89 protein-coding genes, 1 tRNA gene and 1 pseudogene (2 of these 91 running past the window's edge) are annotated in these 115343 nt (G+C 73.7%); 50 read left to right on the top strand and 41 right to left on the bottom strand.

What is annotated here, in order from left to right:
* The 10 genes from ACFY61_RS06225 to ACFY61_RS06180 form a co-directional block, all read left to right on the top strand.
* Positions 1 to 990, top strand: the 3' portion of a protein-coding gene (locus ACFY61_RS06225; protein WP_389467610.1) for an ROK family protein. It extends 321 nt beyond the left edge of the window; 990 of the gene's 1311 nt are visible here — the last part of the coding sequence; the start codon falls outside the window, past its left edge; it ends in the stop codon at positions 988 to 990.
* A 70-nt stretch (positions 991 to 1060) separates the two neighbouring features.
* On the top strand, positions 1061 to 2326 hold the full coding sequence (locus tag ACFY61_RS06220) for a 6-phospho-beta-glucosidase (RefSeq protein WP_389467608.1): 1266 nt from the start codon (positions 1061 to 1063) through the stop codon (positions 2324 to 2326).
* Positions 2323 to 3426, top strand: coding sequence for an N-acetylglucosamine kinase (locus ACFY61_RS06215; protein ID WP_389468178.1), 1104 nt, complete (start codon positions 2323 to 2325; stop codon positions 3424 to 3426). Before ACFY61_RS06220 ends, ACFY61_RS06215 begins: the two co-directional genes overlap by 4 nt.
* 124 nt (positions 3427 to 3550) lie before the next feature.
* On the top strand, positions 3551 to 4945 hold the full coding sequence (locus tag ACFY61_RS06210; protein ID WP_389467605.1) for a hypothetical protein: 1395 nt from the start codon (positions 3551 to 3553) through the stop codon (positions 4943 to 4945).
* Positions 4946 to 5060: 115 nt separating this feature from the next.
* On the top strand, positions 5061 to 6005 hold the full coding sequence (locus ACFY61_RS06205) for a glutamate ABC transporter substrate-binding protein (protein WP_389468175.1): 945 nt from the start codon (positions 5061 to 5063) through the stop codon (positions 6003 to 6005).
* Positions 6006 to 6031: 26 nt separating this feature from the next.
* Positions 6032 to 7267 (top strand): hypothetical protein, encoded by a 1236-nt coding sequence (locus tag ACFY61_RS06200; protein WP_389467602.1) that lies wholly within the window; start codon positions 6032 to 6034, stop codon positions 7265 to 7267.
* Entirely contained in the window at positions 7264 to 10188 is a 2925-nt protein-coding gene (locus ACFY61_RS06195; RefSeq protein WP_389467599.1) for a tetratricopeptide repeat protein, read from the top strand. Before ACFY61_RS06200 ends, ACFY61_RS06195 begins: the two co-directional genes overlap by 4 nt.
* 12 nt (positions 10189 to 10200) lie before the next feature.
* Positions 10201 to 11865 (top strand): protein phosphatase 2C domain-containing protein, encoded by a 1665-nt coding sequence (locus ACFY61_RS06190; protein ID WP_389467597.1) that lies wholly within the window; start codon positions 10201 to 10203, stop codon positions 11863 to 11865.
* A gap of 18 nt (positions 11866 to 11883) precedes the next feature.
* On the top strand, positions 11884 to 13230 hold the full coding sequence (locus ACFY61_RS06185) for a VWA domain-containing protein (protein WP_389467595.1): 1347 nt from the start codon (positions 11884 to 11886) through the stop codon (positions 13228 to 13230).
* 30 nt (positions 13231 to 13260) lie between these two features.
* On the top strand, positions 13261 to 14238 hold the full coding sequence (locus tag ACFY61_RS06180; RefSeq protein ID WP_389467593.1) for an FHA domain-containing protein: 978 nt from the start codon (positions 13261 to 13263) through the stop codon (positions 14236 to 14238).
* A gap of 12 nt (positions 14239 to 14250) precedes the next feature.
* Here the strand turns inward: ACFY61_RS06180 and ACFY61_RS06175 are convergent, their stop codons facing one another.
* Positions 14251 to 15222, bottom strand: coding sequence for a methyltransferase domain-containing protein (locus tag ACFY61_RS06175; protein WP_389467591.1), 972 nt, complete (start codon positions 15220 to 15222; stop codon positions 14251 to 14253).
* Positions 15223 to 15309: 87 nt separating this feature from the next.
* Here ACFY61_RS06175 and ACFY61_RS06170 point away from each other — a divergent pair, with 87 nt between their 5' ends.
* A complete protein-coding gene (locus ACFY61_RS06170) occupies positions 15310 to 15714 on the top strand; it encodes a globin (protein ID WP_389467588.1) in 405 nt (134 codons plus the stop codon).
* 17 nt (positions 15715 to 15731) lie between these two features.
* Here the strand turns inward: ACFY61_RS06170 and ACFY61_RS06165 are convergent, their stop codons facing one another.
* From ACFY61_RS06165 to ACFY61_RS06130, 8 genes are all read right to left on the bottom strand, one after another.
* Positions 15732 to 16415, bottom strand: a complete 684-nt coding sequence (locus tag ACFY61_RS06165) for a hypothetical protein (RefSeq protein ID WP_389467587.1) — start codon at positions 16413 to 16415, stop codon at positions 15732 to 15734.
* Complete coding sequence (locus ACFY61_RS06160; protein ID WP_389467584.1) at positions 16412 to 16852, bottom strand: acyl-CoA thioesterase; 441 nt, start codon at positions 16850 to 16852, stop codon at positions 16412 to 16414. The genes ACFY61_RS06165 and ACFY61_RS06160 overlap by 4 nt, the downstream gene beginning before the upstream one ends.
* Positions 16853 to 16854: 2 nt before the next feature.
* Positions 16855 to 18519, bottom strand: coding sequence for an energy-dependent translational throttle protein EttA (gene ettA, locus ACFY61_RS06155; protein WP_389467581.1), 1665 nt, complete (start codon positions 18517 to 18519; stop codon positions 16855 to 16857).
* Positions 18520 to 18911: 392 nt separating this feature from the next.
* Complete coding sequence (locus ACFY61_RS06150) at positions 18912 to 20447, bottom strand: bifunctional phosphatase PAP2/diacylglycerol kinase family protein (RefSeq protein ID WP_389467578.1); 1536 nt, start codon at positions 20445 to 20447, stop codon at positions 18912 to 18914.
* Positions 20448 to 20547: 100 nt separating this feature from the next.
* The gene (locus tag ACFY61_RS06145) at positions 20548 to 21735 is read right to left on the bottom strand and encodes a TQXA domain-containing protein (protein ID WP_389467575.1); all 1188 of its coding nucleotides are present in this window, start codon (positions 21733 to 21735) and stop codon (positions 20548 to 20550) included.
* A 68-nt stretch (positions 21736 to 21803) separates the two neighbouring features.
* Positions 21804 to 22205 (bottom strand): single-stranded DNA-binding protein, encoded by a 402-nt coding sequence (locus ACFY61_RS06140; RefSeq protein WP_389467572.1) that lies wholly within the window; start codon positions 22203 to 22205, stop codon positions 21804 to 21806.
* A gap of 107 nt (positions 22206 to 22312) precedes the next feature.
* Positions 22313 to 24151 (bottom strand): GTPase, encoded by a 1839-nt coding sequence (locus ACFY61_RS06135; RefSeq protein ID WP_389468172.1) that lies wholly within the window; start codon positions 24149 to 24151, stop codon positions 22313 to 22315.
* A 5-nt stretch (positions 24152 to 24156) separates the two neighbouring features.
* Positions 24157 to 25785 (bottom strand): dynamin family protein, encoded by a 1629-nt coding sequence (locus tag ACFY61_RS06130; protein WP_389467569.1) that lies wholly within the window; start codon positions 25783 to 25785, stop codon positions 24157 to 24159.
* A 292-nt stretch (positions 25786 to 26077) separates the two neighbouring features.
* Between ACFY61_RS06130 and ACFY61_RS06125 the strand changes: the two genes are divergently transcribed.
* From ACFY61_RS06125 to ACFY61_RS06115, 3 genes are all read left to right on the top strand, one after another.
* Positions 26078 to 26150: transfer RNA gene (locus ACFY61_RS06125), tRNA-Arg, on the top strand.
* A gap of 93 nt (positions 26151 to 26243) precedes the next feature.
* Positions 26244 to 27227, top strand: a complete 984-nt coding sequence (locus ACFY61_RS06120) for an NADPH:quinone reductase (protein ID WP_389467567.1) — start codon at positions 26244 to 26246, stop codon at positions 27225 to 27227.
* Positions 27228 to 27238: 11 nt separating this feature from the next.
* Complete coding sequence (locus tag ACFY61_RS06115) at positions 27239 to 27787, top strand: SRPBCC family protein (RefSeq protein ID WP_389467565.1); 549 nt, start codon at positions 27239 to 27241, stop codon at positions 27785 to 27787.
* A 172-nt stretch (positions 27788 to 27959) separates the two neighbouring features.
* On the opposite strand, the gene ACFY61_RS06110 is transcribed toward ACFY61_RS06115, so the two are convergent.
* The 6 genes from ACFY61_RS06110 to ACFY61_RS06085 form a co-directional block, all read right to left on the bottom strand.
* Entirely contained in the window at positions 27960 to 28937 is a 978-nt protein-coding gene (locus ACFY61_RS06110) for a glutathione S-transferase family protein (protein ID WP_389467562.1), read from the bottom strand.
* Positions 28934 to 29521: a flavodoxin family protein gene (locus ACFY61_RS06105; RefSeq protein ID WP_389467561.1), complete on the bottom strand. Its 588-nt coding sequence runs from the start codon at positions 29519 to 29521 to the stop codon at positions 28934 to 28936. The genes ACFY61_RS06110 and ACFY61_RS06105 overlap by 4 nt, the downstream gene beginning before the upstream one ends.
* Positions 29522 to 29694: 173 nt before the next feature.
* On the bottom strand, positions 29695 to 31422 hold the full coding sequence (locus ACFY61_RS06100; RefSeq protein ID WP_389467559.1) for an FAD-dependent monooxygenase: 1728 nt from the start codon (positions 31420 to 31422) through the stop codon (positions 29695 to 29697).
* Positions 31419 to 32993, bottom strand: coding sequence for a class I adenylate-forming enzyme family protein (locus ACFY61_RS06095; RefSeq protein ID WP_389467556.1), 1575 nt, complete (start codon positions 32991 to 32993; stop codon positions 31419 to 31421). Before ACFY61_RS06095 ends, ACFY61_RS06100 begins: the two co-directional genes overlap by 4 nt.
* A gap of 92 nt (positions 32994 to 33085) precedes the next feature.
* Positions 33086 to 33979 carry an arylamine N-acetyltransferase gene (locus ACFY61_RS06090; protein WP_389467553.1) on the bottom strand — a complete coding sequence of 298 codons (894 nt, stop codon included), beginning with the start codon at positions 33977 to 33979 and terminating at the stop codon, positions 33086 to 33088.
* Between the two features lie 4 nt (positions 33980 to 33983).
* Positions 33984 to 35231 carry an MFS transporter gene (locus ACFY61_RS06085; RefSeq protein WP_389467551.1) on the bottom strand — a complete coding sequence of 416 codons (1248 nt, stop codon included), beginning with the start codon at positions 35229 to 35231 and terminating at the stop codon, positions 33984 to 33986.
* 643 nt (positions 35232 to 35874) lie between these two features.
* On the opposite strand from ACFY61_RS06085, the gene ACFY61_RS06080 reads away from it, so the two are divergent.
* From ACFY61_RS06080 to ACFY61_RS06060, 5 genes are all read left to right on the top strand, one after another.
* Positions 35875 to 37266 (top strand): MFS transporter, encoded by a 1392-nt coding sequence (locus tag ACFY61_RS06080; RefSeq protein WP_389467548.1) that lies wholly within the window; start codon positions 35875 to 35877, stop codon positions 37264 to 37266.
* Positions 37259 to 39346 carry a molybdopterin oxidoreductase family protein gene (locus ACFY61_RS06075; RefSeq protein WP_389467545.1) on the top strand — a complete coding sequence of 696 codons (2088 nt, stop codon included), beginning with the start codon at positions 37259 to 37261 and terminating at the stop codon, positions 39344 to 39346. Before ACFY61_RS06080 ends, ACFY61_RS06075 begins: the two co-directional genes overlap by 8 nt.
* Positions 39343 to 40914: an FAD-dependent oxidoreductase gene (locus ACFY61_RS06070; protein ID WP_389467543.1), complete on the top strand. Its 1572-nt coding sequence runs from the start codon at positions 39343 to 39345 to the stop codon at positions 40912 to 40914. The genes ACFY61_RS06075 and ACFY61_RS06070 overlap by 4 nt, the downstream gene beginning before the upstream one ends.
* Complete coding sequence (locus ACFY61_RS06065; RefSeq protein ID WP_389467540.1) at positions 40911 to 42125, top strand: NAD(P)/FAD-dependent oxidoreductase; 1215 nt, start codon at positions 40911 to 40913, stop codon at positions 42123 to 42125. The genes ACFY61_RS06070 and ACFY61_RS06065 overlap by 4 nt, the downstream gene beginning before the upstream one ends.
* A gap of 105 nt (positions 42126 to 42230) precedes the next feature.
* A complete protein-coding gene (locus ACFY61_RS06060) occupies positions 42231 to 43340 on the top strand; it encodes a transaldolase family protein (RefSeq protein WP_389467537.1) in 1110 nt (369 codons plus the stop codon).
* Between the two features lie 5 nt (positions 43341 to 43345).
* Here the strand turns inward: ACFY61_RS06060 and pabB are convergent, their stop codons facing one another.
* Both pabB and ACFY61_RS06050 read right to left on the bottom strand, forming a co-directional pair.
* A complete protein-coding gene (gene pabB, locus ACFY61_RS06055) occupies positions 43346 to 45481 on the bottom strand; it encodes an aminodeoxychorismate synthase component I (RefSeq protein WP_389467534.1) in 2136 nt (711 codons plus the stop codon).
* 65 nt (positions 45482 to 45546) lie between these two features.
* The gene (locus tag ACFY61_RS06050) at positions 45547 to 46317 is read right to left on the bottom strand and encodes a methyltransferase domain-containing protein (protein WP_389467531.1); all 771 of its coding nucleotides are present in this window, start codon (positions 46315 to 46317) and stop codon (positions 45547 to 45549) included.
* A gap of 296 nt (positions 46318 to 46613) precedes the next feature.
* Here ACFY61_RS06050 and ACFY61_RS06045 point away from each other — a divergent pair, with 296 nt between their 5' ends.
* Entirely contained in the window at positions 46614 to 48590 is a 1977-nt protein-coding gene (locus ACFY61_RS06045) for a helix-turn-helix domain-containing protein (protein WP_389467528.1), read from the top strand.
* On the opposite strand, the gene ACFY61_RS06040 is transcribed toward ACFY61_RS06045, so the two are convergent.
* The gene (locus ACFY61_RS06040) at positions 48563 to 49765 is read right to left on the bottom strand and encodes an IS701 family transposase (RefSeq protein ID WP_389467526.1); all 1203 of its coding nucleotides are present in this window, start codon (positions 49763 to 49765) and stop codon (positions 48563 to 48565) included. The genes ACFY61_RS06045 and ACFY61_RS06040 overlap by 28 nt on opposite strands.
* 238 nt (positions 49766 to 50003) lie before the next feature.
* Entirely contained in the window at positions 50004 to 50492 is a 489-nt protein-coding gene (locus ACFY61_RS06035) for a phospholipase (RefSeq protein ID WP_389467524.1), read from the bottom strand.
* 163 nt (positions 50493 to 50655) lie between these two features.
* Here ACFY61_RS06035 and ACFY61_RS06030 point away from each other — a divergent pair, with 163 nt between their 5' ends.
* On the top strand, positions 50656 to 51153 hold the full coding sequence (locus ACFY61_RS06030; protein ID WP_389467522.1) for a hypothetical protein: 498 nt from the start codon (positions 50656 to 50658) through the stop codon (positions 51151 to 51153).
* A 7-nt stretch (positions 51154 to 51160) separates the two neighbouring features.
* Here the strand turns inward: ACFY61_RS06030 and ACFY61_RS06025 are convergent, their stop codons facing one another.
* A complete protein-coding gene (locus ACFY61_RS06025; protein WP_389467520.1) occupies positions 51161 to 51946 on the bottom strand; it encodes an alpha/beta fold hydrolase in 786 nt (261 codons plus the stop codon).
* Between the two features lie 67 nt (positions 51947 to 52013).
* Here ACFY61_RS06025 and ACFY61_RS06020 point away from each other — a divergent pair, with 67 nt between their 5' ends.
* The 4 genes from ACFY61_RS06020 to ACFY61_RS06005 all read left to right on the top strand — a co-directional run bounded on the left by ACFY61_RS06020 (position 52014) and on the right by ACFY61_RS06005 (position 56837).
* A complete protein-coding gene (locus ACFY61_RS06020; protein WP_389467518.1) occupies positions 52014 to 52739 on the top strand; it encodes a 4'-phosphopantetheinyl transferase family protein in 726 nt (241 codons plus the stop codon).
* Positions 52740 to 52864: 125 nt separating this feature from the next.
* Positions 52865 to 54097, top strand: coding sequence for a S8 family peptidase (locus ACFY61_RS06015; protein ID WP_389467517.1), 1233 nt, complete (start codon positions 52865 to 52867; stop codon positions 54095 to 54097).
* Positions 54098 to 54247: 150 nt separating this feature from the next.
* Positions 54248 to 55534 (top strand): hypothetical protein, encoded by a 1287-nt coding sequence (locus ACFY61_RS06010; protein ID WP_389467514.1) that lies wholly within the window; start codon positions 54248 to 54250, stop codon positions 55532 to 55534.
* 265 nt (positions 55535 to 55799) lie between these two features.
* Complete coding sequence (locus tag ACFY61_RS06005; RefSeq protein ID WP_389467512.1) at positions 55800 to 56837, top strand: WxL protein peptidoglycan domain-containing protein; 1038 nt, start codon at positions 55800 to 55802, stop codon at positions 56835 to 56837.
* Positions 56838 to 56912: 75 nt separating this feature from the next.
* Here ACFY61_RS06005 and ACFY61_RS06000 read toward each other — a convergent pair whose 3' ends face one another.
* The 4 genes from ACFY61_RS06000 to iolC are packed head-to-tail and all read right to left on the bottom strand — an operon-like array spanning position 56913 to position 62143.
* Positions 56913 to 58412, bottom strand: a complete 1500-nt coding sequence (locus tag ACFY61_RS06000) for a CoA-acylating methylmalonate-semialdehyde dehydrogenase (protein ID WP_389467509.1) — start codon at positions 58410 to 58412, stop codon at positions 56913 to 56915.
* 13 nt (positions 58413 to 58425) lie between these two features.
* Positions 58426 to 60282, bottom strand: a complete 1857-nt coding sequence (iolD, locus tag ACFY61_RS05995; protein ID WP_389467506.1) for a 3D-(3,5/4)-trihydroxycyclohexane-1,2-dione acylhydrolase (decyclizing) — start codon at positions 60280 to 60282, stop codon at positions 58426 to 58428.
* Positions 60279 to 61229: a 5-deoxy-glucuronate isomerase gene (gene iolB / locus ACFY61_RS05990; RefSeq protein ID WP_389467503.1), complete on the bottom strand. Its 951-nt coding sequence runs from the start codon at positions 61227 to 61229 to the stop codon at positions 60279 to 60281. The genes iolD and iolB overlap by 4 nt, the downstream gene beginning before the upstream one ends.
* On the bottom strand, positions 61220 to 62143 hold the full coding sequence (gene iolC / locus ACFY61_RS05985; RefSeq protein ID WP_389468169.1) for a 5-dehydro-2-deoxygluconokinase: 924 nt from the start codon (positions 62141 to 62143) through the stop codon (positions 61220 to 61222). Before iolC ends, iolB begins: the two co-directional genes overlap by 10 nt.
* A 78-nt stretch (positions 62144 to 62221) precedes the next feature.
* Between iolC and ACFY61_RS05980 the strand changes: the two genes are divergently transcribed.
* The 3 genes from ACFY61_RS05980 to ACFY61_RS05970 all read left to right on the top strand — a co-directional run bounded on the left by ACFY61_RS05980 (position 62222) and on the right by ACFY61_RS05970 (position 64674).
* Positions 62222 to 63136, top strand: a complete 915-nt coding sequence (locus ACFY61_RS05980; RefSeq protein ID WP_389467500.1) for a sugar phosphate isomerase/epimerase family protein — start codon at positions 62222 to 62224, stop codon at positions 63134 to 63136.
* A 70-nt stretch (positions 63137 to 63206) separates the two neighbouring features.
* Positions 63207 to 64220, top strand: a complete 1014-nt coding sequence (locus ACFY61_RS05975; protein WP_389467498.1) for a Gfo/Idh/MocA family protein — start codon at positions 63207 to 63209, stop codon at positions 64218 to 64220.
* 253 nt (positions 64221 to 64473) lie between these two features.
* A complete protein-coding gene (locus tag ACFY61_RS05970; protein WP_389467496.1) occupies positions 64474 to 64674 on the top strand; it encodes a helix-turn-helix transcriptional regulator in 201 nt (66 codons plus the stop codon).
* A gap of 13 nt (positions 64675 to 64687) precedes the next feature.
* Here the strand turns inward: ACFY61_RS05970 and ACFY61_RS05965 are convergent, their stop codons facing one another.
* On the bottom strand, positions 64688 to 66967 hold the full coding sequence (locus ACFY61_RS05965; protein WP_389467493.1) for an MMPL family transporter: 2280 nt from the start codon (positions 66965 to 66967) through the stop codon (positions 64688 to 64690).
* A 271-nt stretch (positions 66968 to 67238) separates the two neighbouring features.
* Between ACFY61_RS05965 and ACFY61_RS05960 the strand changes: the two genes are divergently transcribed.
* Both ACFY61_RS05960 and ACFY61_RS05955 read left to right on the top strand, forming a co-directional pair.
* Positions 67239 to 67943, top strand: coding sequence for a TetR/AcrR family transcriptional regulator (locus tag ACFY61_RS05960; RefSeq protein ID WP_389468166.1), 705 nt, complete (start codon positions 67239 to 67241; stop codon positions 67941 to 67943).
* 346 nt (positions 67944 to 68289) lie between these two features.
* The gene (locus ACFY61_RS05955) at positions 68290 to 68523 is read left to right on the top strand and encodes a heavy-metal-associated domain-containing protein (RefSeq protein WP_389467491.1); all 234 of its coding nucleotides are present in this window, start codon (positions 68290 to 68292) and stop codon (positions 68521 to 68523) included.
* A gap of 390 nt (positions 68524 to 68913) precedes the next feature.
* Here the strand turns inward: ACFY61_RS05955 and ACFY61_RS05950 are convergent, their stop codons facing one another.
* Both ACFY61_RS05950 and ACFY61_RS05945 read right to left on the bottom strand, forming a co-directional pair.
* Positions 68914 to 70203: a citrate synthase gene (locus tag ACFY61_RS05950; RefSeq protein ID WP_389467488.1), complete on the bottom strand. Its 1290-nt coding sequence runs from the start codon at positions 70201 to 70203 to the stop codon at positions 68914 to 68916.
* Between the two features lie 167 nt (positions 70204 to 70370).
* Positions 70371 to 72599 carry an ATP-dependent RecD-like DNA helicase gene (locus ACFY61_RS05945; RefSeq protein WP_389467485.1) on the bottom strand — a complete coding sequence of 743 codons (2229 nt, stop codon included), beginning with the start codon at positions 72597 to 72599 and terminating at the stop codon, positions 70371 to 70373.
* A 345-nt stretch (positions 72600 to 72944) separates the two neighbouring features.
* Here ACFY61_RS05945 and ACFY61_RS05940 point away from each other — a divergent pair.
* Positions 72945 to 73442: pseudogene (locus ACFY61_RS05940) on the top strand (GNAT family N-acetyltransferase); the annotation flags it as partial.
* On the opposite strand, the gene ACFY61_RS05935 reads toward ACFY61_RS05940, so the two are convergent.
* The gene (locus ACFY61_RS05935) at positions 73348 to 74400 is read right to left on the bottom strand and encodes an EamA family transporter (RefSeq protein WP_389467482.1); all 1053 of its coding nucleotides are present in this window, start codon (positions 74398 to 74400) and stop codon (positions 73348 to 73350) included. The pseudogene ACFY61_RS05940 and the gene ACFY61_RS05935 overlap by 95 nt on opposite strands.
* A 107-nt stretch (positions 74401 to 74507) precedes the next feature.
* On the opposite strand from ACFY61_RS05935, the gene ACFY61_RS05930 reads away from it, so the two are divergent.
* Together ACFY61_RS05930 and ACFY61_RS05925 are read left to right on the top strand one after the other, a co-directional pair.
* On the top strand, positions 74508 to 75413 hold the full coding sequence (locus ACFY61_RS05930) for a LysR family transcriptional regulator (RefSeq protein ID WP_389467480.1): 906 nt from the start codon (positions 74508 to 74510) through the stop codon (positions 75411 to 75413).
* Between the two features lie 142 nt (positions 75414 to 75555).
* Complete coding sequence (locus ACFY61_RS05925; RefSeq protein WP_389467477.1) at positions 75556 to 77370, top strand: glycoside hydrolase family 3 protein; 1815 nt, start codon at positions 75556 to 75558, stop codon at positions 77368 to 77370.
* 9 nt (positions 77371 to 77379) lie between these two features.
* On the opposite strand, the gene ACFY61_RS05920 is transcribed toward ACFY61_RS05925, so the two are convergent.
* The 5 genes from ACFY61_RS05920 to speB form a co-directional block, all read right to left on the bottom strand.
* Positions 77380 to 78813 carry a S28 family serine protease gene (locus ACFY61_RS05920; protein WP_389467474.1) on the bottom strand — a complete coding sequence of 478 codons (1434 nt, stop codon included), beginning with the start codon at positions 78811 to 78813 and terminating at the stop codon, positions 77380 to 77382.
* Between the two features lie 83 nt (positions 78814 to 78896).
* On the bottom strand, positions 78897 to 79298 hold the full coding sequence (locus ACFY61_RS05915) for a hypothetical protein (RefSeq protein ID WP_389467471.1): 402 nt from the start codon (positions 79296 to 79298) through the stop codon (positions 78897 to 78899).
* A gap of 98 nt (positions 79299 to 79396) precedes the next feature.
* A complete protein-coding gene (locus ACFY61_RS05910; RefSeq protein WP_389467468.1) occupies positions 79397 to 83230 on the bottom strand; it encodes an ABC transporter ATP-binding protein in 3834 nt (1277 codons plus the stop codon).
* A gap of 131 nt (positions 83231 to 83361) precedes the next feature.
* Complete coding sequence (locus ACFY61_RS05905; RefSeq protein ID WP_389467465.1) at positions 83362 to 85044, bottom strand: thiamine pyrophosphate-binding protein; 1683 nt, start codon at positions 85042 to 85044, stop codon at positions 83362 to 83364.
* A 28-nt stretch (positions 85045 to 85072) separates the two neighbouring features.
* Entirely contained in the window at positions 85073 to 86035 is a 963-nt protein-coding gene (gene speB, locus ACFY61_RS05900; protein WP_389467463.1) for an agmatinase, read from the bottom strand.
* Positions 86036 to 86149: 114 nt separating this feature from the next.
* Between speB and ACFY61_RS05895 the strand changes: the two genes are divergently transcribed.
* The gene (locus ACFY61_RS05895; protein WP_389467460.1) at positions 86150 to 87724 is read left to right on the top strand and encodes a helix-turn-helix domain-containing protein; all 1575 of its coding nucleotides are present in this window, start codon (positions 86150 to 86152) and stop codon (positions 87722 to 87724) included.
* Here the strand turns inward: ACFY61_RS05895 and ACFY61_RS05890 are convergent.
* Positions 87653 to 88504, bottom strand: coding sequence for a hypothetical protein (locus tag ACFY61_RS05890; RefSeq protein ID WP_389467458.1), 852 nt, complete (start codon positions 88502 to 88504; stop codon positions 87653 to 87655). The genes ACFY61_RS05895 and ACFY61_RS05890 overlap by 72 nt on opposite strands.
* A 156-nt stretch (positions 88505 to 88660) precedes the next feature.
* Here ACFY61_RS05890 and ACFY61_RS05885 point away from each other — a divergent pair, with 156 nt between their 5' ends.
* The gene (locus ACFY61_RS05885; protein ID WP_389467456.1) at positions 88661 to 89218 is read left to right on the top strand and encodes an SMI1/KNR4 family protein; all 558 of its coding nucleotides are present in this window, start codon (positions 88661 to 88663) and stop codon (positions 89216 to 89218) included.
* 35 nt (positions 89219 to 89253) lie between these two features.
* Here ACFY61_RS05885 and ACFY61_RS05880 read toward each other — a convergent pair whose 3' ends face one another.
* The gene (locus ACFY61_RS05880) at positions 89254 to 89745 is read right to left on the bottom strand and encodes a hypothetical protein (protein WP_389467453.1); all 492 of its coding nucleotides are present in this window, start codon (positions 89743 to 89745) and stop codon (positions 89254 to 89256) included.
* Positions 89746 to 89870: 125 nt separating this feature from the next.
* The gene (locus tag ACFY61_RS05875) at positions 89871 to 90566 is read right to left on the bottom strand and encodes an IclR family transcriptional regulator (RefSeq protein WP_389467450.1); all 696 of its coding nucleotides are present in this window, start codon (positions 90564 to 90566) and stop codon (positions 89871 to 89873) included.
* Positions 90567 to 90779: 213 nt separating this feature from the next.
* On the opposite strand from ACFY61_RS05875, the gene ACFY61_RS05870 reads away from it, so the two are divergent.
* Both ACFY61_RS05870 and tesB read left to right on the top strand, forming a co-directional pair.
* Positions 90780 to 91937 (top strand): acyl-CoA dehydrogenase family protein, encoded by a 1158-nt coding sequence (locus ACFY61_RS05870; RefSeq protein WP_389467447.1) that lies wholly within the window; start codon positions 90780 to 90782, stop codon positions 91935 to 91937.
* Between the two features lie 6 nt (positions 91938 to 91943).
* A complete protein-coding gene (tesB, locus tag ACFY61_RS05865; protein ID WP_389467444.1) occupies positions 91944 to 92819 on the top strand; it encodes an acyl-CoA thioesterase II in 876 nt (291 codons plus the stop codon).
* Between the two features lie 43 nt (positions 92820 to 92862).
* Here the strand turns inward: tesB and ACFY61_RS05860 are convergent, their stop codons facing one another.
* Positions 92863 to 93648, bottom strand: coding sequence for a phosphatase (locus tag ACFY61_RS05860; protein WP_389467442.1), 786 nt, complete (start codon positions 93646 to 93648; stop codon positions 92863 to 92865).
* A 46-nt stretch (positions 93649 to 93694) separates the two neighbouring features.
* A complete protein-coding gene (locus ACFY61_RS05855; protein WP_389467439.1) occupies positions 93695 to 94273 on the bottom strand; it encodes a TetR/AcrR family transcriptional regulator in 579 nt (192 codons plus the stop codon).
* Positions 94274 to 94365: 92 nt separating this feature from the next.
* Here ACFY61_RS05855 and ACFY61_RS05850 point away from each other — a divergent pair, with 92 nt between their 5' ends.
* The 10 genes from ACFY61_RS05850 to ACFY61_RS05805 all read left to right on the top strand — a co-directional run bounded on the left by ACFY61_RS05850 (position 94366) and on the right by ACFY61_RS05805 (position 107694).
* Positions 94366 to 95982: a carboxyl transferase domain-containing protein gene (locus tag ACFY61_RS05850; RefSeq protein WP_389467437.1), complete on the top strand. Its 1617-nt coding sequence runs from the start codon at positions 94366 to 94368 to the stop codon at positions 95980 to 95982.
* Between the two features lie 25 nt (positions 95983 to 96007).
* Positions 96008 to 98023 (top strand): biotin carboxylase N-terminal domain-containing protein, encoded by a 2016-nt coding sequence (locus ACFY61_RS05845; RefSeq protein WP_389468163.1) that lies wholly within the window; start codon positions 96008 to 96010, stop codon positions 98021 to 98023.
* An 11-nt stretch (positions 98024 to 98034) separates the two neighbouring features.
* On the top strand, positions 98035 to 98958 hold the full coding sequence (locus ACFY61_RS05840; protein WP_389468161.1) for a hydroxymethylglutaryl-CoA lyase: 924 nt from the start codon (positions 98035 to 98037) through the stop codon (positions 98956 to 98958).
* A gap of 5 nt (positions 98959 to 98963) precedes the next feature.
* Positions 98964 to 100124, top strand: coding sequence for an acyl-CoA dehydrogenase family protein (locus ACFY61_RS05835; RefSeq protein WP_389468159.1), 1161 nt, complete (start codon positions 98964 to 98966; stop codon positions 100122 to 100124).
* Positions 100125 to 100300: 176 nt separating this feature from the next.
* Positions 100301 to 101356, top strand: a complete 1056-nt coding sequence (locus tag ACFY61_RS05830; protein WP_389467434.1) for an ABC transporter substrate-binding protein — start codon at positions 100301 to 100303, stop codon at positions 101354 to 101356.
* Positions 101357 to 101505: 149 nt separating this feature from the next.
* A complete protein-coding gene (locus ACFY61_RS05825; RefSeq protein WP_389467431.1) occupies positions 101506 to 102405 on the top strand; it encodes a siderophore-interacting protein in 900 nt (299 codons plus the stop codon).
* A gap of 127 nt (positions 102406 to 102532) precedes the next feature.
* Positions 102533 to 104023, top strand: a complete 1491-nt coding sequence (locus ACFY61_RS05820; protein ID WP_389467428.1) for a pyridoxal phosphate-dependent decarboxylase family protein — start codon at positions 102533 to 102535, stop codon at positions 104021 to 104023.
* Positions 104010 to 105317: a lysine N(6)-hydroxylase/L-ornithine N(5)-oxygenase family protein gene (locus ACFY61_RS05815; protein ID WP_389467425.1), complete on the top strand. Its 1308-nt coding sequence runs from the start codon at positions 104010 to 104012 to the stop codon at positions 105315 to 105317. Before ACFY61_RS05820 ends, ACFY61_RS05815 begins: the two co-directional genes overlap by 14 nt.
* On the top strand, positions 105314 to 105916 hold the full coding sequence (locus ACFY61_RS05810; RefSeq protein ID WP_389467423.1) for a GNAT family N-acetyltransferase: 603 nt from the start codon (positions 105314 to 105316) through the stop codon (positions 105914 to 105916). Before ACFY61_RS05815 ends, ACFY61_RS05810 begins: the two co-directional genes overlap by 4 nt.
* Positions 105913 to 107694: an IucA/IucC family protein gene (locus ACFY61_RS05805; protein WP_389467420.1), complete on the top strand. Its 1782-nt coding sequence runs from the start codon at positions 105913 to 105915 to the stop codon at positions 107692 to 107694. Before ACFY61_RS05810 ends, ACFY61_RS05805 begins: the two co-directional genes overlap by 4 nt.
* Before the next feature lie 258 nt (positions 107695 to 107952).
* Here ACFY61_RS05805 and ACFY61_RS05800 read toward each other — a convergent pair whose 3' ends face one another.
* Positions 107953 to 108486, bottom strand: a complete 534-nt coding sequence (locus tag ACFY61_RS05800; RefSeq protein ID WP_389467418.1) for a hypothetical protein — start codon at positions 108484 to 108486, stop codon at positions 107953 to 107955.
* A gap of 116 nt (positions 108487 to 108602) precedes the next feature.
* Complete coding sequence (locus ACFY61_RS05795) at positions 108603 to 110264, bottom strand: polymorphic toxin-type HINT domain-containing protein (RefSeq protein ID WP_389467416.1); 1662 nt, start codon at positions 110262 to 110264, stop codon at positions 108603 to 108605.
* A gap of 19 nt (positions 110265 to 110283) precedes the next feature.
* Between ACFY61_RS05795 and ACFY61_RS05790 the strand changes: the two genes are divergently transcribed.
* Positions 110284 to 111288, top strand: coding sequence for a DNRLRE domain-containing protein (locus ACFY61_RS05790; protein WP_389467414.1), 1005 nt, complete (start codon positions 110284 to 110286; stop codon positions 111286 to 111288).
* An 84-nt stretch (positions 111289 to 111372) separates the two neighbouring features.
* A complete protein-coding gene (locus tag ACFY61_RS05785; protein WP_389467413.1) occupies positions 111373 to 112932 on the top strand; it encodes a hypothetical protein in 1560 nt (519 codons plus the stop codon).
* Positions 112933 to 113002: 70 nt separating this feature from the next.
* Here ACFY61_RS05785 and ACFY61_RS05780 read toward each other — a convergent pair whose 3' ends face one another.
* Positions 113003 to 114574, bottom strand: coding sequence for a beta-N-acetylhexosaminidase (locus tag ACFY61_RS05780; protein WP_389467411.1), 1572 nt, complete (start codon positions 114572 to 114574; stop codon positions 113003 to 113005).
* A 52-nt stretch (positions 114575 to 114626) separates the two neighbouring features.
* Between ACFY61_RS05780 and ACFY61_RS05775 the strand changes: the two genes are divergently transcribed.
* A protein-coding gene (locus tag ACFY61_RS05775; protein WP_389467410.1) for a DUF4429 domain-containing protein crosses the window boundary here: on the top strand, positions 114627 to 115343 show its 5' portion. 180 nt of this gene lie beyond the right edge of the window; 717 of the gene's 897 nt are visible here — the first part of the coding sequence; it begins with the start codon at positions 114627 to 114629; the stop codon falls past the right edge of the window.

The raw sequence follows: 115343 nt of genomic DNA, 5'->3' as shown, positions 1-115343 counted from the left end.
GCCGCGGTCGCCGACATCACCGGCACGGTCGTCGGGACCCACGAGACGGCGGCCGACGGGTCCGGTGGGGCCGGCGGCGGGACCGGTGGGTCCCGTGGGTCCGGTGGCGGGGCGGTCGCCGAGCAGGTCGCCCGCACCCTCGACCGCGCCCTGGCCCGGGCGGGCCTCGGCCGCGCCGACGTCCGCCGGACCGTCGTCGCCACCCCGGGCGCCTTCGACCCGCGGACCGGCCTGCTCCGCTACGCCGACCACCTGCCCGGCTGGCACTCCCCCGCCCTGCTGGACGAGCTCGCGGCCGTGCTCCCGGCACCCGTCCGTTACGAGAACGACGTCAACCTCGTCGCCGTCGCCGAGCGGCGCCTGGGCGCGGCCCGCGGGCACGAGGACTTCGTCCTGCTGTGGAACGAGGAGGGCCTCGGCGCCGCGCTCGTGCTCGGCGGGCGGCTGCACCGCGGCTGGACCGGCGGGGCCGGCGAGGTGGGCTTCCTGCCCGTGCCGGGCGGACCGCCGGTCCGCGGCGTGCGGCGGCTCGGCTCGGGCGGCTACCAGCAGCTGGCCGGCGCGCAGGCGGTGCCCGCGCTGGCGGCGGAGCTGGGGATCACCGCCGCCCCCGCCGCCGGAACGGAAGCCTCCGCCGCCGCGGTCGCGCTGCTCGCCGCGGCCGCCGCCCGGCCCGAGGGGCCGCACCTGGTTCTGCTGCACCGCTACGCGACCGCCCTGGCCACCGGACTCGCCGCGCTGGTCGCCGTACTCGACCCGGAGGTCGTCGTGCTCTGCGGGGCGGTGACGGCAGCGGGCGGGGAGCCGCTGCGGGAGCTGGTCGAGGCCGAACTCGCCGAGCTCGCGCCGTCCTCGCCCCGCCTGGTCGCGGGTGCGGTACGGGACCGGCCGGTACTGCGCGGTGCCCTGGAGAGTGCCCTCGCGGCGGTCCGCGAGGAGGTGTTCGACACCTCGCGGTCCGCCCGCCCGGCCCAGCGGGGCCGCCGCTGAACCGCCCTTCCCCGCACGTGCCGTCGTGCGCCGTTCCTTCGCCGGACCCCGACCGAAAGGCTCCGAGCCCGTGAAACTCGCAGTGGTGGGCGGTGGATCCACCTACACCCCCGAGCTCGTCGACGGTTTCGCGCGACTGCGCGACACCCTGCCCGTCAGCGAGCTCGTCCTCGTCGACCCGTCCGCCGAACGGCTGGAGCCGGTCGGCGCCCTGGCCCGGCGGATCTTCGCCCGGCAGGGCCACCCGGGCACCGTCACGACCACCTCCGACCTGGACGCCGGCGTCGCCGGGGCCGCCGCCGTACTGCTCCAGCTGCGGGTGGGCGGCCAGGCGGCCCGGCAGCAGGACGAGACCTGGCCGCTGGAGTGCGGTTGCGTGGGACAGGAGACCACCGGTGCCGGCGGGCTCGCCAAGGCGCTGCGCACGGTCCCGGTGGTGCTGGACATCGCGGAGCGGGTCCGGCTCGCCAGCCCGGACGCGTGGATCATCGACTTCACCAACCCGGTGGGGATCGTGACCCGGGCGCTGCTGGCGGCCGGCCACCGGGCGGTGGGCCTGTGCAACGTGGCGATCGGCCTCCAGCGGAAGTTCGCGGCGCTGCTGGACCTGGCGCCGGCCGAAGTCCACCTGGACCACGTCGGGCTGAACCACCTGACGTGGGAGCTGGGCGTGCGGCGGGGCGGCCCGGACGGGCCCGACCTGCTGCCGGGGCTGCTGGCCGGCCACGCGGAGGCGATCGCCGCGGACCTGCGGCTGCCGCGGGCGGTGCTGGACCGGCTGGGCGTGGTGCCCTCCTACTACCTGCGGTACTTCTACGCGCACGACGAGGTGGTGCGGGAGCTGGGCGGGAAGCCGTCCCGGGCCGCCGAGGTCGCCGCGATGGAGGCGGAACTGCTGCGCATGTACCGGGACCCGGCCCTGGACCGGAAACCGGAACTGCTGGCCAAGCGCGGCGGGGCCTTCTACTCGGAGGCAGCCGTGGACCTGGCGGCGGCCCTGCTGGGCGGCTGCGGTTCCCCGGTGCAGGTCGTCAACACCCGCAACGACGGCACGTTGCCGTTCCTCCCCGACGACGCGGTCGTCGAGGTGCAGGCGCGGGTCGGCGGCGACGGGCCGGTTCCGCTGCCCGTGCCCCGGCTGGACCCGCTGTACGCGGGGCTGGTCGCGGGGGTGACGGCGTACGAGGAGCTGGCGCTGGACGCGGCGCTGCGCGGCGGGCGGGAGCGGGTCTTCCGGGCCCTGCTGGCCCATCCGCTGGTCGGGCAGTTCGACCTGGCCGAAGGCCTGACCGACCGGCTGCTGGCGCACAACAAGGAGCACCTGGCGTGGGCCTGACGGTGCCGGGGCGGGCGCGGGACCGGGGACGGGGCCGGGGCCCGGAACCCCTGGCCGCCGTGCTCGCCGTGGACGCGGGCAACAGCAAGACGGACGCGGTTCTGGTGGGTGCGGACGGCGCGGTGCTCGGCGCCGGCCGGTCGGGCGGGTTCCGGCCGCAGCGGACGGACCCGGCGCCGGCCGTGGACGTGCTGGCCGAGGCGGTGGAGCGGGCGGCCGCGGCGGCGGGGGCGGGCCCGGGCGGGCGGCCGTACGCCGCGCTGGTGTCGGCGTGTCTGGCCAACGCCGACCTGCCGGTGGAGGAGGAGGCCCTGACAAAGGCCCTGCGGGAGCGGGGCTGGGGGGCCGCCACGACCGTGCGGAACGACACGTTCGCGGTACTGCGGGCGGGGCTGCCGACGGGTCACGCCCCGCGGGGGGTGGCGGTGGTGTGCGGGGCCGGCATCAACTGCGTCGGGATGCTGCCGGACGGGCGGACGGCCCGCTTCCCCGCACTGGGGCGGATCTCCGGGGACTGGGGCGGCGGGGGCGGCCTGGCCGGGGAGGCCCTGTGGCACGCGGCCCGGGCGGCGGACGGGCGGGGCGGGCCCACCGCGCTGGCCGGGGCGCTGCCGGGGCACTTCGGGCTGGAGTCGATGGCGGCGCTGATCGAGGCCCTGCACCTGGGGGCGGTGCCGGAGGTCCGGGTGCACGAGCTGGTGCCGGTGCTGTTCGCGGTGGCGGCGGCCGGGGACCCGGTGGCCCTCTCGCTGGTGCACCGGCAGGCCGACGAGGTCGTGGCGATGGCGTCGGTGGCGCTGGAACGGCTGGGGCTGCTGACGGCCGAGGTGCCCGTGGTGCTGGGCGGGAGCGTGCTGGCGGCCCGTCACGCGCAGCTGCACGACCGGGTGGTGGCGGGCCTGGCGGTGCGGGCGCCGGGGGCGCGGGTGTCGGTGGTCACGGCCCCGCCGGTGCTGGGCGCCGCCCTGTTGGGGCTGGACGAACTGGGCTGCCCGGACGGGTCTTATGTCAAACTCCGTGCCTGCTTCTCCACCGATGCGGGTGAATCGGCGGGTTCGGTGGCGCGGCGGGGAACCGGGGAGGTGGCCGGCGCGTATTGACGGTGAAGGGGTGGAGCGGGCGGCCCGGGAGACACATCGCTGAAGACCGCGCACCGGGTGCTGTGACGGCCCGGCGCTGGGGCCATACTGCTCCGAAGCAGTCCCGACCGAGGGGGAGGTCACGGTGGTCATCAGCACGAGCGCGCCCGCGCCGGGGTCCGGCACCGCCGCTCCTCCGCCGCGGCCGCGCAGCGCGTGGTCGGAGGGGGTCGAGCGGCTGCGCGCGGCCGCCGTCACCGAGCCGGGGCGGTTGCGGATCATCGGGGCGGTGCTGGCCGCGCTGGTGGTGGCCTTCGGCGCGGTGACGGCCTGGCAGGTCGCCGACCGGTCCGGTGCCGCCGGTGACGTGGTGCACCGCAGCCAGCCGCTGAGCGCCGACGCGGCCAGCATCTACCGTTCCCTCGCCGACGCCGACACCACGTCGGCGGGCGGGTTCCTGGCCGGCGGCCAGGAGCCGCGGACGGTCCGCGAGCGGTACGAGAAGGACATCGCCAACGCGTCCCGGCTGCTGGTCGAGGCGGCCGCGACCAGCGGGGGCAACGCCGACTCGCGGCGCGAGATCGCCCTGCTCGGCGAGCAGCTCCCGCGGTACACGGGGCTGATCGAACAGGCGCGGGCCACCAACCGGCAGGGGCTGCCGCTGGGCGGCGCCTACCTGCGGTACGCCAACGAGCAGATGAGCACCCAGCTGCTGCCGGCCGCCCAGCGGCTGTACGAGGCGGAGACCCGCAGGCTGTACGCGGACCACGACGCGGCCCGGTCCTGGCCGCTGGCCTCGGTGGGCACCGGGGCGGTGGCGGTCACGGCCCTGGTGTGGGCGCAGCGGCGGAACTACCTGCGGACGAACCGGGTGTTCAACCGGGGGCTGGTCGCTGCCACGGCGGCCACCACGGTGGCGGTGCTGTGGCTGGCCGTCGGGCACACCCTGGCCCGTTCCGGGCTGGACGAGGCTCGGGCGCACGGCCAGGAGTCGCTGAAGGTGCTCAACGACGCCCGGATCGCCTCCCTCCAGGCCCGGGCCAACGAGAACCTCACCCTGATCTCACGGGGCGCGGTACTGGCCGAGGACAAGAAGTCGGACAAGTACGACGTGGACTACGCCCGGAACATGAAGGACCTGGAGTCGGGTCTGGCGGAGGCGCTGCGGCTGGCCGACGACGGCGCCGGGCGGGCGCCGGTCGAGCAGGCCGTGGTGGACACCCGGCAGTGGAAGCAGCGGCACGCGGCGGCACGCGCGACCGATCTGAAGGGCGACTACGAACTGGCCCTGCCCCAGGTGATAGGCGGTACCGACAGGAACAGGGTGTCCTGGGACAAGACCAGCAGCGGGGCTTCGTTCGACGCCGTGGACGCCACCCTGGAGCGGGCGGTGGCCCAGGAGCAGCGGGAGTTCACCGAGGCGGCCCGCGGGGGCCTGCGAGCGCTCGGCGGGCTCGCGGCGGGGGCGGTGGTGCTCGCGGTGGCCGGGGCGGCTGCGGCGCTGCTCGGGATCGGGCGCCGGCTTTCGGAGTACAGGTGAGATGCGGATGCGCATGAGACGGCACGAGAGCGGCAGCGGCAGCGGCAACGGTGACGGGGGCCGGGTGCCGGAGCGTCGGCGGAGCCGGCTGCGCGGCTGGGGCGGGGTGACCGCGATGGCGGGCGCCTGCGCGTTGACGGCGGTGGCGGTGCTGCTGCCGCTGGCGCACGGCACGGGCGCGCCCGGCGGCCGCCCGGCGCAGCACGCGGTGCAGGAGGCGCCGGCCGTGGCCCCCGCGCTGCCGGGAGCGGACACCTGCCCGGACCCGGAGGCCAGCCTGCGTCCGAACGGCGCGGACGGGGCCGCCATCCAGCGGATCAAGGCGGCGGGGAAGCTGGTCGCGGGGGTGGACCAGAACAGTTACCGCTGGGGCTACCGGGACCCGGCCACGGGCCAGTTGACCGGGTTCGACATCGACCTCGTGCGGGCGATCGCGCAGGACGTCCTGGGCGATCCCGACGCGGTCATCTACCGGGCCATCCCGACCAGCGAGCGGATACCCGCGCTGAAGGAGGGCCGGGTCGACATCGTGGTGCGCACGATGACCATCAACTGCGAACGGCTTGAGGAAGTGGCGTTCTCCACCGCCTACTTCGAGGCCGGCCAGCAGGTCCTGGCCCCGCGTAACACGTCGATCACGGGGTACGACACCTCGCTGAAGGGCCGGCGGATCTGCACGGCCGCCGGGTCGACCGCGGAGGCCGCGCTGGTGAAGCAGTCGTACGGCTCGGTGCCGGTGAGCGTGCCCAACCAGCTCGACTGCCTGGTGCGGCTGCAGCTGGGGCAGGTCGACGGGATCGTGACGGACAACGCGCTCGCGGCCGGCCAGGCCGCCCAGGACCCGTCGGTGATGCTGGTGGGCACCCCCTTCACCCGGGAGTACTACGGGGTGGCGATGAACAAGGAGGCGACGGATCTGGTGCGGCGGGTGAACAAGGTGCTGGAGGGCTACCGTGCCGGGGGCGGCTCCAGCGCGTGGACGGCTTCCTACAACCGTCACCTGAACGCCGACCTGCGCGGGGCCGGGGCCACCGCGCCCGCGCCGAAGTACCGGGACTGAGCGGCATGGCCGGAACGGAGGCAGTGATGGACCGCGACGAGGTCGACCGTCTGCTGGCCCGGCTGGGCGCCGAGCACGAGGCGGTGGAGAGCTCGCTGCTGGCGCTCCAGGACCATGCCGGCCGGCGGCTCCTGGAGGGCGCCGGACTGGCCGGGGTGACCAAGGAGCGGTGGGCCGCGGCGGACGCGGCGATCACCCGGCTGTGGCGGTACTTCGACGCGTACAGCGGGGCGCTGTCGGCGGCACGGGAGATCCGCGAGCGGCGGCGCTGGCCCGGCCGGGAGGAGCTGGCCGAGCTCACCGACCGGCTGCGCGGGCCGGGCGTGGTCATCGCGGGCGGGGCCGTGGAGGGTGACCGGCTGGCCGAGCGGCTCTCCCTCGGGGAGCTGGTGGCGCGGATGAACGAGCTGTACGCGAGTTCGCTGGACGTGGTGGTGGCCGCGGACGCCGTGTGGTCGGCGCTGCCCGCCCGGATCGACCTGCTCGCCGCCGAACTGCACCGCACGCGTTCCCTGGCGCACTCGGTGGGGGTCCGTCCCGGCGCGCACCCGGCGGGCGACGACCTGGAGGAGATCACTGCCGAGCTGGCGGCCCTGCGCGCCCAGGTGATCGAGGATCCGCTGGCCTTCTGGGTGCCTGCGGCGGGCAGTTCGGCGCCGGGCGGCGGCCGTCCGGACACCGGGCGGTACGACCGGGCGGCCCGCGCCCTGGAGGACGTACGGCGCGAGGTGGAGGCGGTGCTGGCGGTCCGGCAGGACGCCGAGCAGCGGCTGGTGGCGCTGCGGGACGTACTGTCGCGGGCGGACCGGACGCTGGCGGAGGCGCGGAACGCGCGCGGCGAGGTGCTGGCGAAGATCGCGGCCTCGGAGGTGCCCGCGGTGAGCGGCCCGCCGACCGCCCTGCAGGAGCAGCTGGCGGCGGCGGCCGACTACCGGAGGCACGGCCAGTGGCACCGGCTGTCCCCGCTGCTGGAGTCGCTGGAGGAGCGGGCCGAGGAGGAACTCCGCCGGGCCCGCGAGTCGTTGACCGCGGTGACGGCTCCGCTGGCGGTGCGGGCGGAGCTGCGGGGCCGGCTGGACGCGTACCGGGCGAAGGTGACCCGGCACGGGATGGCGGAGGACCCGGTGCTCGCCGAGCGGTACGACGCGGCCCGGCGGATGCTGTGGAGCGCGCCCTGCGACCTGCGGGCCGCCGAACAGGCGGTGCTGCGCTACCAGCAGGCGGCGGCCGAGTCGCTGGCGCCGGGAAGGGACGAGCGATGAGCCTGGCCGGGACCGGCTGCCGGCGCCCCGGGTGCCCGGGGGCGTACGAGGACGTGGGCGGCGGTGAGCTGTACTGCGACACCTGCGGGATGGCACCGGAGGTGGCGGCCTCGGAGCTGGTGTCGCCGCCGACCGGGATGACGAGTGCGGCGCGCCCGCCCGGGTCGGAGCCCTCGGGGCGGTCCGGTCCGGCTTCGGCCTCGGCCTCGGCCCGTTCGGCGCGGTCCTCGCGCTCGTCGTCGTCCCGGCGTTCGGTGTCGGGGCGGCTGTCGCGCGCGCTGTCCGGGGCCGGATCGGTGTCCACCCGCTCGGTGTCGGTGCGCAGTTCGGGTTCGGCGTCCAAGTCCTCCGGGCGGCACCGGCTGGGAGCCGGGCTCGTGACGGTGCCGGAGGTGCCGCGGCCGGACCCGTCGACGGCCGTGCTGCGGAACCCGGAGGTCCCCGAGCGGAAGCGGTTCTGTTCGCGTTCCGCCTGCGGGGCGCCGGTGGGCCGTTCCCGCGGCGACCGGCCGGGCCGCACCGAGGGGTTCTGCACCAAGTGCGGTCACCCCTACTCGTTCGTGCCGAAGCTGCGCCCCGGTGACGTGGTCCGCGGCCAGTACGAGGTGGCCGGCTGCCTGGCGCACGGCGGCCTGGGCTGGATCTACCTGGCGGTGGACCGGGCGGTGTCCGACCGGTGGGTGGTGCTCAAGGGCCTGCTGGACACCGGGGACCAGGACGCGATGGAGGCGGCGATATCGGAACGCCGCTTCCTCGCCGAGATCGAGCACTCCAACATCGTCCGCATCTACAACTTCGTGGAACACCTGGACCAGCGCACGGGCTCGCTCGACGGGTACATCGTCATGGAGTACGTGGGCGGCAAGTCCCTCAAGGAGATCGCAAACGAGCGGCGCCGGCCGGACGGCCGCCGCGACCCGCTGCCGGTGGAACAGGCCTGCGCCTACGGCATCGAGGCGCTGGAGGCGCTGGGCCACCTGCACAGCCGCAACCTGCTCTACTGCGACTTCAAGGTGGACAACGCGATCCAGCAGGCCGACCAGCTCAAGCTCATAGACATGGGCGCGGTGCGGCGGATGGACGACGACGAGTCCGCCATCTACGGCACGGTCGGCTACCAGGCACCGGAGGTCGCCGAGCTGGGCCCTTCGGTCGCGTCCGACCTGTACACCGTGGCGCGCACCCTGGCCGTGCTGACGTTCGACTTCCAGGGCTACACGAACGTGTTCGTGGACAGCCTTCCGGATCCCGAGCACATCGACGTGTTCCGGCGGTACGAGTCCTTCTACCGGCTGCTGGTGCGGGCCACCGACCCGGACCCGGGCCGGCGGTTCGCCTCGGCGCAGGAGATGGCCGACCAGCTGACCGGGGTGCTGCGCGAGGTGGTGGCGCTGCAGAGCGGCCGGCCGAGGCCGCACCTGTCCTCGCTGTTCGGGCCGGAGCCGCGGGTCCCGGACACCCGGCTGTTCGCCGAGGACCCGTCCCGCGAGGTCTCCCGGCTGGGTGCGCGGGACACCGCCCGGCGGGGCGGGCCGCTGCGCGGCCGGTTCGGCGGCGCCGCGGGCCGGCCGGGCGGCGCTCCGGCGGCGCCCGGGCGGCCGGGCCGGGCGTGGCCGCCGGCGCGGGGCCGCGGCGCCGGGCCGGTGGCTTCTGGACTGGTGGGCTCCGGGCCGACGGGTTCGGGGCCGGCGGTGGCCGGCCCGGAGGCGGGCTCGGCGGCGCCGCCGCCTCCGGCCGTTCCTCCAGCGGGCGTTCCGGTGGCCGTGCCCGTGGCCGCCGCGGCTCCGGCGGTGGGTGCCGCGACACCGCCGGGTGGGGTGCCCCAGCTGGGCAGTTCCGCCACGCACGTGGCCGGCGGCCCGGCCGCCGGGCAGCAGGCGGGCCCCGCCGTGCCGTACGTACCCGCGCCGCGGCCCGCGGCACCGCCGGCCGTCCCCGGCGGCCCCGGCGCGGCGGGCGCTCCGTACGGGCGGGCCGCCGGCGGTACGGTGCCGCTGCTGGCGGCGCTGGACCCGCGGGACACCGCGCTGGCCCTGCCGGTGCCGCTGGTCGACGCGGCCGACCCCAACGCCGGATTCCTCGCCGGTCTGCTCGTTTCCCCGCCCGCCGACCTGCTCGGGGCGCTCGCGGCCGCCCCCGCCGACTCCGCCGAACTCCGGCTGCGGGAGCTGCGGGCCCGCCTGGAACTGGGCGAACCGGCGGCCGCCGCACGGGTACTGGCCGAGCTGGAGGTCCGGCACCCGGACGACTGGCGGGTGGTGTGGGCCCGCGGGATCGCCTCGCTGGCCACCGGGGACCACGAGCTCGCCGCGCTGTCCTTCGACGCGGTCTACGACGCCTTCCCCGGGGAGCCCGCGCCCAAGCTGGCGCTCGGGCTGTGCGCCGAGGTCCTGGGCCAGCTGGACAACGCCGCCGAGTACTACCGGCTGGTCTGGAGCACCGATCCGGGGTTCGTGAGCGCCGCGTTCGGCCTGGCCCGGGTCCAGCTGGCGGCCGGCGACCGGGCCGGCGCGGTGGGCACGCTGGAATCCGTACCGGAGTCCTCCATCCACTACACGGCCGCGCGGGTGGCCGCCGTACGGGCACGTCTGCGCGAACGGTCCCCGCAGGAGTCCCTGCTGCCCGATCTGGCGGCCGCAGCCCGGCAGGTGGAGGCGCTGCACAGGTTCGGCATCGGCCCGGAACGGCACGAGCGGCTCTCGACCGAAGTTCTGGGCTCGGCCCTCGACTGGGTACTGTCGGGTAGCCAGGGTTCCGACCCCGGCCCGGCCTCGCTGCTCGGCAGTCAACTGGACGAGCGCGGGCTGCGTTTGGGCCTGGAACGCTCCTACCGCGTGCTGGCCCGGCTGGCGCAGCGGGGCGAGGAGCGAATCGAAATGGTGGAACGGGCAAACCGTTTCCGTCCCCGGACGTGGGTGTGAGTGATGGAGCGGATGCATCAGCCGTCGGGCTGCCCCAGCTGCGCGGAACCGTTGGAGGACGGTGACCGCTTCTGCGGGCTCTGCGGGTACGACCTGTCCGCCGCGCCGCCGCCGGCGCCGGACCGGCCGACCCTCGCCGTGACCCCGCCGCGCACCGAGCCGGTGGCCCCGCCCGCCCCCGTGGCACCCCCGGCGCCCGCGGCCCCGCCGCCTCCGCCGGCGCCCCCGGTACCGGCCGGGTACGGACCGGCCGGGGCGGGCTACGGGGCTCCGGCCGCGGAGCCGGGCCTCCCCGCGGCGCCGGGCTGGGGCAGCGTCTCCGGGGCGGCACCCACCCTGGTGGACGGGGCGAGCGGCTGGACCGGACAGGCCCAGACCTGGGACGGGGCCGCCCCCGCCCGGTACGACGGCCCGCCGCCGGGGGCCGGGTACGGCGCCGACGGCCCGTACCCGGCGCCCGCCGGCCACGGCGCGCCCGAGCAGCACGCCCGCGGCGGCCACGCCGAGGACTGGGGCGGCTTCGGCGGCACCCCCGCCGGGCACGACCCCTCCGCGGCGGACGGCCACCCGCAGCCCGCCCGGCCCGACCCGCACGCGCACCAGGCCCCGCACGACCGGCCCGACCCCCAGGAACAGCCGGAGCCGCACGCCGAGCCGGAGCCGTACGCGCAGCCCGCGCAGGCGGCCCAGCCGTGCCCGGCCGCGCAGCCGCAGTCCGCCGGCTCCGCGGGCTCCGCGGGCAAGGAGTGCGTGGCCTGCCGGGCCGGGCGCGTGGACACCGACGGGTACTGCGAGAACTGCGGGCACGCCCAGCCCCGCGAGCGCGACCACATGGAGGTGGAGCTCGGCAGCGTCGCCGCCGTCAGCGACCGCGGCCTGCGGCACCACCGCAACGAGGACTCCTTCGCCGTCTCCGCCACCGCCCTCCCCGACGGTTCCGCCGCCACCGTCGCCATCGTCTGCGACGGCGTGTCCTCCGCCAGCCGCCCCGACGACGCCTCGGCCGCCGCAGCGGCCGCCGCCAGTGAGGCCCTGCTGGACGCCCTCCCCCGCGGCACGCACCCCCAGGAGGCCATGCACGGGGCGATCCTGGCCGCCGCCGACGCCGTCAACGCCCTCGCCCCGGAGGTCCCCGGTGCGCAGAACGCCCCCGCCTGCACCCTGGTCGGGGCGGTCGTCAGCGGCGGACTGCTGACCATCGGCTGGGTGGGCGACAGCCGGGCGTACTGGGTGCCCGACGACCGTGCCGCGCTCCCCCACCGGCTCACCGAGGACGACTCCTGGGCCGCGCAGATGGTCGCGGCGGGCCTCATGGGCGAGGCCGAGGCCTACGCCGACGCGCGCGCCCACGCCATCACCGGCTGGCTCGGCGCCGACGCGTACGAACTGGAGCCCCACACCAAGACCTTCAAGCCCGACCACCCCGGCGTCGTCGTGGTGTGCACGGACGGGCTGTGGAACTACGCCGAGTCGGCCGGGGACATGGCCGGGGTGCTGCCGGCCGACGCCGCCCGGCGTCCGCTGCACTGCGCCCAGGTGCTGGTCGGCCACGCCCTGGACGGCGGCGGACACGACAACGTGACGGTGGCCGTCGTCCCCTTCTCCGTGCCGGCCGGCTCCCCGGCGGCGGGAGCGGGGACCGACCGAACGCCGCCGCCCGCCACCCCACAGGCCTGATCCGCAAGGAGACCGTCCGTGGCGAACTTCGCCAAGCCGAGCGTCCCGCGCTTCACCGCCGAGGTGTACCAGAACGAGTTCCTCCCCGTGGGCGGCCGGGACGTCCACGCCATCGTCACCGTCACCTCGACGGGCGGGGCCACCGCCACCCGGGCCGCGCTCGCCGGGGTGGCCGGCTCCACCGCCGTGGTCATCATGGTCGACTGCTCCGGTTCCATGGAGTACCCGCCCACCAAGATGCAGGGCGCCCGGCAGGCCACCGCCGCCGCGATCGACACCCTCCGCGACGGCACCTCGTTCGCGGTGATCGCCGGCACGCACGAGGCCAGGGAGGTCTACCCCGGGCAGGGCCGGCTCGCGGTCGCCGACGCCACCACGCGCGCCCGGGCCAAGGAGGCGCTGCACCGGCTGACCTCCGGCGGGGGAACCGCGATCGGGACGTGGCTGCGGCTGGCCGACGGCCTGCTCTCCAACACCACCGCAGCCATCCGGCACGGCATCCTGCTCACCGACGGCCGCAACGAGCACGAGGAGCCGGAGCGGCTGCGCGCCACCCTCGACGCCTGCGCCGGCCGGTTCACCTGCGACGCCCGCGGGGTGGGCACCGACTGGGAGGTCGCGGAGGTCACCGGGATCGCCGGCGCGCTGCTGGGCACCGCGGACATCGTGGCCGACCCGGCCCATCTCGCCGAGGACTTCACGCGGATGATGGAGAACGCCATGGGCAAGGAGGTGGCGGACGTCGTCCTGCGCGTGTGGACCCCGGTCGGCGCGGAGATCCTCTTCGTCAAGCAGGTCGCCCCGGCCGTCCTCGACCTGACCGGACGGCGCACCGCGGCCGGTCCGAGGGCGGGTGACTACCCGACCGGCTCGTGGGGGGACGAGTCCCGCGAGTACCACCTGTGCGTCCGCGTGCCCGCGGCCGCGGTGGGACAGGAGATGCTCGCCGCCCGGATCTCGCTGGCGCTGCCGGCGGCGGTGCCGGGGCAGGCCGGATCCGGGTCCGCCTCGGTCCTCGCCCAAGGACTGGTCCGGGCGGTGTGGACGGACGATCTCGCCGCGTCCACCGCCATCAGCCCCCAGGTGGCGCACTACACCGGGCAGGCCGAGCTGGCACAGGTCATCCAGCAGGGCCTGCAAGCCCGCAAACTGGGCGATATCGGTGGGGCCACCGCCAAGCTGGGTCGTGCGGTGCAGCTGGCGGTCACGTCGGGGAACGAGGACACTGCGAAACTGCTGGCGAAGGTGGTCGACGTCGTGGACGCAGCGGCGGGTACTGTGCGCTTGAAGGCAAAGGTCGCGGACGCGGACGAGATGACCCTCGAGACGCGTTCCACTCAGACCGTACGAGTCAAGAAGAGCTGAAGCACAGCAGAGCAGAAGGGGGACGGGGCCATGCCGACCTGCCCGAACGGGCACCAATCGGTTTCCGACGACTGGTGCGAGGTCTGCGGCCACCGCATGGCCGCCCCCACGGGCGCACCCGCGGCGCCCTCCTACGGATACGGTTTCCCCCCGGCCGGCGGCGACGCCACCGCGCAGGCCGAGCTCTGCCCTCAGTGCCGCACCCCGCGCGAGGCCATGGCTCCCTTCTGCGAGGAGTGCCGCTACAACTTCCTCACCGGCGCGGGCGGCTCGTACTCCCCGCCGCCGGTGAACCCGGTCGGACCCCCGCCCGTGAACCCGGTCAGCCCGCCGCCGCCCGCCACGGGCCCGTTCGGCCAGGACCCGTTCGACTTCCAGGGCTCGCGGCCCTCCCAGGTCAACCGGCCGGCCGAGCAGCTGTCCGGCGGGGACGACTGGATGCTCCCGCCGCCCTCGCAGCAGCAGCACCACCAGGGACCGCCGCCGGTGCACCACCAGCCCGCACCGCACCACCACCAGCAGCCCCACCACCACCAGCAGCAGCAGCAACAGCCGCAGCGGCAGCAGCAGCACCCGTCGCACGCGGGCTACCCCGCGCCGGGCGGACCCTGGACCGCCACCATCGGCCCGGACCGCTCCTACTTCATGGCGATGATGCAGCGCAGCGGCCCGGAGGCGGCCGGGCTCAACATGCCCGCCTACTCCCCGGAGCAGCACCTCCCGCTGGCCGGCGGCCAGATCACCATCGGCCGCCGCCGCGCCTCCACCGGCGAGTCCCCGGACATCGACCTGTCGGTGCCGCCGGAGGACCCGGGCGTCTCGCACCAGCACGCGGTGCTGGTGCAGCAGCCCGACGGCAACTGGGCGGTGGTGGACCAGAACTCCACCAACGGCACCACGATCAACGGCGGCGAGGAGCCGATCCAGCCGTACGTGCCGGTTCCGCTGACCGACGGCGACCGGGTGCACGTGGGCGCCTGGACCACCATCACGGTCCGCCGCGGCTGACCGGCGGCCGGCTCAGCCCTCCCCCAGGGGCCACACGTAGGGCCCCTGGGGATCGTCCAGCCAGCACCACTGCCCGGAGCCGCTGACCGTCACCCCGAACCGCTCCCGGGCCGGCCGGCCCTCGCGGCGCCACAGGTCCAGCGCCTCGCGCGGGTGCAGCGCGCCGGCGGTGAGCACCAGCATGAACTGGAAGCGCTCGTTCTCCAGCAGCTCGTAGGGCACCCCGGCGGTGGGTTCCGGGTGCGCGGCCTCCGCGCCGCGCAGCGGCACGAAGTACGCGGAGGTGTGCAGGAAGCGGCCTTCGGCGAAGTCGGCGTCGCGGACCCGCAGGGCGATCAGCCCGGTCGACAGCGGGGCCAGGATCCGGGCGCCCGGCCTGCACTGCCCCAGCCAGGCGGGCGGGATCTGCGGGAGGGCGCAGGTGACGATGATCCGGTCGAAGGGCGCGCGGGCCGCGGCGCCCCGGGCACCGTCGCCGGTGAGCACGGTCGGGTGGTAGCCGAGCCGGGCGAGGTGGGAGCGGGCCGACTCGGTGATCTCCTCGTCGAGGTCCACGGTGGTCACGTGCCCGTCGCCGAGGCGGTGGCAGAGCAGTGCCGCGTTGTATCCGGTGCCGGCGCCGATCTCCAGTACGTCGTCGCCGTCGCGGACGTCGAGGGCGTGCAGCATCTTGGCCATGAGGGAGGGCTGGCTGCTGGACGAGACGAGCTCGCCGTCGCGCAGCCGGGTGGCGAGCGGGGTGTCCGCGTACACGCCGCGCAGCCAGCGGGCGCGCCGGGCGGGGTCGGGGTCCTCGCACCACAGCCGCTCGTGCCCGGCTCCCCGGCCGGTGAAGAAGAAGGGGACGAAGAGGTGCCGCGGCACGGCCGCGAACGCATCCCGCCACGCGGGATCGGTGAGCACGCCGGCCGCGACGAGCTCCCGCACCTGCGCCGCGTGCGCGCTCTCCGGTTCGACGAGGTGCACCGCCTGGTGTGCGCCCATGCCTCCACTGTGCTGCGCGGGGCCGCCCGGGGCGAACGGGGTCGTAGGACCGGGGTCCTCCGTCCGGGTGTCTGAGACGATGGTCGGGTGAACGAGATTCCGCGGGGCACGCTTCAGGAGCAGACCTTCTACGAGCAGGTGGGCGGCGAGGAGACCTTCCGCCGCCTGGTCCGGCGTTTCTACCAGGGGGTCGCCGAGGACCCGTTGCTGCGTCCGATGTACCCGGAAGAGGACCTCGGCCCGGCCGAGGAGCGGTTCGCGCTGTTCCTGATGCAGTACTGGGGCGGGCCGACGACGTACAGCAACCACCGGGGGCACCCGCGGCTGCGGATGCGGCACGCGCCGTTCCGGGTGGACGCGGCGGCGCACGACGCGTGGCTGCGGCACATGCGGGTGGCGCTGGACGAGCTGGGGCTGGCGCCGGAGCACGAGGCGCAGCTGTGGAAGTACCTCACGTACGCGGCCGCGTCGATGATCAACACGCCCGGCTAGGCCGGCGTAAGGGGCCTCTAGAGGGGGCGGACCTGGAGGGCGCCCAGGCCGCCGCCGGGCCGGCGGGTGGCGATGGAGCCGTACGGGGTGCGCAGGCGCAGCCAGCTCCCGGCGGTGAACAGCGCCACCGGCTCGGAGGCACCGGGCCGGGCGGCCCGGTCGGGCGGGAGGAAGCCGAGGGCCTGCGAGGCGTGGACCGCGCGCAGGGGGAGCTCGGTGCCGGCCAGGGTGCGGGACCAGATCTCGCGGCCGATGCGGTCGCGTTCCGCCCGGGTGCGGCGGTCGGCGGGCAGTGCCTCGTCGCGGGCGCGGAACTCGGCGACGGCGGCCGCCACCGCGGCGCGTATGGCGTCGGCGGGGGGCAGTCCCGGCACTTCCTCCCAGCCGCCGCGGGGCGGCAGCACCCCGGCCCAGGGCGGGCCGGTGACGGCCGCGGGTACGGCGGCGGTGCCGGTGGTCTCGTCGAGGGACTCCAGGAGCTGCCCGGCGGAGACGGTGAGGTCGAGCTCGGCCGGCTCGGCGAGCCGGGCGGTGCGGATGGCCAGTACCTCGAAGGAGGGCGGGCGTCCGAACACGGCGAGCGCGCCGCCGCCCGCCTGGAGGCGGACGGCGGCGGCGCGGTCGTAGTGGAGCAGCCGGCCCAGGAAGGCGGCGAGGTCCGCCGCCTCCCTGGCGTCGGCGAAGCGGAGCTGCCCGGTCACGCGGCGGGCACCGAGCGGGCCGAGTCGTCGACGTACTCCTGGAGGAAGGAGCGCTCCTCGTCGGAGATCCGGCGGGGGCGCTGCGACTCCAGGTCGAACGGCACGACGACGGTGGACGCGCGCACGTAGACCGTGTCCGATCCTTCGGCGTCCTTGACCTCGTAGGCGATGGTCAGTGACGCCGCGCCTATCTTCGTCACCCACGACTCGATGACGACGGGCTCGTGGCGGTGCACCAGCGGCCGCTTGTAGTCGATCTCGTGGCGGGCGACGACCGAGCCGCCCTGGAAGGACTGCGAGCCGTTCCCCGGCGCCAGCCGGAACATGAAGTCGATCCGGGCTTCCTCCAGGTAGCGGAGGAAGACCACGTTGTTGACGTGCCCGAAGGCGTCCATGTCCGACCAGCGCAGGGGGCACCGGTAGATGTGACGGGTCACGCTCAGCCCCGCGTGAGCTTCTTGTAGGTGGCGCGGTGCGGACGGGTGGCGTCCGGGCCGAGCCGCTCGACCTTGTTCTTCTCGTACGACTCGAAGTTGCCCTCGAACCAGAACCACTTGGACTCGCCCTCGTACGCCAGGATGTGCGTGGCGACCCGGTCGAGGAACCAGCGGTCGTGGGAGACGACCACGGCGCAGCCGGGGAACTCGAGCAGCGCGTTCTCGAGCGAGGACAGGGTCTCGACGTCGAGGTCGTTGGTCGGCTCGTCGAGGAGCAGCAGGTTGCCGCCCTGCTTGAGGGTGAGCGCCAGGTTCAGGCGGTTGCGCTCACCACCGGAGAGGACGCCGGCCGGCTTCTGCTGGTCCGGGCCCTTGAAGCCGAACGCGGAGACGTAGGCGCGGGACGGCATCTCGACCTGGCCGACGTTGATGTAGTCCAGCTCGTCCGACACGACCGCCCAGAGGGTCTTCTTGGGGTCGATGTTGGCGCGGGTCTGGTCGACGTAGGAGATCTTGACGGTCTCGCCGACCTTGATGTCGCCGGCGTCCGGGGTCTCCAGGCCCTGGATCATCTTGAACAGCGTGGTCTTGCCGGCGCCGTTCGGGCCGATGACGCCGACGATGCCGTTGCGCGGCAGGGTGAAGGACAGGTCGTCGATGAGGACCTTGTCACCGAAGGCCTTGGAGAGGTTGTTGACCTCGACGACGATGGAGCCCAGGCGCGGGCCCGGCGGGATCTGGATCTCCTCGAAGTCCAGCTTCCGCATCTTGTCGGCCTCGGCGGCCATCTCCTCGTAGCGGGCCAGACGCGCCTTCGACTTGGCCTGGCGGCCCTTGGCGTTGGAGCGGACCCACTCCAGCTCCTCCTTGAGGCGCTTCTGGCGCTTCTCGTCCTTCTTGCCCTCGACCTTGAGGCGCTCGGACTTCTTCTGGAGGTAGGTGGAGTAGTTGCCCTCGTAGGGGATCGCGCGGCCGCGGTCGAGCTCGAGGATCCACTCGGCGACGTTGTCGAGGAAGTACCGGTCGTGGGTGATCGCCACGACGGTGCCCTTGTACTGGGCCAGGTGCTGCTCCAGCCAGTTCACGGACTCGGCGTCGAGGTGGTTGGTGGGCTCGTCGAGGAGCAGCAGGTCGGGGGCCTCCAGCAGCAGGCGGCAGAGGGCCACGCGGCGCTTCTCACCACCGGAGAGGGTGGTGACCGGCCAGTCGGCGGGCGGGCAGCCCAGCGCGTCCATGGCCTGCTCCAGCTGGGCGTCGAGGTCCCAGGCGTTGGCGTGGTCGAGGTCCTCCTGGAGCTTGCCCATCTCCTCCATCAGCTCGTCGGTGTAGTTGACCGCCATCTCCTCGGCGATCGCGTTGAACCGGTCGAGCTTGCCCTTGATCTCGGCGACGCCGTCCTGGACGTTCTCCAGGACGTTCTTGGACTCGTCGAGCTTGGGCTCCTGCATGAGGATGCCGACGGAGTAGCCGGGCGAGAGGAAGGCGTCGCCGTTGGAGGGCTGCTCGATGCCGGCCATGATCTTCAGGACGGTGGACTTGCCGGCGCCGTTCGGGCCGACGACACCGATCTTCGCTCCGGGCAGGAAGTTCAGGGTGACGTCATCGAGGATCACCTTGTCGCCGTGCGCCTTGCGCGTCTTGCGCATGGTGTAGATGAACTCAGCCAAGAGAAACCGTCCGGCAGATCGATGGATGGGCAGATACACCCCATCTTGCCAGCCGTCCACCCCAAGGCGGAAACCCGTATGGTCAGGGCGACGCCCACGGCGGGCCCTGCCGGGCCGCGGCGACGCCCTGCGGTCCGGCTTCCGGGCGGCGGTTCGAGCCCCGCCGCCGACTGGGCCCCGCGCTCGGGCGGAGCGCCGGCCGCGCGGCCGCGGCTCCGCCGGGGCCCGCTCAGACGCCGCTCGGGCTGGATGGTGCGCCCCGACTCCGCCATGCGCCCGGCGCTCCGCCCGGACCCGCTCAGACGCCGCTCGGGCTCGATCGGCCCTGCGGCCCGGCTCCGGGCGGGCAATCTGGCCCCGCCGGCGATCGAGGCGCGGGCTGCGCGGCGGGGCTAGGGGCGGGGGCGGTAGACGGTCAGGGCGGCCGGGAGTTTGTCGAGGACCAGGTCGGTCGGGGCCGTGGCGTACTCGCCGTCGTGCGCGAGGGCCGTGCCCGGCGGGATGCCGGTGATGCGCAGGGCGTCGAGCCGGGTCGCCAGGTGCGCCGGGGAGCGGGTCAGGGGGCCGGTGAAGGCGGCGGCGAGGAGCCGGGTGCCGGGGTGGCCGCCGCCGAGGACCAGCCGGACGTCGAGGTGCGGTTCGTCGAGGCTCAGGCGGCGGCGCGGCGTGGGCCCGGAGCCGTGGTAGGTGCCGTTGCCGGCGAAGAGCAGCCAGACCGGCACCGTCCGGCCGCCCAGCCGGAGCCGTACGGGGTGCTGCGCGCGCAGCACCCGCCAGGCGGCCAGCAGCGCGGCCGGGCCGGAGCCGATCCGGGGTGCCCAGCGGACCCGGTGGCGGAGCAGCTCGGGGTAGACGCCGATGCTGAACGTGTTGAGGAAGTAGCCGGACTCGGCCGAGCCCGGGCCGGAGCCCGCGCCCGGGCCGGGGGTGAAGCGGCCCACGCTGACCCGGACGGCCTGTCCTTCGGCCACGGCCCGGCAGGTGTCCTCGGGGCCGGCCAGGCCCAGGTCGGCGGCGAAGTGGTTCAGGGTGCCGCCGGGGAAGACGGCGAGCGGGATCCCGGCGCGCAGGGCCGCGGCGGCCGCGGCGTTGACGGTGCCGTCGCCGCCGCAGACCCCGAGCACGGTGGACCGGGCCGCCGCGTCGGCCATCAGCTCCGGCAGTTCGTCGCCCGCGCCACAGGTGACGACCTCGGCCCGCGGCAGGGCCGCGCGCAGCCCGTCGGCGGCCGCGGCGCTGCCGGAGTCGGTGTTGACGACCACGGTCAGGCCGGCCCCGTCGGGCAGTGCCGGTGCGGCCACGGGGTCCTCGTCGCCGGGGGTGGCCCGGGACTGCTGGGCGTCCAGGGCGAGGCGCCGTACGACCAGGCCGGCGGCCACCCCCAGGGCGGCACCCGCGAGGACGTCCGTGGGGTAGTGGACGCCGGTGTAGACGCGGGAGAACGCCACCGAGGCGGCGACCGGGGCGATCACCGCGCCCCAGGCGGGGGCGGCCGCGGTCACGCCGGTCAGGTAGGCGAACGCGGAAGCGGAGTGCCCGGAGGGGAAGGAGGTGGTCCAGGGCTGCCGGGCGGGCAGCCGGACCTGGGGTACGCCCGCGGTCAGCGGCCGGGCCCGCCGGACCGACCACTTGCCGAGGGTGTTGACGGTGGCGGAGGCCAGCGCCAGCGAGGCCGCGCCGCGCAGGGCCGCGCGGCGGGCGCCGTGCGGGCCGAGCAGGGCCAGGCCCGCGGTGATCCCGCCCCAGAGCAGCCCGTGGTCGGCGGCCCGGCTGAGCCTGGGCAGCACCCGGTCGCCGCCGGGCCAGTGCCGCCGGGCCACCGCGTCGAACACCGCCCGGTCCCAGCCGGCCACGGCGCCCGTCCAGGTGAGCGGCCCGCCGTGCCGAGCCGCCCGGACGCCTTCTCGAACCTTCCCGTTCCCTCGCATTCCGTCCCTCTACCCCGGACCCGGCCCGTGACACGGGGTGCCCGGGCGGCTCAGCCGGATGGCCAGGGGCCGCTCCTGGGCGGGGGGCGGTGCGGTGCGGCTACTCCTCTTCTTCCAGGGGTCGCTTGCGCAGCAGCAGGACGACCATGCCGCCCAGGACCACGAGGCCGACCGCCAGGGCGGCGATCACCGGTGTGGCCGCGGAGCTGCCGCTGGCCGCCAGGCGGTCGTCGGCCTCGCCGTCGTCCTCCCCGGTCACCGCGCCGGTCGCCGCGCCGGGGACGCCGATCACCGCGCCGGGCGCGCCGTGCGCCGCGAGCCGGGCCGCCGCGGGCCACACCACGCGCCCGGTCGCCGTGGTCGCGGAGTCGCTGGAGCCGGCCACGATCTGGGCCTGGGACCGGGCGCCGCTGGTCAGGACGCGGCCGACCGGGACCCTGGTGGCGCCCTGGAGGGTCACGGTGGCCGAGCCGTCGGCGGTGCCCGCGGGCACCTCGAAGTACAGCCGGGTGCCGTTGACCGCGGTGGTGACGGGCATGCCGTCGGCGCCGAGCACCCGTACGCCCATCCGGACCGCCTCGGCGTCGGGCGTGACGGTGACGTGCTGGGCCCGGGTGCGGACGGTGACCGGGCCGATCCGGGTGCCGGCCGGACCGGAGACCTCGGCCGGGTGGAGGCCGAGCGAGGCGGGCGGTTCGGGCAGCCGGAGGGCGGCCCGCTGGAGGTAGTCGGCGAGCTTCTCGGCGGCCGGGTCGGCGGCCTCCACGGTCGCCCCGTCGGCGAGCCGCCAGATCGCGACCTGGGTTCCGGCCGCGGCGCTGTCCGCGGTGAGCGCCCCGGCCCCGGCGGCCTCCGCCAGCCCGGCAAGATCATTCAATTGGGGGTACGAGTGCTCCAGCACCCAGCGGATCCGGCCCGCCTGCCCGTTGCCGTCGAGCGGGCTGCCGCTCCACGCGGTCTCGGTGTACCGCTCCTGCGGCTGGGCGAACCCGGCCAGCCCCACGCCGTAGGTCTGGAGCGTCCCGCCCCCCTCGACCCGCATCTCGTACAGGCCTGCCGGGATGTGCCGGACGGCGCCGTCGCTGCCGCGCAGCACCGCCTGGCCGTAGGTCCGCAGCCCGTCCAGCACGGCGCTCACGCCCTCCGGCGGCCGGGCCGGGGCGGGCCCGTCGGTATGTGCGGCGCGCGCGGTGCCGGGCGCGGCGGTGAGGGCGGCGGCGAGCAGCGCGACGGCCAGTGGCCGCCGTACGCCGACGGAAACGGAACATGCGGGAACGGCAATAGACACAGTCTTCCCCTTCGGGCCAGCGACCCAGGTGCCCGTGAGTACCGGGGAATCCTAGCGGTCTCGAACACCTAGACCACCGCCACCTTCTGAGCTGGCGTCAGCAGCGGGTCGGCCTTGACCACCCGGCGGAAGGCGGCGGTGCCCCGGTTGAGGTCGTGGCCGATGGCGACCGCCTCCACATCGGCCGAGAACCACTTGCGGCCCTCTCTCTCCTCGTCCCGGACGCGCAGCCGACCGTGCACCATCAGGGGTTCGCCGATCGCGACCGAGCCCGCCAGGTTGGTGGCGAGGGTGCGCCGCGCCCAGACGGTGTAGAAGCTGGTGGGGCCGTCGGTCCAGGCGTCGTTGCGGCGGTCGAGGAAGCGCGGCGTGACCGCGAAGCGGAATCTCGCTGAAGGTCCGGTCGGTGTGTCGCGGTAGTCGACCTGGGTGGCCACGTGGCCTACCAGGGTCACCAGGGTCTCGTTCAATGCCGTCATCCCCCTCGGTCGTCGGTCGTCGGCGTCGGTGCGCGCGGTCGTGTCCCGCGTGCTGCCATCGTGCGACCGAGGAGGGTCGTGCCGTCCCGCCCTGTGGACTACTGGCGGGTTGTGGACAACCTGTGCAGCCGGTGCCCCTGGGTGGCGACCGTCGCGTACTGCTCCCTGACCTCGCGGTAGCGCAGCAGTTCGGCGGCCACCGGCTCCAGGACGCGGGCCCGGCCGCAGCCTGCGGCGGCCTGGCGGAGGCGGCGTTCGGCGTCCTGCCCGTACCGGCGGGCGGGTCCGCGGGCGGCCATGGAGCAGGCCCATTCGACCAGCGGGCCGCCCACGATGCCCGCGACCATCAGCAGTACGGGCGGCAGCAGGCCGGGTTCCAGCACCCCGGCGATCTGCCCGACCAGCCAGAGCCCGCCGAAGATCTGCAGCAGCGTCATCGCGGCCTGGGCGAGCACCGCGGCGGGCCACCAGGCGGGCCGGGGCGGCTTGCCGGCGGGCACGCCGACGGTGGCGGCGAGCTCGTCCAGCGCCTCGGGCAGGTGTTCCGCACCGCGTACGGCGGTCTCCCGGACGGCCTGGGCCCAGGGTTCGGGCAGTCCGGCCGCGGCCTCGTCGGCGACGCTGCGCACGGCCTGCTCGACCCGCTGCCGGGCGGTGACCTCCTGCTCGGGCGGCGGTTCCGGCTCCGCGCCGTAGGAGCGGCCGCCGATCGCGGCCAGCGCGGCCAGTCCGCTCAGCCGGTGCGGGGCGCGCCGGTTCTCGTACCAGCGCCACAGCCGCAGCCAGGGGGTGCCGCAGGCCTTGCCGGCGTTGCGCCGCCAGGAGCGTTCGGCGGCCAGGCCGGCCGCGTAGGCGCCGACGGCCTCGGCGAGCCGGTCCTCGAACTCGGCGCGGGCGGTCTCGCTGATCTCCGGGGCGAAGGCGGCGTGGCCGTCGGCGACGTACAGGGGGCGCAGCCGGGCGGCGGCGCGGTCGACGTCGGCGGAGATGCGGCGGGTGGCGGCGCCCCGTTCCTGGGTGAACTGGCCGATCAGTTCGCGGAGCTCCCCGACGCCTTCGCCGGTGAGGGCGGAGAGGGCGAGGACGGTGGCGCCGGGCTCGCCGTGTTCGCCGAGGGCCATGCCGTCCTCGTCGAGCAGCCGGCGGAGGTCGTCGAGGACCTGGTCGGCGGCCTCGCCGGGCAGCCGGTCGATCTGGTTGAGGACGACGAAGGTGATCTCGGCGTGTCCGGCGAGGGGCCGCAGGTAGCGCTCGTGGAGTACGGCGTCGGCGTACTTCTCCGGGTCGACCACCCAGATCACCGCGTCGACGAGGGCGAGGACCCGGTCCACGTGTTCGCGGTGGGCGCCGACGGCCGAGTCGAGGTCGGGCAGGTCCACCAGGACCAGGCCCTGGAGCTGGTCGGCGTCGGCGGTCTCGCGGGGGCGGCGGCGCAGCCGTCCGGGGATCTCCAGCCGGTCCAGGAGGCCCGCGGCGCCGTCGGTCCAGCTGCAGGCGATGGGCGCGGCGGTGGTGGGGCGGCGCAGTCCGGTTTCCGAGATCTGCACTCCGGCGAGTGCGTTGAACAGCGTGGACTTGCCGCTTCCGGTGGCTCCGGCGATGGCGACGACGGTGTGGTGGGAGGAGAGTCCGCGGCGGGCGGCGGCCTCGTCGAGGACCCGGCCGGCTTCGGCGAGGGTCAGGCCGTCGAGCCGGGTCCGGGAGAGGCCGACGAGCTGGCGCAGGGCGTCGAGGCGGGTGCGCAGGGCCCGCCCCTCGGGGCTCATGGGGGCCGGCGGCGGGGTCTTCCCGCCGTCGGCGCCGGCGCCGGAGACCGCCCGTACGAGTGCGTCGTCGGCGCCGTCGTCGTCCGCGTCCAGCTCATCCGCTTCGGCGACGCGGCGCGCGATCAGCCCGTCGTCCCATCGATCGTCGGTGCGGTCGGTCAGGGCGGTCACGAAGGTCACCTCTCCTTCTGCAGTACGGACAGCGCGGCGATCAGTTCCGCCTGCGGTTCCACGCTGACCTCCAGCGCGTCGAGCGGGGCGAGCCGGCGGTCGCGCTCGGCCCGCAGGACGGCGTCGAGGTGCTCGCCGACGAGTTCGCCGCCGCGGTCGCGCAGGCGGAGGGCGGCCTGGGCCCCCATGCGTTCGGCGAGCTTCTCGCCCGCGGCCCGGGCCCGTCTGCCGCCCAGCAGGACGGCGACGAGCATGGCGGCGATGCCGTCCGGGTCGGGTGGTGGCTGGCGGTCCAGCTTGGCGACCTCCTCCTCGGCGAGTTCCTCCAGGACCCGCCGCCATCGGCGTACGGCCAGGCCGATGCGTTCGCCGGCCTCCCGGTCGGGGGCGGGCAGCGGGACGGCCCGGGCGGCGGGCTCCCGGCGCCAGGCCGCGGCGATCCGTTCGTCGGCGGCGGCGACGGCGCACTGGATGAGGGCGGTGAGGCTCTCGGCGAGCGAGTCGAGGAGCTCGTCGGCGGTGGTGTCCAGCGGGAAGCCGCGGTAGCGGGTGAGGGCGTCCCCGGCGAGCACGGCGCCCTGGTCGAGCCGGGTGCGGACCCGCTTGCCCTCCTTGCGGTACGCGTCCTCGACCGCGCCGGTGAGCCGGACGGCGGCGGCGTGCTGGGCGGCGACGGCGGAGGCCAGCTCGGGCATCCGGCTGCGGAGCGAGTCGAGCACGCCGACGGCGGTACGGCCGACCGCCTGCTGCCGGGCGGCGGGGTCCTGGGCGTGGTGGAGCAGCCAGGCGGCCAGCGGGGCGACGGCGCTGGCGGGCAGCAGTCCGCCGCCGCCGGCCGATTCCGGCAGCTCGGGCACGGTGAAGCGGGGGACGTCACCCAGTCCGGCGCGGGTGAGGAGGGCGCCGTACTGTCGGGACACCTCGGCGAGCACCTGGTGCGGGACCCGGTCGAGGACGATGATCAGGGTGGCCTTGTACTCCTTGGCGGTGCGCAGCAGGTGCCAGGGCACCGCGTCGGCGTAGCGGGAGGCGGTGGTGACCATGACCCAGACGTCGGCGGCGCAGATGAGTTCGGCGGCGAGGCTGCGGTTCTCGACCACCAGGGAGTCGATGTCGGGTGCGTCGAGCAGGGCGAGGCCGCGGGGCAGGGTGCCCACGGTCTCGATGCGCAGCTCGCGGGTGTGCGCGCCGTGGCCGCCGGGGGGCCCGCCCGCGCCGGGCCGCCGGCCGGTGCGTCCGGCGGGCCGGGCGTCGTCCTCGCCCTTGGGGGCCCAGACCCGCATCAGGTCGGGCAGTACGCGCATGCCGGCGAACCAGTGGTGGTCGTCCGGATGGCAGACGAGCACGGGCGTCCGGGTGGTGGGGCGCAGCACCCCCGCCTCACTGACCTGCCGGCCCACCAGCGAGTTGACCAGGGTGGACTTGCCGGCGCCGGTGGAGCCCCCGATGACGGCGAGGAGCGGCGCCTCCGGGGACTTCAGCCTCGGCACCAGGTAGTCGTCGAGCTGCGCGAGCAGCTCGGCTCTGGTCTGGCGGGCGCGGGGGGCACCGGGCAGGGGCAGCGGCAGACGCACGGAGGCGACCCGGTCGCGCAGGGCGGAGAGGGCATCGAGCAGCTGAGGCCGAACATCCAAGGTCACCACATGCGAAGAATGCCCAATTTGTGACAATTTTTGAAGCTTATAGACCCTGCGCGCGCCGATCGCCACTCCGATACGGCACCGGGTACAGAAGGGACGACCAGGGCACAGGCATAACGAGTGCACAACATGCGGGGCCCGGTGGCGTAAAAGCGGTGCGAGAATCGCACCTGCCTGCGATTATCGGGACCGCTTCACGGAACCTCCACATCGTGGCACGCGAGTGAAGCAACCGGGACAAGGCGAGCGGAGCCCTATCCTTGACCCGGCTCGCGGTCACCTTCCGGCCCCCGTAGCTCAGTGGATAGAGCAGGTGCCTTCTAAGCACTTGGCCGCAGGTTCGAGTCCTGCCGGGGGCACTCTTCGTTCCGTACCTGACACAGAGCGCGTCACCTGACGAAGAGCGGTGGGCGTCCTGGGGCGGGGGTGCGCCCGCGCGATACATCTGGCGCATGCGAGCTGCTTACATCGAAGAACTCGGCTCACCGGACGGCATGAAGTTCGGAGAGCTGCCCAGTCCCGTCCCCGGGCCGACCGATGTACTGGTGGACGTCATCGCCACCACGGTCAACCCGGTCGACACTTTCGTGCGCTCCGGCGTGTTCCGGACCGAGACCCCGTTCCCGTTCGTCGTCAGCCGTGACGTCGTCGGCACCGTGGTGGAGGCCGGGCCGGGGGCCCTCGGGTTCAAGCCGGGGGACCTGGTGTGGTCGAACAGTCTCGGCCACGAGGGCCGTCAGGGGGCCGCCGCCGAGCAGGCAGTCGTGCCGGTCGACCGGCTGTACCACCTGCCCGACGGGGTGGACGTGGCCGACGCCGTCGCCGTGGCCCACCCGGCCGGTACGGCGCACCTCGCGCTGTTCACCCACGGCCGCGTGCAGCCCGGCGAGACCGTGCTGATCGCCGGTGCCGGCGGGAACGTCGGCAGCGCCGCCGTGGTCATGGCGGTCGACGCCGGGGCCCGGGTGGTCGCCACCTGCAGCGCCCGGGACATCGACTACGTCCGTTCCCTCGGCGCCAGCGCCGTGTTCGCCTACGACGACCCCGACCGGGCCGCCGCCATCCGGCAGTTCGCCCCCGAGGGCGTCAACCTGCACATCGACACCTTCGGTGATCACGACCTGACCGCCGCCGTCGACGTGCTGGCCCCGCGCGGGCGGATCGTCCTGCTGGCGGGCGTGCGTTCCCGGCCCGTCCTCCCCGCGGGCCCCTTCTTCATGAAGGACGCCTCGATCCTCGGGTTCGTGATCTCGCACGCCACCACCGTCGAGCTGGCGCACGCCGCGTCGTCCATCAACCGCCTGCTCGCCGCCAAGCAGTTGCGGCCCCGCGCCATCGAGACCCTTCCGCTGAGCGAGGCCGCCGAGGCGCACCGCCGCATGGAGCGCGGCGAGCTGCACGGCAAGCGGGTCGTCCTGCGTACCGACATATCCTGAGAGGAACTTCCGTGACCAGCACTTCCTTCGACTTCGAGAGCGACGCCACCACGTTCGAGGCGCGCGCCGAGATCGTGGTCAACGCCGACCCGCAGGTCGTCTACGACACCGTCAGCGACCTGGGGCGCAGCGGCGAGTGGAGCCCCGAGTGCACCGGCGGCACCTGGATCAAGGGTGAGCCGGGCCAGGTCGGCTCGATCTTCCGCGGAGACAACGTGCGCGGCACCGACGTGGTGGCCTGGGCGCCGGTCATCCGCGGGCCGTGGACCACCGAGTCCGAGGTCATCGAGGCCGAGCCGGGCCGGCTGTTCCGCTGGGTGATCCTCAACAGCGCCGGCGAGCGCCAGGACAGCGTCTGGACCTTCTCCGTCGAGCCGACCGAGGGCGGCAGCCTGCTGGTCCACCACTACCGGCTGGGCCGGCTGACCGAGGGCCTGGCGAAGATCATCCGCGGTCTGTCCGAGGAGGACCGCCTGCGGTTCGTCTCGCAGTGGAACGCCAAGCTGGGCGACGACGTCGCGGCCACGCTGGCCCGGATCAAGACGGTCATCGAGAAGTAGGACCCTCCTTTCCGCGCGGGGCCCCGGGAGACGAAGGCGTCTCCCGGGGCCCCCGTGGTCCCCCGTGTCCCCCCGCGTCCCCCGTGTTCCGCGTGTTCCGCGGTCCGGCAGGGGAAGACCGGACGGGCCCGGCACCTTGGCAGGTGCCGGGCCCGTCTCGTCGTGCGCGCGTTCAGGCGACGCGGGTGCGGAAGGGGGTGCCGCCGAGGAGGGCGCGGTCGTGCGGGGTGAGCAGCTCGGACTCGTCCGGGCCGGCCGGGACGATCCGGGTCGGGTTGATGCCCGGGATGCCGTAGTAGTAACTCCGCTTGATCTGGGCAAAGTTGACCGTCTCGGCGAAGCCGGGGGTCTGGTAGAGGTCGCGGGTGTAGCCCCACAGCGCCGGGTAGTCCCTGATCCGGCGGACGTTGCACTTGAACAGCCCGTGGTAGACCGGGTCGAAGCGGATGAGCGTCGGCCACAGCCGCAGGTCCGCCACGGTGAGGTGGTCGCCCACCAGGTAACGCCGTCCGGACAGCCGCTCCTCGATCCGGTCGAGGCGGGCGAACAGCCGGGCGACGGCACCGTCGTAGCTCTCCTGCGAGGGCGCGAACCCGGCCTTGTAGACGCCGTCGTTGACGTCGAGGTGCAGTTCCTCGGAGACCTGCGCGATCTCCTCGCGCAGTGCCTCCGGGTACAGGTCGGGGGCGTCGTCGGCGTGCAGCGGCCGCCATTCGGTGGCGAAGTCCGTCAGCAGGCCGTCGTAGTCGTTGCTGACCAGCCCGCCGGTGCGGACGTCGACCAGTGCGGGCACGCTCACCCCGCCCGTGTAGGCGGGGTCCGCGGCCAGGTAGGCCTCGCGCAGCGCGTGGATGCCCAGGACCGGGTCGACGCCGCCGGGGCTGCCGGTCTCCTCGGAGAACACCCAGTGGAAGTCGCCGTCGATGAGCTCGCGCACCGGGTCCGTCTCGGCGAGGCTCACGGCCCGGCCGAGGCCGAGCAGCTGGCGGGCCAGCACCACGCGGTGCGCCCACGGGCAGCCCCGGTTGATGACCAGCCGGTACCGGCCGGCCTGCACCGGCCAGCCGTCGGCGGCGTCCGCGGTCACCCGGGCGGTGAAGTGCTGCTTGGCGCGGACGTGTTCACGGGTGGGGGTCTCGTCGGCCTTCACGCGGGGGCTCCCGCGGAGGCGAACACGGCGGCGACGCCGGCCACCCGGAAGCCGAGGTGGTGGGCGGTCTCGGCGTCCGCCTTGGACACCCCGTCCGCGCCGAGGTCGATGTCGGTCTGGGCGCCGGCGCCCAGGGCTATGCCCAGGCGGTTCAGGTCGGTCTCGGCCCCGGTGCTGGAGTTCCAGCCGGGCACGAGGTCCAGGTTGACCCAGTGCATGCCGTGCTGGGCGGCGAGGATCGCGAAGTACTGGAGGGTGTGCAGCTTGTCGCCGTTCTTGGCACCGGAGTTGGTGAATCCGGCGGCCACCTTGTCCTGCCAGGCGCGCTTGGCCCAGCGGCCGGAGGTGGACTCGGCGAAGACGTGGAAGGCGGAGGAGGCGCTGCCCATGTAGGTGGGCGCGCCGAACACGATGGCGTCGGCGGCGTCCAGTGCCGCCCACTGCTCCTCGGTGATGGTGTCCACCGGGACCAGCACGGCCGTGGCCCCGGCCTCGGTGACGCCCTGGCCGACGGCGTCGGCGAGGACCTTGGTGTGGCCGTAGCCGGAGTGGTAGGCGACGGCCACCGTCACGGCGCTGCCCATGGGTTCTCCTTCGTGAGAGGGGGTGCTGAGGGGTGAGTCGGAGCGGGTCGGTGCAGATGACACCGCCCGGCAGGCCCGTGGGGGCCTGCCGGGCGCGGTCGGTCGTACGGGTCGTGCGGGTCGTACGGGTCGTGCATGTCGTGCGGGTCGTGCATGTCGTGCGGGGCCGTGGATCAGGCGCGGGGGACGAGCACTTCGCGGAGCTCGCTCTCCAGCCGGTCCAGGTCCTGCTCGTGCCCGTGCGCCGCGATGTGACCGTCCGGCCGGACCAGGTAGTAGTGCGCCTGCCGGCACCCCCCGCGGCGGAGGAGCTCGTTCCGGCTGATCGGGAGCACCCGTGCCTGCGGGTACCGTCCGGCGATGTGGCGGACCTCAGCCGTCCAGGCGGCGGCTGCCGCCCGCTGGGCCGGCGGCACCACGGCGATCGTCCAGGCCATCGGGTCGGCGGCCGGGCCGGCGATCCCCTGGGCCAGGGCGATCTCCCGGGGGAAGACCGCGCCGACCCGCAGGCCGCCGCCCGGCACCTTGCGGTGCAGCGCGCAGCGCGAGCCGCGGGCGGGCAGCTGGGTCCTGCGCACCGGCTCGTAGGCGAGCCGGCGGCCGGCGAGGACGGGCGTGTAGTACCGGGTGATGGCGCCGGTGCGTTCGAAGAGGCGGAACATGGCGTCCCGCGTCTTCACCTTCAGCGGTCCGTCGGCCATCCACGCCCGGGTCTGCACGTCGGTGTCCCGGACGATGCGGCGGGTGATGTGGGCGCGTTCCGGGCCGTAGCCGAGCAGCAGCGAGGAGGGCGAGTGGCCCTTGATCACCGCGGCCAGCTTCCAGGCCAGGTTGTGGGCGTCCTGGAGGCCGTTGTTCATGCCCTGGCCGCCGGCCGGGCTGTGCACGTGCGCCGCGTCTCCCATGAGGAAGATCCGGCCGCGCTGGAAGTCGGCGGCGTGGCGGGCGTGGACCCGGAAGACGGTCTCCCAGACGGCTTCCTTCAGCCGGATGCCGCGGGGGCCGCGCTCGTCGACGAGCTTCTGCATCATCGCGAGCCCGACGCCCTGGCCGCCGGCCGGCATCACGCTGAGGAACCGGAAGACGTCGTCGGGCATGGGGACGATGACCAGGGTGCCGGACGGCGCCTGGTAGTAGAGGATCTCGTCGCCCGGGAGCTCGCCCTCGATCCTGGCGTCGACCAGCGCGAAGGCCATCTCGTAGGTGGCGCCCTCGAACCCGGTGCCCAGCTGGCCGCGGACCGAGCTGCCCGCGCCGTCGGCGCCGACGAGGAACGGCACGCGGGTCCGCTCCAGGACGCCGTCGCCGTGCTCCAGTACGACCGTCACGCCGTCGGTGGCGTCGATGTCGCCCGAGTAGTCGACGTCGTCCACGGCGAGCAGGCGGACGTCGCGCTCCACCTTTCCGCCCAGGCTGTGTAGCCGCTCGGCGAGCAGCCGCTCGGTCTCGTACTGCGGCAGGTTGCGCGCCGCGTACTCGGCCGGGATCGGGAAGGTCGCGAGCGGGCGGCGGTCCGAGAAGTAGCTGAACGCGTCCACCCGGACGGACGCCTCCCGCAGGCCGTCGCCGACGCCGAGGTCGTCGAGCAGGTCCACGGCCCGGGGCCACAGCGACAGCGCCTTGGGCACCTCCATGGGGGCGGGGGCGCGGTCGATGACGCGGACCCGGACGCCGCGGCGGAGCAGCTCGCAGGCGGCCATCATGCCCGTCGGGCCACCGCCGACGACGAGCACGTCCACGTCGGCGAGGGCCGGCTTCGGCCGGGTGTCGAGCCGGGCCCCGGCCGGACCGAGGACCCGCCCCTGCCCCCCGGCCGCCGGAGCCGCCGGGGTTGCCGGGGCACCCGGGGCCGGCTGGGGGCCCCGGGCGGCGGGCTTGCGCTTGTTGTTCTGGGCGGTCACGACGCGTTCTCCACGCTGACGCGGAGGCGGCGGGCGAGCTCGATGCGCTGGACCTTCATCGTCGCGGTGCGCGGCAGCTCGCTCAGCGGCATCTGGACGGGCTCGGCCAGCTGCGGGTAGTCCTTGACGGCCCGCCGCCAGCGGTCCGGGTCCAGCGGCACGTTGCCCTTGGTGCACACCACCGGCACCGGCTCGTTGTGGGCGCCGGGGACGACGACCAGCTCGGCGAGCTCCTCGAGGCGGCCGAGGACGGTGTCCTCGACCTCCAGGGTGGAGGTGATGCCGGGGATCACGTCGACCTCGCGGTCGAGGAGGTGCACGCAGCCGCGGGCGGTGCGGTAGCCGACGTCGCCGGTGCGCCACCAGGTGCCGTCGCACTCGTGGGCGTACCGCTCCTCCTCCTTGTAGTAGTTCACGGCGCGGCCGTCGCTCTGCACCTCGATGAAGCCGGGGCTCTCCTTCGTGGAGCGCCGGCCGTCGCGGCTGACCACGCGCAGGCGGGTCATGCCGGGGATGGTGTAGCCCAGGCAGCGGCCGTCGGCCTTGTGCACGTTCTTCTTGGTGTACCAGCGGCCGACCAGCGGGCCGCACTCGCTCTGCCCGTAGAACTGGAAGAACAGGGCCTTGTTGCGGCGGGAGGCGTGCAGGAGCTTCTGCATGGTGGGCGGGTGGATCGCGTCGAAGGTGCCGCTGAAGTACTTGACGTTCGCCAGCGGGCCGCGCGGGTCGTCGGCGAGCTCCTCCCACTCCATGAAGGAGTTCGGGTGGGTCTCCAGGAAGCCCGGGCGGTGCTTGACGAACAGGTCGGCGACCTTGTCCGGCTCACCGTCGTTCATGACGACGGTCGGCATTCCCTTGGGCAGGACCACCGCGAGCGCCATGTACATCCGCGAGTGCACGTACGAGACGTGGACCGCGTAGGTCTCGCGGGTGCGGATCAGCGAGGCGAGCTTCTCCTGCGGGCGGAGCCGGCCGCGCAGCGAGCGGGCGGTGTGGACCACCAGCTTGGGGATGCCGGTGGTGCCCGAGGTGTGGGTCATCAGGGCGGGGTGGTCGAGGTCCATCTTGACCGGGTCCCGGCGGGGGGAGCCGGCCAGGTCGGCGAGGTTGACCGTCTCTTCGCCCGCGTCGTCCACGGAGATGACCCGGGCGGCCTTCCTGGCGATGTCCAGGCCGGACAGCTCCTTGCCGAGCTTCTCCGCGTCCGTGATCAGGTTGGCCCCGTCCAGGCGCTGGAGCAGCGCGGCGACGGTGTCGCCGTCGAGGGCGGGCGACAGCAGGGCGGGCACGGCGCCTATTCGGGCGGCGGCGGAGGCCAGGATGTAGATGTCGAAGTTGTGGGCCTTGTAGAGGGCCACGTTCTCGCTCGGGCGCACGCCGGCGGCCCACAGCCGGGCGGCCATGTCGTCCACGTAGTCGGCGAGCTGGGTGACCGTGAAGCGCCGGCCGGCCTCGGGCAGGGCCTGGAGGTCGTGGTCCAGCGTGATCGGGGTGTCCGGGTGGGCAGCCGCCGCCTCCTGCGGGACCGACCCGAGGTACAGGCCGTTCCTGGGTGCCGGGATTCGGAACATCGGAAGTCTCCTGAACGTGGAAGTGGAAGTAGGGCAAGAGGAGGGGGTGTGGGGGGAAGGGGCGAGGACGGGGCCGCCGGCGGCGGCCGGGGTCAGGAGCGGCGCGGGCGCGCGGCGTCCAGGGCGGCGCGCAGCGGCGCCTCGTCCTCACCGGTCACACCGAGGTGGAAGACGTCCCGCAGTGCCGTGACGACCTCCGCGTCCGAGAGCTCCCTGGTCTCGCGGCGGCCGTCGGGGTACTGCGTGGTCAGCTCCCGGTTGAGCAGGGTCTGGCGGATGCGGTCGTCTCCGCGCTGGGCGATCAGCCTGCCGACGAAGGTGGACAGCGGGTACGTGGCCGTGAAGTGGTTGGCCTCGTCGAAGTCGGCCCGGAAGTGGTGCTCCAGGCGCAGGGAGTAGACGTCGAACCAGCGGTCGGGGTGCCGGGAACGCAGCACCCACTCGTCGCCGTCGAGGTCGACCCGCCAGGTCCACTCCCCCACGGTCAGTTCGGCGCCGTCCTCGAACGGGATGGGCTCGATCAGGCCTTCGTCGCCGAACCCGACGTCGGCGAGCCAGCGCCGGCCGTCGCTCTCGACGAGCAGGACCGCGTGGGTGCGGGCCCGGACCTTGGTGCTGCCGCGGCGGACGCGGGCCAGCTGCCGGTCGACGGAGAAGCCGAGGCCTTCCAGGGCGGCGGCCAGGAGCAGGTTCTGCTCGAAGCAGTAGCCGCCGCGGCGGGCGCCGACGATCCGGTCGGCCAGGTTGCGCATCTCCAGGTCGTTGCCGCGGCCCAGGAAGAGGTCGAGGTTGGTGAAGGAGAGGGTGGACATGTGGGCCCGGTGGACGGCGCGCAGGGTGTCCAGGGTGGCGGTGCGCGGCCCGTCGTAGCCGATCCGGTCCAGGTAGGCGGACAGGTCGAGGTCCGCGGTCTGCCACTGGGCCTTGTCGGTGTCCACCCCGGTGTCGTCTCCCGCGGGCGCGGTGGCGGACTGGGGGCTGGTCATGGGTTCACCTCTCATCGGAGTACGCGGGCGAGGGGGCTGCGGCGGGTGCCGGGACGGGCGCCGGGGTGGCGGCCGTCCGTCCGGCGGCGGCCCGGGCCGCCATGGCGACCAGCAGGATGCCGATGCCGAGGGCGGCGGCGACGGTGAGCACCATGGCGGTGAAGTCGCTGATCGCCAGGGGAAGTTGGGCGCCCACCCCGGAGCCGAGGTTGAGCACGAAGCCGTACACGGCGATGGCGGTGGCGCGGGAGGGGCCCGCGCTGTCGCCGATGGCCTGCACCACGGCCGGGCCGACGGTGGAGATGCCGAGCACGAACAGGAACAGGGTGACGCCGAGCAGGACGGTGCTGTCGCCGGTCAGCGCGGCGGCGGCCAGGGCCACCCCGGCGAAGGCCAGCGAGAAGGAGGCCCGGCGCAGGGCCGGGATCCGCCCGAGGACGGAGGCGATCAGTACGGCGATGACCATGGCGGGCAGGGCGCTGGCGCGCAGCCAGAGCATCGCCTCCGGGTCGCCTACCAGCTCGGCGGGGCCGTTGAGCTGGACCGCGGTGTAGACGGCGGTGAGGCTGCCGACCAGCGCCAGGGTGATCGCGAAGAGCGGGAGCAGGGCGGCCGAGGCCAGGACGCCGTTGGAGACGGCGGGCTTGGGGGTGTCGGCCGTGCGGACCGGGTCCGGAAGCATGATCTTCCAGGCGGCCAGCGCGGCGAGGGCGAGCAGCGGCGCGGAGATCAGGAAGACCCAGCGCCAGCCGAGGGCCGTGCCGATGAGCTGGCCCTCGACCTGGCCGACGACCACGGTGGCGCCGGCGGCGCAGTTGACCGTGGTCAGGGCCAGCGGGAGCCGTTCCTTGGGCAGCCGTTCGCCGAGGTAGGCGTACGACATGGGGACGAACGAGCCGGCCATGGCGCCTTGCAGGGCGCGCAGCGCGGACGCCGTTCCGAGACCGTCGGCCAGCGGGACCAGGGCGGTGGCGACCGCCATGGCGGCCATGGAGCCGGACATGACGGTGCGCCGGCCGTACCGGTTGGAGAGGGGGCCGCTGACCAGCGAACCGCACGCGTAGGCGATGGCGAAGGCCGTGGTGGCCCAGGCCGCCGACTTCGTCGGCACCTCCCACGCCCTGCCGAGTTCCGGCATGAGCGGGATGGTGATGAAGGTCTGGCCGACGACGAGGAGCGCGGCCACCGACATCATGATCACTGTGGCGGCGAAGGGGGCCTGCGCCGCGCCTTTTTCACTGTGGTTAGGCATGGGGGACCTGTTCGCCTTTCAGTCGCGTGCGGTCGGACGGCGGGTTCCGCGGTGGACGCGGGAGTCCTGCCGTTCCCCCGGATGCGGGCGGCGGTGCGGCGGGTTCGCCGGCCGTCCGCGCCGGCTTCGGCACGGGTGGTGCCCGAGCGCCCCCTTGCGGGGGTGCGGAGGAGCCGGGAACACCGCGGGGGAGACGGTGCCCCGGCTTCCGCACGACTCATCCTGGGCCCGCTCCCGGCCGGGCCGCAGCCGTGGTCGGGTGACTCTGTCAGCTCAACCTGGACCGGTCGAACACGGGCGATTCCAGGCTCGAACGGGGACTTGACGTAGCCCCCGGGAGCCTTTTGACCGGCCCGCCCGGGGCTCCGCATGCTCCCCCGCAGGCCCGCTTTCCCCGGCTCCCCCGCGCACCGGCGCCGTGCGCACCGCTCCCCCCACCCGCGGCCGGCACCACCGGCCGGCCCGGTCCGGAGCCGTACGGGCCGGGGCGGCGCGGCCGCGGGCGCCCGGTCCGCGGCACTCCCCCACGATCCGCCGCCGCCGGGGCCACCGCACCGGCCGGCGCCCGGACGGGCCGGCCCCCGGGCCCGGACCGCGCCAACGGACCACGTCAACCTGTCCGCCGTAGTGAAGAGGAGCAGCAATGAACGCCAAGCAATCCGCCCCCGGACGGTGGATCCGGGACTGGGACCCCGAGGACGAGGCCTTCTGGGAGCGCGAGGGCCGGTACGTCGCGCGCCGCAACCTGATCCTCTCGGTGCTGGCCGAGCACATCGGGTTCTCCGTGTGGAGCATGTGGTCGGTCCTGGTCCTGTTCATGTCGCCGGACATCGGCTTCTCCTTCACGGCCTCGGAGAAGTTCCTGCTGGTGGTGGTGCCGACGCTGGTGGGTTCGCTGCTGCGGATCCCCTACAGCGCCGCCGTGGGCCGCTTCGGCGGCCGTAACTGGACGATCTTCGCTTCGGCGGTGCTGCTGGTCCCGGCCTCGCTCACCGTCTACTTCGTGCAGCGCCCCCAGACCCCGCTGTGGGTGTTCCTGCTGATCGGCGCGCTGGCCGGGCTCGGCGGCGGCAACTTCGCCTCGTCGATGACCAACATCACCCGCTTCTACCCGCGGCGGCTGCAGGGCTGGGCGCTGGGCATCAACGCGGGTGGCGGCAACCTGGGCGTGTCCGTGGTGCAGCTGCTCGGTCTGCTGGTCATCGCGACGGTGGGCGACCAGCACCCCTCGTACGTCGCGGCCGTGTACCTGCCGCTGATCGTCCTCATCTCGCTGTTCGCCGCGCTGAGGATGGACAACCTGGAGGTGTCGAAGACCGAGCCGGGGGCGATGCGCGAGGTGGCGAAGCACCCGCACACCTGGGCCATCGCGCTGCTGTACATCGGCACGTTCGGTTCGTTCATCGGCTACGGGTTCGCGTTCGGTCTGGTCCTGCAGACCCAGTTCGGTTCGACCCCGCTGGAGGCGGCCTCGTTCACCTTCCTCGGGCCGCTGCTCGGTTCGCTGTCGCGTCCGTACGGCGGGAAGGCCGCGGACCGGTGGCGCGGGCCGCGGGTGGTGTTCTGGGCGTTCCTGGCGATGGCGCTGGGTACGGCCGTGCTGCTCCTCGCCTCGCTGAACGGGTCGTTCGGGCTGTTCGTCGCCGCGTTCACGCTGCTGTTCGTGCTCAGCGGGTTCGCCAACGGGGCTACGTACAAGATGATTCCGGGCGTGCACGGCCGGGAGGCCGAGGTGGCCATCGCGGGCGGTGCCGACGCGGCGACCGCGTTCGCCCGCGCCAACCGGCTGTCCGGGGCGCTGATCGGCCTCGCCGGCGCGATCGGCGGCTTCGGCGGAGTCGCCATCAACCTGGCGTTCCGTACCGCCTACGGCTCGTGGGGCGAGGGCACCGTCGCGTTCGCGGCCTTCCTCGGCTACTACGCGCTGTGCATGCTGCTGACGTGGGCGGTGTACCTGCGCCAGCGGCCGGGCGCGATGCACGCGCCGATCCCGCCGATCCCGGTCGAGCGTCCGAGGGCCACGAGCCGTGTCTGACGCCACCGTCGCATCCGCCGGTACCGGCCCGGTCGCGACCCACTGCCCGTACTGCGCGCTCCAGTGCGGCACCCGGCTCGGCCGGAGCGGGGCGTCCGTCACCGTGGAGCCCGATCCCGACTTCCCCGTCAACCGTGGTGGCCTGTGCCAGAAGGGCTGGACCGCGCCCGAGGTGCTGGGGGTGCCCGACCGGCTGCGGACCCCGCTCGTCCGCGGGGCCGACGGCGAACTGGCACCGGCGACCTGGGAGCAGGCCCTGGACCTGGTCGCGGACCGGGTGCTCAGGATCCGCGACCGGTACGGGGCCGACGCCACCGCGGTGTTCGGCGGTGGCGGGCTGACCAACGAGAAGGCGTACACGCTGGGCAAGTTCGCCCGGCTGGCGCTCGGCACCAGTCAGATCGACTACAACGGCCGGTTCTGCATGTCCTCCGCGGCGGCGGCCCAGACGGCCGCGTTCGGCCTGGACCGCGGGCTGCCGTTCCCGGTGGAGGACCTCGGCCGGGCCGACGCGATCCTGCTGGCCGGCGCCAACCCGGCCGAGACGATGCCGCCGCTGATGCGGCACCTGTCGCAGGCCGACCTGGTGGTCATCGACCCGCGGCGCACCAGGACGGCCGCGCTGGCGGCCCTGCACCTCCAGCCGGCGCCCGGCACGGACCTGGCGCTGGCCCTGGGCCTGCTGCACGTCGCCGTGGCCGACGGGCTGCTCGACAAGGCGTACGTCGACGACCGCACCAGCGGTTTCGACGAGGCCTGGGGCCGGGCCGCCTCCTGGTGGCCCGAGCGGGTGGAGGCGACGACGGGCGTGCCGGTGTCCGCGCAGCGGGAGGCGGTGCGGCTGCTCGCCTCGGCGGAACGGGCGTACGTGCTCACCGGGCGCGGTGCGGAGCAGCAGAGCAAGGGCTCCGACACGGTGTCCGCGTTCATCAACCTGGCGCTGTCGCTGGGCCTGCCCGGCCGCGAGGGAAGCGGCTTCGGCTGCCTGACCGGGCAGGGCAACGGCCAGGGCGGCCGTGAACTGGGGCAGAAGGCCGACCAGTTGCCGGGGTACCGGTCGATCGCCGACCCGGCGGCGCGGGCCCACGTGGCCGGGGTGTGGGGGGTGGCTCCGGAGGAGCTGCCCGGTCCCGGCCGGAGCGCCTTCGAGCTGCTGGACGCCCTCGGCTCGGGGGACGGGCCGCGTGCGCTGTTCGTCTTCGGTTCCAATCCGGCCGTGTCGGCGCCGGACGCGGGCCGGGTCACCGAGCGGCTGCGTTCGCTGGACCTGCTGGTGGTCTGCGACTTCGTGCCGTCGGAGACGGCCCGGATGGCGGACGTGGTGCTGCCGGTGGCGCAGTGGGCGGAGGAGGAGGGCACCCTGACCAACCTGGAGGGGCGGGTGCTGCGCCGGCGCCGGCTGCTGAGTCCGCCGCCGGGGGTCCGCAGCGACCTGGAGGTGCTGCGGGAGCTCGCCGTCCGCCTGGGCCAGCCGGCGGAACGGTTCCCCGCCGAGCCGCGGGAGGTGTTCGAGGAGCTGCGGCGGGCCACGGCCGGCGCCCCGGCCGACTACTCGGGGGTGAGCCACGAGCGGCTGGACCGCGGCGAGGCCCTGTACTGGCCGTGCCCCGAGGGCGGCTCCGGCACCCCGCGGGTGTTCCTGGACCGGTTCGCGCACGCCGACGGGCGGGCCCGGTTCACGCCCGTGGAGCACCGGGACGCGGCGGAGGTGCCGTGCGCGGAGTACCCGCTGATCGCGACGACCGGCCGGGTGCTGGCCCAGTACCAGTCGGGGGCGCAGACCCGCCGGGTGGAGCAGCTGAACAATGCCGCGCCGGAGACCTTCCTGGAGGTGCACCCTGACACGGCGGCCCGGGCCGGGCTGGCGGACGGGGACATGGCGCGGGTGCGGTCGCGGCGCGGGAGCACGCGGGCCCGGGTCCGTTTCGAGCCGTCGTTGCGCACCGACACCGTCTTCCTGCCGTTCCACTTCCCCGGTGAGGGCCGGGCCAACCTGATCACCAATGCGGCGCTGGACCCGCGCAGCCGGATGCCGGAGTTCAAGGTGTGCGCGGTGCAGATCGGAGCTGACCTGCCATGACCATGCCCATATCACCGGGGCCGCGGCCGGACGACCGGGTGGTCGTCGTCGGCCACGGCCCGGCCGCCCACCGGCTGGTGGAGCTGCTGACCCGACGCGGCCACCGGGGCCGGATCACCGTCCTGGGCGCAGAGCCCGTGCCCGCCTACACGCGGCCGCTGCTCTCCGCGGTCCTCGACGGCAGCCTGCCGGGCGGCGCGCTGACGCTGCCCGCGGCCGGAGCGGCCGTGGTGCACACCGGGGTGCGCGCCACGCGGATCGACCGCGAGTGCCGCCTGGTGCACGCCGACGACGGCTCCCGCCACCCGTACGACCGGCTGGTGCTGGCCGTCGGGGCGGCCCCGGTGGTGCCCGAGACGGTCCTGCCGGGGCAGGCCCTGCCCGGGCACGGCCTGGCCGGGCACGGCCTGCACGGTCCGCCCGGGCGCACCCCGCCGCCCGGGCCGGGGGTGCTGCGGACCCTGGCCGACTGCCTCGCGGTCGGGCCGGGGCCCGTCGTGCTGATCGGCGGCTCGCTGCTGGCGGTCGAGGCCGGGCTCGCCCTCCGCCGGTCCGGGCGCGAGGTGGCGCTGGTCCACCGGGGCGGGTACCCGCTGGACCGCTACCTGGACGCGCGGGCCGGCGGGCTGCTCACGGCGCGGCTGACCGCCGCCGGACTGGACCTGCACCTGGGCCGGACCGTGGCGGACCACGCGGACGGCAAGCTCACCCTGGACGACGGCCAGGTGGTCGCGGCCGAGCAGGTGCTGCTCGCCACCGGCGTGCGGCCGCGCACCGGGCTGGCCCGGCGCGCCGGACTGCCGGTGGCCGAGGGCGTACTGGTCGACGAGCGGCTCACCACCACCGACCCCCGGGTGTACGCGCTCGGCGACTGCGCCCAGCCCGCCACCGCCGCCACCGCCGGCACGTCCGGCAGGTCCGGCAGGTCCGGCACGTCCACCGCGTCCGGCAGCCCGGCCCGCACGTCCCGCGGCGCCGGCGCGCCCGTCCCCGCCGGGGAGCCGTTCTCGGGCCACGCCACGGCCTGGGACCAGGCCGCCGTACTGGCCGAACTGCTGTCCGGCGGGACCGCCCGGTTCACCGGGAGCCGGGCCCCGGTCCGCCTCAAGGCCCGCGAACTCGACCTGGTCTGCCTCGGATCGCCCGAGGACGCCGAGGAGACGGTGGTGCTGTCCGACGCCGGCGGAACCCGCTACGGGCGGCTCTCGCTGCGCGGGAACCGGCTCTGCGGGGCGGTGCTGTTCGGGCTCGGGCAGGCCGCCGCCACGGTGGCCCGGCTGTACGAGCGGGACGAACCGCTGCCGGCGGACCGGCTCGCCCTGCTGCTGGGCTCGGCCCCCGGCTACGCGGACGCCGGCCCGGTGGGCCAGGGCTCGGTCTGCCACTGCAACAACGTCACCGGCGAGGACCTGGCCGAGGCCTGGCGCGCCGGGTCCCGCACCCCGGAGGCGCTCGCCTCGGCCACCCGCGCCACCACCGGCTGCGGTGGCTGCGCGGGGGACGTGCGGCGGCTGTGCGCGCTGTTCGCGGAGCGGGAGCCGCAGCGGAAGGAAGAGGACGAGGGATGAACCGGGTACTGGTGGTGGTCGGCCACGGGATGGTGGGCCACCGGCTCGTGCAGGAGGTACGGGCCCGCGACACCGCCGACGACTGGCGGGTGGTCGTCCTGGCCGAGGAGCCGAGGCCCGCGTACGACCGCGTCGGGCTGTCCGGCTACGCCCACGGGGCGGAGGCCGAGGCGCTGGGCCTGCCCGGCAACGACTTCGCCGGGGACCGCGCGGTGGAGCTGCGCCTCGACACGCCCGTCACCGGCGTCGACCGCGAGGCCCGTACGGTGACCTGCGCGGACGGCACCGTCGTCGGGTACGACGCGCTGGTGCTGGCCACCGGGTCCCGCCCGTTCGTGCCGCCGGTCCCCGGTCACGACCTGCCGGGTTGTCACGTGTACCGCACGATCGAGGACGTGGCCGGAATCCGGGCGGCCGCCCGGCCGGGCCGGCCGGGCGTGGTCGTCGGCGGCGGGCTGCTCGGTCTGGAGGCGGCCAACGCGCTGCGGCTGATGGGCATGGTCCCGCACGTGGTGGAGATGGCGCCGCGGCTGATGCCGCTCCAGCTGGACGAGGGCGGGGCCGCGGTGCTGGCCCGGCTGGTCGGCTCGATGGGGGTGCACGTCCACTGCGGCGCGTCGATGGCCTCCGTCGACGCGGGCCCCGACGGCCGGGTGCGCGGCATCACCCTGGACGGCGCCCCGCTGGAGGCGGACCTCGTGGTGTTCTCGGCGGGCGTCCGCCCCCGGGACGACCTCGCCGCGGGCGCCGGTCTGGAACGCGGCCCGCGCGGCGGCTTCCTGGTGGACCGGCACTGCCGGACGGCGGACGAACGGGTGTGGGCCGTCGGCGAGTGCGCCGCGGTCGAGGGCCGCGCGTACGGTCTGGTGGCCCCCGGGTACCGGATGGCCGAGGCGGTCGCCCGGCAGCTGACCGGGGAGCCCTCGGCCGACTTCCCGGGCGCGGACATGTCGACCAAGCTCAAGCTGCTCGGCGTCGACGTGGCCAGCTTCGGCGACGCCCACGCCGGTACGGAAGGGGCGCTGGAGTTCGTCCGCAGCGGCTCGGGCCGCTACGCCAAGCTGGTCCTCGACCGGGACGGCACCACCCTGCTGGGCGGGGTGCTCGCCGGGGACGCGGCCGCCTACAGCACCCTCCGCGGCCTGCTGGACCGTCCGCTCACGGCATCACCGGACGCCCTGCTGGGGGCGCTGGAGCCGGCCGGCGGATGAAATGACAAAGCCTCACCGTGAAGGATGCCCGCGGCAACCGAAGAGGGCTAACTTCTATGCACCACGCGCATGTACGGCGTATGGCTCGGCAGGAGATGGGGCCCCATGGGTCTGAGAACGAGAGTGACCGGTGATCCCCTGCGGCAGCTCGCGGCCGAGGGCGTCTCCCTGTGGCTGGGCGGAGCGGGCCGGCGGGAGGTGGCCTCGGGACTGCTGGGGCGGCTGGTCCGCGGCGGCTCGGTGACCGGGGCGACCGGGGTCTTCCACGAGCTGGCCGACCTGGTCGCCACCCCCGCCTACCGCGGCCACCTCGCCGAACTCGCCTCGCTGGGGGCGAGCGCCGAACAGGCGGCCCGCATGCTGATCTGCCACGACCTGCGCGCCGTCTGCGACACCCTGCTGCCGCTGTGGGAGTCCGGCCGGGGCGCGGACGGGCAGGTGTGCGCGGTGGTCGGGCACACGGCCGACGCGGCGACCGCGGCGGCCGAGGCCCGCTGGCTGCACTGGACCGTGGACCGCCCCAACCTGCTGGTACTGCTCCCCGCCGACGCGGTGGGGCTGGCGGCCATGCGGCGGTGTCTCGCCGAGGGCATCGGCGTGGGTGCCGGCCCGGTCCACACCGAGCACGAGTACCAGGAGGTGCTCGCGGCCTGGTTCGACGGGCTCGAACAGGCCCTGGCGGCCGGTCTGCCGGTGCACCGCATCCCCTCGGTGGTCCGGGTACCGGTGGCCCGGGTCGACGCCGAGGTCCGGGCCGCCGCTTCGGCCGCCGCCGGGCCCCTCCCCCCGCCGCCGGCCGGGCAGGCCGGCATCGCGGTGGCCCGGGTGGTGTTCGGCGCCCACGAGCGGGTCTCCCGGGACCCCCGCTGGCGGATGCTCGGCCGGGCGGGCGCCCGGGTGCCGCGGCTGGTCTTCGGGGTCGGCGCGGACTCCGTACCGGTGTACGCGGGCGGACTGGTCAGTTCCGGCGCGGTGCAGGAACTCACCGAGGACGGGCTGCGGCAACTGACCGGCTCGGTGGTGCTGATGGAGGGCGACACGCTCTCCGGACGCCGCCTCAGCGCCCGGGACGACCTGGAGCGCCTGGCCGAGTCCGGGGTGCGCTGGCCCGAGCTGGCGCGGGACCTCCGGGGGGAGGCCCCGCGCCGGCGGCACCGCGCCTGGCGGGCGGTGGTGGACGCGGTGGCCAGGGAGCTCGCCCTGGCCGGCCGGTGACCGGCTCAGCCGGTGGCGCCGGAGACCAGCTGCCCGGAGCGGGGGGCCTCCGTCCGCCCGGGGAAGCCGTCGGCGGTGAGCTGGAGCAGCGGGGCCGACTTGACGGCCGTCTCCTCGAATTCGGCCTCGGCGTCGGAGAGGGCCACGACGGCACCGCCGATGCCGTACCGGGCCCGGCCCGGGGTCAGGACGAGGGTGCGGATGACGATGGACAGGTCGGCGGACCCGGACAGCGAGAAGTAGCCGATGGCTCCGGCGTACACGCCGCGCGGGCCGCGCTCCAGCCGGTCGATGATCTCCATGGTGCGCAGCTTGGGGGCTCCGGTCATGGAACCGCCGGGGAAGGCGGAGCGGACGCAGTCCACGGCGCTCAGACCGGGCCGGAGCCGGGCGGTGACGGTGGAGACCAGCTGGTGGACGGTGGCGTAGCTCTCGATCCGGAAGATGTCGTCGGCGCGGACGCTGCCGGGTTCGGCGCACCGGCCCAGGTCGTTGCGGACCAGGTCGACGATCATCAGGTTCTCGGCCCGGTCCTTCTCGCAGGAGGCCAGTTCGCGGCGGATCGCGGCGTCCTCGGCGGGGGTCGTGCCGCGCGGCCGGGTGCCCTTGATGGGGCGGGACTCGGCGATCCGGTCGGAGCCCACCCGCAGGAACCGTTCCGGGGAGGTGCTGAGCACCTGGGTGGAGCCGAACTGGAGCAGGGCGCCGAACGGTGCCGGGTGGCTGCGGCGCAGCGTCCGGTAGGTCTCCCACGGGTCGGGGTCGCCGTCCGCCTCGGCCATGTTGGTGAGGCAGACCTCGTACGTCTCCCCCGCCGCGATCTCGGTCTGGCACTCCTCGATCAGGTCGAGGTAGGCAGCGCGGTCGTGGCGCAGCCGCAGACCGGTGAGCGGGGCCTGGCGGACCGGCGGGGCGGACGGCGCGGGGGCGGTGTCGCGCAGGGTGCGGACGGTGCGGTCGAGCCAGGCGCGGGCCTGCTCCTCGGCGCCCTCTTCGGCGAGGGCGAGGACGTAGGTGGTTCCGTCCTGGTGGTCGATGACCACGGCGCGGTCGGCGAAGACCATGACGGCGTCGGGCTCCTCGGCGCGGTGTGCGGCAGCGCCGCCGCACTGGGCCTTGAGTTCGTAGCCGAGGTAGCCGACCCAGCCGAGGGTGAACTCGAAGGGCAGGTCGGGTACGCGGGTGGTGCAGGCGCGCAGGTCGCGGTCGATCCAGTCGAGGAAGTCCTCGGCGACGAGCTGCTCGGGGACGCCGCCGGCGGAGGCGACCGAGACGGTGCCGCTGGTGACGTCGGCCATGGCGACGCGGGAGAGCGGGCCGGCCGCGTTGCCGAGGAAGGAGAAGCGCCCCTCGGGGCCGCCGGTGCGGCTGCTGTCGAGCCAGAAGCCGTGCGGGCCGGAGCGGAAGAGCCTGTCGTAGACGGCCTCGCCCTCCCAGCGGGTGGTGACGATGTCGGCGAGGACGCGCAGCCGGCGGGCCCTGGCCGGGGCGGGTGCCGCGGCCGCCGTGACCGCCTTGGCGCGGGCGGCCGGGACGGCGGGGCGGGCGGTGCCGGTGCGGGCGTGGTGTTCCATGGCCAGCCGCCGGAAGTTGGCGATCAGCTCCCGCCCGTACGTGGTGGAGATCGACTCGGGGTGGAACTGAAGGCCCCAGCGGGGCCGGGTGCGGTGCCGCAGGCCCATCACCACGCCGTCCGGGCTCCACGCGGTGGCCTCCAGCTCGGCGGGCAGGTCGGTCACGGCCAGCGAGTGGTAGCGCACCACCTCGAAGGGCGAGGGCAGTCCGGCGAACAGGCCGCTGCCGTCGTGCAGGACCGGGGAGGTGCGGCCGTGGCGCGGTTCGGGCGCCCGGACCACGCGGGCGCCGTGGGCGTGGGCCAGGCCCTGGTGGCCGAGGCAGATCCCGAGCAGCGGCAGGTCGGAGTGGTCGAGGATGTCGCGGCAGATGCCGAAGTCCGCCGTCCGCTCCGGGGTTCCGGGGCCCGGGGACAGCACGACGGCGTCGAACCCTTCGAGGATCTCGGGGCTCCAGGGCAGCTCGTCGTTGCGCAGCACCACCGGCTCGACCCCGGTGGCCTCGGTGATCTGGTGGAACAGGTTGTACGTGAAGGAGTCGTAGTTGTCGACGAGCAGGGTGCGCACGGGAGTCCTCGCTGATACGTAGGGAGGTGAGAGCTGGGGTCGGGTGCGGCGGGCGGGGCGGCGGCTCAACGGGCAGCCGCGATCTCCAGCAGCAGGTGGTCCACCAGGTGGTCGCCCTCGACGACGGTGCGGGTGTCCAGGGTGCGCAGTTCGCGCCCGGTCTCCGCGGCCATCCGGTGCAGCAGGTCCAGGTCACCGCGGGAGCTGAAGTGCAGCAGGGCCGACCCGCCCGGGGTCAGCCGCTCGCAGACCCCGGCGAGGAAGCGGCGGTGCACGGCGTAGCCGGGGTCCACGTAGGCCTTGTCGTGGTCGGAGTCGTAGCGGTGGCCGGCCGGGGCCAGCACGTAGTTGGAGCTCCAGAAGACGAGGTCGAACCGCTCCTCGGGGTCGAGGCCCTCGAACAGGTCGCTCTGTACCGCGCGGACCCGGTCCGCGACGCCGTGGCGGGCCGCGTTCAGGCGGGCGTTGGCCACGGCCCAGGGGTTGATGTCGGAGGCGACCACCCGGTCGCATCCGGCCAGGGCGCCCATGACGGCGATGACGCCGGTTCCGCAGCCGACTTCGAGCATGGAGCCGGAGCGCGGGGCCTCCACCTTCTCGGTCCAGCCGAGGAAGTCCAGGGCGACGGAGGTGCTCGGCGAGTAGACCGGCGCGAACACCTCGTTCATCAGGTCCCAGGTGCGGCCGCGCATCTCGAACTCGCGCGGGCGGTCGGCGCGGGTGCGGGACTGGTTGCTGCGGGCCAGCGAACGCTCGTAGTCGCGGATTTCGGCCACCGGGTTCGTCGCCCGGGAAGCGCGGGTGGTGGCGGTGCGGTCGACGGCTGCCTGCGTCATGGTTCCCCCTCCTTGACGTTCGCTCAAGTTCGACTTGAGCCTCCGTGGCAGGAAGTCTGCGTCGGAAAGGGGTGCGCGCAGAAGGTGAGCCCTCCACACTTCAGGGCCCTCAGGGTGGTGTTCCGACCACTACCAGTGAAACCCAACCGGCCGATACCGTGTCAAATCCCCTGCCAGATGGAACCTTTCACTCCCTTTACGCCTCCACCCATTGACAATTGACCCTGCAGCGTGCGGTCGCCTAGATTCCCCCGGCAGAGCGGTTGTGCACCCCCCGACGTGAGGAAACAACCCAGATGGCATTACCTGCCCTGCCTACGCACGCCGGTCTCCTGACCGTGCTGGAACTTCTCGCCCGCGAAGCTCCCGCCGGCGCCTACGACGAACTGCGGGCACCCGCCGCCGCGCCCGGCGCGACCCCCGTCGGGGACGAGCGGCGCGAACAGCTCGACCAGGCGCTGCGCCTCGCCGACCGCGTGCGGGACCGGCTCGGCCGGCACCAGCAGCGCGAGGCCGTGCTCTCCGCCCTGGTGGACACCGCCCACGACCTGACCCTGCCCCACGACCTGGACGCGCTGCTCCGCGTGATCACCCGTCGGGCCCGGCTGCTGCTCAACCTGGACATGGCGTACATCAGCTTCCACGACGAGGAGACCGGCGACAGCTACGTACGCACCGCGGACGGCCACGCCACCGCCCTGACCATGGGGTTCCGCGTGCCCACCGGCACCGGCCTCGGCAACTCGGTCCGGACCTCCAGCGCCCCGTTCTGGACCCCCGACTACCTGGCCGACGACCAGGTCTCGCACCACCGGGTCATCGACGAGGTGGTCCGCGCCGAAGGGCTGCGGGCGATCATCGCGGTGCCCCTGCGGCACCGCGACTCCGCCCTGGGAGTGCTGTACGCCGCCGACCGGGACGTCCGGCACTTCACCCCGGACGAGATCTCCCTGATGTCCTCGCTGGGCGACCTCGCCTCGGTGGCCATCGAGAAGACCCGGGTGCTCGGCCGGGCCCGCGCCGACATCGCCGACCTGGAACTCCACACCTCCCGGGTCAGCACCGAACTGGCCGCCGAGCGGCGGGCCGGCGAGGCCCACGCCCGGATGACCGAACTCCTGCTGTCCGGCGGCGACCTGGGAGGGCTGCTGGCGCTCACCGCCGAGACGCTCGGCGGGACCGTCGCAGTCCTCGACCCCGACGGGACGGTCGTGGCCGCCTCCGGAGCGCCGCCGGGCGAGCTGCCCACCGCGCCGGAGCTGGCCCTGGCCGTCTGGGAGGCGCACACCGGCCGGGCACCGGTGCCCCTGCCCGCCGGCGGCCGGCTCGCCCCGGTCACGGCGGGCTCCGAATGCCTCGGCGGTTTGCTGGTGCACACATCGGAACCGCTGACCGAGACCGGACTGCGGCTGCTCCGGCTCGCGGCCGGTTCCACCGGCGTGCTGATGCTGATGCACCGCAGCACGACCGTCGCCGAGAGCCAGGTCCGCGAGGAGTTCTTCGACGACCTGCTGACCGTGCCCGGCCGGCCGCCGGCGCAGCTCCGGGACCGGGCCCGGCGGCTCGGCGTCGACCTGGAACGCCCGTACGCCGTGGTGGTGGTCCGGCCCGAGGGCGGTTCGCAGGGCCGGGCGGTGGTCTGGGCCTCGTCGTACGCGCTGCGCCACGGCGGGCTGGCCACCGTACGCGGCGGCTGCCTCACCCTGCTGCTGCCCTCGGAGGATCCCGGGGCCACCGCCCGGCAGGTCTCCGACGAGCTGACCCCGCTGCTCGGCCACCCGGTCACCGTCGGCGCCGCCGGACCCACCCGCGGCATGGAGGAGATCGAACCCACCCACGCCGAGGCCGGGCGCTGCCTGTCCGCCCTCACCTCGCTCGGCGGCACCGGCACCTCCGCCGCCGCCCGCGAACTGGGCTTCCTCGGCCTGCTCCTGGGCGACCAGCACGACGTCGCCGGGTACATCGCCGACACCCTCGGCCCGGTCATCGACTACGACACCCAGCGGCTGACCAACCTGGTGCAGACCCTGGAGGCGTACTTCGACTCCGGCAGCAGCCCCACGTACGCCGCCGAGGCCCTGCACGTGCACCCCAACACGGTCTCCCGGCGGCTGGAACGGATCACCGCCCTGCTCGGCGAGGACTGGCAGGAGCCGGCCCGGGCCCTGGAGGTGCAGCTCGCGCTGCGCCTGCACCGCACCCGGGACCAGCTCGCCCCCGCGGGCGGGGCGAGCGCCGCCGCGGATCACGCGGACCGTTTGCGGGAGCCGTAGGCCGCGCCCCGCACGCCCGTCGCCGGCGCCTGAGTCCGGCTCCGCGCCGTCGCCTGGGCCGGGCGTGGGGCCGGCACCGGCACCGCGGCGGGTGCGACGGCCGCCGTCGCCGGGCGGCCGGCCCCGCGCTGCTCCTGGGCCAGCGCCCAGGCCGCGTGCGCGGCGGAGGCCAGCGTGATGTGCCGGTGCCAGCCCTGGAACGAGCGGCCCTCGAAGTCCCGCATGCCCACCCGCTCGGACACCTCGGCGAACTCCCGGTCCACCCGCCGGGACAGCTCGGCGAGCCGCAGCAGCCCGGCCGGCGGCGCACCGACCAGGTCGGTCAGCCAGAACCGGTCCGGCCGGCGGCGCGGGTCACCCCAGTCGGCCAGCAGCATCACCGGCCGCACCAGGCCCCCCGCGCGTACCGGCTCCACCTGGACCGCCGCGGTGAAGGCGGTGCGGGCGGTCCCGTCGGCCCCGTCGGCGTAGCGCACCGGCCGCCGAAGCATCCTGGCCGCCTCCATCACGGTGCCCGCCCGGGACTCGGTACGGCCGATGCCCGGCAGGTGCGGGTCGACCACGGTCACCGGCACGTTGGGCAGGACCTGCATCAGGAACGGCACCCCAGCCGCGACGAACCGGCGCGGGAGCAGCTCGTGCCCGTCCTCCACCGGGTCCAGGACCACCGGCAGCCGGCGCGGCGTCCGCAGGTCCACGATGTCCAGCGCGGCACGGGCGGCGCACTCGGCGGGGGTCGTCTCCACCGGGAGGTGCAGGTTCCAGTTGACCGGGGCACTGACCTCGTCGCCCGCGGCCCACGCGCCGAACGCCAGCTGCCCGTTGACCATGTGACCGAGCCGGGTGTCGAAGCGGCGCTCCACGCCCACGGTGTGCGCGCCCGACTTGGGGATCACCATCGGCTTGACCACCCAGGCCTGGAGGCCCAGGGACCGCTCCAGCCGCGCCGCGAGCGCCTCGCGCACGGCCTGCCAGTCCCAGGTCGAGCAGCTGATGAAGTGGTGCAGGCTCTGCTCGCCGGCCGGCATCCCGGCGTGCGCGGCGATGTTCCGCATGGTCTTGCGCCCGGGAGCGGTCAGCAGCCCCCGGGTGTACAGCTCCGCCTTGCGCCGCTGGTCCGCGCGCGGCAGCGAGTCGAAGACCGAGGTGCACAGTCCGGCCGCCACGTCCTCCACCGCCGCGCGCGTCCATCGCGGCCGGGTTACCTCCAACCGTCGTGAGCCCATGCCCCCGCCCCTCGTCCCTCGTCCTGGTCAGCCTGAGTCCCCCTCAGCTTCGGGGCGGGGCCGGAGCCGGCACGAGGGTCGCTCGTCACACACCTGCGGCGGACGGTGGTGGCCGGGTCACCACCACCCGGCGCGACGGGCCGTCAGGCGGGTCCGGGCGGGCAGCGGGTGTGTGGCTGGACCACCATCAAACCTGTCGCTCGACCGGAACGGCACCGAACAGCCTGACCGCCCGGTAGTACGTCCACGCGGTGCCGTCGCAGGAGGTCCTCCGCGCCCCGGCGTAGCGGGCGCAGACCCGCTTAAGGTCGGCGTGGAAGGCGTCGTCCAGCCGTGCCTTCGCGGCTTCGAAGCCGCCGGCCAGGCGGTGGTTGCGGTAGCCGAAGTCGTGCCGGGCGCAGGCGGTGGCGAAGGGGAAGCCGAAGGGGTTGTCGGGCGAGGTGGTGCAGAGGTCGGTCGACCAGTCGAACCCGTACGCCGCCCAGGCCGCCCGGTCGGCACGGGCGGCGGCCCAGGCGTCGTGGCTGGCGGCCGTGACCTGCGTCCAGCGGCTGAGCACCAGGGGTTTGTCGGCGGGGGCGGGGGCGGGGGCGGCCTGGGCGGCCGGGCCCGCGGCCAGCACCAGCAGGGCCGCCACCGCACCGGCCGCGGCGGGCGTCGCACGTCGACGGCGCATCGTGTTCCTCCGGTCCGCGGGCGTCCGGCTTGGCTCCCGCGTTCCGGTGGTACCGCGCACCGGCCGTCCGTCCACGGGTGGAGGCCGGTATCCCCCCGAAGGTGGAGCAGGTTCGCACTGAAGACCGATTCCGGACCGCCCCGGGAGACGGAGACTGGGACCCATGAAGCGTCCTCTCGTCATCGCCGCCGCCACCGTCGGGGTGCTGGGCACCGCCGCGTTCGCGCTGCCGAACCTGCCGCCGAACGCACTGACCGACGTCGTCAACGAGCGGGTGTTCGACGAGAAGGACCGGAGTTACCGGTCCGCGGCGGACACGGCGGCGCTGCCGGCCTGGGTGCCCGGGGACGCGCGCAACGTGCGGTTCAAGGTGAAGACCACCGGGCGGGCGAAGCTGCTCCGGTTCACCGTCGGCGCCTCGGGCTGGGAGGGGCCGCGCTGTTCGGGCACCCCCGCGCGGGTGGACGCGCCCGAACTCGACGCGAGGTGGTGGGCGCCCGGACGTACCGGACGGGCCGACCCGGCCGACCGGGCCGACCAGGCGGTCCAGGCCCGCGCGGAGTGCCGGGACGCCGAGCAGTACCGGGTCGTGGTGCGCGGCAAGCGCGTCTACGCCTGGACCAACGGCGAGCCGTCGCCGGCGGGCCGGGGGACCCGCTAGACGGGCGCTAGACGGCGTCGTCGGCGAGGGCCCGGGCGGTGGCCTCGGCGAAGCCCTCCGGGTTGTCGAGCATGATGTTGTGCCCGCAGTCCGGGACCGCGACGACCCGTACCCCGGCGGCCCGCAGCTCCTCGGCCCCGGCGAGCGGCGCGTCCGCGGCCGGCAGCAGGAAGGTGCGCGGCACCTTCAGGTTCAGCAGGAGTTCCCGCATGGTCGGGACGGTGCCGGCGGCGAGGTGGACGGCGCTGCGGTACAGGGCCGTCCGGCCCGCCAGCCGCATGGTCGACCACCAGTGGGCGCCGACCCGGTCGCGGACCTCCGCCCAGCCGCCGGCCAGGAACTCCTCCTCGGTGTAGGTGGCGATGCCACTGCTGCCGGCCGTGCCGCGCACCGGCTCCACCGGGTCGAGGTTGGCGTCCACGAGGACCAGCCGGGACACCAGGTGCGGGTGACGGGCGGCCAGGACGACCGCCACCGCGCCGCCCATGCTGTGCGCGATCAGTTCGGCTCCCGCCGGGCCCGCCGCGCCCGCCGCCTCCAGTGCCTCCGCGAGCGCGTCCGCGTGCGCCTCCAGCGTGTACGGGAACGCCTCCGGCCGGTCGCTGTGCCCGTGCCCGAGCAGGTCGACCAGCAGGGAGCGGCGGCCGGCCAGCAGCGGGTGGACCGCACCGGCCGCGAAGTAGGCGGGCGCTGTCGCGCCGAGACCGTGCAGGTAGACCCGGGCGGGCCCGGGTCCCGGGAACTCCACCCATCTGATCCGGTCGCCCCCGGTCGTGACCACGGCGCTCTGCATGTGCTGCTCCCCCGTCCTCGACGTCTGTCGACGTCTGTCGACGGTGATCCTCTCGTACTCTCGTCGGGTGATCGAGTACGTGAAGGAACTCGGCGAGGCGGTAGCGGTGACCGGAGCCCCGCCCGCGCCCGCCCGGCCCCCGGGTCCCGCGGGCCCGGCCGTGGACGTGTGGTCGCTGGACATCTCCCGGCAGGTGGTCGGCGGCCACCCGGTGGCCGGGGCACTGCCGTTGCTGGACGACGCCGAGCGGGAACGGGCGGCCCGGCTGCTGCGCCCGGCCGACCGTCACCGCTACCTCGCCTCGCACGTCGGCCTGCGCGTCCTGCTCGGCGGCTACCTGGGGCTGGCCCCGCAGGAGGTGGCGCTGGTGCGCGAGGTCTGCCCGGGCTGCGGCGGCCCGCACGGCCGCCCCGCGGTGGCCGGAGGCTCCCTGCACTTCTCCCTCTCGCACAGCGAGGACCGGGCCTACCTGGCGTTCGCCGCGGTCCCCGTCGGGGTCGACGTGGAGGCCTGGCCGGCGCCGGCCGCGGTGGCCGACGTGGTCGGCACCCTGCACCCCCGGGAGTCGGCCGAGGTGCGGGCGCTGCCGGAGCCGGCCAGGCCGGCCGCGCTGGCCCGGATCTGGACCCGCAAGGAGGCCCTGCTCAAGGGCACCGGAGAGGGCCTGGGTTCGGGGGTGGCCGAGCCGTACGTGGGGTCGGCACCCGACCCGGCGGCAGTGCCCGGCTGGTCCCTGCTGGACCTGCCCGCACCGCACCGCTACGCGGCGGCGCTCGCGGTGGCCGCGGCGTAGCCCCCCGCATCCGGGCCGCGTTGCCCCCGCCGCCGGTCCGCGTGGCTCCGCCCCGGGCGGCGTGTCGTGCGGCCAGTCGGCGCACCCTCCGTGCGGGCCCGGCAGGGCTCGGCCAGCGTGGCGGCATGAGACCGATCACCCCCCTGCTGCCGGCCGCCGCGCTGCTCGCCGCGGCCGCGGTCGTGCCCGCCCGGGCAGCCGCGGCCACGGAGGGCCCCGCCGCTCCCGCAGTCACCGCAGTCACGTCCACCACCGCCACCTTCGCCTACGTCGTCGCGCTCAGGGACACCGGTGCGCGGGCGCTGACCCGTTCCCTGGCCGCCGAGGCCGCCGAGGCCGGGGACCGCGTCGGCCCGGTCTTCGGGGCCGCGCTGAACGGGTTCGCCGTACGCACCACCGCGGCTCGGGCCGCCGAACTGGCCGCGGATCCACGGGTGGCCTCGGTGGAGCCGGACACGCGGTTCCGGATCGCCGACACCCAGCCGGAGGCACCCTGGCAGCTGGACCGCCTGGACCAGCCGGCCCTCCCGCTCGACGGCTCGTACGACTACCCGGCGACGGGCGACGGGGTGAACGTCTACGTCCTGGACACCGGGATCGACACCGGGCACCGGGAGTTCGGCGGCCGGGCGGTGCACGGGCACAGCGCGGTGCGCTCCGAGGGGCCCGGGGACTGCAACGGCCACGGCACGCACGTCGCGGGCACGGTGGGCGGGACCAGGTACGGGGTGGCGAAGGGGGTCCGGCTGATCTCGGTGAAGGTGGCCGACTGCGAGGGCTGGGGCTCGCTGTCGGGGATGCTTTCCGGCCTGGACTGGATGGTGCGCCACCACGCCTCGGTGCGCTCGGCGACCCCCGTCCCGTCGGTGGCCAACATGAGCATGGGCGGTGGCCGGAGCCGCCTGTTGGACGGCGCGGTGCGGCGGGCGGTGGCCCGGGGCATCACGTTCGTCGCGGCGGCCGGCAACGACAACCGGGACGCCTGCCGCTCCTCCCCCGCCTCCGTCCCCGAGGCGGTCACGGTCGGCGCCACCGACGCACGCGACCGGCGGGCGCCCTTCTCCAACCACGGCCGCTGCGTGGACATCTCCGCGCCGGGAGTCGGCATCACCTCCGCCTGGCCGGGCGGCGGCACCGGGGCGGCGGCCCGCACCATGACCGGTACGTCCATGGCCGCGCCCCAGGTGGCCGGGGCGGCCGCGCTGGTCCTGGCGCGGCAGCCGAAGGCGACCCCGGCGCAGGTGGCGGAGGCCCTCGTACGGGAGTCCGTGCCGGGCCGCATCACGGGCATGCCGGCCGGCACCCCGAACCGGCTGCTCCAGGTGCCCGCCGCGGTCACCCTGCCCGACTTCCCCTGATGGGACATCAATTTCTGTGCGTTTCGGAGGAAGGGAAGTCATTGACTTCTTCCGGGCGCGACGCGTCAATGACGGCCACCGCACCGGCTCGGCCTCCCCCGCACAGCGGGTGGGGGGAGGGGTTCGTCATGACGAAGGAGTCGCGACCCAGTGAGTACCGATAGGTTCCGAAGAGTGGTGGCCGGGGCGGGAGCCCTCACCCTGGCCCTGACGGGTGGCGTGGTGGGCCTGGCGGCGACCGCGCAGGCGGCGACGAAGACCACGACCGTGTTCGTGGAGTGCGACGCCCCGGCACCCCAGCCGGACGGGTCCGGCAACCAGACCTTCGCCGTCACCCTGCCCGACACCGCCAAGGCCGGCGACACCGTGCCGATCACCGTGGACGCCGGGCCCAGCCCCCTGCTCCCGCAGTTCGCGGTCACCACCGAGAACACCACCAAGATCACTCTGGTGGTCGGGCAGGGGCTCCAGACCATCGTCGGCGACCCGGAGACGGTCACCGTCACCCCCGGTGTCCCGCTCGACCCGAAGCCCGTCGTCAAGACCGTCAAGGTCCCGGACGGCACCGAGGGCACCACCGTCGACGTCAGGCTGGACGTGATCGTGACGGACGCCAGCCTCGGCGGGACCGTCTTCACCACGACCTGCACGCCCAAGCCCCGGCCCAGCGCCACGCTGAACTCGATCGCGGTCGAGGCGCTCCCGAAGGACCCGGTCACCACCCGGCTGACGCCCAACAGCGGCAAGGCGGGCACCAAGGTCGTCGCCACCGGCGCCAACTTCCCGGCCGGCGGGGTGACCTGCTCCGCCCTGCTGGCGGGCACCGCCACCGGCGACACCGGCTCCGGCACCGCGGACGCCTCCGGCGCCGCGACCTGCGAGCTCACGGTCAGCGAGAAGGCCGACGAGATCCGGATCGACGGCGGCGCCGGCAAGCCGTTCGTCTTCCTCGAGGAGCAGCCGGGCGTGAAGAACCCGGTGGACGTCGAGGTGCTGCCCGGCCCGCTCGCCATCGGTCCCAAGGACGGCTTCCCGGCCGCCCAGTGGGGCTCGGTGACCATCAACGGCAAGCCGCAGAACGTGATCGGCGCGTTCAACGCCGCCACCGTGCAGGACTTCCGCGGCGGCAGCCTCGGCTGGGACGTCACCGCCACCCGTACTCCGTTCCTGAACGAGAGCACCGGGCACGCGATGACCAAGGCGCAGATCGGCATCCAGCCGACCTGCACCGTCACCAACCCGGACAGCCCGAGCACCTGCACCGCCGGCGCGCCCGGCGCGATCACCGGCACGCCGATGCAGGTGGCGTCGTCACCCGCGGGCGGGGACCAGCTGACCGGTGGTGAGTTCGCCGTGGGCGGCGCCGGGATGATCCAGCTCCCGCCGTTCATGTTCGCCGACACCTACCAGTCGGTCGTGACCTTCTCGATCGCCTGATCCGATCCCTCCGGGTGGTGGGGGGGGGGGGGGGCCCCCCCCCCCCCCCCCCCCCCCCCCCCCCCCCCGCCCCCCCCCCCCCCCCCCCCCCCCCCCCCCCCGCGGGCCGGGCGGGCGGCGCCCCCCCCCCCCCCCGCCCGACGCCCCCCCCCCCCGGGGGCGGGGGCGGGGGGGCGCGGGGGGGCCGCCGGGCGGGGGGGGGGGGGGGCGGGCCCCCCCCCCCCCCCACCACCCTTCCCCGTCCGCCTCCCCTGGAGCCCCGCCCATGCGCATCCGCACCCGTCTCCTGCTGCTGCTCGGCGTACTGCTCCCGCTCGCCACCGGGCTGGTGCCGGGCGCCGCCGCGCCGGCCACGGCCGCCGACAACGGCAGCTGGGGCGTGTTCCCCACCCCGCCGGCGGGCGCGTCCATGCCGGACCGGGCGTACTTCTTCCACCAGGGGGCGGCCGGCGCCACGGTCACCGACAGCGTCACCGTCCGCAACGGCTCCGACCGCGAGCTGACGTTCCGCGTCTACGCCACCGATGCCGTGAACACCCCGGTGGGCGGGGCGTTCGCCCTGCTGCCGGTGGAGACCGCGCCCGGCGGGCTGGGCCGGTGGGTCCGGCTGGGTCCGGAGGCCTCCGGCACCGTCACCGTCCCGGCCGGGGGCCGCGAGGACATCCCCTTCACGGTCACCGTGCCGGAGGACGCCACCCCCGGCGACCACGTCGGCGGGATCGTCGCCCTGGGCACAGCGACAGAGGGCACGGAGGGTGACCGGAAGGTCAAGGTGGGCGTCCGCCGCTCGGTCGGCGCCCGCCTCTACTTCCGCGTGCCCGGCCCCCTCACCCCGGGCCTGGGCGTGGAGGACGTACGCGTCGACCGCCGCGCGCCCCTCCTGCCCTGGCTGGACGACGCGCCGGCCACCGTCACCTACACCCTGGTCAACCGCGGCAACGTGGTGATCGACCCGACCGTCTCCCTCCGTGCCCGCGGCCTGTTCGGCCGGGAGGTGTGGGACCGCCCCCGCAAGGACCTGAAGCTGGCCCTGCTCCCCGGGCAGCGCGTGGAGCTGAAGGAGACCTGGCCCGACACGCCGCAGCTGGACCGGGTCACCCTGACCGTCACCGCGGGCTCCGCCGAACACCCGGACCTGACCTCCTCCTCGGACGCCCGCTTCACGGCGGTCCCCTGGCCCGCCGCCGGCGCCCTCCTGCTCCTCACCGGCGCGGCCCTCGCCGCCTGGACCCTCCGCCGCCGCCGCGCGCCGGCCACCACCCCGCCGGCCGCGGCGGACCGTACTCCGGCGACCACCCCCTGACCCGGCGTACGGACAGCAGGAACCCCCGGCCGGTGAGGGGTGGCCGGGGGTTCTGCGGACCGGGGGCGGGGTGGGTCAGTGGTTGCGGGGGAAGCCGAGGTCGACGCCGGCGGGGGCCTCCGACGGGTCGGGCCAGCGGGTCGTGACGACCTTGCCGCGGGTGTAGAAGTGGATGCCGTCGTTGCCGTAGATGTGGTGGTCGCCGAAGAGGGAGTCCTTCCAGCCACCGAAGGAGTGGTAGCCCACCGGCACCGGGATCGGCACGTTCACGCCGACCATGCCCGCCTCGATCTCCAGCTGGAAGCGGCGGGCCGCGCCGCCGTCCCGGGTGAAGATCGCCGTGCCGTTGCCGAACGGCGAGGCGTTGATGAGGGCCACGCCCTCCTCGTAGGTCTCGGCGCGGAGCACGCACAGCACCGGGCCGAAGATCTCGTCGCGGTAGGCGTCGGAGTCGGTCTTGACGTTGTCCAGCAGGGACAGGCCGATCCAGTGGCCGTCCTCGAAGCCCTCGACGGTGTGGCCGGTGCCGTCCAGGACCACGTCCGCGCCCTGGGCGGCGGCGCCGTGGACGTAGGAGGCGACCTTGTCGCGGTGCGCCTTGGTGATCAGCGGGCCCATCTCCGACGCCGGGTCGTTGCCCGGGCCGATCTTGATCTTCTCGGCGCGCTCGCGGATCTTCTCGACCAGGGCGTCACCGATGGCTCCGACGGCCACGACGGCCGAGATGGCCATGCAGCGCTCGCCGGCCGAGCCGTACGCGGCGGAGACCGCGGCGTCGGCGGCCGCGTCGAGGTCGGCGTCCGGCAGGACCAGCATGTGGTTCTTGGCGCCGCCCAGGGCCTGCACGCGCTTGCCGTTGGCGGACGCGGTGGTGTGGATGTACCGGGCGATGGGGGTGGAGCCGACGAAGGAGACGGCGGCCACGTCCGGGTGCGAGAGCAGCGCGTCCACCGCCACCTTGTCGCCGTGGACGACGTTCAGCACGCCGTCCGGCAGACCGGCCTCGGACGCCAGCTCGGCCAGCTTGTTGGCGGCCGACGGGTCCTTCTCGCTCGGCTTGAGGACGAAGGTGTTGCCGCAGGCGACGGCCAGCGGGAACATCCACATCGGGACCATCGCCGGGAAGTTGAACGGGGTGATGCCGGCGACCACGCCCAGCGGCTGGCGGATGGCGGCCACGTCGACCCGGTTGGAGACGGACGTCGACAGCTCGCCCTTGAGCTGCGTGGTGATCCCGCAGGCCAGCTCGACGATCTCCAGGCCGCGCGCGACCTCGCCCAGCGCGTCCGAGTGCACCTTGCCGTGCTCGGCGACGATCAGCTCGGCGATCGCGTCCCGGTTGGCGTCCAGCAGCGCCCGGTAGGCGAACAGCACCTTGGTGCGGGCGGCCAGCGAGGACTGGCCCCAGCTCTGGAAGGCCTCCTTGGCGACGCGTACCGCGGCGTCCACCTCGTCCGCCGAGGCCAGCGCGACCTGGGTGGTGACCTGGCCGGTCGCCGGGTCGGTGACCGGGCCGTAGTTGCCCGACGCGCCCTCGACGGTCTTGCCACCGATCCAGTGGTTGACGGTCTTCATTAGCGTTGCTCCTTCACAGATGGCGACGTCGCTGCGCGGCTTGCCGGTCGTACTCTTCACGGGCCTCGATCGCGGACGGACGGGTCGCGGTCTCGGCCACGGGAACATCCCACCACGCCTGCGCGGAGGGCGGGCCCGACACAGTGTCGGGCGTTCGGGTCCGTGTGTAGACACATGTGGGACGGTCCGCGGCCCGCGCCTCGGCGAGCGCTTCCCGCAGGTCACGGACGGTGTGGGCGCGGATCACGGCCATCCCGAGGGAGGCCGCGTTGGCGGCGAGGTCCACCGCCCCCGGGCCGGCGTCCCGGAATCCGGTGCCGAGCCGTTCGCCGCCCACCGCCTCGGAGAGCCCCCCGATGGAGGCGTACCCCCGGTTGTCGAGGACGACCAGTTTCAGCGGGACGCCCTCCTGCACGGCGGTGGCCAGTTCGGTCGGGTTCATCAGGTACGTGCCGTCGCCGACCAGCGCCCACACCGGCCGGCCGGGCTCGGCGAGGGCCACGCCGAGCGCGGCCGGGATCTCGTAGCCCATGCAGGAGTAGCCGTACTCGACGTGGTACTGGAGCGGGGACCGGGTCCGCCACAGCTTGTGCAGGTCACCGGGGAGCGAGCCGGCCGCGTTGACGAGGACGTCGTCGCCGGTGACCACGGCGTCGAGGGCCCCCAGGACCTGCGCCTGGGTGGGGGCGGCGTCCGGGTCCCCGGCGTGGAAGGCCAGGTCGACCCGCCGCTCCCAGTCCGCCTTGGCGGCGGTGTACGCGGCGGTGTAGCCGGACTCCACGCGGTGGCCGCCGAGCAGGGCGGCGAGTTCCCCGAGCGCTTCGCGGGCGTCGGCGACGAGGGGGCGGGCGGCCAGTTTGTGCGCGTCGTACGGGTCGAGGTTGAGGCCGAGGAACCGGACAGCGGGGTCCTCGAACAGGGTCGCTGATGCCGTGGTGAAGTCGGTCAGCCGGGTCCCGGCGGCGATCACCAGGTCGGCGCGGCGGGCCAGCGCGTTCGCGGTGGCGGTCCCGGTGTGGCCGATGCCGCCCACGTCGGCGGGGTGGTCGTGGGGCAGGGCGCCCTTGCCGGCCTGGGTGGACGCGACGGGGATGCCGGTGGCCTCCGCGAACGCGGCCAGCTCGGCCTGGGCGCCGCTGTGCCGGATCCCGCCGCCGGCGATCAGCAGCGGCCGGGCTGCCGCCTTCACGGCGTCCGCGGCTGCCTCCAGCTCCGTGCGGTCGGGCCGGGGGCGGCGCACGGTCCAGACGCGTTCGGCGAAGAAGTCCACCGGCCAGTCGTGGGCCTCCGCCTGGACGTCCTGGGGCAGGGCGAGGGTGACGGCGCCGGTGGCGACCGGGTCGCTGAGCACCCGCATGGCCTGGAGGGCGGCGGGGACCAGCGCTTCGGGGCGGGTGATCCGGTCGAAGTAGCGGGACACCGGCCGCAGCGTGTCGTTGACGGACACGTCGCCGGCCCAGGGCACTTCGAGCTGCTGGAGCACCGGGTCGGCGGGCCGGGTGGCGAAGGTGTCGCCGGGCAGCAGCAGGACCGGGATCCGGTTGACGGTGGCGAGCGCCGCGCCGGTGACGAGGTTGGTGGCGCCGGGCCCGATGGAGGTGGTGACGGCGTGCGCGGACAGGCGGCCGCTGTGGCGGGCGTACCCGACGGCGGCGTGCACCATGGCCTGCTCGTTGCGGCCCTGGAGGAAGGGCATGTCCTTCCCGCCGGTCTCCAGCAGCGCCTGGCCGATCCCGGCGACGTTGCCGTGGCCGAAGATGCCCCAGGTGGCGGCGATCAGGCGGTGCCGGCGGCCGTCGCGTTCGGTGTACTGGCGGGCCAGGAAGGCGATCAGCGCCTGGGCGGTGGTCAGTCTGGTCGTGCGGCTCATCGGGCGGTGTCCTCCGCACGGTGGAAGGGCAGCCGCGGGTCGACGGGCTTCCCCGGCCAGGTGTCCCGGATCCAGGCGTGGTCGGGGTGGTCGCGGATCAACCACTCTCGGGTGGCGTCGGGGCCCGCCATGACGTTCAGGTAGTACATGTCGTGCCCGGGAGCGGCGATGGACGGGCCGTGCCAGCCGTCGGGGATCAGCACGGCGTCGCCGGACCGCACCTCGGCGAGGACGTCGGTCTTCCCCGCGGGGGACGGTGTCACCCGCTGGTAGCCGACGCCGGGGGTGGCGCCGTGCGGGGCGATCTCGAAGTAGTAGATCTCCTCCAGCCGGGACTCCTCCCCGGGATGGTGCTCGTCGTGCTTGTGCGGCGGGTAGGAGGACCAGTTCCCGCCGGGGGTGAGGACCTCCACCGCGATCAGGCGGTCGCACTCGAAGGTGTCGGCGGCGGCGAAGTTGTTGACCTGCCGGGAGCAGGTGCCGCGGCCGCGGAGTTCCACGGGGACGTCGGCGGCAGGGCCGTACCGGGCGGGCAGCCGCCGCTCGCACACGGCCCCGGCGAGCGCGAACCGCCCCCCGCCCGCGGACCGCACCTCGACCCACCCGTCACGCGGCGCGTACGCGAAGTCCGTGACCCCGTCGAACACCCCGCTCCGCCCGCGCAACCGCATCACCCGCTCCGCGGCGCCGGGGTCCGGTCCGGCCCCGCCGGTGTCCGGGGCGCCGAGGGCGGGGCGGGGAGTCCCGGAGGGGTCCGGGCGGAGCCCGGGACCGGGATCGGGCGGCGGGGTGGGGGGCGCCTCCGCGCAGCGGACCTCGCACCCGCCGGCCAGCGGCAGCACGATCCACTCCAGCTCGCCGCAGGCGAACGCGTACGTCTCGCCCGCCGCGAGCTCCACCACCCGCAGCCGGGTGAGATCCAGCCCGTGTTCCGAGATCAGCGGCACCCGCCCAGCACCTCCTCCACCTCACCGGCATACGGCATCGCCGCCCCGCAGGCCAGCCGCCCCGCCACGATCGCTCCCGCGGCGTTCGCGTAGCGCACCGTCCGTTCCACCTCCCAGCCCGCCAGCAGCCCGTGGCACAGGGCGCCGCCGAACGCGTCACCTGCGCCGAGGCCGTTGACCACCTCGACGGGGACGGGCGGGACCTCGGCCACCGTGCCGTCCCGGTGCACGGCCAGCACGCCGTCGGGGCCGCGTTTGACCACCGCCAGGTCCACGCCCGCCGCCAGCAGCGCCCGGGCCGCCGCGTGCGGCTCCTTCTCGCCGGTCGCGACCTCGCACTCCTCCGCGTTGCCCACCGCGACCGACGCTCCCGCCAGGGCCCGCGCGTACGGTCCGGCGGGGTCCTCGGCCCCGTCCCACAGCGCCGGGCGCCAGTCCAGGTCGAAGACGGTCAGCGGGGACCGGTCGCGCGCGGCGAGCGCCGCCAGGGTCGCCGACCGGCTGGGTTCGGCGCTGAGGCCGGTGCCGGTGATCCAGAAGGCCCGGGCCGCCCGGACCGCCGCGAGGTCGAGCTCGCCGGGGTGGATCCGCAGGTCGGGCGCCTGGGGTTCGCGGCGGAAGTGGATCGGGAAGTGGTCGGGCGGGAAGAGCTCGCAGAAGGTCAGCGGCGTGGGCAGGCCCTCGACCTCACCGGCCCAGCGGTCGTCCACGCCGAAGCGCCGGAGTTCGGCGCGGAGGTACCCGCCGAAGGGGTCCGCTCCGGTCCGGGTGATCACCGCGGTGCGCCGGCCGAGACGGGCGGCCGCCACCGCGACGTTGGCCGGGGAGCCGCCGAGGAACTTGCCGAAGGTCTCGGCCTCGGCCAGCGTCACCCCGCTCTGCAGCGGGTACAGGTCCACCCCGATCCGGCCCATGGTGATCAGGTCGAACGGATCCGTGCTCACAGTCGGAACCTCCAGTGTCCAGGCGCGGTGCGGCCTAAGCTGGCCGCTATGACGTCCTCCCCGCACGCGTTGTCCCGTATCCGTGTCGGTTCGGCCCCGGACTCCTGGGGGGTGTGGTTCCCCGAGGACCCGGCGCAGACGGGGTGGGAGCGGTTCCTCGACGAGGTCGCCGAGGCGGGCTACGAGTGGATCGAACTCGGCCCGTACGGCTACCTCCCCACCGATCCCGTGCGGCTGGCGGAGGAGACCGCCGCGCGGGGGCTGCGGGTCTCGGCCGGCACCGTCTTCACCGGACTCCATCACGGCCCGGCGGTCTGGGAGCAGACCTGGGAGCACGTGTCGCGGGTGGCGGAGCTCGCCCGGGGCGTGGGGGCGGGTCACCTGGTGGTGATCCCGTCGTTCTGGCGGGACGACAAGACCGGCGCGGTGCTGGAGGACCGGGTGCTGACGGCCGGGCAGTGGCGGGACCTGGCGGAGCAGACGGAGCGGCTGGGCCGGGAGGTCGAGGACCGGTTCGGACTGCGGATCGTGGTGCACCCGCACGCGGACACGCACGTGGACACCCCGGAGAACGTGGCCCGGTTCCTGGACGCGACCGACGCGGAGACGGTCTCGCTGTGCCTGGACACCGGGCACTACGCGTACTGCGGCGGGGACAGCGTGGAGCTGATCGAGACGTACGGGGAGCGGATCGGCTACCTGCACCTCAAGCAGGTGGATCCGCGGGTGCTGGCCGAAGTGGTGGCGCAGCAGGTCCCGTTCGGCCCGGCGGTGGCGCGCGGCGTGATGTGCGAGCCGCCGTCGGGGGTGCCCGCGCTGGAGCCGGTGCTGGCGGCGGCCCAGAAGCTGGGGGTGGAGCTGTTCGCGATCGTGGAGCAGGACATGTACCCGTGTCCGCCGGAGCGCCCGCTGCCCATCGCCCGGCGTACCCGGGACTACCTGCGGACCTGCGGCGCCCGTTGAGGCGAGGGGGGACGGGGATGGGGACGGGCATGGGGACGGCCACGGGGACGGGATCGAGGAGGAGGGGTCGATGAGCGGCACGCTCGGGGTGGCGGTGATCGGTGCCGGGAGGATGGGTGCCGACCACGTGCGCCGGTTCGGTGTGACGGTGGGCGGGGCCCGGGTGGTGGCGGTGGCCGACCCGGACGGTGACCGGGCGAAGGAGGTCGCCGCCTCGGCGGAGGGGGCGAGCGCCCATACGGATCCGGCGGCGGCGCTGGCCGCCCCGGGGGTCGGGGCGGTGGTGATCGCGTCGCCGGGCCCGGCCCACGAGGAGGCGCTGCTGGCCGCGCTGGAGCTGGACCTGCCGGTGCTGTGCGAGAAGCCGCTGACTCCCGACGCGGCGGGTGCGCTGCGGGTGCTGGAGGCGGAGCAGCGGCTGGGGCGGCGCCGGATCCAGGTGGGCTTCATGCGCCGCTACGACGCCGAGTACGTGCGGCTGAAGGAGCTGCTGGACGCGGGCGGGATCGGGCGGCCGCTGTTCCTGCACTGCCGGCACCGCAACGCCTCCTCGCCGTCGTTCTTCACCAGCGGGATGCTGATCAGCGATTCGGTGGTGCACGAGGTGGACGCCGCCCGCTGGCTGCTCGGGCAGGAGGTCACCGCGGTGTCGGTGCTGTCCCCGGCGTCCTCGGCCGGGGCTCCGGAGGGGCTGAGGGATCCGCAGCTGGTGCTGATGGAGACCTCCGGCGGGGCGATCGTGGACGTCGAGGTCTTCGTCAACTGCGGCTTCGGCTACCAGGTGCGGTGCGAGGCGGTGGGCGAGGCGGGCAGCGCCCGGATCGGCGAGGGCCGGACGATGGACGTCGAGGCCGCGGGCCGCCGGTCCGAGGAGATCGTCCAGGACTTCACGGTCCGCTTCGCGGACGCCTACGACCGCCAGTTGCGGGCCTGGGTGGCGGCGGCCGCCCGGGGCCGGGTCACCGGCCCGGACGCCTGGGACGGGTATGCCGCGGCCGCCGTGTCGGAAGCAGGGCTGACGGCGCTGCGCACCGGAGTCCGCACCCCCGTGGAGATGGCCGGACGGCCGCCCCTGTACCACTGATCCGCGCTCCGCGCCCGTACGACACCCCCGCTCCCCCCTCCGCTCCCGTGTCACTTCTGTCACGGCGGTGGAGCGGCTGTCACGCATGTCCGCGTTACGCGGGCCTTCCGTCACAGCCACACCACAGCCGCTCCCCTGCGCTCACCCGGTGTCGTTCTACGGGCACAACCCGAGTGATCGTCACCGTCCGTGCCCCGGTCCCCCCGACGGCCTCCCGGCCGCCCCTGCGGCGCGGACAAGGAGGTGCCCCGACATGACCGACCGGAAGCTGTGGTCGTACAAGGAGATCGCCGCCCACATCCGGGTCCAGCCCGACACCGTCCGCTCGTACCGCAAGCACGGGCTCCTCCCCCCGCCCGACCACGTGGAGGCCGGGAAGCCGTACTGGTACGCGGACACGATCCGCGCCTGGGTGGCGCGCCGTCCCGGCAACCGCGGCCGCCGGGACGACTAGACGGTCCTGCGTCCTACCGCGTTCCGGCCGGCTGGCGCTCCGGCCGGGACCCGGCCGGCGGGACCCCGGGTGTGCCCGCCTCCGGGCCTGCCGTCTCCGGTCCGGGGCGGTGTCCGGGGCCGGGGGCGGGGTCGCCCTCGCTGAGCCCGAACCGCTCGTGCAGTCTGCGCAGCGGGCCGGGCGCCCACCAGGTGGCGCGGCCGGTCAGCTTCATCACCGCCGGCACGAGCAGGCTGCGGACCACCATCGCGTCCATCAGCACGGCCAGCGCGATGCCCAGCCCGAGCATCTTGGTGTTGGTCACCCGTGAGGTGCCGATGGCCACCATCACCACGGCCAGGATGACGGCCGCCGCGGTGATCAGCCCGCCCGTGCGGGCCAGTCCGGTCCGCACGGCACCCTCGTGGTCCCCGGTGCGCTCGTACTCCTCCTTGATCCTCGATATGAGGAAGACCCCGTAGTCCATGGAGAGTCCGAAGGCGATGCAGAACATCAGCACCGGCAGGGTGGTCTCGATGTCTCCGGTGGCGGTGAAGGAGAGCAGTCCGGAGAGGTTGCCCTCCTGGAAGACCCACACCACCGCGCCGAACATGGCGGTCAGGCTGAGGGCGTTGAGCAGGACGGCCTGGAGGGGTATCAGCACGCTGCCGGTGAGCAGGAAGACCAGCAGCAGCGTGGCGGCCACGATCAGAGCGAGGGCCCAGGGCAGGCGTTCGGCGATGGCGTCCTGCGCGTCGACCAGCACGGCGGCCTGCCCGGTGACCGCCGTGTCGAAGGGCGCGGTGACGGACCGGACCTCTCCGACCAGGTCCTGTGCCTGCCGGCCGACGGCCTCGCCCTCTCCGAGGACGGTGAAGTAGGCGTACTGGCCCGAGCCGACCGGTCCTTCGGCGCGCAGCACTCCGGGGAGGTCCTCCAGGTGGGCCCGGTAGGCGCCGAGTTCGGCCGGGGTCGCGGGGCCCTCGGCGAGGACGACCAGTTCGGATCCGGGGCTGCCCGGGAAGCCGTCCCTGATGTGCTGCTGCACCACGTGCGGTTCGGCGCCGGCCGGCAGCTGCCGGTCGTCGACCGTGCCGAACCTGACTCCGAGGAAGGGCAGGCCGAGCAGGAGCAGTCCGACGGTGGTGGCGACGGCGAACAGAGGTGCCCGGCGCATCACCAGGGCCGTCGAGCGGGCCCATCCCCGGCCGGTCTCCTCGGGCGCGGGCCGAGCCGCGCTCGGGCCGCGCCGCCACAGGCGGCGCAGGTCCAGGGAGTTGACCCGCTCACCGAGCAGCAGCAGGGCGGCCGGCAGCAGGACCAGCGCCGCCGCGGCGGCGATCAGTACGACGGCGATCCCCGCGTAGGCGAAGGAGCGGAGGAAGTACATCGGGAACAGCAGCATCGCGGAGAGTGCCACGGCGACCGTGAGGGCCGAGAACAGGACGGTCCGCCCGGCCGTCCGCAGGGTGGTCCCGACGGCGGCCGCCGGGTCCTTCCCGGCGGCGAGTTCCTCCCGGAAGCGGCGGACGATGAACAGGGCGTAGTCGATGGCGAGGCCGAGGCCGAGCGCGGTGGTGAGGTTCATGGCGAACACCGAGACGTCGGTGAACTCGGTGAGCCCGCGCAGCACGGCATTGGTGCCGAGGATGGCGACGATGCCGACGCCCAGCGGCAGCAGGGCCGCGATGGCGCTGCCGAAGACGAGGACGAGCAGGACGAGGGTGACCGGCAGGGCGATCAGCTCGGCCCGGACCAGGTCCTCCTGGATGGTGGCGGTGACCTCCGCCTGTACGGCGACCGGTCCCCCGATGGACACCTCCACCGGGCCGTGGGTGCCGCGCAGTCCGGGGGCGATCCGGTCCAGGACCGCGGTGGCGGCCTTCTCGTCGCCCTGCACCCGGGCGGCGATCAGGCCCTGCCGGCCGTCCTCGGAGCGCAGCGCGGGTGAGGGGTCCTGCCAGTACGACCCGACCGGCACGACGCCCTGCTCGGCGGCGAGCCGGGCGGTCAGCCGCGCCGCTTCGGCGGCGACGGCGGGGTCGTCGACCCCGGCGGTCCCGGTGTCGAGGAGCAGCAGGAGGTTGGGCTGGGAGGCCGGGAACTCGCGCTCCAGCACACGGGTGGCGTAGGTGGACCGCGCGTCGGGGTCCTCCCAGCCGCCGCTCCCCATCCGGTCGGCCACTCCACCGCCCGCGATCACCGCAAGGGCCGTGACCACCAGGGCGAGCAGGAGTGACAGACGCGGCCGGGCGGTGACGATCCTGGTCCAGCGGCCCTCCCCCGAGGGCAGCTGGGTTTTGACTTCGGGCATGGCTCGGTGTCCCCTTCACCGTGATTGCCAGACGAAATAGACTGGCAAACACGAGCAGTCGCTCGCGTTTCTCAAGAATGCGAGCGATCACTCGCGTTTGTCAATCGCCCTTGGGAAGGAGGGCTTTGCCGTGTTGCCCGAGGAGAACCCCGCCCGGAAGGCCACCAGCACCGCGGAGCCGGCCCGCGAGGCCGCGGCGGAGCCGTCCGCGAAGTCCGCGGAGTCAGCGAAGTCCGGGAAGTCGGCGAAGTCCGGGAACTCCGCAGAGGCCGTGAAGCCCGCGGAGGCCGCACGGCCCACGAAGGCCACCCGCACCACCCGGGCCGCGAAGAAGGCCGCCGGGACCACCCCGACCACGGCCGCCCCCCGCCGCCAGGCGCGCGGCGAACGCCGCATCGCCCAGCTCCTCGAAGCCGCCGCCGGCGTGTTCTGCAAGTCCGGCTACGCCGCCGCGAGCACCAACTCGATCGCCCGCGAGGCCGGCGTGTCGCCCGGCACCCTCTACCAGTTCTTCCCGAACAAGGAGGCCATCGCCGTGGAGCTGGGCGGCCGGCTGCTCCAGCGGGCACACGAGATGCACGGCCAGGCCTTCCTGCCGGAGAACCTCGACCGGCCGCTGCCCGAGCTGCTGGACGCCGTCCTCGACCCGCTGGTCGAGTTCCAGTGCGAGAACCCGGCGTTCTGGGCCCTGATGCACGGATCCGGCGTGCCCGGCGTCGCCCTCGAACAGGAACACGAGGAGCTGCACACCGGCATGCTGGCCCGGGTCGAGGGGGTCCTGGCCCGCTTCCGGCCCGGGGCCACCCCCGCCGAGCTGGACCTGGTCGCCAACATGGTCCTGGGCATCTTCAAGTCCTCGATGGACCTCATCCTGGCCAGCGAGGGCGACCAGCGCGCCGCCTACAAGGCCGAACTCAAGGCGGTGCTGCTGCGCTACCTGGAGCCCATGGTCACCACGACTCCCCCGACGCGCTGACCCGGGGCGCGGGCCCGCCCTCCGGCGCCCCGGCCGGTCCGCGCGGCCACGACCGGAGGCCGGCCCGCGGGAAGAGCGGCACGGAGACCATCCCGGCGCCCACCAGCGCCGCGGCCTCGCCGGACGCCGGTACGCCCTGGACACCCAGCGCGGCGCGGCGTAGGCCGGCAGCGGCGCGATCACCGCGATGGATCGACCAGGATCAGCGTGCCCGCAAGCGCCATACGCGCCATTTACATATGGTTCACGCTACTTGTCCACTTGATGGAGAACGCCACGCTCGCTTAATACCCCCTAGGGGTATAGGCTGCGCCACCTACCGCACGTACCCGAAGAGGAGAACGACATGACCGCCGAGACGGACACCCAGACCACCACCGTCTACCGCGTGACCGGCATGACCTGCGGGCACTGCGAGGGCGCGGTGACCACCGAGCTGTCCGGCCTCCCGGGCGTGACCTCGGTCAAGGCCGTGGCGGCCAGCGGCGAGGTCACCGTGGTCTCCCAGGCCCCGCTCGCCGACGAGGACGTGCGGGCCGCCGTGGACGAGGCCGGATACGAGCTGGCCGGCCGCGCCTGAGCGCCCTTCCCCCGGCCCACCCTCCCCCGTTCGCACACAGGTTCTTCACGGGAGACGCAGATCACAGTGATACCGACGTAACCATCGGGGGCCCTGGTGGGTCTAATGGGGCGATGCCGGGAACGCCTGGGGGGCGTTCCGCGGAGGTCTTGGGGGATGTCCGGGCATCAGCCGGCCGGGGCACGTGCCCACGGGGAGCTTTGAGCGGCCCTCCCGACCCGTACGGGTCCCGGCAGACCACTGAACACCCCGGCTCGGGTCCCGTGGGGGGAATCCGGTGCCGGGGAACGGAAAGCGCCCCGCTCGTCGACCCGTGGGGGGATCGACGGCGGGGCGCTTTTCTCTGTCCTGAGGGACGTCAGCCCTGAAGGGCGCGCGCCGCGAGGGACGTCAGCGGGACTCGACCGGGACGAAGTCGCGCAGGACCTCGCCGGTGTAGATCTGCCGCGGACGGCCGATGCGGGAACCCGGCTCCTTGATCATCTCGTGCCACTGGGCGATCCAGCCGGGCAGCCGGCCGAGCGCGAAGAGCACGGTGAACATCTCGGTCGGGAAGCCCATGGCCCGGTAGATCAGACCGGTGTAGAAGTCCACGTTCGGGTAGAGGTTGCGCTCGATGAAGTACTCGTCGGCGAGCGCGTGCTCCTCCAGCTTGAGCGCGATGTCGAGCAGCTCGTCGGACTTGCCGAGGGCCGAGAGGACGTCGTGCGCCGCGGCCTTGATGATCTTCGCCCGGGGGTCGAAGCTCTTGTAGACGCGGTGGCCGAAGCCCATCAGGCGGACGCCGTCCTCCTTGTTCTTCACCTTGCGGATGAAGGAGTCGACGTCGCCGCCGGAGGCCTGGATGCCCTCCAGCATCTCCAGCACGGACTGGTTGGCGCCACCGTGCAGCGGACCCCACAGGGCGCTGATGCCGGCGGAGACCGAGGCGAACATGTTCGCCTGCGAGGAGCCGACCAGACGGACGGTGGAGGTGGAGCAGTTCTGCTCGTGGTCCGCGTGCAGGATCAGCAGCTTGTCGAGCGCGGAGACCACGACCGGGTCGAGCTCGTACTCCTGGGCCGGCACGGAGAACGTCATGCGCAGGAAGTTCTCGACGTAGCCGAGGTCGTTGCGCGGGTAGACGACCGGGTGGCCGACCGACTTCTTGTACGCGTACGCCGCGATGGTCGGGAGCTTGGCCAGCAGGCGGATCGTCGAGAGGTGGCGCTGCTTCTCGTCGAACGGGTTGTGGCTGTCCTGGTAGAACGTGGACAGCGCGCTGACCACGGAGGACAGCATCGCCATCGGGTGCGCGTCGCGCGGGAAGCCGTCGTAGAACCGCTTGACGTCCTCGTGCAGCAGCGTGTGCTGGGTGATCTCGTTGCGGAACGACGCGAGCTGGTCGACGGTCGGCAGCTCACCGTTGATCAGCAGGTACGCGACCTCGATGAAGGTCGAACGCTCGGCCAGCTGCTCGATCGGGTAGCCGCGGTAGCGCAGGATGCCCTGCTCACCGTCGAGGTACGTGATCGCGGATTTATAGGCGGCGGTGTTTCCGTAGCCGCTGTCCAGGGTGACCAGACCTGTCTGGGCCCGGAGCTTCGAGATGTCGAAGCCCTTGTCGCCGACGGTGCTCTCGACCACCGGGTAGGTGTATTCACCGTCCGCGTACCGCAGTACTACAGAGTTGTCGCTCACGTCATCCCTCACCGACGTAGTGCCTCTTCTTCGAGGTGCCCTGACTGCCTCTACCTTCCCCCATTTGGCGCAGGAGAGTGCACTCGGGGTCGGCCTTTGGTGTTTTTGACGGCACTGAGTGCCGTCAACCCGCCTATCCTGCCCTCTCGGGGACGGATGCGGAAACCCTAGGTGATGTTTCCCACCGGTATGCGGCCGGACAGCCTAGGGGCGACCGCGGTGTACCTCCTGCCTGCGGAAACCGTACGCACCGCCTGACCAAGGGCCTTGCGCGAACCGACCAGCACGACCAGTTTCTTCGCCCTGGTCACCGCCGTGTAGAGCAGGTTCCGCTGGAGCATCGTCCAAGCACTGGTCGTGACGGGGATCACCACCGCCGGGTATTCACTCCCCTGGGAGCGGTGGATGGTGACGGCGTAGGCGTGAGCCAGCTCATCCAGTTCGTTGAAGTCGTATGTCACTTCCTCGTCCTCGTCGGTCCGCACCGTCAGGCGCTGCTCCTCCGGGTCGAGGGCCGTGACCACGCCCACGGTCCCATTGAATACCCCGTTGGCCCCCTTGTCGTAGTTGTTCCTGATCTGGGTGACCTTGTCGCCCACCCGGAACACCCGCCCGCCGAACCGCTTCTCGGGCAGCTGCGGCCGCCCCGGGGTGATGGCCTGCTGGAGCAGGGCGTTGAGGTTGCCGGCCCCGGCCGGGCCGCGGTGCATGGGCGCCAGCACCTGGACGTCCCGGCGCGGGTCCAGGCCGAACCTGGCCGGGATCCGGCGGGCCGCGACGTCCACGGTGAGCCGCCCGGCCTCCTCGGTGTCCTCCTCGGCGAACAGGAAGAAGTCCGGCAGGCCCTCCGTCAGCGGGGGCAGGCCGGTGTTGATGCGGTGCGCGTTCGTGACCACACCGGACTGCTGGGCCTGGCGGAAGATCCTGGTCAGCCGGACCGCCGGGACCGGACCTCCCTCGGCCAGCAGGTCCCGCAGCACCTCCCCCGCCCCCACCGAGGGCAGCTGGTCCACGTCTCCCACCAGCAGCAGGTGGGCACCCGGCGCCACCGCCTTGACCAGCTTGTTCGCCAGCAGCAGGTCGAGCATGGAGGCCTCGTCGACCACCACCAGGTCGGCGTCCAGCGGCCGGTCCCGGTCGTACGCCGCGTCCCCGCCGGGCTTGAGCTCCAGCAGCCGGTGCACGGTCGAGGCCTCCGCCCCGGTGAGCTCCGCGAGCCGCTTGGCCGCCCGGCCGGTGGGCGCGGCGAGCACCACCTTGGCCTTCTTGGCCCGGGCCAGCTCCACGATCGACCGCACGGTGAAGGACTTGCCGCAGCCCGGCCCGCCGGTCAGCACCGCCACCTTGCGGGTCAGCGCCAGCCGGACGGCGTCCCGCTGCTCGGGCGCCAGCTCGGCCCCCGTACGCCCGGCCAGCCAGCCCAGCGCCCGGTCCCAGTCGACGTCGCGGAAGCCGGGCATGCGGTCCTCCCCAGCGCCCAGCAGCCGGCGCAGCTGGGCGGTGAGGGACAGCTCGGCCCGGTGGAAGGGCACCAGGTAGACGGCGCTGAGCGGCGGGCCGCCGTCGGGGTCGGGCACGGACTCGCGCACCACCCCCTCGGGATCGGCGGCGAGGTCGGCCAGGCAGTCGATGACCAGCCCCGTGTCCACCTGGAGCAGCTTGACCCCGTCCGCGATCAGCCGCTCCTCCGGAAGGAAGCAGTGGCCCTGGTCGGCGGACTGGGACAGGGCGTACTGGAGTCCGGCCCTGACCCGCTCCGGACTGTCGTGCGGGATCCCCACCGCCTGGGCGATCCGGTCCGCGGTGAGGAAACCGATGCCCCAGACGTCGGCGGCGAGGCGGTAGGGCTGGTTCTTCACCACCGAGATGGAGGCGTCCTCGTACTTCTTGTAGATGCGGACGGCGATGGAGGTGGAGACCCCGACCCCCTGGAGGAAGACCATCACCTCCTTGATGGCCTTCTGCTCCTCCCAGGCCGCGCCGATCAGCCGGGTCCGCTTCGGTCCGAGACCCGGCACCTCGACCAGCCGCGCGGGCTCGGTCTCGATGACGTCCAGCGTGTCGGTCCCGAAGTGGTCGACGATCCGCTCGGCGATCCTCGGACCGATGCCCTTGATCAGGCCGGAGCCCAGGTAGCGGCGGATCCCCTGGACGGTGGCGGGCAGCACCGTACGGAAGTTCTCGCAGACGAACTGCCGCCCGTACTGGGGGTGGGAGCCCCAGCGGCCCTCCATCCGCAGCGACTCGCCCGGTTGCGCGCCGAGCAGGGACCCGACGACCGTGAGGAGGTCCCCACCCCCTCGCCCGGTGTCCACCCGGGCGACGGTGTAGCCGCTCTCCTCGTTGGCGTACGTGATCCGCTCCAGAACCCCTTCGACCACTGCCGTGTTGGACATGCCCCGAAGGTAGCGCCCCGGGCCGACATCCCACCGGGTCTGTGGAAAACCCAAGGGGGCCCGGCCTCACGGCCGGACCCCCTCACGGTTACCCCTCCCGTGCCGGACTTCCCGATCCCCCCGGATCCTCCCCCGGAAGTGCCGACGCAGAGTACGACCCACGGCAGCGCCCGACGGTTGCACGCCGGGACAGGACTTTATTTTTTCGTGACCCAAGGGTGCCGCCAAATCACCGCGGACGTGGCGTTCCGGGCACGCGTGAGCGCTCCGGCCAGCGCCCGCGCCCCCACAGCGCCCGGCCCCCTCCCCCGCCTCCCGGGCTAGAGTTGTGGCATGGCTGACAGGGTGCGGTTGCGCGAACCGGAGCCCGGCGACCTCGGCTGGATCGTCCAGCGCCACGGCGCGCTGTACGCCGCCGAGTACGGCTGGAACACCGACTTCGAGGGCCTGGTGGCGCGGATCGTCGCCGACTTCGCCGAGGACCACGACCCGCACCTGGAACGGGTGTGGATCGCCGAGCTGGACGGCCGCCCGGTCGGCTCGGTGATGTGCGTGCGCGAGGACGGCGCGCCCGGCACCGCGCGGCTGCGGCTGCTCCTGGTGGAACCCGAGGGCCGCGGCCACGGCATCGGCGGCCTGCTGGTGGACACCGTGGTGGAGTTCGCCCGGTCCGTCGGCTACCGCGACCTGGTGCTGTGGACCAACGACGTGCTGGAGTCGGCCCGTTCGCTCTACCAGCGGGCCGGGTTCACGCTGGTCTCGGAGAAGCCGCACCGCTCGTACGGGGCGAGCCTGGTGGGGCAGGACTGGCGGCTGCCGCTGCAGGAACGCTCCCCGCGCTGACGCCCGCGTCCGACGCGGACGCACCGACCGGCCCGGGCGCACCGACCGGCCCGGGCGCACCGACCGGCCCGGACCTGCCGGACGTACCGGACGTACCGCCCTTTCGGGACGGTCCCAGCGAGGTCAGCGCCACCCCGCCCACCAGGAGCGCCGCCGCGACCCAGCGCGGCCCCGACACCTCCTCGCCCAGCACCAGGGCCGCCGAGGACATCCCGAACACCGGCACGAGCAGCGAGAACGGCGCCACCGACGAAGCCGGGTAGCGGCGCAGCAGGTACCCCCACGCCCCGAACCCGAACACGGTGGACACCCAGGCCACGTACACCAGTACGCCCGCCCCGGACCAGTCCAGACCGCGCAGCGCGGCCAGGTCCCGCTCCGGCCCCTCCAGCAGCAGCGAGAGCACCAGCAGCGGCAGCACCGGCACCGTGCACACCCACACCATGAAGTTCAGCGCGTCGGGCGGGGCGGCCCTGCGCGTCAGGACGTTGGACACACCCCAGCAGGCGGCCGCCGCGACGACCAGGGCGAAGCCCAGTACCGGCCCCGAGGCCCCCTCGTCCACCGCGGCCACGCCGACCCCGGCCAGCGCCACCGCCATGCCCAGCAGCCGCGTCCGGCCCGGGCGTTCGCGCAGCAGGACCGCCGCGAACACCACGGTGAACACCGCCTGCGCCTGGAGCACCAGCGAGGACAGCCCGGCCGGCATCCCCGCGGCCATCCCGGTGAACAGCAGCCCGAACTTGGCCAGGCCCAGGGCAAGACCGACGCCGAGCACCCACTTCCAGGCGACCTTGGGCCTGCCGACCAGGAACACGGCGGGCAGGGCCGCCACCAGGAACCGCAGCGCCGAGAGCAGCAGCGGCGGGAAGTGGTCGAGCCCGATCTCGATGACGACGAAGTTGAAGCCCCAGACGGCGGCGACGAGCACGGCCAGGGCGGTGTGTACGGGACGCATGCCCCGAGCATCGGGCGCTGCGACCGTGTAGCACCAGCGCGGATCTCTTCCGGGTCGGATGTAGCAGTGCTTACGCGTCGCCGGCCCGCCGCCCTACGATGGGCCCCATGCTCGACCTGTCCCGGCTGCGCGCCCTGCACGCCGTATCGGTCCACGGCTCGGTCGCGGGCGCGGCGTCCGCCCTCGGCTACACGCCCTCCGCGGTCTCGCAGCAGATCGCCAAGCTGGAGCGGGAGACCCGCACCACCCTGCTGGAGCGGCGGGGGCGCGGCGTGGTCCTCACCGACGAGGCCCGGCACCTGGCCGCCACCGCCCAGGAGCTGCTGGCGATCGTCGAACGCGCCGAGACCACCCTGGAGGAGCGCCGGGGACAGCCCGGGGGGCGGCTGACGGTGGCCGCGTTCGCCTCGGCGGCGCGCGGCCTGATGCCGGTGGTGCTGGCCGACCTGGCACGCCGTCACCCCGCGCTGGACGTACGGCTGACCGAGGTGGACCCCCACCTGTCGGTGGACCTGGTGGCCCGTGGGATCACCGACCTGGCGGTGGCGCACGACTGGGACGTCGCCCCGCTGCCCGCCCCCGAGGGGGTGGAGCAGCTGTTCCTGGGCGAGGAGCGGTGCGATCTGGTGGTGCCGGCGGAGCACCGGTTCGCCCGGCTGCCGCTGGTCCGGCACGCCGACCTGGCGGGGCAGCGCTGGGTGTGCCAGCCGCCCGGCCGGGTGTGCCACGACTGGCTGGTGCGGACCCTGCGGTCGGCGGGCATCGAACCGGACGTGGCGCACACGGCGGAGGAGAACCACACCCTGGTCGCGCTGGTGGCGGCTGGCCTGGGGGTGGCGGTGGTGCCCCGGCTGGGCACCGGCGCGCTGCCGGCCGGTGCGGTGGCCGTCCCGCTGGAGCCGGCGCCGGTCCGGCGGCTGTACGCCCTGTGGCGGACCGGGGCCGCGCGCCGGCCCGCGATCACCGAGGCCGTCCGTACGCTCCGGGCGCACTGGGTCCCGCCGGGCCCCTGAGCCGGCCGGGTGCCGCCGGCGTGGCCGGGCGCCACCGGGCGCGGCCCGGCGCCGTCGGTGCCGTCGGGCGCCGTTGGTGCCGTCGGGGGTAACCAGGGGTGTCGGCCCGCGCGGAGGGGCGGCCCGGCGCTAGCGTGCTCTGGTGCCCTTCCATGCGTCCCGACGCGGTCTGTTCACCCTGGCCGCGGGTGCGGCGGCCGCCGGAGCCGCCGCCCTGTGGCCCCGCCCGGCCGGCGGGTACGCCGACGCCCGCAACCCGGACCGGCCCCCGTCGGCGCGGCCGGAGCGCCTGCTCGAAGGGATGACCCTGGCCGAGCAGGTCGGCCAGCTGTTCGTCAGCCGGGCGTACGGGCATTCCGCGACCGACCCGGACCCGGCCGACGCCCAGGCCAACCTCACCCACTTCGGGGTCCGTACGGCGGCCGAGCTGGTCGCCCGCTACCACCTCGGCGGGATCGTCTACTTCGCCTGGGCGCACAACACGCGCTCGCCGCGGCAGATCGCCGCTCTCTCCGACGGGCTCCAGCGGGTGGCCCTGGACGCCCCCGCCCGGATCCCGCTGCTGCTCTCCACCGACCAGGAGCACGGGATCATCGCCCGGATCGGCAAGCCGGCCACCCTGCTGCCGGGGGCCATGGCGCTCGGCGCGGGCGGCTCGGTACGGGCCGCCCGCCGGGCCGCGCGGATCGCGGGCGCGGAACTCGCCGCGCTGGGCGTGCGGCAGGACTACGCGCCGGTCGCCGACGTGAACACCGATCCGGCCAACCCCGTGATCGGCGTGCGGTCCTTCGGTTCGGACCCGCAGGCCGTCTCGGCCCTGGTCGCGGCGCAGGTGCGCGGCTACCAGGACTCCGGGGTGGCCGCCACCGCCAAGCACTTCCCGGGACACGGGGACACCGCCACCGACAGCCACGTCGGGCTGCCGGTGATGGACCACTCCCGGGCCGAGTGGGAGGAGCTGGACGAGCCGCCGTTCCGCGCGGCGATCGCGGCGGGGGTGGACGTGGTGATGTCCGCCCACATCGTGGTTCCCGCCCTGGACCCCTCGGGCGATCCGGCGACCCTCTCCCGGCCGATCCTCACCGGGCTGCTGCGCGAACGCCTCGGGTTCCGCGGGGTGGTGGTCACCGACGCCCTCGACATGGCCGGCGTGCGGCAGAAGTACGGGGACGACCGGGTGCCGGTGCTGGCGCTGAAGGCGGGCTGCGACCAGCTGCTGAACCCGCCGGACCTGGCGCTGGCGCACCGGAGCGTTATGGCGGCCGTCCGGTCCGGGGAGCTGACCGAGGAGCGGATCGGCGAGTCGGTGCTGCGCGTCCTGGAGCTCAAGGCGCGGCGCGGCCTGTTCACGGACCCGTTCACCGACGCGGACGAGGTGGCGGCCGTCGTCGGCCGCCCGGCCCATCTGGCCGCGGCCGACGAGATCGCGGCCGGCACGACCACGGTCCTGGCCGACCCGCGCGGCCTGCTGCCGCTGGACCCGGCCGTCCGGCCCCGCCTGCTGGTCACGGGGGCCGACCCGGCCTCCCCGTCCGGTACGACCGGCCCGCCGACGGCCGTGCTGGCCCGCGAGCTGGCGGCCCTGGGGTTCGCCGCGCGGGCCGTCGCGGCGGACCGGGCGGTGGCCGCGGCACCCGGCCACGACGCGGTCCTGGTCTGCACGTACAACGTGCCGGAGGGGGACAGTCCGCAGCGGACGCTGGTGACGGACCTGATCGCGACCGGGGTGCCGGTGGTCGGCGTGGCGGTCCGCAACCCGTACGACGCGGCCCGGCTGCCGGAGTGCGCGGCGAGCGTGGCGACGTACTCGTGGACCGACGTGGAGCTGCGGGCGGCCGCCCGGGTGCTGGCCGGGGCGGTGCGGCCGGCGGGCCGGCTGCCCGTCCCGGTGCCCGGCCGGTACCCGCTGGGCCACGGCCTCACGTACGGAGACCGTGGCCCGGGGGTCACGCGGTAGCGGTGCGCGTCACGGCCGCAGCTGCGGCTCGCGCTCCGTCTCGTGCTGGTCGAGCCTGGCGTCCGCCTTGGCCAGCGGGCGGGCCTTCGCCGCGTCGGCCTGGACGGCGGCCGGGGCGACGCCGGCCCACTCCAGGATCTTGGCGGTGGCCAGGGCCCGCTCACCCTCCTGGAGCTTGGCGACGTTGGCCCCGTGGTTGGCGCCCGGCGCGGTCATCACGTAGGAGTCACGCGCGCCGTAGCCGAGGCGGAACGGTTCGGCGCTCCACGGGTCGTTCTGCCCGTTGACGAAGAGCATCCGGTGGGCGTTGTTCTGCACCCAGCGGTCGACGTCGGCCATCACCCACGGCTGGAAGGTCATGGGGATGTCGCGGGGCACGAAGTTCCGCGGCGGCTGGTAGCCGTAGCGGCTCAGGTTGCCCAGGTGGGGCTGCTTGATGTCGGGCGACCCGAGCTGGGTGCCGGCCTGGTAGTAGTACGGCGTGTACGTGTTCAGGCCCTGGTCGCTGTAGGCGGAGAAGCCGGAGATGGCGTCGACGCTGTCCCAGATCTCCTGGTCCGTGGCGGTCGCCGCGACCGGGACGTTCCCGCAGTCGGCGAGCAGGCTGTACTGCCAGAACGCCCACACGTAGTCGAGGACGACGGCCTCGTACGCGCGGTCGAGGTCGCCGACGGTGCTGAAGGTCCAGCCGTTCTCGGCGGCGGCCGCCGCGTACTTGGCCTGGAGCGGCTCGCGGCGCACCAGCGCCTCGCGCTGGACGCCGTTCAGCCGGTCGCGGCACTCCTTGGTGCCGACCTTGGCGAAGAACCGGTCGTAGGCCGAGTCCTCCTTGTTGACGACGTCGTTGGGCGCGACGTACGCGACGACGCCGTCCATGTCGCGCGGGTAGAAGCGCTCGTAGTAGGTGGCGGTCATGCCGCCCTTGCTGCCGCCCGTGGATATCCAGTTCTTCTTGTAGATCTTCTTCAGGGCGGTGAAGATCCGGTGCTGGTCGCTGGCGGCCTGCCAGATGTCGAGCTTCGCCCAGTTGGCCGGGTCGGGCCGGGACGGGGTGAAGAACCGGTACTCCATCGACACCTGGTTGCCGTCGACGATGGTCGTCGGCTCGCTCCGCCGCGGGTTGGTGTTGACGTTGTATCCGGAGGTGAAGAAGACGGTCGGGCGTTCGACGTCCTTGTGCAGCAGGGTGATCCGCTGCTTGAAGGTGCCCTCCCACGGCTTCCGGTGGTCCACCGGCTGCTCATAGTTCAGTACGAAGAACCGGTAGCCGGGGTACGGCTTCTCCTCGATGAGGCTCATCCCCGGTACGGCCAGGACCTGGTCCTTGATGTCCGGGCCGGCCCCGGGCCCGGCGGCGGTAGCCGCCTGGGCCGTGCCACCGGCCGCGCCCACGGTGCCGATCAGCACCACGAGCGACAACAGCCATCTGAGCGCCTTGCGCATTCACCCTCCCCTGGAGTTCACTGCGGTCGCCGTGAACCTACGGGGTCAACACGCCGCTGACCAGACCTCGTTGAGTCAGCCGGTCAACAGAGGATCCAGCCGGAGGTGACCGCGCCGGACCCGACCTCGCCGCGCACGTACACGCAGCGGCTGACCGCGTAGACCGTCACCGGTCCGGCGAAGCGGGTGAAGCGGCCGGAGTCGCGGACCGGGACGCCGCCGCGCGGCGTGATGGTGACGGACATGTGCTGCCGCACCCCGGACCGGTACGGGACGGTCACCGCGCACGCGTGGGTGCGGGTTTTGTAGACCCGCACCTCGCCCGTCGAGAACGACACGGTCTCCATCAGCCGGCCCGCGCAGCCGCCGGTCGCGGCGTACGCGGGCGCCGCGCCGAACAGCCCGGCGGCGGCCAGGCCCAGCGCCGCCGCGCAGACGCCCACGCCCTTGGCCAACGGGCCCTTGCGGCCCCATGCGTTGAACACGGTTCCCCCCACCAGCGGTCAGTCGTACGTATTACGAACGCACGCACGCCCATACGACGCGTGTGCCCCGCACAAGGTTGCCTCCCCCGCCGTCGCGGTCAGGCCGCAGCCCGCTCGTCCTCCCCGACGAACGTCCGCCACAGCGCGGCGTAGCGGCCGCCCCGCGCGAGGAGCTCCTCGTGCGTGCCGTCCTCGACGACGCGGCCGCGGTCCATCACCACGACCCGGTCGGCGCGGGCCGCGGTGGTCAGCCGGTGGGCCACCACCAGGGTGGTGCGCCGGCCCGCGAGCCGGTCCGTGGCCTGGTTCACCAGGGCCTCCGTGGCCAGGTCCAGCGCGGCGGTGGCCTCGTCGAGCAGCAGCACGTCCGGGTCGACGAGTTCGGCCCGGGCCAGCGCGATCAGCTGGCGCTGCCCGGCCGACAGGTTGCGGCCGCGCTCGGTGACGGCGTGCAGGTAGCCGCCGTCCAGCGTGGCGATCATGTCGTGGGCGCCGACCGCGCGGGCCGCCGCCTCCACCTCGGCGTCGCTCGCGTCGGGCCGCCCGTAGGCGATGGCGTCCCGGACCGTCCCCGGGAAGAGGTACGCCTCCTGCGGGACGACGCCCAGCCGGTGGCGGTAGCCCGTCAGGTCGAGCTCGCGCAGGTCGGTGCCGTCGACGGTGACCCGGCCGGAGGTCGGGTCGTAGAACCGGGCGACCAGCTTCACCAGGGTGGACTTGCCGGCCCCGGTCTCACCGACGAAGGCGACGGTCTGCCCGGCGGGTATCCGCAGCCCTATTCCGGCGAGCGCCTCGCCCTTCTCGCCGCGCTCCTCCGCGGTGCCGTAGCGGAAGTGGACGTCCTCGAAGGCGATCTCCCCGCGGAGTTCGCCCACCGGGCGCGGCGCGGCCGGGCGCGGGGTGCTGGTCGGCTCCCGCAGCAGCTCCTGGATCCGCCCCAGCGAGACGGTGGCCTGCTGGTAGCCGTCGAAGACCTGGGAGAGCTGCTGGACCGGGGCGAAGAACAGGTCGATGTAGAGCAGGTAGGCGACGAGCGCGCCGGTGGTGAGCGTGCCCGCCCCGACCCGGCCCGCGCCGACGATCAGCACGGCCGCGGCGGCCACCGAGGACAGCAGCTGCACGAACGGGAAGTAGACCGATATCAGCCACTGGCCGCGCACCCGGGCCTCCAGGTACGCGTGGCTGCGCTCGGCGAACCGGGCCGCGCCCGCGCCCTCGCGGCGGAAGGCCTGCACGATCCGCAGCCCCGACACCGACTCCTGGAGGTCGGCGTTGACCAGGCCGACCCGGTCCCGGGCCAGCTCGTAGGCCTTCACCGACTTGCGGCGGAAGACGATCGTGCCGACCACCAGCACCGGCAGGGTGGCGAAGACGATGAGTGCCAGGCCGACGTCGAGGACGACCAGGGCGACGAGGATGCCGAGGAAGGTGAACACCGAGACGACGGCGGTGACCAGCCCGGTCTGCAGGAAGGTCGACAGGGCGTCCACGTCGGTGGTCATCCGCGTCATGATCTTGCCGGTCAGCTCGCGCTCGTAGTAGTCGAGGCCGAGCCGCTGCAACTGGGCGAAGATCTTCACGCGCAGCGAGTACAGCACCCGCTCGCCGGTCCGGCCGGTCATCCGGGTCTCGGCGAACTGCGCCGCCCACTGCCCGGTCACCACCAGCAGCGCCAACAGGGAGGCCGCCCAGACCGCGCCGAGGGAGAGCCGCTGCACGCCGTCGTCGATGCCGTGCCTGATCAGGATCGGCAGCAGCAGGCCGGCGCCCGCGTCCACGGCCACCAGTCCGAGGCTGACGGCCAGCGGCGCCCAGAACCCGCGCAGCAGCCGGCGCAGCCCGTAGCTCTCCTCCGGGGCGGCGGCCCGCTCCTCGTCGATCCCGGGGACGTCCGTGGCGGGCGGCAGCGCGGCCACCTTCGCCAGCAGCTCCGGGGTGGCCGGCATGCCGGCGACCACACCGGTCATGGTGAACGGGGTACCGCCTCCGGCGGCCGGGGCCGTGGCGGTGGCCTTGTCCGGCCCGTCCTCGTCCCGCCGCCACAGCTCCGGGGTGATCCCCTCGGCGGGGCGCCGCTTGGCGTTGACCGGCTCCGCGTCGATCTCCGCCTCGATCTCCAGGTCCTCCAGGTCCCGTTCGAGGTCGGCGATGACGGCGGCCTCCTCCTCGCGGGTGCGCGGGGAGCCGGCGGCGAGCGCGTCCGGGTCGGTCAGCAGCCGGCGGAACAGCGCGGACCGGCCCTCCAGCTCGGCGTACGTGCCGACGTCGGCCAGCCGGCCGCGGTCGAGGACGGCGATCCGGTCGGCGAGCGCCAGGGTGGAGCGGCGGTGGGCGATCAGCAGGGTGGTGCGCCCGGCCATCACCGACTTCAGGGCCTCGTGGATCTCGTGCTCCACGCGGGCGTCGACGGCCGAGGTCGCGTCGTCCAGCAGCAGCAGCCGGGGGTCGGTCAGGATGGCCCGGGCCAGCGCGATCCGCTGCCGCTGCCCTCCGGACAGGGTCAGGCCCTGCTCGCCGACCGTGGTGTCGTAGCCGGCCGGGAGGGCCTCGATGAAACCGTCGGCCTGGGCGGCGCGGGCGGCGGCGCGGATCTCCGCCTCGCCGGCCCCGGGCCGGCCGTAGCCGATGTTGGCGCGCACCGTGTCGGAGAAGAGGAAGGAGTCCTCGGGCACCAGGCCGATCGCGGCCCGCAGCGAGTCGAAGGTGAGGTCCCGGACGTCACGGCCGCCGACCCGGACGGTGCCGGCGGTGGCGTCGTAGAACCGGGGCAGCAGCAGCGAGAGGGTGGACTTGCCGCTGCCGGAGGCGCCGACCACGGCGACGGTCTCCCCGGGCTCCACGCGCAGGCTGAAGCCGTCCAGGACGGGCCGGTCCGGGTCGTAGCCGAAGGACACGTCCTCGAACTCGACGGTGGCGGGCGCGTCGGCGGGCAGCTCCTCGTCGCCCTCGCGGAGGGTGGGTTCGGTGTCGATGAGCTCCACGACGCGCTCGACGCCGGCGCGCGCCTGCTGGCCGACGGTCAGGACCATGGCGAGCATCCGGACCGGGCCGACGAGCTGCGCGAGGTAGGTGGAGAACGCCACGAAGGTGCCGAGGCTGATCTGGCCGCGGGTGGCCATCCAGCCGCCGAGGGCGAGCATCGCCACCTGCCCGAGCGCGGGCACGGCCTGGAGCGCGGGCGTGTACCGGGAGTTCATCCGGATGGTCCGCAGGCGGCCCGCGAACAGCCGGCGGCCGGCCTCGCGGAGCTTGCCGGTCTCCTGGTCCTCCTGGCCGAAGCCCTTGACCACGCGGACGCCGCTCACGGCCCCGTCGACCACGGAGGCGACGGCGGCGGCCTGGCCCTGGGCCCACCAGGTGGCGGGGAAGAGCTTCTTGCGGCTGCGGCTCGCGATGAACCACAGCGCCGGGGCCATCAGCAGCGCCACCAGGGTGAGCAGCGGCGACAGCCAGAGCATGACCGCGAGCGAGATCCCGAAGAGCAGGAAGTTCCCGATGGTCATGGGGAGCATGAACAGCAGGCCCTGGATGAGCTGGAGGTCGCTGGTCGCCCGGCCCACCACCTGGCCGGTGGACAGCTCGTCCTGCCGCCGGCCGTCGAGGCGGGCGATGCTGTCGTACATGTCGGTGCGCATGTCGTGCTGCACGTCGAGGGCCAGCCGGCCGCCGTAGTACCTGCGTATGTACGTCATGACGTACACGGCGACCGCGGCGGCCACGAGCGCGCCGGCCCAGGGCCCCATGGGCCGGCTGTGGTCGCCGATGACGTCGTCGATGATGACCTTGGTGACCAGCGGGACCAGGGCCATGATCGCCATGCCGCCCAGCGACGATCCGAGGGCGAGGAGCACGTTCGTCTTGTACCGCCAGGTGTAGGCGGTGAGCCTCCGCGCCCATCCGGGCGCGTCCCCGGTCCTCTCTGCCGCCGCCACGTGACCTCCCCGTTAGTCCTGTCCTGCCGGAAGGCACCAACGCGCGCACCGGCGGTTTTCATCCCGCGGCAACAATTGAACGGGTGTGCGCGGGCCGGCGCGATCGGGGCCGTCCGGCCGGGGAGGGGCCGCTACAGGTGCGTCGGGGCGAACATGCGGAGGGTCGCGGGCAGGACGACCACCGAGGGGCCGGGGGTGGCGAGGGACTTGGCGAGGTCCTCGCGGAGGGACTCCGGGGTGGTGGTGACCGCGGGGACGCCGAACGCGGCGGCGAGGGCGGCGAAGTCCGGGCGGGCGAGCTCGGTGGCGACCGGGCCGCCGTACGCGTCCGTCATGTACTCGCGGAGGATGCCGTAGCCGCCGTCGTCCACGATCAGCCAGGTGACGTCCAGGTCGTGCTGGCGGGCGGTGGCCAGCTCGGCCAGGGAGTACATCGCGCCGCCGTCGCCGGAGACGGCCAGGACGGGGGTGCCCGGCTCGGCCAGGCAGGCGCCGAGGGCGGCGGGGAAGGCGTAGCCGAGGCCGCCCGCGCCCTGCGCCGAGTGCATGGTGTTGGGGTGCCGGGCGTCGAAGGCGGACCAGGCCCAGTACGACAGGATCGTCATGTCCCAGAAGGACGGGGAGCGGGCCGGCAGGGCGGCGCGGACGGCGGCCAGGACGGACTGCTCCAGCTCCAGGCCCTGCCCGTCGATCCGGGCGCGCACGGCGTCCAGGAGGGCCCGGACGCGGGCCGGGGCCCCGGGGTCCTCGCGGGGCCCGGTGGTCTCCAGGAGCGCCTGCAGGGCCAGCCTGGCGTCGGCGTGGATGCCGAGCGCGGGGTGGTTGGACTCCAGCTTGCCGAGGTCGGCGTCGATCTGGACGACGCGGCCCGACGGGAAGAAGGTGTGGTAGTTCGAGGAGAGTTCCCCGAGGCCGGATCCGACGACGAGGACGACGTCGGCGTCCTCCAGGAAGTCGGTGGTGTGCCGGTCCTCCAGCCAGGACTGGAGTGACAGCGGGTGGTTCCAGGGGAACGCGCCCTTGCCGCCGAAGGTGGTGACCACGGGCGCGGCCAGGCGTTCGGCGAGCTGCCGGAGCTTGCCCGCGGCGTCCGCGCGGACCACCCCGCCGCCCGCGATGATCACGGGGCGTTCGGCGTTCTCCAGCCAGTGGGCGGCGAGCGCGGTGAGCTCGGGTCGCGGGGCGAGCTCGTGCGGGGTCGCGTCCACCCCCGTGACCTGCGGGACGGCGGTCTCGGCGCGGAGCACGTCCTCCGGGATCTCCACCCAGACCGGCCCGTGCGGGGCGGTCAGGGCCGACTCCCAGGCCGCGGCGATCGCCGAGGGGATCTGCGACTGCGCGCGGACGGTGTGGACCGACTTGACGATGTCGCGGAAGGACGCCGCCTGGTCCTTCAGCTCGTGGAGGTGGCCGCGCCGGCCGCCGCCCAGACCCGCGACCGGCACCTGGGAGGAGACGGCCAGGACCGGCGCCGAGGCCGCCGCGGCCTCCGCCAGGGCCGGGAGCGCGGTCAGCGCGCCCGGCCCGGTGGACAGCAGGAGGGGTGTCGCCTCGCCGGTGAGGCGGCCGTACGCGTCCGCCGCGAAGCCCGCGTTGTTCTCCACCCGCAGGGTGACCAGCCGCAGGTCCGAGCGGCCCACCGCGTCGAAGACGGCGAGGGCGTGCTGGCCGGGGATGCCGAAGACGGTGGTGGCTCCCAGGCTGCGCAGGGTCTCCACGACCAGGTCACCGCCGGTCCGGCCCGGCGGGGGCGCGAGCGCGGCCGCCCTCTGGGCCTCGGTGGGACGGAGTACCAGGTCGTGGTCGTGCGTCACGCGCTGCGCGCCCTTCTCGTGCTGCGGGCTACTGGCCCTTCGAGGCAGCGATCTGCCGGCTCATGATGGTGGTCAGCTCGTACGCGGTGTGCGAGGCCGCGACCGAGGTGATCTCGGCGTGATCGTACGCCGGGGCGACCTCGACGACATCCGCGGAGACCAGGTTGCAGGAGGACAGGCCGCGGATGATCTCCAGCAGCTCGCGGGAGGTCATGCCGCCCGCCTCCGGGGTGCCGGTGCCGGGGGCGTGGGCCGGGTCGAGCACGTCGATGTCGATGGAGATGTACAGCGGGCGGTCGCCGATGCGCTGGCGCAGCTGGTCGGCGATCTCGTCGGCGCCGCGGCGGTAGACGTCCGCCGAGGTCACGATGCCGAAGCCCATCTTGGCGTCGTCGTCGAGGTCCTGCTTGCCGTACAGCGGGCCGCGGGTGCCGACGTGGGAGAGCGCCTCGGTGTCGAGGATGCCCTCCTCGACGGCCCGGCGGAACGGGGTGCCGTGGGTGTACTCGGCGCCGAAGTAGGTGTCCCAGGTGTCCAGGTGCGCGTCGAAGTGGAGCAGGGCGACCGGCCCGTGCTTCTTCGCCACGGAGCGGAGCAGCGGCAGGGCGATGGTGTGGTCGCCGCCGAGGGTCATCAGGCGGGAGCCGGCGCCCAGCAGCTCGTCGGCGGCGGCCTCGACCGTCTCGACGGCCTCGTTGATGTTGAACGGGTTCACGGCGATGTCACCGGCGTCGGCGACCTGCGCGAGCGCGAACGGGGAGGCGTCCTGCGCCGGGTTGTACGGGCGCAGGAGGCGGGAGGCCTCGCGGATGGCGTTGCCGCCGAAGCGGGCGCCGGGGCGGTAGGAGACGCCGGAGTCGAAGGGGACGCCGACGACGGCGACGTCGGCGGAGCCGACCTCGTCGAGGCGGGGCAGCCGCGCGAAGGTGGCCGGGCCCGCGTACCGGGGGATGCGGGAGGAGTCGACGGGGCCGCGGGGCTGCGTGCTCATGGGGTGCCCTTCTGTGGCTGCTGGGTGTGCGGTGATTCGAGCGTAAGCGGCGGCCGGGCGCGCCCGAAGTGTACGTTCTATCCATCGGTCGGGTTCGAACTGTACGGAGCATCCATGAGCACTGCCGAAGGGGACGCCCGGGGCACGGGAGCGGCGGCCCCCAGGCCGCCCGCGCCGGCCCCGACGGCCCCGCCGACGCCGACGGTGCCGCTGGCCGCGCTGGGCCTGCGGCTGCTGGCGGGCCCCGAGGAGGCCGGGCGTACCGAGGTCCACGGCGTGCACGCCTCAGAGATGGCCGACCCCTCCCCCTACCTGCTCGGCGGCGAACTGCTGCTCACGGCCGGCGCCTGGTCGGACGATCCCGCCGCGTACGTCGGCCGGCTGGCCCGCGCCGGGGTGGCCGCGCTCGGCTTCGGCGTCACCCCGGTGCACGAGCGGGTGCCGCGGCCGCTGGTGGACGCCTGTGCCGCCGCGGGGCTGCCCCTGGTGGAGGTGGAACCGGGCACCCCGTTCGCCGCGGTGGCCCGCACCGTGTGGCGGCTGATGGCCGAGGCCCGCACCCGGGAGCTCCGGCGGGTCGCCGAGGCCCAGCAGTCACTGGCCGCGGCCGCGTCCCGGCCGGACCCGGTCCCGGCCGTCCTGGGCCGGCTCGCCTCGGCGCTCGCCGGGTACGCGGAACTGACCGGCGGCGCCGGCACCCCCGCCGCCGCACCCACCGCGGACCGTCCCGTCCCGCCCCCGGTGCGCGAGGCGCTCGGCGCGCTCGCCGCCCGCGTCGCCGGCACCGGCCCGGTGACCGCCACCGACACCGCGGCGGGCTGGCAGCTGTCCGCCTACGCCCTGGGCCGCCGGCCGGCCGCGGACCCCGGCCGGGTGCCCGGGCCCGTGCTGGCCATCGCGACCCCGGAGCGCACCCCCGGCGACCACACCATCGCCGGTGCCGCCGCCGTCCTCCTCACCCTGCTGACCGCACCCCGGCAGGGCGCCGCCGAGACCCGCGCCGGAGCGGCCCGTTCCGCCGCCCTGCTGCGGCTGCTGCTCGGCCGGCCGCCCGCCGAGGCCGCCGCCCTGCTCGGCCCGGGCCCGTGGCACCTGGTGCACGCCCGGCCCGCGACCGGCGGCGCCCCCGGCGCGGAGGCCCTGGACTCCCTCGCCGCCGGGCTCGCGGCCGTACTCGTGGACGCGGCCGGGCCACCCGTACGGATCCTCACCGCCCGGGAGCCGGAGCCCCGGGCCGGCTGGCGGCTCGGGGTGTCGGGGCCCGCCGGCGCCGGGGAGCTCGCCGCCGCCGACGCGCAGGCCGCCGACGCCCTCCGCCGGGCCGAAGCGGCCCGCGCCGCGTTGCTGCGGCACCGCGAGGGCGGCCTCGCCGCGCTCGTCCCGCCCGGGGCGGCCGAGGCCCACGCCCGCGCGACCCTGGCGCCGCTCGGCCCGGCGCTGCGCGAGACCCTGCGGGTCTGGCTCGCCCACCACGGCGGCTGGGACCGCACCGCGGCCTCCCTCGGCGTCCACCGCAACACCGTCCGCCAGCGCGTCAGCCGCTGCGCCGCGCTCCTGGACCGGGACCTCGACGACCCCGACGTACGGATGGAGCTGTGGTTCGCGCTGGGCACCGCGTCACGGGTTCGCGGTGACCTCGAAGCCGGCGCCGAAGACGTCGGCGGGGTCGGCGGCGTCCCGGGCGCGTAGGTCGGCCAGGATGTTCGCGGAGCTGGTGTACACGTACCAGGGGTAGGAGAGGATCATCCCCTTGGTGATGCCCGCCCAGGGGCCCTGCGCCTGGAAGCCGTTGGCCTGCGACGGGTACGGCGTCCCCGGCACGTGCCAGATCGTCGGACCGCCGGAGTCACCGGCCTTGTGCTGCGGGTGCGCCTGGTAGACGCCGCGGGAGTTGTCGGTGATCCGCCCGTACCAGACGCCCAGCTGGCCGGAGACGACCAGCTCGTTGTTGTCGAACAGGCCGGCGCCGAGCAGCCGCTCGCTGTGCGGGGCCGGGGTCAGCGCGTTGGGGCTGGGCGTACCGCCCGGCACCTCCAGCACGCCGGTCTGCTTGAGCGTCGGGCCCTGGGAGGAGGGGTTCACCTCCGGGACCAGCTCGATGACCATGTAGTCCTTGGTGAGGTGCCCGGTCATGGACCCCTCGGGGTCCTTGAAGTACCGCACCCAGCCGATGGGGCCCCAGGCGATGTCCTGCCGGTGGTAGACGGGGATGACGTCGTCGCGCAGCTCGCGGTCCGCGTACTCCGGGCTGCGCAGGCAGTGCCCGGCCGAGATGGCTATCCGGCGCCCGTAGTCGTCGTCGCCGACGGCCCCGATGGTGCAGAAGGCGTCCGGGGTGGACGCGTCGAACACGATCTGCATGGCGTTGTGCACGCGCTTCGGAGCGCGGGGCTCCTGCGCGCTCGCGGCCCCGGCCGTACCGAGGCCGAGCGTCACGGTGGCCGCCATGGCCGCCGCCAGGCCGATCATCCGCCTGAACATGAGGGGTACCCGTTCTGTAGGGGTCAGGGACGAGATCACCCGAAGTCAACCGGTGCCGTCACTCCGGCAGAAGGGCAGATCCGGACGTCCTGCCACCCTCCGGCGGCGCGGTCCGTCGTCAGTGCCGCCGCATAGCCTGCGGGGATGATCCGGACGACCGACCCCCACGCCACCGCCACCGCCACCACTGACGGCGACCGCCTGTTCCCGCCCGCCCTCGCGGACCTGGCCCTGCTCACCTTCGACCCCGCCGAGGGCGAGGGCGTCGACTTCGCGCCCTACGGGACGTTCACCTCCGCGGAGGAGACCACCGACTGGCTGCGCCGCTGGACGGGCAACGACGAACTCACCGGCGACGCGTACCGCGTGTTCGGGCAGGACGGCAACGGCGGTCTCGCCGCCCTGTGGTGCGCCCGGCCCGGACGGCCACTCGCCGAGCAGCCCGTGGTGTTCCTGGGCTCGGAAGGCGAGTCCGGGGTGGTGGCCGGCAACCTGTCCGACTTCCTGTGGATCCTCGCCGACGGCTCCGGCCCCAAGGAAGCCGCCCTCGACCCGGAACGCGCGCCGCGCCCGGCCCCGGAGCCGGCCGGGCTCGCCGCGCGCCACGCGACCACGCCGCGCCGGCCGGCGCGCGAGATCGCGGCCGGCGCCCGGGCCGAGTTCCCCTCGTTCACCGACGACCTCGACGAACTCTGCCGCTGAGGGCGGCCCGGGCGCCGCGACGGAAACGCTCCGGCTCAGATGTCGATCACGCGGTAGGCGATCGTGTAGACGCCGCCCGAGCCCTCCAGGGAGCGGTACTGGGTCTCGGCCCCGGCCTCGGTGCCCGTGACCAGGGTGGCGCCCAGCTTGTCGTCGCCGCTGGTGGTGTCGTAGTCCCAGAGGGTCAGGGTGCGGGCCTGCTGCTTGCCGAGGACCAGGGCGGTGTTGCCGTTGCCGTCGGTCAGGCTGCGGACGTAGTTGGTGCCCATGGTCTGGTACTTGGCGGATCCGGGCCACACCTTGACCTGGTTGCCGTTGGCGTCGGTGATCTTGAGGTAGGCCTCGTCGTGGTCGCCCTCGCTCTGCTGGTGGCAGGTGAGCTGGAGCAGTTCGATCCGGACGTAGTCGATCGGCTCGGCGTGGGCGGTGCCGGCGAACGCGGCGAGGCTGCCGAGGCCGAGCGCGGCGGCAGCGGCGGCCATGCGTGCGGTGCGTGCGGTACGTGCGGTGCGGGTCTTGGCGGACATGTGGTTTCCCCCCGTGGTCTGCCTTTCGCCGGGGGCCCTCCCCGGCACGTCCACCACAGTGCCCGCCGGGCCGCCCGCCGCTCTACGCGCGTTCCGCTGAGCGGAACGCGCGCCGGGCGGACCTCCTACGGGCGCGCCACCGCCGGCAGCCGGGGCGTGGCGGCCGCGCCCCGGGCGAGTGCGCGGGTCACGGCGAGGCCGGTCTCGGCGACGGCCTGGGCCAGCGGTGCGAGGGCGCGGCCGGCCCGGACGAGCCCGGCCAGGGCCGCGACCGTGCGGCCGTCGGGCGCGCGTACGGGTACGGCCGCGCAGGCGACGCCGTCCATCACGTCCTCCCGGTCGAGCACCACCCCGCCGCCGGTGGGCCCGCGGAGCGCCTGGCCGGCGGCGGTGTCGAGCAGGAAGCTCATGCCGTCGCGGACCGGCACGAGGGGCTCGGGCTCGCCCGGGACCGAGCTGACGGTCATGGCGAGCTCGTCCTCGCTCAGTACGGTCAGCACCACGCTGGCGCCGGTGGCGGCGCGCAGCCGGTGCAGCGGCAGCCGTGCCGCGGCCCGCAGGCCGGGGTGGGGCTGCCAGGCCTGGCCGAGCCGGAACACCTGCGGTCCGAGGCGGTAGCCGCGTCCCTTGCGTTCGACCGCCCCCACGGCCGCGAGCTGGTCGAGCAGCCGGTGGACGGTGCCCTTGGGCACCCCGCAGGCCAGCGCGAGCTCCGTCACACCGGCCTCGCGTTCGTGCGTGCGCAGGGCCTCCAGCAGGGCGAAGGCTCCTTCCAGTACTCCTCTTCCGGCCGGGGCGGCCGGTCGTGCGGGTGCGTTCATCAGTCCCCCCGATCTCCCCCGAAGTGCGTCGTTCCCCGTTCCGCAGGATGCCGCTCGCGGCGGCGCTTGCGAAGGGGTTGCGGCCCGCGGCGTGTCCGCGGCCCCGAGCGGGCGGTGGTCCACATCTGGACAGGGCCCGGAACCCGCCGGTAACTTAGTCTGAGCAAGCGCTTAGCCAGTAGGCTGACAGGACTGGGATCGAGGAGGCGGCTCGTGCGCCGTACCGTATTCAACGAGGACCACGAGGCGTTCCGGGAGACCATCCGGGCCTTCATCGAGGCCGAGGTCGTGCCGGTCTACGACGAGTGGTTCGCCGCGGGCCAGGCGCCGCGCGACTTCTACTACAAGCTCGGTGAGCTCGGCGTCTTCGGCATCAACGTTCCGGAGGAGTTCGGCGGCGCGGGCCTGGACACCCACAAGTTCGAGGCCGTGCTGTACGAGGAGACCTCGCGCGCGGGCGTGAACTTCGGCGGCTCCGGCGTGCACGTGCTGCTCGCCCTCCCGTACATCAAGATGCTCGCCACCGACGAGCAGAAGAAGCGCTTCCTGCCGAAGTTCGTCTCCGGTGAGGAGATGTGGGCGCTGGCGATGACCGAGCCGGGCACCGGCTCCGACGTCGCGGGCATGAAGACCACCGCCAAGCTCTCCGAGGACGGCACGCACTACGTCCTCAACGGCGCCAAGACCTTCATCACCGGCGGCGTGCACGCCGACCGCGTGATCGTCTGCGCCCGCACCTCCGCCCCGTCGGCCGAGGACCGCCGCTTCGGCATCTCCCTGTTCGCCGTGGACACCAAGTCCGAGGGCTACTCCATCGGCCGCAAGCTCGACAAGCTCGGCCTGAAGACCTCCGACACCGCCGAGCTGGCGTTCGTCGACGTCAAGGTCCCCGTCGAGGACCTGCTCGGCGAGGAGGGCAAGGGCTTCTACTACCTCGGCCACAACCTGGCCTCCGAGCGCTGGGGCATCGCCTTCGGCGCCTACGCCCAGGCCGCCGCGGCCGTCCGCTTCGCCCAGCAGTACGTGACCGACCGGACGGTCTTCGGCAAGCCGGTCGCGCACTTCCAGAACACCAAGTTCGAGCTGGCCGCCTGCCAGGCCGAGGTGGACGCGGCCCAGGCCGTCGCCGACCGCGCCCTGGAGGCGCTGGACGCCGGCGAGCTGACCCCGGCCGAGGCCGCCTCCGCGAAGCTCTTCTGCACCGAGGTCGCGCACCGCGTCATCGACCGCTGCCTCCAGCTCCACGGCGGCTACGGCTACATGAACGAGTACCCGATCGCCCGCCTGTACGCCGACAACCGCGTCAACCGCATCTACGGCGGCACCAGCGAGATCATGAAGTCGATCATCGCCAAGTCGATGGGCCTGTAAGTCCCCTTGAACGACGTACTGTCCGATCTCCTCGATCTGCTCGACCTGGAGCAGATCGAGGAGAACATCTTCCGCGGCACCAGCCGTCAGTCGCTGGTGCCGCGCGTGTTCGGCGGCCAGGTCGCCGCGCAGGCCCTGGTCGCGGCCGGCCGCACGGTGCCGGCCGACCGGCCCCCGCACTCGCTGCACTCGTACTTCCTGCGGCCCGGCGACCCCGGCGCGCCCATCGTGTACTCGGTGGACCGGATCCGGGACGGCCGCTCCTTCACCACCCGGCGGGTGGTGGCCGTCCAGCACGGGCAGCCGATCTTCCACCTGTCGGCGTCGTTCCAGACGTACGAGGAGGGGCTGGACCACCAGGCGGCGATGCCCGCCGCCCCCGATCCGGAGTCGCTGCCCACGGCCGCGGAGGACCTGCCCCGCTACCGCGGGCTGTTCCGCGACGAGGGCACGGTGGATCGGCTGCTCCAGGCGCGCGGGGCGGTGGACCTTCGGTACGCGACGACCCCGCCGTGGGGTTCGATCGGCGAGCCGGTCGAGCCGCACTCGCAGGTCTGGTTCCGTACGGCCGGCAAGCTGGCCGACGATCCGCTGCTGCACACCTGCCTGGCCACGTACGTCTCGGACATGACGCTGCTGGACTCGGTGCTGCTGGCGCACGGGCGCGGCGGCTGGGCCGTCGGCGACGTGGTGGGGGCCTCGCTGGACCACGCGATGTGGTTCCACCGGCCGTTCCGGGCGGACGAGTGGCTGCTGTACGACCAGGAGTCCCCGACCTCGCACGGCGGCCGGGGCCTGGGCCAGGCCCGGATCTGGACCCAGGACGGGCGGCTGGCGATCACGGTCATCCAGGAGGGCGTGGTCCGCGTCCCGCGCGGCTGAACCCACCCGGCCGGGCGGGCGCCCGGCCCTTCGCCCGGACGGGTCACCCCTGGCCGAGTCCCGCCGCGTGGAGGAGGTACGCCACCATCGGGTCGTAGTAGCGGGGGTCGCGGACGTGGTCGTCGAGGGGGACGGCCACCTGGAGGGTGCCCTCGGCCTCGGCGAGGAAGAGGGCCGGGTCGTTGCAGTCGGCGTAGCCGACGGCGTCCAGGCCCCGCTGGGCCGCGCAGCCGGCCCAGCCGTGGTCGGCGACCACCAGGTCGGGCAGCGGGCGGCCGGTGAGGGCGAGCCCGTCGAGGATCGCGTTCATCGGTTCCGGCGAATGGGTGTGCCACAGGGTGGCGCCGCGCTCCAGGACGGCCACGTCGGCGAACTGCCACACCTGCCCCTCGTCGGCGGTGAGCCCCGACGGGATGACCACGATCTCGCAGCCGGCCGCGCGCAGCGCCGCCGCGGTGGCCCGGTGGACGTCCAGGAGGCCGCCCGGGTGGCCGGTGGCCAGCAGGACGCTCTGCTGGTCGAGCGCGGCCTTGCGGAGCCGGGCCGCCATCCGGTCGAGGCCGGCCACGGTGAGCTCGGGGTCGATGGTGTCCTGGCCGAAGCGGTGCCCGGGGTCGTCGACGACGCCGACCCGTTCGGCCATGACGGCGAGCACGTCCTGCTCGTCGGTCCAGCGGTCGCCCAGCTCCAGCCCCAGCCAGTAGTGGCGGTCGCCGTTGGCGAGCTTGCGGTAGTGGGAGAGGTTGTTGTCCCGGGGCGTGGCCACCTGCCCGGCGATACGGGTCCGGACGAGGTGGTCGACGAGTTCGGCGCGGCTGGGTATCGGCATGGGCCCATTCTGCCGCCGCTCCGGCCCGCCCGGGGGCCACGGTCCGTCAGCCGGACAGGGCGCCGAAGGATCCGTGCGCGAGCCGGCGCAGCAGGGACTCGGTGGCGGCGCGGCCCATGGACCCGAGGTGGGGGGTGGAGTTCAGCAGGCCGAAGACGGCGTGGACGGCGACCCGGACCTCGGCCTCGGGCACGCCGGGGTGCAGCTCACGGACCACTGCCACCCACAGTTCCACGTACTGCCGCTGGAGCTGCCGGACCAGCTTGCGGTCGGCCTCGCGCAGCCGGTCGAGCTCCCGGTCGTGGAGGATGATCAGCGCCCGGTCGTCGAGGGCGAAGTCGATGTGTCCGTCGATCAGCGAGGACAGGGTGGCGGCGGGGTTCCCGGCCGCTTCGGCGACCCGGTGGCGGCCGCCGGTGAGGAGCCGTTCGCTGATGCCCACCAGCAGCTCGGCCAGCATGGCGTCCTTGCCTGCGAAGTGCCGGTAGAGGCCGGGGCCGCTGATGCCGACGGCGGCGCCTATCTCGTCCACGCCGACGCCGTGGAATCCGCGCGCGGCGAAGAGGCGAGCGGCCTCGTTGAGGATCTGCTCGCGACGGGTGGGGGCGGCCGCTGATGTGGTCATGGGAATCCATTCTAGACAGGGCCGTTAGCGCTCGTTAACCTAGGCGCGTCATGTGTTAACGCTCATTAACCGAGGGCAAGGGGGCTCACGGGATGCAGCAGGCACCAGTGCTGACGAGCGCCGCGGATCCGGCGTCCGAAGCCTGGCGGACCAACGAGGCCGCCCACCACGAGCTGGCCGAGGGTCTGCGGGCCCGGCTGGAGGCCGCCCGCCTCGGCGGCGGCGAGAAGGCCCGCGCGCGGCACACCGCCCGCGGGAAGCTGCTTCCCCGTGACCGGGTGGACGCGTTGCTCGACCCGGGCTCCCCGTTCCTGGAGCTGGCCCCGCTGGCCGCCGAGGGGATGTACGGGGGCGCCGCGCCCGCCGCCGGCGTGATCGCGGGCATCGGGCGGGTCAGCGGCCGCGAGTGCGTCATCGTCGCGAACGACGCCACCGTCAAGGGCGGCACCTACTACCCGATGACCGTGAAGAAGCACCTCCGCGCCCAGGAGGTGGCCCTGGAGAACCGTCTCCCCTGCCTCTACCTGGTCGACTCCGGCGGCGCCTTCCTGCCGATGCAGGACGAGGTCTTCCCGGACCGCGAGCACTTCGGGCGGATCTTCTACAACCAGGCGCGGATGTCGGGCGCCGGGATCCCGCAGATCGCGGCCGTCCTCGGGTCCTGCACGGCCGGCGGCGCGTACGTCCCGGCGATGAGCGACGAGGCCGTCATCGTCCGCAACCAGGGCACGATCTTCCTGGGCGGCCCGCCGCTGGTGAAGGCCGCCACTGGCGAGGTGGTCACGGCCGAGGAGCTCGGCGGCGGCGAGGTCCACTCCCGGGTCTCCGGCGTCACCGACCACCTCGCGGAGGACGACGCGCACGCGCTGCGGATCGTCCGCGACATCGTCGCCACCCTGCCCGCGCGCGGGGCGCTGCCCTGGGAGGTCACCGCCCCCGAGGAGCCGAAGGTCGACCCGTACGGGCTGTACGGCGCGGTGCCGGTGGACTCCCGCACCCCGTACGACGCCCGCGAGGTCATCGCGCGGATCACGGACGGCTCCCGCTTCCAGGAGTTCAAGGCCGAGTTCGGGCAGACCCTGGTCACCGGCTTCGCCCGGATCCACGGCCACCCGGTCGGCATCGTCGCCAACAACGGCATCCTGTTCGCGGAATCCGCCCAGAAGGGCGCCCACTTCATCGAGCTGTGCGACCAGCGCGGCATCCCGCTGCTGTTCCTGCAGAACATCTCGGGCTTCATGGTGGGCCGCGACTACGAGGCGGGCGGCATCGCCAAGCACGGCGCCAAGATGGTGACCGCGGTGGCCTGCACCCGGGTACCGAAGCTGACGGTGGTCGTCGGCGGCTCCTACGGCGCGGGCAACTACTCGATGTGCGGCCGGGCCTACTCGCCGCGCTTCCTGTGGATGTGGCCCAACGCCAAGATCTCCGTCATGGGCGGCGAGCAGGCCGCCTCGGTCCTCGCCACCGTCAAGCGCGACCAGATGGAGGCCGCGGGCCAGGACTGGCCGGCCGAGGAGGAGGACGCCTTCAAGGCGCCGATCCGCCGCCAGTACGAGGAGCAGGGCAACGCCTACTACGCCACCGCCCGGCTCTGGGACGACGGGGTCATCGACCCGCTGGAGACCCGCCAGGTGCTGGGGCTGGCCCTGACCGCCTGCGCCAACGCCCCGCTGGGCGAGCCCGGCTTCGGCATCTTCCGGATGTGAGGACAGGACTGTGACCAACCCTTCGATGTTCCGGACCGTCCTGGTCGCCAACCGGGGCGAGATCGCCGTCCGCGTCATCCGGACCCTGCGGTCGCTGGGCGTGCGCTCCGTGGCCGTCTTCAGCGACGCGGACGCCGACGCGCGGCACGTGCGGGAGGCCGACACGGCCGTCCGGATCGGCCCCGCGGCGGCCGCCGAGAGCTACCTGTCGGTGGAGCGCCTGCTGGACGCGGCGCGGCGCACCGGCGCCGAGGCGGTGCACCCCGGCTACGGCTTCCTCGCCGAGAACGCGGCGTTCGCCGCGGCGTGCGCCGGGGCGGGCCTCACCTTCATCGGCCCCCCGGCGTCGGCGATCTCGCTGATGGGCGACAAGATCCGGGCCAAGGAGACGGTACGGGCGGCCGGCGTCCCGGTGGTGCCCGGCTCCTCGGGCAGCGGCCTGTCCGACGCCGAACTGATCGCCGCGGCACACGAGATCGGCACGCCGGTGCTGCTGAAGCCGTCGGCCGGCGGCGGCGGCAAGGGCATGCGGCTGGTGCGTGACGAGGCGCTGCTGGCGGACGAGATCGCGGCGGCCCGCCGCGAGGCGCGGTCCTCCTTCGGGGACGACACCCTGCTGGTGGAGCGGTGGATCGACCGGCCCCGGCACATCGAGATCCAGGTTCTGGCGGACGGTCACGGGAACGTCGTCCACCTGGGCGAGCGCGAGTGCTCGCTGCAGCGCCGCCACCAGAAGGTGGTCGAGGAGGCCCCGTCGGTGCTCCTCACGCCGGAGATCCGGGCGGCGATGGGCGAGGCGGCGGTGAACGCGGCCCGCTCGTGCGGGTACGTCGGCGCGGGCACGGTGGAGTTCATCGTGCCGGGCGGCGACCCGTCCTCGTACTACTTCATGGAGATGAACACCCGCCTCCAGGTCGAGCACCCCGTGACGGAGCGGATCACCGGGCTGGACCTGGTGGAACAGCAGCTGCTGGTCGCGGCGGGCGCGCCGCTCGGCTTCGGCCAGCAGGACGTCCGCCTGACCGGGCACTCCGTCGAGGCGCGGATCTGCGCCGAGGACCCGGCGCGCGGCTTCCTGCCGTCCGGGGGCCGGGTCCTGGCCCTGTCCGAGCCCGCCTCGGACACCGTCCGCACCGACTCCGGGCTGAGCGCGGGCGTGGACACGGGCAGCACGTACGACCCGATGCTGTCCAAGGTCATCGCGTGGGGCCCGGACCGGGCGGCGGCGCTGCGCTCCCTGCGGGCGGCGCTGGCGGACACGGTGATCCTGGGCGTCCAGACGAACACGGGGTTCCTGCGGAGGCTGCTGGCGCACCCCGAGGTGGTGTCCGGCGACATGGACACCGGGCTGGTGGAGCGCGACCTGGAGACGCTGCTCCCGGCGGGCGTCCCCGCGGAGGTCTACGCGACGGCCGCGCTGCTGTCGGGCCGGCGGGACGGCGGCTCCACCGCCGGCTGGGTCGACCCGTTCGACGTCCCGAGCGGCTGGCGGCTGGGCGGCACGCCCGCCTGGACGGTGCACCACTTCCGCCTCCCGGGCCAGGACCCGGTCGCCGTCCGCACCCGCACCCGCACCGGCGGCGCGTCGTACGAGATCGCCTTCGACGGCACGGAAGGCCCGGCACCGGCCCGTCTCGTCGAGGTGCTCCCCCAGACCGTCACCGTCGAACTGGACGGCGTCACCCACCGGTTCCACCACGCGCCGTCCCCCGAGGGCCTCTGGCTCGGGCGGGACGGCGACACCTGGCACGTGCAGCGGCACGACCCCGTGCGGGCGAGCCTCACGGGGGCGGGCCGGACCGGCGCGGACACCCTCGCCGCGCCCATGCCCGGCACCGTCACGGTGGTGAAGGTCGCCGTGGGCGACGAGGTGGCCGCCGGACAGAGCCTGCTCGTGGTCGAGGCGATGAAGATGGAGCACGTCATCTCCGCCCCGCACGCCGGCACCGTCACCGAACTCGACGTCACCCCCGGCACGACCGTCGCCATGGACCAGGTCCTGGCCGTGGTCACCCCGGCGGACGAGGAGGGTGCGAAGTGAACGGCCTGCCCATGACCGTGCCCGCGCCGGGCCTGCCGGCCCGGGTCCGCATCCACGAGGTCGGCGCCCGCGACGGCCTGCAGAACGAGAAGACCGCCGTCCCGACCGACGTGAAGGCGGAGTTCATCCGCCGGCTGGCCGCCGCCGGCCTCACCACCGTCGAGGCGACCAGCTTCGTGCACCCCAAGTGGGTGCCGCAGCTGGCCGACGCCGAGGAGCTGTACCCGCGCCTGGCCGGCCTCGACGGCGTGGACCTGCCGGTGCTCGTGCCGAACGAGCGCGGCCTGGACCGGGCCCGCGCCCTGGGCGCCCGCCGGATCGCCGTGTTCGGCTCCGCCACCGAGACGTTCGCCTCGCGGAACCTCAACCGGACCGTCGCCGAGTCCCTCGCCATGTTCGAGCCGGTCGTCGCCGCCGCCAAGGCCGACGGCATGCACGTGCGCGGCTACCTCTCGATGTGCTTCGGCGACCCCTGGGAGGGCCCGGTCCCCCTCTCCCAGGTGGTCGGCGTCGCCAGGGCGCTGCTGGACCTCGGCTGTGACGAGCTGAGCCTGGGCGACACCATCGGCGTCGCCACCCCCGGCCACGTCAAGGGCCTGCTCACGGCCCTGAACGGGGCGGGCGTCGCCACCGACCGCATCGGGGTCCACTTCCACGACACCTACGGTCAGGCCCTGTCCAACACCCTCGCCGCACTCCAGCACGGCGTCACCACGGTCGACGCCTCGGCCGGCGGGCTGGGCGGCTGCCCGTACGCGAAGAGCGCCACCGGCAACCTCGCCACCGAGGACCTGGTGTGGATGCTCCACGGCCTCGGCATCGAGACCGGGGTCGACCTGGCCGCCCTCACCGCCACGAGCGTGTGGATGGCCGACCGGCTGGGCCGCCCCAGCCCCTCCCGTACCGTCCGCGCCCTCTCCCACAAGGAGCAATGACAGCCATGCCCCTCGACCACCGGCTCACCCCCGAGCACGAGGAACTCCGCCGTACCGTCGAGGAGTTCGCCCACGACGTCGTCGCGCCGAAGATCGGCGACTTCTACGAGCGGCACGAGTTCCCCTACGAGATCGTCCGCGAGATGGGCCGCATGGGCCTGTTCGGCCTGCCCTTCCCCGAGGAGTACGGCGGGATGGGCGGCGACTACCTCGCCCTCGGCATCGCCCTGGAGGAGCTGGCCCGGGTCGACTCCTCCGTGGCCATCACCCTGGAGGCGGGCGTCTCCCTGGGCGCCATGCCCCTGTACCTGTTCGGTACGGAGGAGCAGAAGCGCCAGTGGCTGCCGAAGCTGTGCGCGGGCGAGATGCTGGGCGCGTTCGGCCTGACCGAGCCGGGCGCGGGCAGTGACGCCGGCGGCACCCGCACCACGGCCGTCCGGGACGGCGACGAGTGGGTGATCAACGGTTCGAAGTGCTTCATCACCAACTCGGGCACGGACATCACGGGCCTGGTCACGGTCACCGCGGTGACCGGGCGCAAGGCGGACGGCCGTCCGGAGATCTCCTCCATCATCGTGCCGTCGGGCACGCCCGGGTTCACGGTGGCGGCGCCCTACTCAAAGGTGGGCTGGAACGCCTCCGACACCCGGGAGCTGTCCTTCGACGACGTCCGGGTGCCGCTCGCGAACCTGGTCGGCGAGGAGGGGCGGGGCTACGCCCAGTTCCTGCGGATCCTGGACGAGGGCCGGATCGCCATCGCGGCGCTGGCCACCGGTCTGGCGCAGGGCTGCGTGGACGAGTCGGTGAAGTACGCCCGGGAGCGGCAGGCCTTCGGCCGGCCCATCGGCGACAACCAGGCCATCCAGTTCAAGCTGGCGGACATGGAGATGCGCGCCCACATGGCCCGCCTGGGCTGGCGGGACGCGGCCTCGCGGCTGGTGGCCGGGGAGCCGTTCAAGAAGGAGGCGGCGATCGCGAAGCTGTACTCCTCGACGGTGGCGGTGGACAACGCCCGCGAGGCCACGCAGATCCACGGCGGGTACGGGTTCATGAACGAGTACCCGGTGGCCCGGATGTGGCGCGACTCCAAGATCCTGGAGATCGGCGAGGGCACGAGCGAGGTGCAGCGGATGCTGATCGCCCGTGAGCTCGGTTTCGCGGGCTGACCGCTGACGCGGGGTGCGGTCGGCCGAAAACCGACCGTCCCTGACCTGACGAAGTGTCCGAAATTAGTTGCCGGGGCGTTACTTAGGGCCCCCTTACCCGGAGCGTTGAGGTTAGGCTAACCTTCGTTCCGAACGGCCCAGAGGCCGCCCCGGCAAGTACGAAAGCGGACACAGACATGCCCAAGCCCCGAGCCACCATCCTCACCCGTCGCGGCCTGATCGCCGCGGGCGGCGCTCTCGGCCTCGTCGCGGCCCTCACCGCGTGCGGTGGCTCCGACTCGGGCAAGACCGCCGAGCCGGGCGACAAGGGTGCCTCCGCGGCCTGGGCGTTCAAGGACGACCTCGGCAAGGACCTGTCGGCGAAGAGCACCCCGAAGAACATCGTCGCCTTCACCGGTACGGCCGCGGCCCTCTACGACTACGGCATCCAGGTCAAGGGCGTCTTCGGCCCGACCAAGACCGCCGACGGCAAGCCCGACGTCCAGGCCGGTTCGCTGGACATCTCCAAGGTCGAGATCCTCGGCAACACCTACGGCGAGTTCAACGTCGAGAAGTACGCCGCCCTGAAGCCGGAGCTGCTGGCCACCAACACCTGGGACGGCACCTACTGGTACGTCCCCGAGGACTCCAAGGACAAGATCCTCAAGCTGGCCCCGGCCGCGGCCGTCGCCGTCGGCGGCAAGGACCAGAGCGGCAACAACGTCACCCTGACGAAGGCCCTGGAGCGCACCGCGGACCTCGCGAAGTCCCTCGGCGCCGACCTGAACGCCAAGAAGACCGTGGACGCCAAGGCCCGCTTCGAGGCCGCCGCCGCCAAGGTCCGCGAGGCCACCAAGGCCAACCCGGGCATCAAGGTGCTGGTCGGCTCCGGCTCCGCCGAGATGTTCTACGTGTCCACCCCGGAGACCTCCGCCGACCTGAAGTACTTCAAGGAGCTCGGCGTCGACTTCGTCCTCCCGGAGCAGGACAAGCTGGACCAGGGCGGCTTCTTCGAGTCCCTGAGCTGGGAGACCGCCGGCAAGTACAAGGCCGACGTCATCCTGCTCGACAACCGCAGCGCCACCCTGCAGCCCGACGCCCTGAAGGACAAGCCGACCTGGACGGGCCTGCCGGCCGTCAAGGCCAACCAGGTCGTCCCGCGCGTCACCGAGCCGATCTACTCGTACGAGAAGTGCGCGCAGATCCTGGAGGATTTGGCCAAGGCGATCCAGAACGCCAAGAAGGTCAGCTGAACCCGCTGAACCAGCTGGTCCAGCTGGGCCGGCTGGACCCGGCTCGACCCGGCCGGACCCGGCCGGCGCTGAACGCAGCCTGAACCCACGGCCGGCCGCGCGCGACCCGCGCGGCCGGCCACCGCACTGCTCCCAGGGGGACAAGACCCATGACCGCCACCGCGTCCGAGGTCCCGGCCGAGGCCCACTTCCGGTTCTTCGAACTGGAGGTGCTGCGCACCCGCCGCCTCGGGCACTCGTTCCTGCGGGTCACGTTCGGCGGCGAGTCGCTCGCCGGCTTCCGCTCCGGCGGCTGGGACCAGAGCCTGTCGCTGTTCCTCCCGGTGGGCGACGCGGAGCACACGGTGCTGCCGTCCACGGACGAGGACACCTGGTTCGGCGCCTGGCGGGCGGTGCCCGACGCGGAGCGACCGGTGATGCGCTCCTACACGGTGCGCGAACAGCGCCGTACCGAGGAGGGCGCCGTCGAGGTCGACATCGACTTCGTGCTCCACGGGGACTCCTCCCCCGCATCCCGCTGGGCGGGGCGGGCCGTGCCCGGCCGGCGCATCATGGCGATCGGCCCGGCCGTCGCCGCGAACAAGTCCGTCCGCTTCCAGCTCCCGGCCGGCACGGACGCGGTCTGGATGTACGCCGACGAGACCGCGCTGCCCGCCGCCGCTGCGATCCTCCAGGCCCTGCCCGAAGGCACCCCCGTGCACGCCTGGTTCGAGGTGCCGCACGAGGACGACCGGCTGGAGCTCGCCACCTCCGCCAAGGCGGAGATCACCTGGATCGTCCGGGCCGACTCCGGCCCCGGGCGCACCGAGCGGGTGCTCACGGAGATCCGCGGCACCGAACTGCCCGCGGCGGCCGCCCCGTACGGCTGGATCGCGGGCGAGGCGGGCACCGTACGGGCGGTCCGCCGCCACATGGTGCAGGAACGTTCGGTCAACCGGCGCGCGGTGCGCTTCACCGGTTACTGGCGCCTCGGTGCGAGCGAGGAGCAGCTGCTGGCCGAGGCGTACGCCGGCCAGGCACCCAGCGAGGACCCCGACTCCGCGCTGTAGTAACGCACTTCACATGACGAGCCCCGGCTGTCCAGCCGGGGCTCGTCTATTTGGCGCAAAACTTAGGTTAGGCTAACCTAAGCCTTGCTGCCCCACACGCCTCTTCCCTGTCCCGGAGGATCTGTTGATGCGCTCGCATCTGCTCAACGAGTCGACCGCCGACCTCTACCGGCGCACCGTCACCGCGGGCGTCGACCGAGTGGCCGCGAAACTCGCCTCCACCGAGAAGCCCCACACCGGCATCTCCGTCGACGAACTCGCCCCGGTCATCGCCTCGATCGACCTGGACCGTCCGCTCGGGGACCCGGCCGCCGTCCTGGACGAGCTGGAAGAGGTCTACCTCCGGGACGCGGTCTACTTCCACCACCCCCGCTACCTCGGGCACCTCAACTGCCCGGTGGTCATCCCCGCCGTACTCGGCGAGGCGATCATGGCGGCGGTCAACTCCTCCATGGACACCTGGGACCAGTCGATCGGCGGCACGCTCATCGAGCGCCGCCTCATCGACTGGACCGCCGAGCGCATCGGCCTCGGCCCGGACGCGGACGGCGTGTTCACCTCCGGCGGCAGCCAGTCCAACTTCCACTCGCTGCTGCTGGCCCGTGACGAGGCCTGCCGCATCGTCCTCAAGGAGGCCGCGGACCGCGGCGAGGCGCTCACCAAGGCCGAACTCCTGCCGAAACTCCGCATCTTCACCTCCGAGGTCAGCCACTTCAGCGTGAAGAAGTCCGCCGCCATGCTGGGCATGGGCTACGAGGCCGTCATAGCCGTCCCGGTGGACCGCAACCGCCGCATGGACACCGCCGCCCTCGCCCTGGAGCTGGAGAGCTGCCGCGCCGAGGGCCTGTTCCCGATGGCCGTCGTGGCCACCGCCGGAACCACCGACTTCGGCTCCATCGACCCGCTCCCGGAGATCGCCGCGCTCGCCGCCGAGCACTCCGCCTGGATGCACGTGGACGCCGCGTACGGCTGCGGTCTGCTCGCCTCCCCCACCCGCCGCCACCTCCTCGACGGCATCGAGCACGCCGACTCGGTCACGGTCGACTACCACAAGTCGTTCTTCCAGCCCGTCTCCTCCTCGGCGATGCTGGTCCGCGACCGGGACACCCTCAAGCACGCCACCTACTACGCGGACTACCTCAACCCGCGCCGGATGGCCGAGGAGCGGATCCCCAACCAGGTCGACAAGTCCATCCAGACCACCCGCCGCTTCGACGCCCTCAAGCTGTGGATGACGCTGCGCATCATGGGCGCCGACGGCATCGGCGGCCTCTTCGACGAGGTCGTCGACCTGGCAGCGGCCGGCTACGAGGTCATCGCCGCCCACCCGCGCTTCGAGGTGGTCGTCCGCCCGCAGCTGTCCACCCTGGTCTTCCGCTACGTCCCCGAGGACGCCTCCGTACGCCCCGACCTGGTCGACGAGGCCAACCTGCACGCCCGCAAGGCGCTGTTCGCCTCCGGTGAGGCCGTGGTCGCCGGCACCAAGGTGGACGGCGCCCAGTACCTGAAGTTCACCCTCCTCAACCCGCAGACCACGACGGCCGACATCGCCGCCGTCCTCGACCTCCTCGCCGCGCACGCCGAGCAGTACCTGGGAGAATCCCTTGTCCACGCCTGAGACCACCGAGACGTACGACTTCATCGCCATCGGCCTCGGCCCCTTCAACCTGGGCCTCGCCTGCCTCACCGCGCCGATCGACGAGCTGAACGGTCTCTTCATCGAATCGAAGCCGCACTTCGAGTGGCACGCGGGCATGTTCCTGGACGGCGCGCACCTGCAGACCCCGTTCATGTCGGACCTGGTCACCCTCGCCGACCCGACCTCGCCCTTCTCCTTCCTCAACTACCTGAAGGACAAGGACCGGCTGTACTCGTTCTACATCCGGGAGAACTTCTACCCGCTGCGGACCGAGTACAACGACTACTGCCGCTGGGCGGCCGACCGCCTCGACAACGTCCTGTACTCCACCTCGGTCACCTCGGTCACCTACGACGCGGCCGCCGCGGTGTACGAGGTCCACACCGACAAGGGCGCCACCCACCGGGCCCGCCGCCTGGTCCTCGGCACCGGCACCCCGCCGCACGTCCCGGCGGCCTGCGACGGCCTCGGCGGCGACTTCATCCACAACTCCGTCTACGTGCAGAACAAGGCGGAGCTGCAGAAGAAGAAGTCCATCACCCTGATCGGCTCGGGCCAGAGCGCGGCGGAGATCTACTACGACCTCCTCTCCGAGATCGACACCCATGGCTACCAGCTGAACTGGGTGACCCGGTCCCCCCGCTTCTTCCCGCTCGAATACACCAAGCTGACCCTGGAGATGACCTCCCCGGAGTACGTGGACTACTTCCACGCCCTCCCCGAGGACACCCGGTACCGCCTGGAGAACCAGCAGAAGAACCTCTTCAAGGGCATCGACGGCGACCTCATCAACGAGATCTTCGACCTGCTCTACCAGAAGCGGGTGTCGATGCCGGGCGCCGTCCCGACCTCCCTCCTCACCAACACCTCCCTCAACAGCGCCGCGTACGACACCACCACGGGCACGTACACCCTCGGGCTGCGCCAGGAGGAGCAGGAGCGCGACTTCTCCCTGGCCACGGAGGGCCTCGTCCTGGCCACCGGCTACAAGTACTCGACCCCGGAGTTCCTGCGGCCGATCCAGGACCGCCTGAACTTCGACGGCCGCGGCCGCCTGGACGCCGCCCGCAACTACAGCGTCGACACCACCGGCCGCGGCGTCTACCTGCAGAACGGCACCACCCACAACCACTCGCTCACCTCGCCCGACCTGGGCATGGCGGCGTACCGCAACGCGTACATCATTGGTGAGCTGCTCGGCCGCGAGTACTACAAGGTCGAGAAGTCCATCGCGTTCCAGCAGTTCACCGCCCCGGAAGGCACCCACCGATGAGCACCACCCCCGGCATACTCTTCAAGCGGACGGACGACGCCCTCGGCGAGTTCTCCGTCCGCCCCCTCGACCCGCTCGCCGAAGCGGAGCTCCTGCACGCGTGGGTCACCCACCCCAAGGCCTCCTTCTGGCTGATGCAGGACCTCTCCCTGGAGGAGGTCACCCAGGAGTACGAGCGGATCGTCGCCCACGAGCACCACGACGCGTACCTCGGCTACCACAACGGCGAGCCTGCCTTCCTGATGGAGAAGTACGACCCGCGCGAGCTGGAACTGGTCGGCCTGTACGACCCGGAGCCCGGCGACGTCGGCATGCACTTCCTGGTGGCGCCGACCGAGCAGCCGCTCTCCGGCTTCACCCGCGCCGTGATCACCACGGTCATGGCCGCCCTGTTCGACGACCCGGCCACCCGCCGCGTGGTCGTCGAGCCGGACGTCGGCAACAAGGCCGTCCACGCCCTCAACGAGGCGGTCGGCTTCGTGGCCTCCCACCCGGTCCAGAAGCCGGAGAAGGAAGCCCTGCTGTCCTTCTGCACCCGCGCGCAGTTCGAGGCGGCCACCGGCATCTACGCGACCGGCGTGACGGAGGTGTCGGCATGAGCCTCACCGACGCGATCACCCACCTCTCCCCCGAGCTGTGGCTGCGCGCCAACCGCGCGCTGGTCCGCAAGGCCCTGGCGGAGTTCTCGCACGAGCGCCTGCTGACCCCCGAGTCCCTCGGCGACGACCGCTACTCGGTCGTCTCGGACGACGGCACGGTGGAGTACCACTTCACCGCGGCCCTCCATGCCCTGGACCACTGGGCGGTCGACGAGCCCTCGATCACCCGCCTGAAGGACGGCGTCTCCCTCCCGCTGGACGCCCTCGACTTCCACATCGAGTTCCAGCAGACCCTCGGGCTGAGCGCGGAGGTCCTCCCGGTCTACCTGGAGGAGATCTCCTCCACCCTGGCGGGCTCGGCGTACAAGTACACCAAGCCGCAGACCCCGTCCTCCGTGCTCGCCAAGTCCTCGTTCCAGGACATCGAGACCGGCATGACCGAGGGCCACCCCTGCTTCGTGGCGAACAACGGCCGCCTCGGCTTCGGCGTGCACGAGTACCACTCGTATGCCCCGGAGGCGGCGAACCCCGTCCACCTGATCTGGGCGGCGGCCCACAAGGACGTCTCCACCTTCACCGCGGGCGCCGGCCTGGAGCACGACAGCTTCATGCGCGCCGAGCTCGGCGACGCGACGGTGGACCTCTTCGCGGCGAAACTGCGCTCCCTGGGCCTGGACCCGTCCGCCTACCACCTCTTCCCGGTCCACCCCTGGCAGTGGTGGAACAAGACCACGATCACCTTCGCGGCCGAGATCGCGACCCGCCGCCTGGTCCTGCTGGGCGAGGGCGAGGACGCGTACCTCCCGCAGCAGTCGATCCGTACGTTCTTCAACACCACCACCCCCACCAAGCACTACGTCAAGACGGCCATCTCCGTCCTGAACATGGGCTTCATGCGGGGCCTCTCGGCCGCCTACATGGAGGCCACGCCGGCGATCAACGACTGGCTCCACAACCTCATCGAGTCGGACGACGTCCTCCAGTCAGCCAACTTCTCGATCATCCGCGAGCGCGCCGCCATCGGCTACCGCCACATGCAGATGGAACGCGCCACCGACCGCTACTCGCCGTACCGCAAGATGCTGGCGGCCCTGTGGCGCGAGTCGCCGGTGAACTCCCTCGGCGACGGGGAACGCCTGGCCACCATGGCCTCCCTCCTCCACGTCGACTCCGACGGCAAGTCCTTCGTGGGCGCCCTGATCGCCGAATCCGGCCGCACCCCGGCGGAATGGCTCAAGCCCTACCTCCGCGCCTACCTCCTCCCCCTGATCCACTGCTTCTACCAGTACGACCTCGCCTACATGCCGCACGGCGAGAACACGATCCTGGTGATCAAGGACGGCGTGGTCCAGCGGGCGATCTTCAAGGACATCGCCGAAGAGATCGTCATCATGGACGCCGAAGCGGTCCTCCCGCCGGCGGTCGAGCGCATCCGCGCCGACATCCCGGAGGACATGAAGCTCCTGTCCATCTTCACGGACGTCTTCGACTGCTTCTTCCGCTTCCTCTCCTCGATCCTCGTCACCGAGGGCATCTGCACCGAGGAAACGTTCTGGCAGGCCGTGGCCGACTGCGCCCACGACTACCAGGACTCCATGCCGGCCCTGGCCGAGAAGTTCGAGCGCTACGACTTCTTCGCCGAGGAGTTCCAGCTGTCCTGCCTCAACCGCCTCCAGCTGCGCAACAACAAGCAGATGGTCGACCTCGCCGACCCGTCCGCCGCGCTCCAGCTGATCGGCAACCTCAAGAACCCCGTCGCGCCCTACGCGCGGCGGTGAACGAAGGAGCGGCGGCGCCGATACGGTCCCTCGACGCCGCCGCTCCCTCCCCGGACGGCGTGTCCGCGAAGCCCAGCCTGGCCCCCTTCGCGCACACGCCGTCCGCTTTTCCCCGCGCGTCAGCCGATCTCGTCGTAGGAGGCACCCGGGAGGTACCCCAGGCCCAACGCCCTGCGCGGCGTGGACGAGGCCATGGGCGCGTAGCCACGCCGCAACTGTCCCGAAGGCGTCTGGTGCAAGGGTTGATCGCACGGCCTCTCAGTGCAGACGCAACCGGTCCACACTCAGAACCATCTTCATCTGCTCTGCCAGAGCAAGGTTCGCAGCCCCGGCCCGGCGCATGAACCGAGTCGCGGGAAACTCATCAGCGGGAAAGCCGCTGAGGAACTCCAGATCGTTCTTGATCTCGGCTACGGACGCTTCACCAGCCTCGTCACTCTTAACGAAGTATTGCCCTTCGGCACTCTGATGGTCCGCCAAAAATTCAGCGACCTCCGAGCAGATTTCAGCGATCGAGATCACCGCGTTTACTGCAGCCTCTGGATCTTCCTCAACAAAGCTTGACATCGCAGACACCGACACGGAGATTGCATCTGCCGCGAAGCCGGCCGCATCCCCCCCGACGTCCTCGAGGCGAGCGATCCATCGCTCCGCCTCTCCTCGGACTCGCACGAGATCTGCGGCCGAAGCTTGTCGGATACCGCGAAGGTCCAACCACACGGCGTCCAGGCCGTTGTTGATCCGATAAAAGGAATCAACGTGTCCTGAATCATGGAGGAAGGCCATGGACACCGATCGCACCTTCGTTGCGCATAGGGCTGTGATAGCCAGCCGCTGACGCGGGGTCAGCCGTGCGCACTCCACACGGACGACTGCGACATCTTCGACAAAACCCATCTCAATTCACCTCACGGAGTCCAAATCGCCTGTGTATCACTGACCAGCGTCGCACCGTGGCCCTGAAGGAAGCCCCGACAGTCCACACAGAACGGCCTATTGACTGCCAGGCCCGTCGGCTTCAGGTCGAGATGGACGGCCGTCTCCCAGAGCTTGACCTCTGCATGCGGGTAGTTGCCTGCAGCGTCCACACCAGTGCGCGATATCCCGAGTTCATGAGGGAGTAGCTGTGCACGTTGAATCTGCGAGATATTCTTCCGTGCTCCAACGGCCACAACGTCGAGAGACTCCGGTCCAGCGCCGACCGCGTGCATGACTCCAGTGGTCGCCCTGTCGTTCGCCTTCCCTGCCGGAATGAGTGTGTGCAGGGTGTCAGCCCGGTCCTGCAGATTGTCAAGATCGAGAGCCCCGCCGCCGCAGTTGTGAATGAGCAGTGGGGTCGCACCAGCCAGCACATAGTACGTGTGGAGGTCGGCGACGGTGAGGTTGTGGACGGTGGATTGGGGGCTTGTCCAGCGTTTAATCGCCGTGATCTGCACGGACGTGCCGGCGCTGGTACGGAGCCATTGGCCCGGCTGGAGGTTGGTGGCGGCGACCCAGGCCTGGCGTTCGGGCACCCAGAAGGGGTGCTTGTCCGTGGCGGTGAGAGTTGCGTCCGATGAGCCGTCCTTAATGCTTATCTGGACGAGATTCTTGGAGCCCTCACCGGTGATCTCGGCCGTGACTTCCTTGGCTTCGGTTATTCCGGTCTCAGGATCCGTGGCCAGTACCTTGTCGCCACTCTCGATGGCCTCGATCGGCTTGGTACCACCATCTGCCAGAACGACGAGCGTGCCGGCCGCGAAGCTGTTCTTCGTCGGGCAGCTGCCCCCACTGGGTGCAGCAGCCTTGCTACGGCCCACCGCTGAGGCCACCTTGGAGGCCGCCGCCTTGACGGCGACGGCGCCTGCCGCGCCGGCCGCTCCGCCGGCGGCACCCCATACGGCACCGGTGGCCGCCGACTTGAGCCGGCCTGTGACGCTGTGGTCAGCGCCTGGGTCCAGGCCGTTGCTGACCCAACCACCGACTGCTCCAGCCAGGGCTCCACACCCTACGGCGATGCCGAGTCCGACGCCGCCGGTGGCGGCTCCTGCTGCAGCTGCAGCTGCAGCTGTGTAGCAGGCGGCCCCGACGGTCACTTCCACGGCTACCGTGATGATGATGTTCTTGTTCTTCTTGGCCCAGTTCCACCCCTGCTTCAGCTTGCAGGTGGACAGCCAACCGCACTTCTTACCGCTACCTGACCCACTGGACTTGCTGCTGCTGACTCCGCTGCCGTCGCCGGTACCGCTATCGGTCTCGGTTGTGATCTGCTGCGGATTATCAGGCGTTTCGTCGAAGCCACCGCCGTTCGCAGTGCAACTGCTCCAGTAGGCGCAGTTGTCTTCCTTGAGCCCTGTCGGGTCCCACTTGCTCACCGGGTTGCCGCTGGCGTACGTGTAGCCGTTCATCTGGAGCGGGTCGGTGACGTCGATGATCGGGTCGACCGAGATGAAGCGGCCCGTGGTCGGGTCGTATTCGCGGGCGCCGATGTGGGTCAGGCCCGTCGAGGGGTCGTCGGGGCGCGGCCTGCGGACACCCGCCACCGCAACCACCACCACGGCGACGGAGTGGACGGAGCTGGTCAGGTTCACCAGCGAGGGCCACGACGTCGTGGTGCAGTGGCCGGGCACCCTGCCCGCCCCCGTCGTCGACGGGCCCCGCGCCCTGTACGAGAACGTGCGCCCCGGGATCGACCTGCTGCTCACCGCACGCGACAGCGGCTACGGCCACGTACTGATCGTGCACGACAAGCAGGCGGCGGCCGACCCTCTGCTCGCCGAGCTGGACTACCTTCTCAGCTCCCCCGACCTGACGTTCAGGATGAACGCCGAGACCAAGGTGGTCAGCGCCCTGGACGGTCAGGGCGTGGAGATGGCCGTCTCCCCCACTCCCTTCATGTGGGACTCCGCCGGCGAGGCCCGCCACACCGTGGACGAGGCCCCGGCGGTGCCGGAGGCGGCGAAGGACCACCCGGCCCTCGGGCTGGCCGCCCTCGCCGGTCCGCTCACCGGTGGTCACGCGGCTCCGGTGGACGCGGAACTGGCGGCCGACAACACCCTCCGCATGAAGCCGGGCGGCAGGATCCTGAACGATCCCGACACGGTGTATCCGGTGTTCGTCGACCCGTCGTTCACCGGCCGCAAGACGAGCTGGGCCACGCTTTATGCGAGGTATCCGGACAGCAGCTTCTACAACGGCCAGAACTTCAACGACGGCACGAATGACGCCCGCGTCGGTTACGAATCGGATACGAACGGCCTGTCGCGCGCAGCGTTCAACTTCGAGTTTTCCTCGAAACTCCACAACGCGGCCGTGAAATCGGCTTACCTCAGGACCCTCCAGACGTATTCCTACAGCTGTTCCGCCCGCCAGTACGAGGTGTGGCAGACCGGCTGGGTGTCCAGTAGCAGTACGTGGAGGAACACGAACAACTCGACTTTCTGGGCCAAGTACGTCAACAAGGAAAGCAACGGCCACGGATACCGTTCCGGCACCTGTCCGGACAAATGGGTGGGCATCAACATCTGGTCGGCGGTCGACGACGCGGCCAAGAACCGCTGGAACGCGCTCAGCCTGGGACTGCGGGCCTCGAACGAGTCGGACACCTACTCCTAGAAGAAGTTCGCGACGAACGGCGAGTACGCGCCGTACATCGACGTCGAGTACAACCGGAAGCCCAACGAGCCGACGCAGGCGTCCATGAAGACGTCCCCGGGCGGCACCTGCCAGACCGGGACACCGCCCCCGGCCATCGGCAAGACCGACCTGCGGTTCGAGGCCCGCGGCTCCGACCCCGACGACGACGCGAAGCTCGGCCGCGACCTCAAGCACGTGCGCATCAAGGTGTGGCGCGCGGACGGTCACGTGGTCACCGACAGCACCCTCACGCCCGACAGCACGGGCCTGGTGTGGACGGACGTCCCCTCGGCGAGCTTCACCCACGGGCACCGCTACTACTGGTCCGCCTGGTCCATCGACCAGGCCGGCTGGTGGTCCGCCGGCGGCCCGGCCGGCACCGACGCCGTCTGCTCGTTCACCGTCGACCACGTCGCCCCGCCCAGCCCGGCCGTGCGGTCGGTCCACTTCCCGGAGCCCGGACCCGACGGCTCCGAGTGGAGCCTCCACCCGGCCGCCACTCCGGACCAGTGGATCGAAGTCCTGGGCAACGGCGCGCGGGCGGAGGACATCGCGGAGTTCCAGTGGAGCCTCAACCGGCCCACCTACGACCAGAAGACCTGGGTGTGGGACGCCGCGAACGCGCTCGGCTCCATCAAGCTCAAGGTGGACACCGCCGGGCCGAACGTCCTCTACGTACGCACGAGGGACAAGGCCGAGAACGTGTCCCCCGCGACCACCTACTTCTTCTACGTACGTCCGCGGCCGGGCCAGGACAAGCCCGGTGACGTCACCGGCGACGGCATGCCCGACATCCTCGCCGTCGACGGCGCCGGAAACCTCCGCACCTACGCCGGTGACGCGGCCGGCGACACCGACGCCTGGATGCCCGCCGCGCTGAAGGACGGGAAGCCGGTCGAGGACGGGTACTGGACGGACGGCCCGGACAAGGCCGCCCTGATCACCCACTCGCTGGACTGGATGCCGGGCGACGGACTGACCGACCTGATCGCCCGGATGCCGGACGGAAAGCTGTACGTCTACCCCGGTGACGGCACCGGCCGCTTCGACGTCGGCCGCCGCAGGCCCATGCTGCTGCCGCCCGGCGCCCCCGACCCGGCCGGCTTCAGGCAGATCGTGGCCGTGGAGGACGTCACCGGCGACCGCGTGCCGGAGCTGTTCGCCCTCGCCGGCGACACGCTCTGGGCCCTCACCGGCTACCGGGGCGCCAGCTTCGGCGAAGCCCGGCAGGTCGCCACCGGCTGGGCGGAGCGGGACCTGATCGGCGTCCGCGACGTCTCCGGCGACAAGGTCCCCGACCTGCTGTTCCGTGACTCGCCCTCCGGCGACCTGCTGTTGCGCAAGGGCAAGGCCGGTGCGGACGGCGGAGTGGACCTCGGGTCGTTCAAGTCGGCGGTCGCCTCGCTCGGCGGGGCGGACACCGAGTACGGGGACTCCGGCTGGAGCCGGGCCGCCGTCCCGAGGCTGCACGGGACGGCGGACGCGACGGGAGACGGGATTCCCGACTTCTGGATGGTGCACGACAACGGTGTGCAGCGGCTCGTGCCCGGCGGGACCACCGCGCACGGCTGGGGCGGCGCCGGCGACGAGGACGGCTGGCACCTGTTCAAGGCCATCGGCTAGCCGGACGCCGACCGGCCGCACCAGAACGCCCCCGCCGGCAGGAGCCGGCGGGGGCGTCGCGCGTCCGCGGTCAGGACCAGGGGACGTCCGGGGCGCGGTGGTAGCCGATGTTCTGGGCGTCCAGGGTCGGGGCCTGGGCGGCCAGGCGTCGGGCGTGGGCGGGCCAGTCCAGGCGGGTGGCCGGGGACCAGGCGAGTTCGGCGAGGCTGAGGACGCGGGGGAAGGCCATCAGTTCCCAGTCCTCGCGGGTGGCGATGGTCTCCGTCCAGAGCGGGGCCTCGACGCCGAGGACCGCGGATTCCGGGACGCCGGGGAAGTACGCGCCCGGGTCCCAGGAGTAGGCGCGTTCGACCGGGACGTAGCCGGCCCAGGTCAGGCCGGGCTTGGTGTCCTTGTCGTACTTCATGTCGAGGTAGGCGTGGTCGGCCGGGGAGAGGATCAGCTTGTGGCCGGCCCTGGCGGCGGCGGCGACCCGGTCGCGTTCCGCCGCCGCGGTCTTGTCGTGGCCCCACCACTGGAGGACGGCGCCGTCCGCCGGGTCCGCCGCGGCCAGCTGGTGCCAGGCCACCACGGTCTTGCCGTACGCGGCGACCACGGCCTGGGCCCGCTCCATGAAGGCCGCGTAGTCCGCGGCCGGGGTGGCGTGGGCCTCGTCGCCGCCGATGTGGAGGTAGCGGCCGGGGGTGAGGGCGGCGACCTCGCGGAGCACGTCGTCCACGAACTCGTACGTCAGCTCCTTGGAGACGCAGAGCGAGCTGAAGCCGACCTTGGTGCCGGTGTAGCGGGGCGGGGCCTTGCCGTCGCAGTTGAGTTCGGCGTAGGAGGCGAGGGCGGCGTTGGTGTGGCCCGGCATGTCGATCTCCGGGATCACCTCCACGTGGCGTTCGGCGGCGTAGGAGACGAGGGCCTTGTAGTCGTCGCGGGTCCAGTGGCCGCCGGGGCCGCCGCCGACGCCGCCCACCCCGCCGTACGAGGCGAGCCGCGGCCAGGAGGCGATGTCCAGCCGCCAGCCCTGGTCGTCGGTGAGGTGCACGTGCAACTTGTTGATCTTGTACTGGGCGAGCTGGTCGACGTAGCGCTGGACCTGGGCGACGGTGAAGTGGTGGCGGGCGATGTCGATCATCGCGCCGCGGTAGGCGAAGCGCGGGGCGTCGGTGACCGTGCCGCCGGGGACGTGGGTGCCGGTCACCAGCTGGCGCAGGGTCTGGCCGGCGTAGAAGAGTCCGGCCGGGGTGCGGGCGGTCAGGGTGACGGCGGGCGCGGTGGACTCCAGGCGGTAGCCCTCGTCGCCGAGCCCGCGCGCCGACGGGTCCAGGCGCAGGACGATGCCGTCGCCCTCGCCGTCGGCGACCGGCAGCGGCAGCCCGGTGGGCCCGCGCAGCTGCTCCGCGAGGCGTTCGCCGATCTGCCGGACCTCCTCGGAGCCGGTGCCGGTACGGATGACCGTGCCGGGCGCGAGGACGTGGGCGGGGCCGCCGGGACGGGCGGACACGGGCGCCGGCAGCAGCCGTTCGTACGGTCCGAGTTCGGCGCGGCGGAGCCGTTCGCCGGGTTTCGGGTCGTCCGCGCCGCGGGCCTGGGCGCAGGAGACCGCCGCCGCGAGGACCAACAGGACACCGAGGGTGCGCACAACCCGTCTCATGGCCCCAGGTATAGGCCAACGGCCGTGCCGTGGCCGATGAAAGAATCGGCGGATGGCAGAAATCATCCAGAAGGACGGCACATGGACCTTCGACGGGGACGTGGTGCGGATCGTTCCCGGCCGGGACAAGGGGACCGGGCTGCTGCGCCAGACCCTCGGCGGCATAGCCGTGCCGCTGCGCGCGCTGGCCGGGATCGGCTACGAACCGGGGCGGAAGGCGGGCCGGCTGCGGCTGCGGCTGCGTGAGGGCGCCGATCCGCTGCTCCAGCTGACGGCGGGGCGGCTGCCGGAGGCCTCGGACCCGTACCGGCTGGCGGTGGACCCGGACCGGGCCGGGGTGGCGGAGTACTTCGTCGACGAGGTGCGCAACGCGCTGCTGCTGGAGCAGGTGGAGAGCGGGCCCGTGGACGAGTGGCTGGTGCCGGGGCCCGACGTGCCGCTCGTGGTCGGTGCGGGGGACGGCACCGCCGGGTTCGACGGGGACCGGATCACGCTGGAGTGGAACTGGAAGACGGAGGAGGCGAAGAGCTCCGGCGGGACGCGGACCTTCCGGGTGGGGGACGTCTCGCGGGTGGAGTGGTGTCCGGCGGCGGGACTGGAGAACGGCTACCTCCGCTTCACCCTGGCGCAGGCGACGGCCAAGGCTCCCGCACCCAAGTACGACCCGCACGCGGTGGAGCTGTTCGGCTTCAAGAAGGACCCGCTGATGGCGCTGGTCGGGGCGGCGGTCCTGGCGCGGATGCCGCATCCGGCGGCACCGCCGGCGGCC

The sequence above is a fragment of the Streptomyces sp. NPDC012888 genome (genome assembly GCF_042900645.1).
Lineage (GTDB): Bacteria > Actinomycetota > Actinomycetes > Streptomycetales > Streptomycetaceae > Streptomyces.
Note: the sequence above shows the minus strand (reverse complement) of the source record. Positions and strands in the feature narration are given on the sequence as shown.

What these genes read in the sequence shown, in the direction of transcription:
- ACFY61_RS06205 (WP_389468175.1), top strand. Translation starts at nt 5,061, where the DNA reads ATGGCGGGCGCCTGCGCGTTGACGGCGGTGGCGGTGCTGCTGCCGCTG.
- ACFY61_RS06200 (WP_389467602.1), top strand. Translation starts at nt 6,032, where the DNA reads ATGGACCGCGACGAGGTCGACCGTCTGCTGGCCCGGCTGGGCGCCGAG.
- ACFY61_RS06195 (WP_389467599.1), top strand. Translation starts at nt 7,264, where the DNA reads ATGAGCCTGGCCGGGACCGGCTGCCGGCGCCCCGGGTGCCCGGGGGCG.
- ACFY61_RS06190 (WP_389467597.1), top strand. Translation starts at nt 10,201, where the DNA reads ATGCATCAGCCGTCGGGCTGCCCCAGCTGCGCGGAACCGTTGGAGGAC.
- ACFY61_RS06180 (WP_389467593.1), top strand. Translation starts at nt 13,261, where the DNA reads ATGCCGACCTGCCCGAACGGGCACCAATCGGTTTCCGACGACTGGTGC.
- ACFY61_RS06175 (WP_389467591.1), bottom strand. Translation starts at nt 15,222, where the DNA reads ATGGGCGCACACCAGGCGGTGCACCTCGTCGAACCGGAGAGCGCGCAC.
- ACFY61_RS06150 (WP_389467578.1), bottom strand. Translation starts at nt 20,447, where the DNA reads ATGCGAGGGAACGGGAAGGTTCGAGAAGGCGTCCGGGCGGCTCGGCAC.
- ACFY61_RS06120 (WP_389467567.1), top strand. Translation starts at nt 26,244, where the DNA reads ATGCGAGCTGCTTACATCGAAGAACTCGGCTCACCGGACGGCATGAAG.
- ACFY61_RS06105 (WP_389467561.1), bottom strand. Translation starts at nt 29,521, where the DNA reads ATGGGCAGCGCCGTGACGGTGGCCGTCGCCTACCACTCCGGCTACGGC.
- ACFY61_RS06095 (WP_389467556.1), bottom strand. Translation starts at nt 32,993, where the DNA reads ATGTTCCGAATCCCGGCACCCAGGAACGGCCTGTACCTCGGGTCGGTC.
- ACFY61_RS06090 (WP_389467553.1), bottom strand. Translation starts at nt 33,979, where the DNA reads ATGACCAGCCCCCAGTCCGCCACCGCGCCCGCGGGAGACGACACCGGG.
- ACFY61_RS06085 (WP_389467551.1), bottom strand. Translation starts at nt 35,231, where the DNA reads ATGCCTAACCACAGTGAAAAAGGCGCGGCGCAGGCCCCCTTCGCCGCC.
- ACFY61_RS06080 (WP_389467548.1), top strand. Translation starts at nt 35,875, where the DNA reads ATGAACGCCAAGCAATCCGCCCCCGGACGGTGGATCCGGGACTGGGAC.
- ACFY61_RS06070 (WP_389467543.1), top strand. Translation starts at nt 39,343, where the DNA reads ATGACCATGCCCATATCACCGGGGCCGCGGCCGGACGACCGGGTGGTC.
- ACFY61_RS06065 (WP_389467540.1), top strand. Translation starts at nt 40,911, where the DNA reads ATGAACCGGGTACTGGTGGTGGTCGGCCACGGGATGGTGGGCCACCGG.
- ACFY61_RS06060 (WP_389467537.1), top strand. Translation starts at nt 42,231, where the DNA reads ATGGGTCTGAGAACGAGAGTGACCGGTGATCCCCTGCGGCAGCTCGCG.
- ACFY61_RS06050 (WP_389467531.1), bottom strand. Translation starts at nt 46,317, where the DNA reads ATGACGCAGGCAGCCGTCGACCGCACCGCCACCACCCGCGCTTCCCGG.
- ACFY61_RS06045 (WP_389467528.1), top strand. Translation starts at nt 46,614, where the DNA reads ATGGCATTACCTGCCCTGCCTACGCACGCCGGTCTCCTGACCGTGCTG.
- ACFY61_RS06035 (WP_389467524.1), bottom strand. Translation starts at nt 50,492, where the DNA reads ATGCGCCGTCGACGTGCGACGCCCGCCGCGGCCGGTGCGGTGGCGGCC.
- ACFY61_RS06030 (WP_389467522.1), top strand. Translation starts at nt 50,656, where the DNA reads ATGAAGCGTCCTCTCGTCATCGCCGCCGCCACCGTCGGGGTGCTGGGC.
- ACFY61_RS06025 (WP_389467520.1), bottom strand. Translation starts at nt 51,946, where the DNA reads ATGCAGAGCGCCGTGGTCACGACCGGGGGCGACCGGATCAGATGGGTG.
- ACFY61_RS06015 (WP_389467517.1), top strand. Translation starts at nt 52,865, where the DNA reads ATGAGACCGATCACCCCCCTGCTGCCGGCCGCCGCGCTGCTCGCCGCG.
- ACFY61_RS06005 (WP_389467512.1), top strand. Translation starts at nt 55,800, where the DNA reads ATGCGCATCCGCACCCGTCTCCTGCTGCTGCTCGGCGTACTGCTCCCG.
- ACFY61_RS06000 (WP_389467509.1), bottom strand. Translation starts at nt 58,412, where the DNA reads ATGAAGACCGTCAACCACTGGATCGGTGGCAAGACCGTCGAGGGCGCG.
- iolD (WP_389467506.1), bottom strand. Translation starts at nt 60,282, where the DNA reads ATGAGCCGCACGACCAGACTGACCACCGCCCAGGCGCTGATCGCCTTC.
- iolC (WP_389468169.1), bottom strand. Translation starts at nt 62,143, where the DNA reads ATGGGCCGGATCGGGGTGGACCTGTACCCGCTGCAGAGCGGGGTGACG.
- ACFY61_RS05980 (WP_389467500.1), top strand. Translation starts at nt 62,222, where the DNA reads ATGACGTCCTCCCCGCACGCGTTGTCCCGTATCCGTGTCGGTTCGGCC.
- ACFY61_RS05975 (WP_389467498.1), top strand. Translation starts at nt 63,207, where the DNA reads ATGAGCGGCACGCTCGGGGTGGCGGTGATCGGTGCCGGGAGGATGGGT.
- ACFY61_RS05970 (WP_389467496.1), top strand. Translation starts at nt 64,474, where the DNA reads ATGACCGACCGGAAGCTGTGGTCGTACAAGGAGATCGCCGCCCACATC.
- ACFY61_RS05965 (WP_389467493.1), bottom strand. Translation starts at nt 66,967, where the DNA reads ATGCCCGAAGTCAAAACCCAGCTGCCCTCGGGGGAGGGCCGCTGGACC.
- ACFY61_RS05955 (WP_389467491.1), top strand. Translation starts at nt 68,290, where the DNA reads ATGACCGCCGAGACGGACACCCAGACCACCACCGTCTACCGCGTGACC.
- ACFY61_RS05945 (WP_389467485.1), bottom strand. Translation starts at nt 72,599, where the DNA reads ATGTCCAACACGGCAGTGGTCGAAGGGGTTCTGGAGCGGATCACGTAC.
- ACFY61_RS05935 (WP_389467482.1), bottom strand. Translation starts at nt 74,400, where the DNA reads ATGCGTCCCGTACACACCGCCCTGGCCGTGCTCGTCGCCGCCGTCTGG.
- ACFY61_RS05930 (WP_389467480.1), top strand. Translation starts at nt 74,508, where the DNA reads ATGCTCGACCTGTCCCGGCTGCGCGCCCTGCACGCCGTATCGGTCCAC.
- ACFY61_RS05920 (WP_389467474.1), bottom strand. Translation starts at nt 78,813, where the DNA reads ATGCGCAAGGCGCTCAGATGGCTGTTGTCGCTCGTGGTGCTGATCGGC.
- speB (WP_389467463.1), bottom strand. Translation starts at nt 86,035, where the DNA reads ATGAGCACGCAGCCCCGCGGCCCCGTCGACTCCTCCCGCATCCCCCGG.
- ACFY61_RS05895 (WP_389467460.1), top strand. Translation starts at nt 86,150, where the DNA reads ATGAGCACTGCCGAAGGGGACGCCCGGGGCACGGGAGCGGCGGCCCCC.
- ACFY61_RS05890 (WP_389467458.1), bottom strand. Translation starts at nt 88,504, where the DNA reads ATGATCGGCCTGGCGGCGGCCATGGCGGCCACCGTGACGCTCGGCCTC.
- ACFY61_RS05885 (WP_389467456.1), top strand. Translation starts at nt 88,661, where the DNA reads ATGATCCGGACGACCGACCCCCACGCCACCGCCACCGCCACCACTGAC.
- ACFY61_RS05880 (WP_389467453.1), bottom strand. Translation starts at nt 89,745, where the DNA reads ATGTCCGCCAAGACCCGCACCGCACGTACCGCACGCACCGCACGCATG.
- ACFY61_RS05875 (WP_389467450.1), bottom strand. Translation starts at nt 90,566, where the DNA reads ATGAACGCACCCGCACGACCGGCCGCCCCGGCCGGAAGAGGAGTACTG.
- ACFY61_RS05860 (WP_389467442.1), bottom strand. Translation starts at nt 93,648, where the DNA reads ATGCCGATACCCAGCCGCGCCGAACTCGTCGACCACCTCGTCCGGACC.
- ACFY61_RS05855 (WP_389467439.1), bottom strand. Translation starts at nt 94,273, where the DNA reads ATGACCACATCAGCGGCCGCCCCCACCCGTCGCGAGCAGATCCTCAAC.
- ACFY61_RS05850 (WP_389467437.1), top strand. Translation starts at nt 94,366, where the DNA reads ATGCAGCAGGCACCAGTGCTGACGAGCGCCGCGGATCCGGCGTCCGAA.
- ACFY61_RS05845 (WP_389468163.1), top strand. Translation starts at nt 96,008, where the DNA reads ATGTTCCGGACCGTCCTGGTCGCCAACCGGGGCGAGATCGCCGTCCGC.
- ACFY61_RS05840 (WP_389468161.1), top strand. Translation starts at nt 98,035, where the DNA reads ATGACCGTGCCCGCGCCGGGCCTGCCGGCCCGGGTCCGCATCCACGAG.
- ACFY61_RS05835 (WP_389468159.1), top strand. Translation starts at nt 98,964, where the DNA reads ATGCCCCTCGACCACCGGCTCACCCCCGAGCACGAGGAACTCCGCCGT.
- ACFY61_RS05830 (WP_389467434.1), top strand. Translation starts at nt 100,301, where the DNA reads ATGCCCAAGCCCCGAGCCACCATCCTCACCCGTCGCGGCCTGATCGCC.
- ACFY61_RS05825 (WP_389467431.1), top strand. Translation starts at nt 101,506, where the DNA reads ATGACCGCCACCGCGTCCGAGGTCCCGGCCGAGGCCCACTTCCGGTTC.
- ACFY61_RS05820 (WP_389467428.1), top strand. Translation starts at nt 102,533, where the DNA reads ATGCGCTCGCATCTGCTCAACGAGTCGACCGCCGACCTCTACCGGCGC.
- ACFY61_RS05810 (WP_389467423.1), top strand. Translation starts at nt 105,314, where the DNA reads ATGAGCACCACCCCCGGCATACTCTTCAAGCGGACGGACGACGCCCTC.
- ACFY61_RS05805 (WP_389467420.1), top strand. Translation starts at nt 105,913, where the DNA reads ATGAGCCTCACCGACGCGATCACCCACCTCTCCCCCGAGCTGTGGCTG.
- ACFY61_RS05785 (WP_389467413.1), top strand. Translation starts at nt 111,373, where the DNA reads ATGAAGACGTCCCCGGGCGGCACCTGCCAGACCGGGACACCGCCCCCG.
- ACFY61_RS05780 (WP_389467411.1), bottom strand. Translation starts at nt 114,574, where the DNA reads ATGAGACGGGTTGTGCGCACCCTCGGTGTCCTGTTGGTCCTCGCGGCG.